This is a genomic window from Duganella sp. GW821-FHT01E12 (assembly GCF_059422325.1).
Genome location: NZ_JBWKWR010000015.1, coordinates 57,672 through 147,944, shown reverse-complemented (window position 1 = coordinate 147,944; position 90,273 = coordinate 57,672). Strand labels below are relative to the sequence as shown.

Below are 90,273 nucleotides of genomic sequence, written 5' to 3'. Positions count from 1 at the left end.
GCCACTATTTTCATAGCGCCTATTTCATTACTTCTTGTGAACATTTGATATTTTAAGTATCAGCAGGACTAGCCTGCTGTGCACTTTCATCAAACGTCCACACTTATCGACTGTTAATTTTTAAAGAACTTATTCGGTACTGCTTGCTGAAGAAGCGTTGTGTTCATCAGCGAAGAGGCAAGATTATGAAGTGTTTCGTTTATCTCGTCAAGCTCTTCTTTCTTCGCCTAACTCAGCATTTACGTGCTGTGTTCTGCGAGGGGGCGAACTATAGCAAACGCCTATGAATTCCGCAAGTGCTGCGATGTGTAATAATTTTTGCAATAGTGATTGTTGGATAGAATTGATAAACAGGCATTGTTTACAATGAAACCATGATTCTTATCAACCACCACGGAACGGAACTATGCTCAAAAAATTACTCGCGATCGCGTTCGCCGCAGCAACTTGCGCATCAGCAACGGCTGCTCCTGTCACCTATAACTTCAGCTACGTCGGCGCATTACGTAGCGACGTTTTCCCCGGATCCGACACATGGATTAGCGACTACCATATCGCAGGAAGTTTTACCGGCGAGGACAAGGACCACAATGGCGTGATCAGCGAGGCCGAAGTTAGTTCGCTCAAGATAGAAGGCACCGATATAGACAATACCGAATACATCCATCAGAGCAATTGCAATTGTCGTATGGATCAGTTCACCTTCAAGCTGAATGAGCAAAGCTTGCATTTTGCTGCGTACTATACCGATTGGCGCGATACCACTTCATTGATTTCCAATGCCGGCGTTTCCATTCTAGTTGAGCAGCCCGGCTACTACGTGACATACGCCTTTACCCCCGACACGGTATCCACATTGACCGCCGTGCCAGAACCATCGACCTACGCCATGATGGGCGCAGGCCTGCTGGGCCTGGCAATCATTCAGCGTCGCCGCAAGAAATCCGCGTAATCCCCTTGCCTTTCAACGCGCCGGCCTTTCCAACCGGCGCGTCCCCGCCCCTCCCCTTGCCTCCCATCCCCGTTTTTCTGCAGACTGTCGCACGCCATTGGCTTCCAGTCCCGCCATCCCTTACAGTTGCATCGTCCCAATAGCATTGTCCTTCAAAGCAATATGAGGGCTTAACAGTTGGTCGTTAGGCTACACTTGCCGCTTGCATGACAATACATAGAACGAAAGCCTCACATGTTTCCGATGCCTAAAACGCAAGACACCCTGAAAACCGCCGGCGCCTGGTTGCACCGCGGCTTCGACGCGACCGCCACCTGGGTGACTCAATTGTCGTGGTGGAAGTTCCTGGTCTTCGCGGTGTTGACGCTGATCGCCGGCTCCATCCTGCAGGACGAGCTGTTCTCGTCCAGCCCGGACGAGGAAGTCGTGATCAAGAACGACAAGCATCCAAAACGCAAAAACGGCGACACCAATATCCTGATCGACGACAGCGGCATCCATTTCAACCCGCGCGGCAAGATCCGCAACAAGGATGCCGACAAGGCCGATAAAGGCGACTCCTCCGATTCCAGCAGCGACGACAGCTCCTCCTCGCACGTACCGCCAGTAGCGCCTCCGGCCGAACCCGCCGACGCGGCGCCGGCGGCCCCACCCGCTCCTCCCGCCCCGGCCGCCAAAATCGGCAAGCCGGGCGTGGCGTCCGTCCCCGCCCTGCCCACCCTGCCGGGCGAAGAGGTCCACATCGACCTGCCGCCGCAGATCGGCGAAGAGCTGTCGAACGCCATCGAGGAAGCCGTCGACGATGCCGCGGAACAAAAAGTCACCCGCTACCACCGCCAAGCCTCCACCTGGTTCAAGAGCTTCGTCTCGCTGCTGGTGCTTGCGTTGTTCGGCACCAAGGCCCTGATGGGCGGCAAGAAACGCGCCGAAGCCGAAACCCTGACCGCCAACGCCGCTGTCGAGCGCGAATCCATGCAGCGCCAGCTCAGCGAAGCGAAGATGCAAATGATGCAAGCCCAGGTCGAGCCCCATTTCCTGTTCAACACCCTGGCCTCGGTCGAACACCTGATCGAAACCGACCCGCCGCGCGCCTCGGCCATGCAGCGAAGCCTGATCAAATACCTGCGCGCGGTGCTGCCGCAGATGCGCGACAACGCCCTGATCACCAACCTGGGCCGCGAGGCCGACATGGTGGTGGCCTATCTGAACCTGCTGAAAATGCGCATGGAGGAGCGCCTGACCGTGGACTTCGACATCCCCGACGGTCTGCGCACGGCCGCCTTCCCGCCGATGATGCTGCAATCGATGGTGGAAAACGCCATCAAGCACGGCCTGGAAGCCAAACCCGAGGGCGGCACGCTGAAGGTGCGCGCAGACGTGGCCCACAACAAGCTGCGCGTGATCGTCACCGACAACGGCCTCGGCTTCGGCGCCGTGCCCAGCGACGGCACCGGCCTGGGCCTGATGACCATCCGCGAACGCCTGAAACTGCTGCACGGCGACCAGGGCCAACTGCTCATCGCCGCCAACAGCCCGAGCGGCGTGATCGCCACGATCGAAGTGCCTTATCAGCTGTCCAAATAAGATCGATTGATTATTGCAGCGATTCGTTGAATAATTGTTTAAATAATTAACATTGCAGAACACACCCACATGCCTACAGCAATCATTGCCGACGACGAACGTTTGATGCGCGACCAACTGCGCATGCGCCTGGGCCAGGTTTGGCCCGAACTGGAAATCATTGGCGAAGCCAAGAATGGCGACGAGGCGATCGAACTGGTCGACCAGCTCAAGCCGGACTTCACCTTCCTCGACATCCGCATGCCCGGCAAGACCGGCATGGAAGCGGCCACGGTCATCGGCAACAGGAGCCACATCGTGTTCGTGACCGCCTACGACGCCTACGCGGTCGAAGCGTTCGAACGGGGCGCGGTGGACTACGTGCTCAAACCGCCCGAGCAGGAGCGCCTGCAGATCACGGTCGACCGCCTCAAGACCCGCATGAGCAAGCCGGGCGCGGCCGCCGACGTCAACGCCAGCGTGACGGCGATGCTGTCGCAGCTGGCGGAAAAGATCACCGCGCCCAAGCCCACCTATCTGCAATGGATACAGGCCAGTATCGGCCAGGACTTGCGCATGATCCCGGTCGAGGAAATCCTGTTCTTCCGTTCCGATGAAAAATACACCTGCGTCCAGACCGAGCGCTACGAAGCGCTGATCCGCAAGCCGGTGCGCGACCTGGCCGAAGAGCTCGATCCAGCACTGTTCTGGCAAATCCACCGCGCCACGCTGGTCAACGTCAACGCCATCGAAGGCGTGACGCGCGACATCCGCGGCCGCCATCTGGTCATGATCAAAGGGAAACCGGACAAGCTGGAAGTGAGCCGCAGCTTCCTGCACCTGTTCAAGCAGATGTAATCCCGCCGCCGGCGCCGAGCGCGTCTGCGGCATATCAATCCTCCTCCCCGCGCTTGCTTTAGTGTGAACCCACGCGGCCGCCGGCCGCACGGAGGCGCGCATGGGCCGTACCCGATCATTGTTGCTGCTCGCGGGCGCCATCGCGCTCGCCAGCCGCCTGTCCTGGCGCATGGGCTGGCAATGCGCGCGCACAGCCGCCGCCCACAAGCGCAGCCGGGGCATCATCCAGCACGCCAACGACGCCATCATCTCCACCGACGAGCGCCAGCACATCCTGCAGGCCAACCCTTCGGCGGCCGCCATGTTCGGCACCACGGTGCAGGCGATGGAAGGGTCGCCCCTCCAGCAGTTCATCCCGCGCGACCAGCGCCTGAGCAACGAATCGACCGCCACCCGCTACTTCGGCAACACCGGCATCCGCCTGCGCATGAAGGGCCGGCGCGCCAGCGACTACGCGGTGACCGGGCTCAAAGCCAGCGGCCAGCACTTCCCGCTGGAGGGGTCGATCTCGTCGCTGGCGGAAAACGGCCACCGCATCTACACCATCATCCTGCGCGACATCACCGAACGCAAACTGGTGCAAGAGCAGCTGGAACAATCCTATTCGCAGCTGCGCGAACTGTCGGCAGCGCTGCAAACGATACGGGAAGAGGAGCGCAAGCACATCGCCCGCGAACTGCACGACGACCTGGGCCAGCTACTGGCCACGCTGCGGGTGGACCTGGCGCTGCTGCAACAGCAGCACAGCAACGACGCGGCGGCCCGCAAGCTCCAGGCCGGCATGGACGAGCTGCTGATGTCGGCGATCACATCGCTGCGGCGCATCGCCAGCAATTTGCGGCCGCGCGCGCTCGACGAGGGAGGCCTGTATTTTGCGCTGGAGAGCCTGCGCCAGGAATTCGTCGCGCGCTACGGCATCGCCTGCACGCTGGACGCGAATGAAGAGGATTTGATACTGGACGACGCCTACAGCACAGCCATCTTCCGCATTGCGCAGGAAGCGCTGACCAACATCACCCGCCACGCCGAGGCAAGCAAGGTCATGCTGTCGCTGCACCGGGCCGATGGGCAGCTGAAAATCACCATACACGACGACGGCCGCGGCATCGCCGAAAAGGACATGGACAAGGCATCGTCCTTCGGCCTGATCGGGATGCGCGAACGCGTCTGGGCACTGCATGGCGACATTTCCATCGTCAGCGACGGCGGCACCCGGATCACGATCCGGCTGCCGCTGCCGCCTCAGGACAACGCCGCCTGATCCCGCTTAGAACGCGTGGCGGATGCCGACGTTGAAGGCCTTGTCGCCCGTACCTGGTTCATTGTTGTTACCAACGGTGTAGCCGGCGCCGTTCTTGTTCTTGATCTTGGCGTAGGCGACATACATGCCGGTGCGCTTCGACAGCGAGTACAGGTAGCCCAGCGCCCACTGGTCGGCGTCCTGGTTGCTGGCGGTCTTGTCGTTCTTGCGGATGTACGAAGCCATGATGGTGCCGCTCGGAGCGACCGGCACTTGCACGCCGATCAACAGGTCGTTGCTGTCGGTGCTGGCTTTGGGCGCCACGGCGTAGCCGTAGGCGTTGGCCACCGGCAGGGCCGCGCTGTTCACGCCCTTGTCCGCACTGTAGGCGAAGAAGGCTTTGACAACCTGGAAGTCGTAATTGATCGCGAACATGGTGTTGCGGCCGGTGTCCTGCAGCTTGGCAGGGGTGGCGCCCACGGCGGCGGTGTCGTTGTTGCGGTTGTTGTACACCAGACGGGTGTTCAGCGGGCCGTTCGCATAGTTCAGACCGAAGCCGAACTGACGGCCGGCGGTCGAGCTGCCAGCCTGCTCGCCCAGCGAATACAGGCCTTCGGCGCTGAAGCCTTCATAGCTTGGGGTGGCGTACACCAGCGCGTTGCTGGTGCGGGTGTTCGCGCCGGCCGCTGGGAACAGGTTCTTGATGCTGCCAGCGTAGCCGGCGCCGAACGGGTCGGCGACCTGGCTCATGGCGTTGTACAGCATGGTGTATTGACGGCCGATGGTCAGGGTGCCGGCATCCTTGCTCTTCAGGCCGACGAACGCCTGGCGGTTGAACAGGGCGCTGTTGGCGTTGTCCAGTGCGCCATCGTCCACTTTCACGCCGGTTTCCAGGGTGAAGATAGCCGACAGGCCGTTGCCCAGGTCTTCGGTACCGCGGAAGCCCAGACGGGACTGGCCGCCGATACCGCTGGTGACTTTGGTCACGCTGCCAGCAGCGCCGCCGCGCTCGCTGACCAGGCCGGCATCAACCAGGCCATAGATCGTGACATTCGATTGAGCTTGTGCTTGAGCTGCGAAACCGCCGATGATCATTGCTACCAGAGTAAGTTTTTTCACTTGATGTTCTCTACTTGAGGTTGGAAGAAGTAATTGCATGTAATGAATCTACGGGGCGAATCATGCCTATCAATTACTTCAACAATGTGACAATGGCCATTTGTTGTAAATCGACATCACCATAAAAAAAGCCGCTCAAGGCGGCTTGGGGAGGGCTGGCTTACTTCAGTCGGCAACTGAGCAGGTAGTAATACTCCAGCCGCTCGACGCGGATCTGCCGCGCCGACGCCGCGAAACGCTTGCGCAGCGTGCTGTCGGTCAGGTAGTTCTTCATCACTTCGTAGCGCTGGCCGTCGTCGGCGGTCAGGATCTGGAAGGTGTTGCCTTCCAGGTCGGTGCGGGCGAACACCATGCTGTTGCCATCGACATAAGACTCGTCCAGCAGCACCAGCAACACATCCTTGCCCAGCTTGGCGCGCAGGGTCTTCAGGTACTTTTCCTGGTCTTCGCGCTTGACGTGCGCCCACAGGCCGGCCGCGAACACCGCCGTGTACTTGCCTTCCAGACCGTCCGGCAGGTTGAAGGCGTCCATCACGCCGAAGCTGACGACGTCTTCGTCCAGGCCACGGGTTTCGGCCAGCGCGATCATTTCCGGCACCAGGTCGGTGGCGTGCACCGACTCCGCCACTTCGGCGATCAGGTCGGTCCAGTAAGCGGTGCCGCAGGCCAGTTCCAGCACCTTGTGGCCCTGGAACAGCTCGGCGACCATTTCCTGCAAGTCGTCCAGATCGTCGAAGCGCTCTTCCTGCGCGTAGACCTGGTCATAGTTGTCGGCGTTGACGGCATAAAATTGTGCCAACTGATTGGTAATCATGTCTTACTTTCTAATTTACAGTTCGTAGTGTTCTTTTTCACCGCTCATGGCCTGCTCGATCAACTTGCGGTTGAGCGTAGGCGTCAGCAGTTCAATAAAGGTGTAGATATAGCTGCGCAGATAAGCCCCCTGCTTGACCGCCACCCGCGACACATTCATGCCGAACAGGTGGCCCACGGGGATGGCGCGCAGGTTCTTGTCGCGCTCGGCGTCAAAGGCCATGCCCGCTATGATACCAATCCCCATGCCCAACTCCACATAAGTCTTGATCACGTCTGCGTCGATGGCTTCCAGCAGCACGTCCAGCTTCAGCCCGCGCAGGGAGAAGGCATGGTCGATCTTGCTGCGGCCGGCAAAGGCGCCATCGTAAGTGATAATCGGGAAAGCGGCAATTTCTTCCAGCGTCACCTGGCGCGATTTGAGCAGGGGATGGTCCGGCGCCACCACCACCACGTGCTCCCATTGATAACATGGCAAAGTTATCAAACCGGTCACGCCGGCGATGGATTCGGTGGCGATGGCCAGGTCGGCCTGATCGCGCTGGACCATCTCGGCGATCTGCTGGGGATTGCCCTGCAATAAAGATAACCGGACCTTGGGGAACTTCAGCATGAAGGCCTGCACCACCTTCGGCAGCGTGTAGCGCGCCTGCGTGTGTGTGGTGGCGATGGTAAAACTGCCGCTGTCCTGGGCCGCATATTCCTTGCCGATGCGCTTGAGGCTGTCGATCTCCTGCATAATAAGCTCTACCGATTCCAGCACCAGCCGCCCCGGCTCCGTCAGGCCGCGGATGCGCTTGCCGTGCCGGGTGAAGATATCGACGCCCAGCTCCTCCTCCAGCTCGATAATCGCCTTGGAAACGCCCGGTTGCGACGTAAACAGCGCCTTGGCGGCATCGGTCAGGTTGTAGTTCTGGCGTACAGCTTCGCGCACGAAGCGCAGTTGGTGAAGGTTCATTGCAGATCCGGGCCCATCATAAATTATTAACGTGCATGCTTATACCCAATACGTATATAAGCAAATAAAGACTAAGTCGTATGGAATAAAGACGAAGTTTATTACTATTAGCGCTAGTTTGGGGGTTCTAGCAAGCGACTATCTAGGAAGAATATGTATCAATACGACCAATATGACCATCTCATCGTCCGCGAACGCATCGCCCAGTACCGGGACCAGGTGCGCCGCCGCCTGTCCGATGAGCTGACCGAAGCCGAATTCCTGCCGCTGCGCCTGCAAAACGGCCTGTACATGCAGCGTCACGCCTACATGCTGCGCATCGCCGTGCCGTACGGCCTGCTGGCATCGAAGCAAATGCGCATGTTTGCGCACATCGCCCGCAAGTACGACCGCGGCTATGGCCACTTCACCACCCGCCAGAACATCCAGTTCAACTGGGTGGAGCTGGAACAGACCCCGGACATCCTGACCGACCTGGCCTCGGTGGAGATGCATGCCATCCAGACCTCGGGCAACTGCATCCGCAACACCACCTCCGATCCGTACGCCGGCGTGGCCGCCGACGAGATCATCGATCCGCGTCCCTACGCCGAGGTGCTGCGCCAGTGGTCCACCTTCCACCCTGAATTCATCGCCCTGCCGCGCAAGTTCAAGGTCGCCATCAACGGCGCCGTCGAAGACCGCGCCGCCATCGCTGTGCACGACATCGGCCTGACCGTGGTGCGCAACGACGCCGGCGAGATCGGCTTCAAGTTCATGGCCGGCGGCGGCATGGGCCGCACGCCCATCTTGGGCAGCGTGATCCGCGACTTCCTGCCGTGGCAGCATCTGCTGACCTACACCGAGGCCGTGATGCGCGTGTACAACCAGTACGGCCGCCGCGACAACAAGTACAAGGCCCGCATCAAGATCCTGCTGAAGGCCATCGGCGTCGAGGAATTCACCCGCCAGGTCGAAGCCGAATGGGCCGACCTGAAGGACGGGCCGGAAACGCTGACCGTCGAAGAGATGCAGCGCGTGATCGACTACTTCCAGCCGCCGGCCTACAAGCAGCTCGACGACAGCGACGTGGCCGCGGCGCACGCCGGCAACAAGGCCTTCGCCAACTGGATCAACCGCAACGTCAAGCCGCACAAGCAGCCCGGCTACGCGGCCGTGGTGCTGTCGCTGAAGAAGACCGGCGTGCCGCCGGGCGACGCCACCGCCGAGCAGATGGACTTCATGGCCGACCTGGCCGACCGCTACAGCTTCGGCGAACTGCGCGTCACGCACGAGCAGAACATCGTGCTGGCCGACGTCGAGCAGTCGCAATTGTACGCGTTGTGGGAACAGGTCAAGGCCAAGGGCCTGGCCACGCCGAACATCGGCCTGCTGACCGACATGATCTGCTGCCCCGGCGGCGACTTCTGCTCGCTGGCCAACGCCAAGTCGCTGCCGATCGCCGCCGCCATCGCGGAACGCTTCGACAATATCGACTTCCAGCACGACATCGGCGAGATCGAACTGAATATCTCCGGCTGCATCAACGCCTGCGGCCACCACCACGTCGGCAGCATCGGCGTGCTGGGGGTCGACAAGGACGGCAGCGAATGGTATCAGGTGTCGATCGGCGGCGCGCAGGGCAACAACGCCGCCATCGGCAAGATCATCGGGCCGTCGTTCTCCGCGCTGCAGATGCCGGAAGTGATAGGCCGCCTGCTGCAAGTGTATGTGCGCGAGCGCTACGAAGGCGAGTCGTTCGCCGACTGCGCGCAGCGCCTGGGCGTCGCGCCGTTCAAGGAATTTGTGTACGCCACGCCGATCGCCGAAGCCGGTCGCCTGGTTGGAGAGGATGAATATGTCTGAAGCAGTGAAGAACCTGATCATCAAGGGCCGTGAAATCGTCGAAGACGACTGGCAGGTGCTGCGCCTGGCCGAGCCGGTCGACGGCGCGCCCAGGCACGACCCGGCCACCGTTGCTGTCCCGGCGGGTAAATTCATCGTTCCGCTGAGCCTCTGGCTGGTGCAGCGCGAACTGCTGTCGGCGCGCGCCGCCGCCGGCGAGATCGGCGTCTGGATCGCCAGCGACGAGCGCCCGGAAGCGTTGAAGGACGATCTGGCCAAGTTCGCGCTGGTCGCCGTCGACTTCCCCAAGTTCACCGACGGCCGCGGCTACTCGATCGCCTACAACCTGCGCACCCGCCTGGGCTGGACCGGCGAACTGCGCGCCATCGGCGACGTGCTACGCGACCAGTTGTTCTCGATGCAGCGCGTCGGCTTCGACGCCTACGCCACGCGGCCCGACCGCAGCATCCACGAAGCGCTGAAAGGACTGTCCGATTTCTCGGAGACCTACCAGGCCTCGGTGGACCAGAAGGTACCGCTGTTCCGCCGCCATGCCCGCAATGTCGGCGTTGGCGCCAACAACGACGGCTACGGCATCTGAAGGAGTATCGATGAGTGACATGAGCAAGCTGATTGCGGACACCAGCGCCACGCTGGCCCGCATCGTCAAGGACCACAGCCCGGCGGTGTTCGCCTCCAGCCTGGCGGCCGAAGACATGGTGCTGACCGACTTGATCCTGAAATCCAAGCTGGATATCGGCATCTTCTCGCTCGAAACCGGACGCCTGCATCCTGAAACGCTGGCCATGCTGGAGCGCGTGAAGGAGCATTACGACGGCTACGAGATCGCGCTGTACAAGCCGCAGCCGGAAGCGGTCGAAGCCTACGTCGCGCAGAACGGCCTGAACGCCTTCTACGACAGCGTCGAGATGCGCCGCGAATGCTGCCGCATCCGCAAGGTCGAGCCGCTGGGCCGCGCCCTGGCCGGCAACAAGGCGTGGGTGACCGGCCAGCGCCGCGCGCAATCGGCCACCCGCACCTCGCTGATGGTGGAAGAGGACGATCCGGCCCACTTCATGACCAAGTTTAATCCGCTGGCCGACTGGTCGGAGCAGGACGTGTGGAACTATATCCGCGATAATAACGTGCCGTACAATGCGCTGCACGACCAGGGATATCCATCGATCGGCTGCGCGCCCTGCACGCGCGCCATCGAGCCGGGCGAAGACGTCCGCGCCGGCCGCTGGTGGTGGGAGAACCCGGACTCGAAGGAATGCGGCCTGCACATGGTCGACGGTAAACTGATACGCATTAAATCCGTGGCCGCTTGATGAGCAAGCGCCGCACAAAAGCACACAAAGAACAGGCATAGTCCATGAACGCTATAGTTGAAAACCACGCCGCGCATGCAACGCAAATGAACGCGCGCCACCTCGACGCCCTGGAATCGGAAGCGATCCACATCATGCGCGAAGTGGCGGCCGAATGCAGCAATCCCGCCCTGCTGTTCTCGGGCGGTAAAGACTCGGTGGTCCTGCTGCGCATCGCGGAGAAGGCTTTCCGCCCCGGCAAATTCCCCTTCCCGCTGGTGCACGTCGACACCGGCCACAATTTCGAGGAAGTCATCACCTTCCGCGACAAGCGCGTGGCCGAACTGGGCGAACGCCTGATCGTCGGCTCGGTGGAAGAGTCGATCAAAAAAGGCACGGTGCGCCTGCGTAATCCGCAGACCGATTCGCGCAACGCCGCGCAGGCGGTCACGCTGCTGGAGACCATCGCCGAACATGGCTTCGACGCCTGCATCGGCGGCGCCCGCCGCGACGAGGAAAAGGCCCGCGCCAAGGAGCGCATCTTCTCCTTCCGCGACGAATTCGGCCAGTGGGATCCGAAATCGCAGCGCCCGGAACTGTGGGACCTGTATAACACCCGCGTCCATCCGGGCGAGAACATGCGCGTGTTCCCGATCTCGAACTGGACCGAACTCGATGTGTGGCAATACATCGCCCGCGAAAAGCTGGAACTGCCGCCGATCTACTTCGCCCACGAACGTAAAGTCATCCCGCGCAACGGCCTGCTGGTGCCGCTGACCGACCTGACCCCGGCGCGCGAAGGCGAAACCGTCGAGACCCAGGTGGTGCGCTTCCGCACCGTCGGCGACATCTCGTGCACCTGCCCGGTGTCGTCGGATGCCGCCACGGTGGAGCAGATCATCGCCGAAACCGCAGTCACGCAAATCACCGAACGCGGCGCCACGCGGATGGACGACCAGACCTCCGAAGCATCGATGGAAAAACGTAAAAAAGCAGGATACTTCTGATGAACGCATTGAATGAAAATCTGACCGAGCGCGGACTGCTGCGCTTCATCACCGCCGGTTCCGTCGATGACGGCAAATCCACGCTGATCGGCCGCCTGCTGTTCGACAGCAAAGGCATCTTCGCCGACCAGCTGGACGCCATGTCGCGCTCCAAGCACAAACGCACCGTCGGCGAAGCGGTCGACCTGTCGCTGCTGACCGACGGCCTGGAAGCCGAACGCGAACAAGGCATCACCATCGACGTGGCCTACCGCTACTTCGCCACGCCCAAGCGCAAGTTCATCATCGCCGACACGCCGGGCCACGAGCAGTACACCCGCAACATGGTCACCGGCGCCTCCACCGCCGACGCAGTCATCATCCTGATCGACGTGTCGAAGGTGAAGCTGCGCGAGGACGGCGGCGTGGACCTGCTGATCCAGACCAAGCGCCACTCGACCATCGCCCACCTGCTGCAGATCGAGCACGTGATCGTCGCCGTCAACAAGATGGACCTGGTGAACTACGACCAGGCCATCTACGACCGCATCGTCAAGGCCTACGGCGAGTTCGCCGCGAGCCTGGGCCTGAAGGACATCACGCCGATCCCGCTGTCCGCCCTGACCGGCGACAACGTGGTCGACGCCAGCGAGAAACTGAGCTGGTACAAGGGCCCGACGCTGATCGAGCTGCTCGAATCGCTGTCCGTGTACGAGGAATCACACCACGCGCCGTTCCGCTTCCCGGTGCAGCTGGTGGCGCGCCACAACGGCCACGAAGCCAACGACTTCCGCGGCTACATGGGCCGCATCGAAGCCGGCAAGGTATCGGTCGGCGACAAGCTGGTGGTGCAGCCGTCCGGCCAGAGCGCGACCGTCAAGGACATCGTCACGCTGGAAGGTTCGCATCAGTCGGCGGTGGTGGGCCAGTCGGTCACGCTGCTGCTCAACGAATACCTGGACATCTCGCGCGGCGACCTGCTGGCCAGCGCGGCGCAGCCGGCCACCCTGCTCAAGCAGCTCAAGGCGGACGTCTGCTGGATGTCCGACGAACCGCTGGACCAGCGCCGCAAGTACTGGATCAAGCATGGCACCAAGCAGACCTCGGCCAAGATCACCGGCATCGATTCGTTGTTGGACATCAACACGCAGGAGCGCCACAGCGCCGACGGCTTGAAGCTGAACGACATCGCCCGCATCGGCCTGACCGTGCAGCAGCCGCTGGCGGCCGACGCCTACGACGACATCCGCGCGACCGGCGCCTTCATCCTGATCGATGAAGTCACGCACCAGACCGTGGCCGCCGGCATGATCCGTCTCGGCGAGTAACGAGGAAGTAGCAGCCATGGCATCTCCCGGAAAAGTCTACCTGATCGGCGCCGGCCCTGGCGCCCAGGACCTGATCACGCTGCGCGGCGCGCGCCTGCTGGCACAAGCCGACGTGGTGCTGCACGACGCGCTCGTGATCGCCGAGATGCTGGAGCTGTGCCCCCAGGCGGAAAAAATCCTGGTCGGCAAACGCTACGGCCAGCTATCGGCCGCGCAGCAGTTCATCAACAAGCAGATGGTCGATTACGCGCACAAGTTCCCGCTGGTGGTGCGCCTCAAGGGCGGCGACCCGATGCTGTTCGGCCGCGCCGACGAGGAACTGCGCGCGCTCGAAGAAGCGGGCATCGAAGTCGAAGTCGTCCCCGGCATCACCACCGCGCTGGCTGCGGCGGCGGCCAGCAAGCAGCCGCTGACCAAGCGCGGCGTGGCGCGCAGCGTCGCCTTCTTCACCTCGTCCACCGCGCCCGAGCACTCCACGCACGACGCCATCCCGGACACCGACACGCTGGTGCAGTACATGGGCGGCCGCGAAGCCATCGCCACGGCGGAACGCCTGCTGGCGCAGGGCCGCCGCGCGGACACGCCGGTGGTCGTCATCGAAAACTGCAGCCGGCCGGACCAGCATATCCGCCGCCTGACCATCGCCTCGCTGGCACAGGGCCTGGACGCCGCCCACGGCCCGGTGCTGGTAATGCTGGGCGAAGCGATGACCACCCGCCCTCACCAAAACAACGAGCAGACCCAACTCCCTTCAGCAGTACAGCAACTGCGCGCCTGATCCGTAATAGAATGTCCATTCACACCAATCGAGGTAGCAATGGACAATGTTCAAGAAGTGCTGGAACGCGCATGGAAAGCCCACTCCGAGGGCGCCTTCGATAGCGCGCTCGCGGACTACATCTGGCTGTTCGACGCCAGCGCGACCGACGCTGAAAGCGCGCCGCTGCGCCTGTCCTATATCCTCAGCGCCTGGGCCAAGCTGGCGGAAGAGCACCTGCCGGCGCGCCATGCGCTGGTCGAGTTGCGCGACCGCGACAGCCAGCGCCTGCTGGCGCAGGCCGATGGCGCCGACGCCGCCGCGCTGTTCAACGACATCCGCGCCATCAACGACAAGCTGGGCGACCTGCAGAACACCTGGCACTTGTTCCAGCAACTGCCGGAAGCGCTGGCCGCGCAATGCGCGCGCTCCGCGCTGCCGTCGCTGATGGCGTGCGGCGACTACGCGCTGGCCAGGCGCCATTTTCCGCAACCGGCGCAGCATCTGGAGCAGGCCGCCGCCCTGCTCAACGAACGGCGCGCCGGTTTAAATGTGCTGACCACCGAAGGCATGTCCGCCCTGCTGGCCGAAGTGTACAACTACGTCACCGAACTGGCGCTGGTACTGGACTTGCTGTCCGGCTGCGGCGATACTGCTGCGGCGGAAGCGGCGCGCGCCCAGGCGGTGACGCTGGTGCAGTCGCCCGAAGCGCGCGCCTGCGTCCAGGCGGAACTCGATGCCCCTGGCACGACGCTCGACGCCATGATCGAACTCGAAAACTCATCAGCGACCGAATAGTGAAAACGAACTACGCCAAGACCCTGCTCCTCCCCGCCATTCTTCTGCTGTCGGCCGCCGCCGGTGCCGCGGCAGCCATCCCGACCTACGACTTCAAGATCGTCCACACTTATCCGCACGATCCGCAAGCCTTCACCGAAGGCCTGCTGTACCGCGACGGCTTCCTGTACGAGAGCACCGGCCTGAATGGCAAATCGTCGATCCGCAAGGTGAACCTGGAGACCGGCAAAGTCCTGCAAACCAAGGACATCCCGCCGCAGTATTTCGGCGAGGGGCTGACGGTATGGAAAGACACGCTGGTCGGCCTGACCTGGCAGACGCAGACCGGCTTCGTGTTCGACCTGGCCACCTTCGAGATGCGCGGCCAGTTCGCCTACCCCGGCGAAGGCTGGGGCCTGACGCAGAACGGCAAGGAGCTGATCATGAGCGACGGCACGGCCACGCTGCGCTTCCTCGATCCGAAGACGTTCCTTGAGGTGCGCCGCGTGAAGGTGACGGCGGACGGCATCCCGGTCGACCAGGTCAACGAACTGGAAGTGGTGGGCGATGAAATCTATGCCAACCTGTGGCACACCAACACCATCGCGCGCATTGACCCGGCCAACGGCAAGATCACCGGATGGATAGACCTGGGCAAGCTGTATCCGGCCGCAGGCAAAGGCCTCAACGGCGAAAATGTCATGAACGGTATCGCCTACGACGCCGAGAAAAAGCGCCTGTTCGTCACAGGGAAGCTGTGGTCCAAGCTGTACGAGATCAAAATCGTGCCTAGGAAGTGAACCCTGCAGGCAGCGATGCGATGCAATAGTCGGCCAGCGCGTTGAGCACGGCCGCGTTCTCGCCGGCCGCTTCGACCACGTTGATGCCGGCCTGCGGATGATCGATGCGCAGCTGGTCGATCATCAGCGGCAGGTCGCGCAGCACATGGCCGCCCTGTCCCAGGAACACCGGCACCACGGTGATCTGCGTGACGCCGCCGGCGGTCAGCTCGGCCACCAGTTCCGGCAGCTGTGGCGTCATCAGTTCAAGGAAAGCCAGCGATACGCGCACGCCGGGCATGCGCGCCTGCGTCAGTTCGCGCAGCCGCTCGAACGGCGCCGCCCACGATGCGGCGCGGGCGCCGTGTGCGAACAGGATCAGGGCTTGCTGTGTCATCGCTAATGCCGCTCCACCCACCACAAGGCCCCCAAGGCCAGCAGCAGGAATAACAAACTGGGGGCGATCGCCGTGACGATCGCCGGGAAGGCGCTCAGCATGCCCAGATGCGAGAACAGGGAGTTCACCAGCTGGAAGCTGACGCCGATCATGATACCAACAAAGATCTTCAGGCTCACGCCACCGCTGCGCGTGTGCAGGTAGCCGAACGGCAGCGCCAGCGCCATCAACACGAAGATGGCCAGCGGGTCGAACAGCTTTTTCCAGAACGCGATCTTGAAGCGATCCGTCTCCTGCTTGTTCTCCTGCAGGTGGCGGGTGTAGACGGCCAGCTCGTTGGCCGACATGCGCTCCGGGTCCGAGCCTGCCACCGACAGGATCTTCGGCGTGACCTCGGACAGCAAGTCCTTGGTGGCGCTGTGGCGGGTTTCGATCAAACTGGTGTCCTGGGCGAAGTTGTTGGCCAGGTTGGCCTCGCTGCCCGGCTTGAGCAGCGCCGGATTGGTGAAGATGTTTTCCGTCACGTCCGACAGCTGCCAGCTGTTGTTGCCCTTGAAGGTGCCGATCTTGGCCAGCGTGATGGAACGCAGGCGGAAGCTGGTGTCGAACTCGTACAGCTTGACGTCGACCAGCGTGCCGTCCGGCTGCACCTGGCGCACGTTGAAGAAGCGCGAGCCGGTCACGGTGCCGCTCATGCCGTCCGACTTGACGATGTCCTTGGTCCACAGGCCGGAGCGGAACTCCGACGAGATCGCGGCGCCGCGCGCGCTCAGCTTGATCTTCTCGGCCAGCGGCGCGGTGCGCGGCGCCACCAGTTCGCCGAAGATGAAGGTGACGATCACCAGCACGAAGCCGATCTTGGCCAGCATCCACGCCACCATGCCGGTCGACATGCTGGCCGCGCGCATGATGGTGAATTCGGAGGTCGCCGCGAATTGCGCCATCGTGTAGATTGTGCCGATCAGCGCCGCCAGCGGCATCACCTCGTACACGTGGGCCGGCAGGCGCACCAGCACGTACAGGAAGGCGTACTGGATGGTGTAGCCGTTCTTGCCGACCGACGGCAGTTCGCCCGTCAGGTCCATGAACGCCTGCAGCGCCAGAAGGGCGACCAGCAGGAAGGCCACCGCCTGCAAAATGGTGACGGCGAAATAGCGTTGCAGGATCTTCATGGCGATACGGCTTTCTTGTCGGCGGCGCGCGAGCGCTTCAGCGCCGCCAGCAACGCCAGCGGATGGTAACGATGGTTGAGATTGAGGCGCCAGGCGAACAGCGCGACCACCAGCAGTATGACGACCAGGTGCAGCGGCCACCACGACAGCGCGAACATCGACTTGCCCTGCTTGACGCTGGCCTCCACCAGCTTGACCAGGTTGCTGTAGCTGAAGAAGATCAGCAGCGCGATGATCAGGTTGGCCGAACTGCCGGCGCGCGGATTGACAAAGCCCAGCGGGATCGCCAGCAGCAACAGCACCAGGCAGGTGACCGGCGAGGCGATGCGCCACAACAGTTCCGCGCGCCCGGACGGCGTGGCGTCGTGTAGCAGTTCCATGATCGGCACGGCGGCGACGTTGCGCTCGGCCTCCAGGTCCTGGCTCTGGTTGGTCACGCGCATGCTGTAGCTGTCGAACTCCATGGTCTGGAAGTCCGACTGGCCGGGCGTACCCTGGTAGCGGCGGCCGTTCTTGAGCACCAGATAGCGCTCGCCCTTGGCGCCGGTGCTGACCACGCCCTCGCGCGCGACGATGACGGCGGTGCCATGTTCGTCGACCGTGTTGACGAACACGTTCTGCACCACGGCGCTTTTGCCGGCCACGCCTTCGACAAAGAAGATGCGGTTGGCCGACGCCGATTCCTTGAACTGGCCGGGCGAGACCTTCTGCAGGTCCTCGCGCTTTTCAAAGCGCTCCACGTACTCCAGGCTTTTCTGCTTGGCCCACGGCGTGGCGACGAAGCTCAGGCCAGCGGTCGCCAGCACCAGCGGCAGGCCGAAGACCAGCACCGGCGCGATCCACCGCGTCAGACTCAGGCCGGAAGCGAACCACACCACCATCTCGGAATCGCGATAGGTGCGCGTGACGACCATCAGCACCGAAATAAAGCTGGTGAGGATCACAAGAGTTGGCAGATAATTCAAGGCTGCGAAAGCGATCAGCGCGAGCACGTCGCCGGAGGCCACCTTGCCGCCGGCGGCCATGCCGAGGACAGTGATCAGGGTCCAGGTGACGCAGATGCTGAACAATACGGTGAAGGTGGCGCCGGCGGCACTTGCCATTTCACGTCTCAAGGCGCGTTGAAAGATCATTCGAAAGTTATAATTCGGTAGTTAAGGGCCACACAGGGCCACAAGTTTAAATAACAGCCTGACAAACAGGCTGGCAATTCGTACACGACACGGAGAATCAAATGGACTTTAGCATAAAAGCATTCGACACAAAAAACACCATCGCTTCGGCCAAAGCCGGCGTTGTCGCCGTCGCGGTCTTTGAGAACAAGAAGCTGTCGCAGGCCGCCAAGGCGCTGGACGGCTCCGGTGAAATCACGGCTGCGCTGAAGTCCGGCGACATCTCCGGCAAGGCCGGCACCACCCTGCTGCTGCGCGGCGCGAAGGGCGCCAGCGCCGAGCGCGTGCTGCTGGTGGGACTGGGTAGCGACGATGCCGTCAGCGAGAAGAATTTCGCCAGCGGCGTGACCGCGGCGCTGAAGGCTTTCTCCGCCCTGGGCGCGAGCGACGCTATTATCGCACTGCCGATGACCGAAGTGAAAGAGCGCGACGTGAATTGGGCGATCCGCTGCGTGGTGCAAAGCGCGCACGAAAGCGTGTTCCGCACCGATGGCCAGAAGAGCAAGAAGGACCCTGCGCCGACCGGCGTGAAGAAGATCGCGCTGGCGGTGCCCAACACCGCCGCCACCAAGCTGGCGCTGGCCCAGGCCGTGGCGATCGCCAACGGCATGGACCTGACCAAGGAACTGGGCAACCTGTCGGCCAACGTCTGCACCCCGACCCACCTGGCCAACACCGCGAAAAAACTCGGCAAGGACTACAAGTTCGACGTCGAAGTGCTGGACCGCAAACAGCTCGAGGCGCTGAAGATGAACAGCTTCCTGTCCGTGACCAACGGCAGCGAGCAGCCGCCGAAATTCATCATCCTCAAGCACATGGGCGGCAAGGCCAAGGATGCGCCGGTGGTGCTGGTCGGTAAAGGCATCACCTTCGACACCGGCGGCATCTCACTCAAGGCCGGTCCAGGCATGGACGAGATGAAGTACGACATGGGTGGCGCCGCTTCGGTGCTGGGCACCTTCCGCGCCATCGGCGAGATGAACCTGAAGCTGAACGTGATCGGCGTGATCGCCGCCTGCGAGAACATGCCTTCCGGCCGCGCCACCAAGCCGGGCGACATCGTCACCTCGATGAACGGCCTGACCATCGAGATCCTCAACACCGACGCCGAAGGCCGCCTGGTGCTGTGCGACGCGCTGGCCTACGCCGAGCGCTTCAACCCGGCCGCGGTGATCGATATCGCCACGCTGACCGGCGCCTGCATCGTCGCCCTGGGCCACCACAAGAGCGGCCTGTTCACGCGCGACGACGAAGTGCACAACAAGCTGGCCGACGAGATCATGGCGGCCGGCAACGCCGCCGGCGACACCGCGTGGCGCCTGCCGATCGGAGAAGAGTACAACGAGCAGCTCAAGTCCAACTTCGCCGACCTGGCCAACATCGGCACGCCGGGCGGCGCTTCGTGCACGGCGGCGGCCTTCCTGGAGAACTTCACCCGCAAGTACACCTGGGCCCACCTGGACATCGCCGGCACCGCCTGGAAATCGGGCGGCGCGAAAGGCGCCACCGGCCGCCCCGTGCCGCTGCTGTCGAACTTCCTGATCAACCGCGCGTAAGCACGGTCAGCACGGTCAGAACTCCTCCCACCCTTCGGCGCCGGCCGCCATGCGGCCGCGCGCCGGCTTGACGGGCGCCGGCAGCCTGGCCGGCGCCTTGCGGGCCAAGGGCAGCACCACCGCCGGCGCAGCCGCGCCGGCGCGTCCGCCTTCCAGCTTGAACACGCCGACCATCTGCACCAGCCCCGCAGCCTGATCCTGCAGGGACGCCGCTGCGGCACTGGCTTCCTCCACCAGCGCGGCGTTTTGCTGCGTCACCTGATCCATCTGCGTAATGGCCTGGCTGACCTGGTCGATGCCGGCGCTCTGCTCCTGCGTGGCGGTGGTGATGCCGCCCATGATGTCGGTCACCCGCTGGATGCTGCCGACGATTTCGCCCATCGTGGCGCCGGCCTGGTCGACCAGCTTCGATCCCATCTCCACCTTCTCCATCGAATCGCCGATCAGCACTTTGATCTCCTGCGCGGCGGCAGCGCTGCGCTGCGCCAGGTTGCGCACCTCGGTGGCGACGACGGCGAAGCCGCGTCCCTGCTCGCCGGCGCGCGCCGCCTCCACCGCCGCGTTCAGCGCCAGGATGTTGGTCTGGAAGGCGATGCCGTCGATGACGCCGATGATGTTGCCGATCTTGCCGGCCGATTCGTTGATCGAGCCCATGGTGCCGACCACCTCCGCCACCACGCTGCCGCCCTTGAGCGCGATGGCCGACGCCGACACGGCCAGTTCGTTGGCCAAGCGCGCGCTGTCGGCGTTCTGCTTGACGGTCGACGCCAGTTCATCCATCGACGACGCGGTTTCCTCCAGCGCGGCGGCCTGCTGCTCGGTGCGGGAGGACAGGTCCAGGTTGCCGGCCGCGATCTGCACCGACGCCGATTCGATGGCGCCCGAGCGGTCGAGCACCTGGCCGACGATGCCGGCCAGGCTGTCGCGCATGGTCTTCATCGCGAACACCAGGCTGGAACGGTCCTGCGGCGCGGTGTCGATGGCGACACTCAGGTCGCCTGCCGCGATGCGCGCGGCGATGCCGGCGGCGTAGTCCGGTTCGCCGCCCAGCTGCCGCAACAGGCTGCGCGTGATCAGCACGGCCGCGACCACGCTGCACAGCAGCGCCAGCGCGCCGAGCACCAGCATCAGCGAGCGGGTTTCCTGATAGGCCTGCTTGATGGCCACCGCGCCGTCGACGTTTTGTTTTTCCTCGATGACGGCCAGCTCGCGCAGCAACTCCCACCATTTTTTCTGCACCGGACGGAACTCGAAGCGCAGCAGCTGGTACGCTTCGCTGTTTTTCTTTTCCTGGATCAGTTCCTTCGCCTTGGCGATAAAGGGCGCGGCCAGCAGGGCCTGCTGCCTGATCTTGGCGTACAGCGCGGCCTCCTCGGGCGTGGCGCTGTTATGGTCGGCAAACATCTCGCCCAGCTTGTTCTGTACCTCGTCGTATTTATCGCTCTGCGCCACGATGCGTTTGAGCTCGATCTGGATCTCGTCCCTCTGGTCCTCGGGCAACAGGATCAGGTTGCGCAGCGCCAGCGCGCGCTCGGTCACCGTCAAATCCATTTTCGCCACCAGCTTGGACTCCACGCTGTTGACGTCGACGATTTCATCCACCCGCTCCTGCATACGCCCCATGCGCTGGATGCCGAACATCGTCACGATGGCCAGCAATAGCGCCACCAACCCGAAACCGATGCCCAACCGCGTTACCACCCTCATGCCCGAATTACGCATACACCGCCTCATATCTGTAACAATTAATAATATTTACATATTCAACATTACCAATAGTAACAAATATTGCCGCATGGCAAATATAGGAATAATCCCATTCGGGCGTAGGAATTAGGGTGGTTTTTGTAGGAATAATCCTACAGCGCAAGGCGCCGGCTCAATACAGGGTGACGCCGGGCGCCGGTGGCGGCAGGCCGTCGCGCTGGGCGTCCGCATGCATCACCACCGTCAGCGTGGCCGGATAGTCGTAGCCCGCACCGGTGTTCTTGTCGATGAAGTAGCCCACGCCCGCGGTCAGCACCACGTTGCCCCACAGGTTGCCGTCGGCCTTGGAGTCGACCTTTTCGTAGGCCCAGCCGGCGCCCTCTTTCTGGCAATCGATGCGCAGCGGGCCGGCGCTCTTGCGCAGGGTGACGCGCGCCGGCGTGGTCACAAACCATTTGCCGACGTCGTTGTACAGCACGCAGCCGACGCCGGCGATCTCGCGGTGGTCGAGCACGGTTTGCACCAGCACGTTTTGTTGGGTGGATTCGGTCAGGGAAGCGCAGCCGGATAGCAAGGCCAGCAGCGCGGAGACGCCGGCAACGGGGCGGAAATACATGGTCTGCCTCAGGGTTAGTGGGTCAGACCAGTGTAGCAGCCCGCAAGCGGATCTATATGGTCAATCAAGAGGCGTAAAGCGTTGCACTTTTACGCCATCGACTTCCAGGATTTCAAAAAACACGTCTTTCGGCCGGGTCCAGATGGAACCGTTGGCGGCGCGATAAACGATCATGGTACTCAGATCGGATTCCAGGGTGGCCTCGCATACCAACTCGTAGAGGCCCCCTTTGTAGTGCCTGAAACGCATCCGGGATCAGGCGTTATGCCGTTCCGGTACCGCAGCGGCAGTGCGTTCTTCCGCCTGCTCCTGCTGCTTCTTCTTCAGACCCTGTACCACTTTCAGGATATCGTCCATGCCGCGTTCGCCACCCAGGCTGGAGAACGCATCCAGCACTTCGTTCAGCACCTGGTTGCGCACGGCTGCCTCGTCGGAATTGATGACAGGCGGCCGTTGCACGGCGGCCTTGGCCTTTTCCAGCGCGGCGGCTTCCTTTTGCGCGGCGGTCTTGCGGCCGCCCGGCGTTTTGCCGTGCTCCAACGCGGCCTGCCAGATCACCCAGCGGCGTTGCGTTTCAAAAACCAGGTACTCTTCTGGTTTGTCTTCCCGGCGTCGGACGATGTGACCGTCTTTCTGCGCCCATGTCTCAAATGCAGCTCGCATTTTTTTATTCCTTTGTAAATGCGCTACGCGCAATTCACTGTTAAAACCACAAGTAATTTCCGTATAGTACCATTTATTGTTAAACCACAACACTAAAAAGACCCCGGCCACCTACTATTTTTGATTGCGTTGCGGAAACACAAATTTTCCGCACTATTTGTATCAGTATATTTCTGTTTTGCTTACTTTGTCTTTACTTATCGTTCTATTTTGACAACAACGAGACACTCCTAGCAATTATTTTTTGATTTCACACATTTTGCAACATTTTAGGCGTTGGAAGTGCGCGCACGAAAGGGTTTTTCATGTTTTTTTATAAAAATCGTCAAATTAACAATCTCATGTGTTAAATCAAGATGCTGTAAGATTCGTTCATGTAGGCTCCGGCCTCCCCCGCAAACCGCAAGGATACTGACCCAGATGAAAATAGCCACATGGAATGTTAACTCACTCAACGTTCGGCTGCCGCACGTCTTGAAATGGCTAGAGGAGAATCCCGTCGATGTCCTCTGTATTCAAGAAACAAAATTAACGGACGACAAGTTTCCGGCTGCCGCCATCGAGGCCGCCGGTTACCACGTGGTCTACAGCGGCCAGAAAACCTACAACGGCGTGGCCATCCTGTCCAAGCTGCCGATTGTCGACGTGATCAAGAACAACCCGCGCTACGAAGATGTGCAGCAGCGCATCCTGGCCGCCACCATAGACGGCGTGCGCGTGGTATGCGCCTACGTGCCCAACGGCCAGAGCGTCGATTCCGACAAGTACGAGTACAAGCTGGGTTGGCTGTCCGCCTTCCACGACTGGATCAAGGAAGAAGCCGCGCTGCACCCGCAACTGGCGGTGCTGGGCGACTACAACATCGCGCCGGAAGACCGCGACGTCCACGATCCGGCCGCGTGGGTGGGCCAGGTGCTGGTGTCCGACAAGGAACGCGCCGCCCTCACCCGCCTGCTCGACATCGGCCTGACCGATTCCTACCGCCTGTTCGAACAGCCGGAAAAGTCGTTCAGCTGGTGGGACTACCGCGCCTTGGGATTCCGCCTCAACAAGGGCCTGCGCATCGACCACATCCTGCTGTCGCCGGCCCTGGTGGCCCGTTGCAGCGCCTGCGTGATCGACCGCGTGCCGCGCAAATGGGAACAGCCTTCCGACCACGCGCCGGTGATCGCCACGCTGGACTAGACCCGCGGCAGCAGCAGCTGGGCCGTCGCGTGCGGCACCGGCTGCGAAAATAAATAGCCCTGCGCATACTGGCAACCGTTGCGCTGTAACAACGCATACTGCCCTTCGGTCTCCACGCCTTCCGCCACCACCGACAATTGCAGGCTGTCCGACAGGGCGATAATCGCCGCCACGATCGCCCGGTCTTCCGCGCTTTCCTCCAGTTCCTTGATGAAGGCGCGGTCGATCTTGATCTTCTTGACCGGGAACCGCTTCAGATACGCCAGGCTGGAATAGCCGGTGCCGAAATCGTCGATCGACAGCCGGATGCCCATGGCGTTGATCTGGCCCAGGATGTCGAGCGTCTGCTCGCCGTGCTGCATCAGCGCCGTCTCGGTGATCTCGAACTCCAGCAGCGACGGGTCGATGCCGGTTTCGTCGAGGATGGCGCGGATCGACTCGATCAGGCCGCGGTGCATGAACTGGCGCGGCGACAGGTTCACCGCCAGCGGCACCGGCGCCAGGCCGGCGCGCAGCCACGCCATGCTTTGCTGGCAGGCCTGGCGTATCACCCATTCGCCGATCGGCACAATCAGGCCGTTCTCCTCGATGATGGGGATGAAGTGGTCCGGCAGCACCAGCTGGCCGTCACCGCCGCCACGGCGCCAGCGCAGCAGCACCTCCATCGTGTGCAGGCGGCGCGTGCCGATGTCCATGATGGGCTGGAAGTGCAGCTCGAACTCGTCCTGCGCCAGCGCGCCGCGCAGGCTGGACTCCAGCTCGAAGTGCTGGGCCGCCGTCTGGTTCATCGCCTCCTTGAAGTACTGGTAATTGTTCCTGCCGCTGGCCTTGGCGTGGTACATGGCGGCGTCGGCGTGGCGCATCAGCGTCTCGACGTCGCCGCCGTCGTCCGGATACACGCAGATGCCGATCGACGGCGTGATGTGCAGGTTGCGGCCCTCCAGCGGGAAGCTCTCCGACAGCGCCTCGATGATCTTCTCGGCCACATGGCTGGCCTCCTCGGCCGAACGGATGCCGGGCACCAGCACCACGAACTCGTCGCCGCCCAGCCGGGCCACGGTGTCGCTGGCGCGCACCGCGCGGCACAGGCGGCTCGCCACTTCCTTCAGCAGCTGGTCGCCGGTCATGTGGCCGAGCGAATCGTTGATGGTCTTGAAGCGGTCAAGGTCGATGAACATCACCGCCAGTCGGCGCTCGGAACGCTGCGCGGCCAGCATGGCGCGGTCCAGCCGATCCGACAACAGCGCGCGGTTCGGCAATCCGGTCAGGCTGTCGTGGTAGGCCATGTGGTGCACACGCGCCTCGGCCTGGCGCCGCTCGACGATCTCGCCCTGCAGCAGCGCGTTGGCGCCGGCCAGTTCGGCGGTGCGTTCCAGCACCCGCACTTCCAGCTCGTCGCGCGCGCGGCTCACCGCTTCCGCCGCCTCGCGCCGTTCGGTGATATCGTCCACCAGCCACACCGAGCGCCCGGTGGCCTGCGCCAGGTCGAACGGGCGGCCCGACAGGCGGCCCCAGAACGTGCTGCCGTCCTTGCGCACCAGCTGGTACTCGGAGGCGTGCACGCGGCCGGCGTGGAAGTCTTCGGCGGTGGCGGCGCGCGCCTGTTCCCACGCGTCCTTGTCGGCGTAGAAGGCCTGCACGCTGAGCTGGTTCATCCCGCCCGGCGCGTAGCCGAACAGCTCTTCCATCTTGGTGTTGCAGCGCAGGTTGCGGCCGTGCTCCACCACCGAGATGCCCAGCACCGCGCTGTCCAGGATGGCCTGGTTTTCCAGCAGCGCGTTGCGCAGCGATTCCTCGGCGCGCTTTTGTTCGGTGCGGTCCTCGATCACCCAGATCGTGCCCTGGGTCGGATCGTCGGGATTGACCACGTAGCCGATCAGCTGCGCCCACAAGGTGGTGTCGTCGGCGCGGCGCAATTCCATCTCGATCTGGAACGGCTTGCCGACCGACAGATAGGGATAGGCCTGCTCGCCCAGCTTGTCGTACGATTCCTGCGAGACGTACAGCGCGCGGCCGGGCAGGCCCAGGCCGGAGTCGCCCTCGTAGCGGAACATCTCGGCGAAGCCGCGGTTGTAGCGCGTGATGATGCGGTTCTTGGTGAACAGGATGCTCATCGAGGCATTGGTCATGATGGCCTCGACCTCCATCTGGGTCTGGCGCGTGCTGGTCACATCCTCCAGTATCCAGATGGTGCCGCCGTCGCTATGCTCGTCGTCCACCGCCTTGGCGCGCACGCGGCACCAGAACAAGCTGCCGTCCTTGCGCTTGAACTGGTAGCCCTTCTTCTCGAACGGCTGGCCCGCGCCCAGCAGCGGCGCCGCCTCGCGGCCGAATTCCTCGTAGTGCGCCGCCGACGGGAACACCATCTCCGACGGCTGCCCTATCATCTCCTCGATGTCGTAGCCGAACATCTCGGCCATGCGCGGATTACAGCTCAACATGATCTGCGCCTTGCTGAACAGGATGCCGACCGAGGCGTTGTCCAGGATGGCCTTCTGCTCCAGCAGCAGCTGACGGGTTTCCTCCTCGTGGCGCTTTTGCGCGCTGCGGTCATCGAAGATCCAGATCGTGTCCTGCTGCGTGCGGCCCGGATTGATCACGTAGCCGAAGGCGTGCGCCCAGAAGGTCGAGCCGTCCTGGCGCCGCATCTCCATCTCGGCCTGGTACGGCTTGCCGCGCGCCAGCAGCGGGCGGGCCTTCTTCACCACGGCGTCGAACGCGTCCTGCGACGGATACAGCGTCGACGTCAACTGGCCCACGCCGCTGTCGTCGTTGAAGCCGAAGAATTCGGCGAAGCGGCGGTTGTAGCGCAGGATGCGGTTGTCGCGCTGGAAGCCGATCGCCAGCGGCGCGCTGTCCATGATGGCCTGCATCTCCAGCAGCGCGCGGCGCAGCTTCTCGACGTCGATGCGGTGTTCGTTGATGTCCTCCATGATCCACACCGTGCCTTCGGCGGTGTGGATAGGATCGATGGCGCGGCCGAACAGGCGGGCCCAGAACAGCGTGCCGTCCTTGCGCCGCATCTGCGCATCCTGCATGAAGGGCAGTCCCTGCGACAGCGGCGGACGGGCGTTGCGGCTCAATTCGAGAAAGTCCGCCTCGCTCGGATAGACGGTCACGCTGGCCATGCCCTCCAGCTCATGGCGGCTGTAGCCCAGCATTTCGGCACAGCGGATATTGCATTCCTGGATAACGCCATCCTTGGTGAACAGGATGCCGACGGCGGCGTTCTCCAGGATGGCCTGCTGCTCCAGCAGCGTCTTGCGCAGCGCGCGCTGGTCGCGCTCCGCCGCGCTGATGTCGTGGAAGACGACGGTGGCGCCCCGCATCGCCGCGCCGGCCGGCAGCGGCTTGCTCCACGCCTGCACCGACACGTACTGGCCGCTGGCGCAGGTCAGGCAGCTGTTCCAGCGCTGGCCCGCGTTGGCCGCATCCAGCGCCGCGTCGAGCGCCTTGACGCTGGCGCCGCGCACGTGGCGCGCGAACAAGTCGGCCAGCGGCCTGCCGCACGGGTCCAAGCCCAGCAACTCCACCAGCTCCTGATTGGCGGCCAACACCACGCCGTCGGTGCCGTAAGCGCACGCGGGAACACCGATCAGCGCCAGCGCGTCGGCCACAAAATCAGGATTGGTCGTAACTCGATTCATGTACACCAAAGGCACCCATTTAGAGATGCCACCTTGCCAGTTACTTCTCGGCAGCATAGTTGGCAGATCATAAACCACAATGGACGCATTAGCCATCGCGCTTACCGAACGCCGCCCCTAAAAACGACAATGCCCGGCGAACCGGGCATTGCTGTCGTCCGACTACTTGACAATTACATCAGTGCGCGCTGGCGCCGGCGGCGCCGATGCCCGTTTCGGAGCGCATTTCCTGCGCCTCGTAGCCGGCGCGGTCGATGCGTGCGCGCGGGCTGCGGTCCAGCAGCGAGACCAGCCAGATGCTGACGAAGGCGACCGGCATCGAGAAGATGGCCGGCGAGGCATAAGGGAACAGCGCGTCGGTGTGGCCCAGCACATCGACCCAGACCGATTTCGACACCACGGTCAGCACCACGGCGGTGATCAGGCCGACGAAGCCGCCGACCGTTGCGCCGCGGGTGGTGCAATCCTTCCACAGCACCGACATGAACAGCACCGGGAAGTTGGCCGAGGCGGCGATGGCGAAGGCCAGCGACACCATGAAGGCGATGTTCTGCTTCTCGAACACGATGCCCAGCACCACGGCGACGATGCCCAGTGCGACGGTGGTCAGGCGCGACACATACAGTTCCTTGGCGCTGCTTGCCTTGCCCTTTTTGATAACAGTGGCATACAGGTCATGCGACACCGCCGACGCGCCGGACAAGGTCAGGCCGGCCACCACCGCCAGGATGGTGGCGAAAGCCACGGCGGAGATAAAGCCGAGGAAGACGTTGCCGCCCACGGCCTTGGCCAGGTGGATGGCCGCCATGTTATTCCCGCCCAGCAGTTTGCCGGCGGCGTCCTTGAACTCGGGATTGGTGCTCACCAAAACGATGGCGCCGAAGCCGATGATGAAGGTCAGGATGTAGAAGTACGCGATCCAGCTGGTGGCCCAGAACACCGACTTGCGCGCTTCCTTCGCGCTTGGCACGGTGAAGAAGCGCATCAGGATGTGCGGCAGGCCGGCGGTGCCGAACATCAGCGCCATGCCGAACGAGATCGCCGACACAGGGTCTTTGATGAAGGTGCCGGGGCCCATGATGGCGTCCTTCTTGGCGTGGATTTCCACCGACTTGGCGAACAGCGCCTCGGGGCTGAAGTTGAACTGAGCCAGCACGACGAACGCCATGAAGGTGGCGCCGCCGAGCAGCATCACGGCCTTGATGATCTGCACCCAGGTGGTGGCGGTCATGCCGCCGAACAGCACATAGACCATCATCAGCGTACCGACCAGCACCACGGCGATCCAGTATTCAAGGCCGAACAGCAGTTTGATCAGCTGCCCCGCGCCGACCATCTGCGCGATCAGGTAGAACGCCACCACCACCAGCGTGCCGGAGGCGGAGAAGATGCGGATCGGCGCCTGCTTGAAGCGGTAGGCGGCGACGTCGGCGAAGGTGTAGCGGCCCAGGTTGCGCAGGCGCTCCGCCATCAGGAAGGTGATCACCGGCCAGCCGACCAGGAAGCCGATGGCGTAGATCAGGCCATCGTAACCGTTGAGGAACACGGCCGCGGAAATGCCGAGGAAGGACGCCGCCGACATGTAGTCGCCGGCGATGGCCAGACCGTTCTGGAAGCCGGTGATCCCGCCGCCGGCGGTGTAGAAGTCGGACGCCGACTTGGTCTTGGCCGCCGCCCACTTGGTGACGAACAGCGTGAAGATGACGAAGGCGCCGAACATGATGATCGCGGTCCAGTTGATCGGCTGCTTCACCGCCTGGCCCAGGTCCGCGCCGGCCGCCAGTGCCGCACCGCTGGCGCCGAGCAGCGCCAGCCCGCCAAGGCCGCACAGGCCACGTTTGGCGGCGTTCATGCTTTCACCCGCTCGTGGATGGCCAGCGTCAGGTCGTCGAACTGCTTGTTGGCGCGGCGGACGTAGGCGCCGGTGATCAGCACCGTGAACACGATCACGAACAAACCGATCGGCATCCCCCAGGTCATCACGCCGGCGCCGGTTTTCGACGCCAGCAGCTCCTTGTCGAAAGCGATGAGCAGAATGTAACCGTAATAAACCAGCATCATTACCGCCGTCAGCGCCCAACCGAAACGGGAGCGCGTCTTGACCAGCCGGTGATAGCTGGGGTCGCGCTTTATTTTTTGAACCAGATCGTCATGCATGACTTGTCTCCTTTAGTTTATCTGCAGCCTATGCTCTTTTCTTTTCGAGCTTGACTCCACAATAAACCGCCATGCTTACCGCCCCCTTACGCGCACAACTACTTTTTCACATCGCCATACAGTGCGCGTTGTATCTGCTGCAGCGAAGCCGGATCTTCAATCGCCGTCAGGTCGCCCGGATTGCGGCCTTCGCAGATGGCCTGGATCGAACGGCGCAGCAGTTTGCCGGAACGGGTCTTGGGCAGCTGCGGCACGAAGTACACGCGCGACGGCCGCGCCACCGCGCCCAACTGGTGATCGACCACGCCGAGTATCTCCCGCTCCAGCGCGGCGCGGCCCTCGTCGTCGGCGGTGCGCGTGGCGTCCTTGACGATGACGAAGGCAACCGCCACCTGGCCTTTGAGCTTGTCCTCCACGCCCACCACCGCCACCTCGGAGACGTTGGCGTGGCTGGAGATGGACTCCTCGATCTCGCGCGTGCCGAGACGATGGCCGGCGACGTTGATCACATCGTCGGTGCGGCCGAGGATGAAGTAGTAGCCGTCGGCGTCGCGCACGCCCCAGTCGAAGGTCGAGTAGACCTGCTGGCCATCGAAGGTGGACCAGTAGGTGTCGACGAAGCGCTGGTCGTCGCCGTACACGGTCTGCATGCAGCCTGGCGGCAGCGGGCCGTCGATCACCACCACGCCCTTCTCGTTGGCGGCGCATTCCTCGCCGGTGGATTCGTTGAGCAGCTTGACCTTGTAGCCGTACATCGCCACGCCGGGGCTGCCCAGGCGCGTCGGCAGATCCTCGACGCCCTTGGCGATCGACAGGATGGGCCAGCCGGTTTCGGTCTGCCAGTAGTTGTCGATGATGGGCACGCCCAGCTCGTCGTGTATCCATTGCGACGTGGTCTCGTCCAGCGGCTCGCCGGCCAGGTACAGCGCGCGCAGCGACGACAGGTCGTACTTGCGCATGAACTCCGGCGGCTGCTTGCGCAGCACGCGGATGGCCGTCGGCGCCGAGAACATGCGCGTGACCTTGTACTTCTCGACGATGCTCCACCAGATGCCGGCGTCCGGGCAGATCGGCAGTCCCTCGTACATGATGGTCGCCATGCCGGCGATCAGCGGGCCGTAGACGATGTAGGAGTGGCCGACCACCCAGCCTATGTCGGAGGTGGCGAAGAAGGTCTCGCCGGCGTTGCCGCAGAAGTTGTACTTCATTGACGACGCCAGCGCCACCGCGTAGCCGCCGACGTCGCGCTGCACGCCTTTCGGCTTGCCGGTGGTGCCGGAGGTGTAGAGGATGTACGACGGCTCGTTCGATTCCAGCCAGGTCACGGGCACGCGCGCATCCATGTGGGCGGCGCGCAGGTCGGCCCAGTCCTTGTCGCGGCCGGCCACCAGTTCCATCGGCGCCAGCTTGCGGTTCACCAGCAGCACCTTGGCCGGCTTGGCGGTCGACAGCGTGATCGCCTCGTCCAGCAGGTACTTGTAGGGGATGGCCTTGCCGTTGCGCGAGCCCGCGTCGGCGGAGACGATCAGCACCGGCTTGGCGTCGTCGATGCGGCTGGCCAGGCTGTTGGCGGCGAACCCGCCGAACACCACCGAGTGGATGGCGCCGATGCGGGCGCAGGCCAGCATCGCGAACGCCGCCTCGGCGATCATCGGCATGTAGATCAGCACCCGGTCGCCACGGCCGACGCCCAGCGACTGCATCATCGCGGCGGTGCGTTCGACTTCGGTGCGCAGTTCGTTGAACGAGTAGCTGCGCTCCGTGTTGGTTTCGGTGGAGATGGCGATCAGCGCGGCGCGGTCGCCCTGCGTGGCGCACCATCGGTCCACCGCGTTGTGACACAGGTTGGTCTGCCCGCCGACGAACCACTTCGCGAACGGAGGATGGGAATAATCCAGCACCTTGGTGCATGGGGCGTTCCAGTCGATGAGCGCTGCTTCGTCCTGCCAGAATTGTTCAGGCGTGACGATAGAGCGCCGATAGAAATCAGCGTAATTCATGTCTCCTCCGTTATGTGTGTGTCGCTTAGAACGTATCGCCGGGGACTCGTACCCAGCCTTCCATCAGCACGCGGGCGCTGCGGCTCATGACCGCTTTTGTTACGCTCCACTCTCCATTTTTCTGGGTCGCCTGCGCCCCGACCCGCAAGGTGCCGGACGGATGGCCGAAGCGCACCGCCTCGCGCGCGCCGCCGCCCGCCGCCAGGTTCACCAGCGTGCCCGGTATCGCAGCGGCGGTGCCGATGGCCACGGCGGCCGTGCCCATCATCGCGTGGTGCAGCTTACCCATCGACATGGCGCGCACCAGCAGGTCCACGTCGGTGGCGGCGACCTGCTTGCCGCTGGACGAGGTGTACGGCGCCGGCTTGGCGACGAAGGCCACCTTGGGCGTGTGCTGGCGCGTTGCCGCGTCGTCGATATGCTTGATGAGGCCCATGCGCAGCGCGCCGTGGGCGCGTATCAGCTCGAACCGCGCCAGCGCCTTGGGATCGCTGTTGATCGCGTCCTGCAGTTCGGTGCCGAGGTAGCCGATGTCTTCCGCGTTGACGAAGATGGTCGGGATGCCGGCGTTGATCATGGTCGCCTTCATGGTGCCGACGCCAGGCACTTCCAGCTCGTCCACCAATTGACCGGTCGGGAACATCGAGCCGCCAGCGCCCTCCTCTTCCGCCGCAGGGTCCATGAATTCCAGCTGCACTTCGGCCGCCGGGAAGGTGACGCCGTCGAGTTCAAAGTCGCCGGTTTCCTGCACTTCGCCGTTGGTCATCGGTACGTGGGCGATGATGGTCTTGCCGATGTTGGCCTGCCATACGCGCACCACCGCCATGCCGTCGCGCGGAACGCGGGCAGCGTCCACCAGGCCGCCGCTGATGGCAAAGGCGCCGACGGCGGCGGACAGGTTGCCGCAATTGCCGCTCCAGTCGACGAAGGCCTTGTCGATGGAGACCTGGCCGAACAGATAGTCGACGTCGTGATCCGGCTTGGCGCTCTTGGCCAGGATCACCGTCTTGCTGGTGCTGGAGGTGGCTCCGCCCATGCCGTCGATCTGTTTGCCGTAGGGGTCCGGGCTGCCGATCACGCGCAGCAGCAAGGCGTCGCGCGCGGCGCCGGGTTGCTGCGCGGCTTCCGGCAGATCCTGCAGCCGGAAGAACACGCCCTTGCTGGTGCCGCCACGCATATACGTGGCGGGGATCTTGATTTGCGGTTGATGAGCCATGATCATGCAGCCTTCACGGATTCAAGGAAGTCCTGGGCGAAGCGCTGCAGCACGCCGCCCGCTTCGTAGATCGACACCTCTTCCGCCGTATCGAGGCGGCAGATCACCGGCACTTCGACGCGCTCGCCGTTGCGGCGGTTGACCACCAGCGTCAACGTCGAACGCGGGGTGCGCTCGCCGATCACGTCGTAGCTTTCGGTGCCGTCCAGCGCCAGCGTCAAACGGTTCACGCCCGGCTGGAACTCCAGCGGCAGCACGCCCATGCCAACCAGGTTGGTACGGTGGATGCGCTCGAAGCCTTCGGCCACGATGGCTTCCACGCCCGCCAGGCGCACGCCCTTGGCCGCCCAGTCGCGCGACGAGCCCTGGCCGTAGTCGGCGCCGGCGATCACGATCAGCGGCTGCTTGCGTTCCATGTAGGTCTCGATGGCTTCCCACATGCGGGTGACTTTGCCTTCCGGCTCCACGCGCGCCAGCGAACCGGCTTTGACCTTGCCGTCGGCGTCGCGCACCATCTCGTTCTTCAGCGTCGGATTGGCGAAGGTGGCGCGTTGCGCGGTCAGGTGGTCGCCACGGTGGGTGGCGTAGGAATTGAAGTCCTCTTCCGGCAGGCCCATTTTCGCCAGGTACTCGCCGGCCGCGCTGTTCAACATGATCGCGTTCGACGGCGACAGGTGGTCGGTGGTGATGTTGTCGCCCAGGACCGCCAGCGGCAGCATGCCCTTCAGCGGACGCGCACCGGCCAGCGCGCCTTCCCAGTACGGCGGACGGCGGATGTAGGTGGTCTGCGGACGCCAGTCGTACAACGGCTTCACTTTCACGCCGTCGTCTTCCTGCTTGGCGAACATCGGGATGTAGACCTTGTTGTACTGCGCCGGCTTGACGCTGGACGCGACCAGCGCATCGATCTCTTCGTCGGTTGGCCAGATGTCCTTCAGCGTGACCGGCTGGCCGTTGCTGTCGATACCCAGTACGTCCTTCTCGATGTCGAAGCGGATCGTACCCGCGATGGCGTAGGCCACCACCAGTGGCGGCGAAGCCAGGAAGGCCTGCTTGGCGTATGGGTGGATGCGGCCGTCGAAGTTGCGGTTGCCCGACAATACGGCGGTGGCGTACAGGTCGCGGTCGATCACTTCCTTCTGGATCGCCGGATCGAGCGCGCCGGACATGCCGTTGCAGGTGGTGCAGGCGTAAGCGACCACGCCGAAGCCCAACTGCTCCAGCTCCGGCATCAGGCCCGCTTCCTCCAAGTACAGCGTCACGGTCTTGGAGCCGGGCGCCAGCGAACTTTTCACCCATGGCTTGCGGGTCAGGCCGCGCGCGTTGGCGTTGCGGGCCAGCAGGCCGGCGGCGATCATGTTGCGCGGGTTGTTGGTGTTGGTGCAGCTGGTGATGGCGGCGATGATCACCGCGCCGTCAGGCATCAGGCCTGGCTCGTTCTCCACCACACCGCTGATGCCGCGCGCGGCCAGCTCGGAGGTCGGCACGCGGTTGTGCGGGTTCGACGGGCCGGCGATGGTGCGCACCACCGACGACAGGTCGAACTTCAGCACGCGCTCGTACTCGGCGGTCTTCAGGGCCTCGCCCCACAGGCCGGTCTCTTTGGCGTAGGTCTCCACCAGCTGGACCAGTTCATCATCGCGGCCGGTCAGCTTGAGGTACTTGATGGTCTGCTCGTCGATGTAGAACATCGCGGCGGTGGAGCCGTATTCCGGCGCCATGTTGGAGATGGTGGCGCGGTCGCCCAGCGTCAGGTGCGATGCGCCCTCGCCGAAGAACTCCAGGTAGGACGATACGACCTTCTGCTTGCGCAGGAATTCGGTCAGCGCCAGCACGGTGTCGGTGGCGGTGATGCCGGCTTGCGGCTTGCCCGTCAGTTCGACGCCGATGATGTCCGGCAGCCGCATCCATGATGCGCGGCCCAGCATCACGCTCTCCGCTTCCAGCCCGCCGACGCCGATGGCGATCACGCCCAGCGCATCGACCATCGGCGTGTGCGAGTCGGTGCCGACCAGCGTGTCAGGGAAGGCCACGCCGTCCACCGCCTGAATCACCGGCGACATGCGCTCCAGGTTAATCTGGTGCAGGATGCCGTTACCCGGCGGGATCACGTCGACGTTCTTGAACGCCTTCTTGGTCCAGTTGATGAAATCGAAGCGGTCCTCGTTGCGGCGGTCCTCGATGGCGCGGTTCTTGTCGAAGGCGTCGGGGTCGAAGCCGCCGCATTCGACGGCCAGCGAGTGGTCGACCACCAGCTGGGTCGGCACCACCGGGTTGACCAGCGCGGGATCGCCGCCTTGCAGCGCGATGGCGTCGCGCAGGCCGGCCAGGTCGACCAGCGCGGTCTGGCCGAGGATGTCGTGGCACACCACGCGGGCTGGGAACCATGGAAAGTCCAGGTCGCGCTTGCGCTCGATCAGCTGCGACAGCGAGGCGTTGAGCGTGGCCGGATCGCAGCGGCGCACCAGGTTCTCGGCCAGCACACGCGAGGTGTATGGCAGCTTGGCCCAGGCGCCCGGCTGGATCGCGTCGACTGCGGCGCGCGCGTCGAAGTAATCGAGCTTGGTGCCCGGCAGGGGTTTGCGGAATTGGGTGTTCATTATTTACGGTCCTTGATCGGCACAAATTTCAGGTCCTCAGGACCGACGTAGTTCGCGCTTGGACGAATGATCTTGTTGTCGATGCGCTGTTCGATGATGTGCGCGGCCCAGCCGGACGTGCGCGAGATGACGAACAGCGGCGTGAACATCGCGGTCGGCACGCCCATCATGTGGTAGGACACGGCCGAGAACCAGTCCAGGTTCGGGAACATCTTCTTGATGTCCCACATGACGGTTTCCAGGCGCTCGGCGATATCGAACATCTTCATCGAACCGGCTTCCTGCGACAGCTTGCGCGCCACTTCCTTGATGACGACGTTGCGCGGATCGGAGATGGTGTACACCGGATGGCCGAAGCCGATCACCACTTCCTTGTTGGCGACGCGGTTGCGGATGTCCGCTTCCGCTTCGTCGGCGTTTTCGTAGCGCTTCTGGATCTCAAAGGCGAATTCGTTGGCGCCGCCGTGTTTAGGGCCGCGCAGCGCGCCGATCGCGCCGGTGATGGCGGAGTGGATGTCCGAACCCGTGCCGGCGATGACGCGGCTGGTGAAGGTGGAGGCGTTGAACTCGTGTTCCGCGTACAGGATCAGCGAGGTGTGCATCGCCTGCACCCAGCTGTCGGATGGCTTCTCGCCGTGCAGCAGGTGCAGGAAGTGGCCGCCGATGGAGTCGTCGTCGGTCTCCACGTCGATGCGCTTGCCGTTGTGGCTGAAGTGGTACCAGTACAGCAGCATCGAGCCGAAGGAAGCCATCAGGCGGTCGGCGATGTCGCGCGCGCCGGGGACGTTGTGGTCGTCCTTTTCCGGCAGCGTGCAGCCGAGCACCGAGACGCCGGTGCGCATCACGTCCATCGGGTGCGCCGATGCGGGCAGTGCTTCCAGTGCGGCTTTCAGCGATGCCGGCAGGCCGCGCAGCGAACGCAGTTTGGCTTTGTAGCCTTTCAGTTCGGCGCTGGTCGGCAATTTGCCGTGGACCAGCAGGTAGGCGATTTCTTCGAACTCGCAGGTGTTGGCGACGTCGAGGATGTCGTAGCCGCGGTAGTGCAGGTCGTTGCCGGTTTTGCCGACGGAGCACAGTGCGGTGTTACCTGCGGTGACGCCGGACAGGGCGACGGATTTTTTTGGTTTGAAGGTGGCTTCGGTCATTTCAGGGTCTCCTCGAATCGATTACTTTTTCTGTGCGGCGAACAGTGCGTCGAGCTTTTGCTCGAAGCTGTGGTAGTTGATGCGTTCATACAGTTCGGCGCGGGTTTGCATGGTGTCGACCACGTTCTGCTGGGTGCCGTCGCGGCGGATCGCGCCGTAGACGTTTTCCGCGGCCTTGTTCATGGCGCGGAAAGCGGACAGCGGATACAGCACCAGGCCCACGTCGGCTCCACGCAATTCATCCACGGTGAACAGCGGCGTCGAGCCGAATTCGGTGATGTTGGCCAGCACCGGCACTTTGACGGCGGCGGCGAATTTTTTGTACATATCGAGGCTGATCATCGCCTCGGGGAAGATCATGTCGGCGCCGGCTTCGACGCAGGCGACGGCGCGCTCGATGGCGGCGTCCAGGCCTTCGACGGCCAGCGCGTCGGTGCGGGCCATGATGACGAAGTTCTCATCGGTGCGCGCATCGACGGCGGCGGCGATGCGGTCGACCATCTCCTGCTTGGTGACGATCTCCTTGCCCGGACGGTGGCCGCAGCGCTTGGCGCCGACCTGGTCTTCGATGTGCATGGCGGCGGCGCCGAACTTGATCATCGACTTGACGGTGCGCGCCACGTTGAAGGCGGAGGCGCCGAAGCCGGTGTCGACGTCGACCAGCAGCGGCAGGTCGCACACGTCGGTGATGCGGCGCACGTCGGTCAGCACGTCGTCCAGGTTTGAGATGCCCAGGTCCGGCAGGCCGAGCGAACCCGCCGCCACGCCGCCACCGGACAGGTAGATCGCCTTGAAACCGGCGCGCTTGGCCAACAGGGCGTGGTTGGCGTTGATCGCGCCGACCACCTGCAAGGGGGACTCTTCTTGTACGGCTTTGCGGAACGCGGCGCCTGCGGAGTACTGACTCATGTTGTGACCTTTCAATGTTGCAGTGAAGTTGTGGTAGGTAGTGCAAGGGACGTGCCAGACCGCCCATCCTTATAAATCAATAACTTACGTATTTCAACTGTTTCAACGTCGTTTCAATTTGAAACATCGAAACGGATGAACTACAATTGAAACATGCGCCATTCCACGCCCCTGCCCTTCGACGCCAACGACAAACCGGTCATCTGGACGGTGTCCGTCTCGCGCCTGGCCGACCTGTTCCGCGACATCACGCTGGAATACGACGACCTGGCGACCATCGAGCCGATCAACCTGGGCTTCGACGAGGCGGCGCGCCACATCCGCGAACGCATGGCCACCGAGCGTTGCGACGCCGTCATCGCCGCCGGCTCCAACGCCGCGTATCTGAAAGGCCGGCTGTCGGTGCCGGTGGTGATCGCCAAATTCAGCGGCTTCGACGTGATGCAGGCGCTGGCGCGGGCGCGCCGCATCTCGGATCGCATCGGCATCGTCACCTACCAGGAGCGTCTGCCGGAGCTGGCCGAATTCGCCAACACCTTCGGCTTCGACGTCGAACAACGCACCTACGCCACCGAGGAAGACGCGCGCGCGCAGATCAACGATCTGAAGGCGGCCGGCATCAAGGCCATCGTCGGTGCGGGCCTGATTACCGACCTGGCCGAGGAAGCGGGACTGACCGGCGTATTCGTCTACTCCGCCGCCTCGATCCGCCATGCCTTCGACGATGCGCTGGAAATGGCGCGCCTGGCGCAGCTCGAATCGAACCGCAGCCGCACGCGCGGCGCGGTGGTGGCGGACACGCTGCGCGCCAAGCATGGCATCAACGACCTGCGTGGCGACTCCAGCGCGATGGAAGCGCTGCGCCAGTCGGTGGTGCTGTATGCGAAGTCCCCGGCCACGGTGCTGATACAGGCCGAAACCGGCTGCGGCAAGGAGCTGGTGGCGCAGGCCATCCACCGCGAGAGCCCGCGCACACTGGGCCAGAACCGGCCCTTCGTCGCCGTCAATTGCGGCGCCATCGCGGAATCGCTGCTGGAGTCGGAACTGTTCGGCCACGAGGAAGGCGCCTTCACCGGCGCGCGGCGCGGCGGCCACGCGGGCCTGTTCGAGGCGGCCAACCGCGGCACGCTGTTCCTCGACGAGATAGGCGAAATGCCGCTCACGCTGCAAACCCGTTTGCTGCGGGTGCTGGAGGAGCGGGAAGTGGTGCGCGTGGGCGGCACGCGGCCTATCGCCGTCAACGTGCGCATCATCAGCGCCACCCACTGCGACCTCGAACAGCGCGTGCGCGAAGGCCGCTTCCGCGCCGATCTGTTCTACCGGCTGGCGGTGCTGCGGCTGACGATACCGCCGCTGCGCGCGCGGCAGGAGGACGTGATGACGCTGGCCGAATGGTCGCTCAAGAACGCGCTGGCGTCGCTGGGCGCGCGGCCGCATCCCAACCTGCACGCGGAGATGGCCACTTGCGCGCCGCTGCTGCAGCACTACGACTGGCCGGGCAATGTGCGCGAGCTGCGCAACCTGACCGAGCGCCTGGCGCTGTTCCTCGCCGCCGAGCCGTTGCAGGCGCTGACGCCGGGCTTCGTGCTGAGCGTGGCGCCGGAGTTGGCGAATCGCGCGGCCCTGCTCTCCACTGGCGCCGGCCCAGCCAACGCCAGCGGCGCCCTGCCGCTCGCCTTGCCGGCCGCACGGTCTTCCGCCGAAAGCGCGACCGCCGTGCTGGCCCGCTTCGGCGGCCGGCGCGACGCCGCCGCCGACTACCTCGGCATCAGCCGCACCACGCTCTGGCGCAAGCTGCGCGCCGAAGCCGGCGAATAGAAGAGCCGCGTGGGGCCATGTGCCGGCGCCGGACGTCCGGCGCCCGCCTGCCGCTGCGCGAACGCCGCAGGCGGTACTGGCCGGCTACCGCTCATCCCTGCAAAAAACCGCTCATCCAGTATTCGTCGCCGGCGTGGCGGCGCTTCGATAGCATGGCCTCACTTAATCACAACAACGGAGGTCAGCATGCCACGCTCGTTCATCAAACGTATCGCCACCATTGCCGCCAGCCTGGCGCTGGCTTACGCCGCCGCACCGGCCCTCGCCGCCGGCGCAGGCGCCTCCGCAGCATCGGCGCATCCGGCCTTCAAGGTGGAAGTCACCGGCAGCGGCGCTCCCGTGATCCTGATTCCCGGCCTGGCCTCCTCCGGCGAAGTGTGGGACGGCACCGTCGCCCGCTATTGCGGCAGCCGCCAGTGCCACGTCGTCACGCTGGCCGGATTCGCCGGCGTTCCCGCCATCGAAGGCCCGCTGCTGCCGGCCGTGGAACAGCAACTGAGCGACTACATCGCCGCCAATAAATTCGACCACCCCATCGTCATCGGCCATAGCCTGGGCGGCTTCCTCGGCATGAAGCTGGCCGCCGACCATCCGGACCAGGTGGGCCGCCTGATCATCGTGGATACGCTGCCGGCGCTGGCCGCCGTCCAGATGCCCAGCATTACCAGCGCGCAGATGAAGGAAATGGCGGTTGGCATGCGCGCCCGCATGGAGTCCATGGATACGGAGTCTTACCGCGCCAACCAGCTGAAATCCCTGCGCTCCATGATCACCAAGCAGGAAGACATCGATCGCGCCATCGGCTGGGGCAAGCTGTCCGATCACGCCACCGTCATCAACGCCATGACCGAGATGATGAGCGAGGATCTTCGCTCCGAAGTCAGCCGCATCAAGGCGCCGACGCTGGTGCTGGGCGCATGGATCGCCTACAAGGACTACGGCACCAAGCCGATGTTCGAGCAGATGTACAAGAGCCAGTACCAACAGCTGCCCAACGTCAAAGTGGAACTGGCCGACACTGCCCGCCACTTCATCATGTACGACGATCCGGCTTGGATGTATGATCGCATCGATAACTTTTTAAAGTAAATCCATCATGACCAACGACCGTCCACTGCTCGCGCGCCTGAACTGGTACTGGCTGTTCCAGCTGGCCGGCTGGCTGTTCCTGCCGCTGCTGCTGATCGCCATGACGCCGGGCGACGCCCATACCGGGCGCATGATCGCCATTTCGTTCTGGGGTGTGGCGGCCGGCCTCGTGATTTCGGACACCTGGCACCGGCTGCTCAAGCGCCAGATCCAGAACGGTGTGCGCATCGGCTGGAAGCCGATGATGGTTGCGATCCTGATCCTGGGGACCATCCATACCGGCGTGCAGACGGTCGGTTACCTGGTCGTCAAACCTTTCGGCGAAGTACATGGCGTGGCCTGGGTGCCGGGCGCGTTGATGTTCTGGTGGGGAGTTTACCTGGTGTGGAACACCTTCTACATGGCGGTGCTGTCGCTGCGCCGCGCCAATCGTTTCGAGCAGGAGGCGCTGCGGCTGGAGATCAGCGCCAAGGACGCCGAGCTGCGCGCCTTGCAGGCGCAGGTCAACCCGCATTTTTTCTTCAACAGCATGAACAGCGTGCGTGCGCTGATTTACGAGGACCAGGATTCGGCCGCGCTGATGATCGACCAGCTGGCGAGCGTGATGCGCTACGCGCTGCAATCGGGCCAGCACGATACGGTGCCGTTGGCGGCGGAAATCGAGGCCGTGCAGGCCTATCTGGCAATTGAAAAAATCCGCTTCGAGGAACGCATGCGGGTCAGCGTGGAAATCGGCCTGGGTCTGGAGCAGGTGCGCATTCCGCCGATGGCCTTGCAGACGCTGGTGGAGAACGCCGTCAAGTACGGCGTGGAGGCCAGCCCCACCGGCAGCGAGATCCGCATCCGCGCGCAGCGCATGGACGACGGCAAGATCCACATCGAAATCGCCAACCTTGGCGCGATTCTGCCGTTTGCCAATTCCACCAAGGTGGGGTTGGTGAATACCCGCAAACGCCTGGCGCTGGCATTGGGTGCCAACGCCAGCCTGGATCTGACTGAAAACAGTGGCTGGGTGCGCGCCACGATGACTTTACCGGAGGCCGCCTGATGCGCGCATTATTGATCGACGACGAGCGCCTGGCGCGCGCGGAACTGCGCCGTTTGCTGGCGGCGCATCCTGAAGTGGAAATCATCGGCGAGGCGGTCAACGCGGCCGACGGCATCCAGCAGATCGCCGCGCTCAAGCCGGACCTGGTGTTCCTGGACGTGCAGATGCCGGGCGGTAGCGGCTTCGATATGCTGGCCGCGCTGGAGGAAGCGCCGGAGGTGATCTTCACGACGGCGTTCGACCAGTATGCGCTGCAGGCGTTCGAAGTCAACGCGCTGGATTATCTACAAAAGCCGATCCAGGCGGCGCGCATGGCGGCGGCCCTGCAGCGCTGCGCGCTGCGCCATGGCCGCGCGCTGGCCTATGCGGCGGCCGGCGTTCCGGCCGTGGCGCCGATGGCGGCCAAGAAGCTGTTCATCAAGGACGGCGAGCGATGCTGGTTTGTCGGCTTGCAGGATGTGCGGCTGTTCGAATCGGACGGCAATTACACGCGCGTCTATTTCGACCAGCACAAGCCGCTGATGCTGCGCTCACTGAACCAGCTGGAAGAACGGCTCGACCCGCAACGCTTCTTCCGCGCCAGCCGCCGGCACATCGTCAACCTGGACTACGTCGACCAGGTCACGCCCAACGACGCCGGCGGCCTCGATCTGCTGCTGCGCGACGACCTCGAAGTGGAAGTCTCCCGCCGCCGCGCCGCCCAGTTCAAAAGCCTCGCCAGCCTCTGAACCACTTCCGGCTCACGTCCGCAACACCTCGGCCGGCGCCATGCGCATGGCGATCCAGGTGTGGCGGGCAATGGCGACGAGGGCGATGGCCAGCGTCAGCGACAACGCAAACAGCAGCGTCCAATAGCCTATCGGCGCGTGTTCGACGTAGCCAGCGAGGTAGCGGCGGATGGCCACCACCGCCAGCGGCGACGCGATCACCGCCGCCGCCAACACCAGCACGCCGATTTCGCGGACCACCAGCACGCCGATGTCCGCGCCGCGCGCGCCGTGCAGCTTGCGCAGCACGATCTCCCTGGCGCGACGCTGCACCGTGTTCGCCGACAGCACGTAGGTGCCGAAGGCGGCGATCGCCAGGGCGATGCCGGTGGCGACGGACATCAGCTTGGCAAGGCGGGCGTCGTCCGCGTAATTGCGCGCCAGGACGTCGCCGGCGCGAACGATCTTGGGTATCGCATCCGGGAAGAAGCTTGGCCACAAAGCCTGCACCGCGCGTTCGACGAGCGCGGGATCGGCTGCGGCGCGCACGCTTAATACCGTCCCCGCTGTCCACAGTTCGTAGGCGGTCGCGCGCGGCGGATCGCGCAACGAATGGAATCTCAGATCGGGAGCGATGCCGACGATGCGCTTGGAGATCACCTTGTTGTCGAATCCCTTGAACAGCACGATCTGGCCGATCGCCGCTTCGTCGCTGGCGAAACCCAGCTCGCGCGCGGCGACCGCATTCAATACCACCGGCACCCTGTCATCCTCCTTGTCCCACGCGGCCTGGAACAGACGCCCTGCCAGCGGCGCTATGCGATACAGCTCGAAGAAATTTGCGCTGACCGATTTCATTTCCATCACCGCGCTCTGGCCGCCGGGGCGCTTCAGTTCATGGGTCCATACCCAATCGAGCCTGCCCACCGGGTCTTCCGAAATCGCCACGCCGGCCACGCCCGGCTGCGCCGCCAAGGTTGAATAAAAGCGCCGCGCCTTCTCGCTGTCCTTGACCCGCTCCGGCATGTCGACCACGACAAACGGCGCCGGATCGAAGCCTGGCGATGCGTGCATCGCGTAGTGGGTCTGCCACGCCACCGCGATGGTCACGGCGGCGAAACCCATCGCCACCGAAACCTGCAGCACCGTCAGCGCGCGCCGCCATTGCATGCTGCCCCGGGATTCGGTATCGGGACGGCCGGCCAGCACCTGCGTGGGATGCACGCGCAGCGCCACCCATGCCGGATAGATCGCCGTCAGCACGCCCAGCAAGCCGCCTATTCCAAACGCGGCGGCGATATTCCGCAACGAGAACATGCCGTCCAGTTGGCGGTTGACCAGCTCCGAAAAGACGGGCAACGCCAGCCACGCCAGCATCAAGCCAAGCGCGGTAGCCGTCATCGCCACCAGCAGCGATTCGAGCAGGAACAGCAGCATGAGCTGCCCGACTCCTGCGCCCAGCACCTTGCGCATCGCCACCTCGCGCTGGCGCCGCAGCACGCGCACCATGCTCAGGTTGACGTAGTTGATCGCGGCCATGAGCAGGATCAGCAACGCAAGCGCCGCCAGGCCGGCCACCAGCACCGGATTGGCGCGGTCGCCCGGCATCGAGACGAAACTGTTCTGCATCTTGTAGTCGAAGTAGGCGTCGCGCAGCGGCGACATGGTCAGCTCTATCGCCTTGCGCGTGCCGAGACGCGCGCGCGTCTCCGGCGGGTATTGATGCAGGCTGGGCGCGGCGTCCACCACTTTCTGCAAGCGGTCGACGATGCCTTGCACCGAGGCGCCAGGCTGCACGCGTATCAGCATCTTGCCCATCCAGCCATGTTCGCCGGTCAGCATCTCGTGCCGTATGTCCGGCCCCGCCACCACCGAATTGACGCCGAAGAGCAGCTCGAATGGAATCGTCGTATTGGCCGGCGGTGTCGGCACCACGGCGCCGACCTGCACGGTATTCCCTTCGGCCAGCATCGTGCGGCCCAGCGCATCGGTCGTGCCGAACAGGCGTAGCGCCGCAGCCTCGGTGACCACAAAGCGGTCAGGCTGGTCCAACGCGTTTGCCAGGTCGCCATGCACCGCGCGCAATCCCAGCATCCCGGTAAAGCCGGGCATCACCGTCAGGCCGCGTACCGCGAAGATGCCGCGGTTGATGCGCACCGTGAGCGGCGTGATCTCCGGCCGCGCCGGGATATAGAGCGCGGCGCCGGTGACGCCCGGCGTCTTCAGCGCAGGCTCGCGCAGCAGCATCGGCACCACCTCATGCAGCGGCGACGCGGGATCGATATTGAAGTGCTGCTTGGCGACGTAGATCCTGTCCACTTCCGGCAGGTGCGCGTCGTACTCCATCGAGTAGCGCACAAAGCCAAGCAGCAGCAGGCACGCGGCCAGGCCCACGCCCAGCCCCAGCACCACGGCCAGCGTGTACGCCGGCTCCTGTATCAGCGCGCGCCAGCCGATGCGAAAATCTCTGAGCTTCATGGTTCGAATGTCCGTGTATGGAAAACCTCTGACGTTTGCAACATCCATGCCACGGTTGTTTTTGCGCCCCGGCGGCCGCTTTGGCGGGCCGGTGTCCGGAAGCGAACGTTATGGCTGTTCACTTCCGAACACCTGGCCTGGCGGCGCTTATTTCAGCGCGGGGATGGCTTGCGGCTGATAGGGCTTGACCGGCTGCTCCTTCAGCTTCTTGTCCAGCAGTTCCAGCGCCACTTCCAGCTGGCGGTCCTGGCCTTGATACGTGGCGTGCGGCAGGTTGTCCACTTCCACGTCCGGCGACACGCCCACGCCTTCGATCAGCCATTGGCCGTCGGCGGTGTTGAACTGGCCGTTCTCGGCGACCCGCGCCATGCCGTTGTCGCTCAGGCGGTTGTTATCGCTGAGCCAGACGCCGGCGCCCGCCGTGCGCTTACCCACCAGCGGCGCCAGTCCCAGCGCCTTGATGCCGGCCGCGAAGGTCTCGCCGTCCGAGTAGGTGTATTCGTCGACCAGCACCACCAGGTGGCCGCGGAAGGTGTGCTGCATGTTCGGCGCCGGCAGCGCGCCCGGCGACGACCAGAAGGCCCAGGCTTTGCGCAGCAGCTTTTCGATCACCCAGCTGTCGATGTTGCCGCCGTTGTTGCGGCGCACGTCGATGATCAGGCCTTCGCGGTTGACGTTGGCGTAGAAGTCGCGCGCGAACGAGGCGATGTCGCGCGGTCCCATGGCGCGCAGGTGCAGATAGCCGATGCGGCCCTTGGACGCGGCATCGACCTGGCGCGCGCGGCTCTGTTCCCAGTCGCCGTAGCGCAGGCCGGCCTGCTTGGCCATGTTGACCGGCGTGACGATGACCGAGCGTGTGCCGCCCTCCTTGCGCTTCACCTGCAGCAGCATCTGCTTGTCGGCCTGGTTCAGCAGCAGGTCGGCGATATCGCGCGCTTCCAGCACCGGCTTGCCGTTGACGGCGGTGATGACGTCGCCCTCCTTCACATCCACGTCCGGCTGCAGCAGCGGGCCGCGTTCGGACGGCAGCTCCGGTTCGCTGCGGTAGATGTGGTCGACGCGGTAGCCGTCGGCGCCGCGCGTGAGCAGCGCGCCCAGGCCCGCAGGCGCGCCTTCCGGCGCGGGACGGCGCAAGTCGCCGGGCGCGATCTGCGAGTGCAGCGCGCCCACTTCGCTGATCATCATGCCCAGCACGTCGTTCAGCTCCGCGCGGTCGGTCACGCGCTCGACCAGCGGCGCGTACTTGGCGCGCACGCCGGTCCAGTTCACGCCGCGCATCTTGGCGTCGTACAGGAAGTCGCGGTGCATGCGCCAGGCGTCGTTGAACATCTGCGTCCATTCCAGGCGCGGGTTGGAGGTGAAGGTCCAGTCGTCCACCTTGACCTTGGCCTTGGAGACGTCCGTCGGCGCCTTGGCTCCCGCCTCCACCACCAGCATGTCGCCAGGGCCGCCGGCCGCGAAGGTGCGGTAGTACAGGTGCTTCTTGTCGAAGGCCAGGTCGTATTCGCGCACGCCGCTGGCGAAGACTTCCGGCTGCGGGCCGTTGGCGGCGATCGCCAGCGTTTTCAGGTTGGCCTTGCCGTCGCTGCCGTCGGCGTCGAGGAAGTACAGGCGCTTCTCGTCGAGCTGCAGGTTGCGGTAGTTACCGGCGGCCAGCGGCACTTCGTACAGGCGATCCGCCAGCCCCGCATAGACGATGGCCGGCAGCGCCTTGCCGGCTTTCTTTTCCGGCACGGCCTTGGCCACGGCTTTTTCCACGGCCTTCTCGGCTGCCTGTTCGACGGCCTTTTCCGCCGCGCCTTCGGCCGGCTTGTCGCCCGGCTTGTTCAGCTCATCGTCCGGCTTGAAGGGGAAGCGGTTGCCCGGCTGGAGCGCCAGCGCGAACACGCCGGTGCGCTTGTCGAACACCGGTCCCATGTTGCGGTCGCCCCACGGCGAGCCGTTCGCCAGCTGGAAGTTGCGGGCCGAGAGGAAGTACAGCCATTTGCCATCCGGCGAAAACGCCGGCGAGACCGAGTTGTAACGGTCGCCGGTGACGAAGGCCAGCTGCTTCGATTCGAGGTTGTACAGGCCGATCTGGTTGCGCTGCTCGATGCTGGCGGCGCGCACCAGCGCCAGGTTCTTGCTGTCGCCGGACCACAGGATTTCTTCGTGCCGGTCGGAGCCGGCCTTGCTGCCGTCGTCGATGACGGTGTTGGACTTGGTCGCCAGGTCCAGCATCCACAGGCGGCCCTTCTTGTCGGTGTGGGCCAGCCAGCGGCCGTCCGGCGACGGGTACAGCTGCCAGCGGTGGCTGTTGCCGTCCTTGGTCAGCTGCTCGCCCTTGCCGGAACCGTCGGCGGCGAATTTCCAGATTTCGTTTTCGCCGGTGCTATCGACGATGGCGTAGACCCATTTGTCGTCGTGGCTGAAGACGGCCTCGCGGGCGCGCGCGCCGGGCGGCACGGCGATTTCCACCCGGCGCTGCGAGCCGGTGCCGGCCACGCTGACGCGGCCGCGCGCGGTCAGCACCAGGCGCTCGTCCTTGCCGGAGATCTGGACGTTGGTCAGGTTCTCCAGCGGCGAGCGGATCTGGCGGGCGCGCTGCTGGTCGAAGTCCGAGACGAGATTGATGGCCAGCTGCTCGTCCTTCGCGGCGGCCAGGTCCAGCACGTGCAGGTCGGCGCCCAGCTGGTAGGCGATGCGGCCGTCGCCCAGCGCGGCGTTGCGCACGTCCCAGCCGGTGTGGCTGGTCAGCTGGCGCGGATCGCTGCCGTCGGGCGCCATCGACCACAGGTTGTCGGAACCGCCACGGTCGCTGATGAAATACAGGCGGCCCTGCCACCACATGGGCCGTTTGTTGTTGCCGGCGTCGGAGGCCAGCAGCGGCGCCGCTTCCGAGCCGCCGGCCAGGTCGTAGCGCCACAGCTGCGCGTGGGCGCCGCCGCGATAGTTTTTGACATTGTCGTTGGTCAGGGCCAGGCCGTTGCGGGTGAAGTACAGCGTCTTGCCGGCGTCGTCGAGCACCGCGTCGTTGGCGTCGGCCACCGGGAACACGCGGCGTTGCAGGTCGCCCGGCTTGACCGCCGCGATGACGTTGTTGCGCGACGGGCCTTTGGTGTCGAGCGTGGTCACCAGCACTTCGCCCTGCGCGGTCCAGCCCAGCACATTGACCGCGCTGTTCTCAAACGTGACGCGCTTGGGCAGGCCGCCGTCCACCGGCATGACGTAGGCTTCCTGTCCGCCTTCGTAGGAGGCCGAGAAGGCGATCCACTTGCCGTCGTGCGAGATGGCGGCGTTGGTTTCGGCCGCCGGGTGGGTGGTCAGGCGCTGCGCGGCGCCGCCGTGCAGGCCGGCCTTCCACAGGTCGCCCTCGGCGGTGAAGACCACGGTGTCGCCGCGGATGGCGGGATAGCGGTAGTAGGCGTCGGCGGCGGAAGCGGTGCCGGACAGCGGGCCGGCGGACAGGAACATCAGGAAGAGCGGACGGGACAGGGTCATGGGACAGTTTCAATGTTTGTCAAATGGAATGACAATTTTGGCACAGCTTTAGACTTAAAAGAAAAAAAACCCCACCGGCACAGAGCGCGATCTTGAGCGCGTTCTGTGCCGGTGGGGTTTTCGGAACTTCGAAACAGCTTATTCGACTTCGACGGTCTCCGGCGGGATCGTCGGCGCGGCGTCCGGCGGTTCCGGGAAGTCCAGCTTGACCTGGTCCTTCTCGTCCAGGTCGACCGTCACGCGGCCGCCGGCGACCAGGCGGCCGAACAGCAGCTCGTCGGCCAGCGCCTTGCGGATCATGTCCTGGATCAGACGCGACATCGGCCGCGCGCCCATCAGCGGATCGAAGCCCTTCTTCGCCAGGAACTTGCGCAGCTTCTCGCTGAAGATCGCTTCGACTTTTTTCTCGTGCAGCTGCTCTTCCAGTTGCATCAGGAACTTGTCGACCACGCGCAGGATGATGTCCTCGTCCAGCGCGCGGAAGCTGATGGTGGCGTCGATACGGTTGCGGAACTCCGGCGTGAACATGCGCTTGATGTCGGCCATCTCGTCGCCTGCCTGCTTGGAATTGGTGAAGCCGATCGAAGTCTTCTGCAAGCTCTCGGCGCCCGCGTTGGTGGTCATGATGATGATCACGTTGCGGAAGTCGGCCTTGCGTCCGTTGTTGTCGGTCAGCGTGCCATGGTCCATCACCTGCAGCAGGATGTTGAAAATGTCCGGATGGGCTTTTTCAATCTCGTCCAGCAGCAGCACCGCGTGCGGCTTCTTGGTGATGGCTTCGGTCAGCAGGCCGCCCTGGTCGAAACCAACGTAGCCCGGCGGCGCGCCGATCAGGCGCGACACGGCGTGGCGCTCCATGTACTCGGACATGTCGAAGCGGATCAACTCGATGCCCAGGATGAAGGCCAGCTGCTTGGCCACCTCGGTCTTGCCGACGCCGGTGGGACCGGAGAACAGGAAGGAGCCGATCGGCTTGTCGGTCTTGCCCAGGCCGGCGCGCGCCATCTTGATCGCCGAGGCCAGCGCCTCGATCGCCGGGTCCTGGCCGAACACCACGTTGCGCAGGTCGCGGTCGATGGTCTGCAGCTTGCTGCGGTCGTCCTGGTTGACGGTCTGCGGCGGGATGCGCGCGATCTTGGCGATGATGTCCTCGATCTCGGTCTTGCCGATGGTTTTCTTCTGCTTCGACTTCGGCAGGATGCGTTGAGCCGCACCGGCTTCGTCGATGACGTCGATGGCCTTGTCCGGCAGGTGGCGGTCGTTGATGAAGCGCGCAGCCAGTTCGGCCGCGGTCGACAGCGCCGACGACGAATACTTCACGCCGTGGTGTTCCTCGAAGCGCGACTTCAGGCCGCGCAGGATCTGCACGGTTTGCTCGACGGTCGGCTCGTTGACGTCCACTTTCTGGAAGCGGCGGCTCAGAGCGTGGTCTTTTTCAAACACGCCGCGGAACTCGGTGTAGGTGGTCGCGCCGACGCATTTCAGCTGGCCGTTGGCCAAAGCCGGCTTGAGCAGGTTGGACGCGTCCAGCGTGCCGCCCGAGGCCGAGCCGGCGCCGATGATGGTGTGGATCTCGTCGATGAACAGGATGCCGTTCGGATTGTCCTTCAACTGCTTCAGGACGGCCTTCAGGCGCTGTTCGAAGTCGCCCCGGTACTTGGTGCCAGCCAGCAGCGCGCCCATGTCCAGCGAGTAGACGATGGCGTTCTGCAGGATTTCCGGCACGTCGTTCTGGGTGATGCGGTAGGCCAGGCCCTCGGCGATGGCGGTCTTGCCCACGCCGGCTTCGCCCACCAGCAGCGGATTGTTCTTGCGGCGGCGGCACAGGATCTGGATCACGCGATCGACCTCGTCCTCGCGGCCGATCAGCGGATCGATCTTGCCTTCGGCGGCGGCCTTATTCAGGTTTTGCGTGAACTGGTCGAGTGGCGACTCCTTGGTCTGGCCCTCGCCGCCCGGCGCGCCCTCTTCCACGCCTTCCGAGGCCTTGGCGGCGTCGGACTGCTGGTCCTTGCGCACGCCGTGCGAAATGAAGTTGACCACGTCCAGGCGCGTCACGCCCTGCTGGTGCAGGTAGTAGACCGCGTGCGAATCCTTCTCGCCGAAGATCGCCACCAGCACATTGGCGCCGGTGACTTCCTTCTTGCCGTTGGACGCCGACTGCACGTGCATGATGGCGCGCTGGATCACGCGCTGGAAGCCGAGCGTAGGCTGCGTGTCCACTTCGCCCGTGCCGGGCACGGTCGGCGTGTTGTCGCCGATGAAGTTGGTCAGCGTTTTGCGCAAGTCTTCAATGTTGACGGCGCAAGCGCGCAACACTTCGGCAGCCGAAGGATTGTCAAGCAAGGCCAGCAGCAAGTGCTCCACCGTGATGAATTCGTGCCGTGCCTGCCGAGCTTCGACAAACGCCATGTGCAAACTTACTTCTAATTCCTGCGCAATCATACTTCCTCCATCACACATTGCAGGGGGTGGCCCGCCTTGCGTGCATGCGTTAAAACGAACTCCACTTTGGTACAGGCTATATCTTTTGAGAACACGCCGCACACTCCTTTGCCGTAGCGATGAACACTGAGCATTATCTGCGTGGCCGTTTCACGGTCTTTGTTGAAATACTCCTGGATGATGGCCACCACGAATTCCATCGGGGTGTAGTCATCATTGAGCAACGCCACCTGGTACAGAGGTGGCGGCTTCAGCGCTTGCCGCTCCAAGAGGGTTTCGGTGTCATGCTTGGTTGCCATACGCTTATATTCTAATGCTTTCGGGGTTGATGCAATGGGCATTTCACACTGCCCATCCAATTGTTTTCCATCTTACGCGTTTTCTGAACTTGTCGCAGATGGCGACCTATTCGCCGAAATCAAGAGTTGCTTTTTCGCCAATTGAGTTAAAAGTAGCAAAATGCATACAAATCTGCTTGACTTTAGAATTTGGTCCGCTAACAATGCGTTATCGACTGCGTGCAGAAATGTACAAGGTGATAAGAAGTGAGGCGTGAGGAGGGGGCAAGAAGCTTCTTGCTTTTATGGCTCGTGTGATCCGTTTTAATTTTGAAAGTTCTTTTTATGGCAACAGGTACAGTTAAGTGGTTCAATGATTCCAAAGGTTTTGGCTTCATCACTCCAGATGACGGCGGCGAGGATTTGTTCGCTCACTTCTCCGCAATCAACATGAACGGTTTCAAGACCCTCAAAGAAGGTCAAAAAGTTCAATTCGAAGTCACGCAAGGCCCTAAAGGCAAGCAAGCTTCCAACATCCAATCGGCTTAATTTTTTAAGCAGCAGATGTGAAAAACCTCGCACCGCGAGGTTTTTTTTCGTCCCTACCTTCCGGCAAGTGTTGCGGAAGTCCTACAACGCGCCGCCGCGTGACAATTCAATAGAATCGATAAAATTGAAGAATGCATAATCTTATGCGTTAAGGTAACAATGCCTATCAGGCATGCACCTGCGTCGCCGTTCGTCTCTTACCAAGGGCCATATGAATAGCATACACGTCAAGAAAATCAAAACCGTCCTGGTCTATGGCACCATCCTCGCGCTGGGCCTGGGTGTGGGCCGGGTGGCCTCCAAAGTGCCGCAGTGGTTGACGCCGGCCTACGTCGAAGGCAACTTCCAGTCCTACTACCCCGACGCATCCACCCAGGTGGTGGTGTACGGCACCAAGACCTGCCCCTATTGCGCACAAACGCGCGCCTACCTGAACGAGCACCACGTCCCCTACGCCGATATCGACGTCGGCCACGGCGGCAAGGGCCGGCAGGACTACCAGAGCTTCGGCGAGACCGCCGTGCCGGTGATCCTGATCGGCAACCGTCGCATCACCGGCTTCAAGTTGCCGGTCATCGAAGCCGCGCTCGCACAGCTGAAGCAGCCTGCCGCCCGCTGAACGCCACCCGTTTCGGGACCGTGTATGCGGACGGCACGGTTGCAGGCATCGCCCACGTCCAGCCACCTTGGAGGAGCGCATCATGAATAAGAAACTGAAACTGTTTTTGTTTGCAATCGGCATCGGCGCCGCATCGGCACCGGCCATGGCCAGCTGCATCCACTACTGCGTCGTCGAATATAAGGCGTGCATGAATTCCGGCCAGCCGGCCGACCAGTGCAACGAAGAGCTCACCGCCTGCGAGGACGCCTGCGGCGGCTAAGCGGCGCCGGTGTTGACGGGCAATGCCATCGGCCTTGTCCGTCAGTCAGAATGCCGCCACCAGCAGCTTGAACAGCAGGCCCGCCACCGCGCACGCGGCGATCACGCGCGGCACCTTTTGCTTATAACGCAGCAAGGCCAGCGCCGCCCCCAGCCCGATCAGGGCCGCCGCCCAGTCGAACGTGCCGCCGAAGCCGGTCGGCCACAGCACGTGGTACGCAAAGAACAGCGCCAGGTTCAGGATCACGCCAACCACCGCCGCCGTGATGCCGGTCAGCGGCGCAGTGAAGCTGAGATCGTCGCGCGTGGCCTCGACCAGCGGCCCGCCGGCCAGGATGAACACGAACGACGGCAGGAAGGTGAACCAGGTCACCAGCACCGCCGCCACCGCACCGCCCAGCGGCAACAGCGCCGCGCCAAACGGCGCCTGCGCATAGCCGCCGACAAAGCCCACGAACGCCACCACCATGATCAGCGGGCCGGGCGTGGTTTCGCCCAGCGCCAGGCCGTCCATCATCTGCGTGGCGCTCAGCCAGCCGTAGTGCGTCACCGCGCCCTGGTACACGTATGGCAGCACGGCGTAGGCGCCGCCAAAGGTCAGCATGGCGGCCTTGGTGAAGAACCAGGCCATCTGCGTGTAGGTGTGCTGCCAGCCCACGGTGGCCATCAACAGCGCCATCGGCGCCAGCCACAACACAGCGCCGCAGCCGGCCACCAGCGCCAGCCGGCCCCAGCGGAAGCGCGCATGCGGCGGCGGCGCCGTGTCGTCGTCGATGACGGCCGCGCCATACGAGGCCTGGGCCGCGCCGTGGCCGCCGCCGGCCGTGAACGCCTGCGGCAGGAAGCGGCCGCCCGCATAGCCCGCCAACGCGGCGCCGGCAACGATCAGCGGGAACGGCAGTTGCAGGGCAAAGATCGCCACGAAGGCGGCGCCTGCGATGCCCCACAGCCAGCCGTTGCGCAAGGCGCGCGTGCCGATGCGGTGCGCGGCCTGCAGCACGATCGCCGTGACCGCCGGCTTGATGCCGTAAAACAGTCCCGCCACCAGAGGCTGCTGGCCGAACGCCATGTACAGCCACGACAGCAGCACCAGCAACAGCAGCGACGGCAGCACGAACAGGCCGCCGGCGATGATGCCGCCGCGCGTGCGATGCAGCAGCCAGCCGATGTAGGTGGCCAGCTGTTGCGCCTCGGGGCCGGGCAGCAGCATGCAGTAGTTGAGCGCGTGCAGGAAGCGGCGCTCGGAGATCCAGCGCCGGCGCTCGACCAGTTCCTGGTGCATGATGGCGATCTGCCCGGCCGGCCCGCCAAAGCTGATGCAGCCCAGCTTGAGCCAGAAGCGGAAGGCTTGCCAGAGGGTCGGCGCCGGCGGCGCGGTGGTAGGCGTCATCGTGGTCCCTGTCAAAATAAAAAAACCCCGCCGGCCTGAACGCGCTCAAGTTCGCGCTCAGTGCAGACGGGGCAGATGCGTGCCGGTGGCTGGCTTACATCTGTTCGATCATCACGTCGCCAAAGCCCGAGCACGAGACCTGGGTCGCGCCTTCCATCAGGCGGGCGAAGTCGTAGGTGACCTTCTTCGAATCGATGGCCTTTTCCATCGACTTGATGATCAGGTCGGCCGCTTCAACCCAGCCCATGTGGCGCAGCATCATCTCGGCGGACAGGATCAGCGAACCTGGGTTCACGTAGTCCTTGCCGGCGTACTTCGGCGCGGTGCCGTGGGTGGCCTCGAACATGGCGACCGAGTCCGACAGGTTGGCGCCCGGCGCGATGCCGATGCCGCCCACCTGGGCCGCCAGCGCGTCCGAGATGTAGTCGCCGTTCAGGTTCAGGGTGGCGATCACGCTGTACTCGATCGGGCGCAGCAGGATCTGTTGCAGGAAGGCGTCGGCGATCGAATCCTTGATGATGATGTCGCGGCCGGTCTTCGGGTTCTTGAACTTGCACCATGGGCCGCCGTCGATCAGCTCGGCGCCGAATTCCTTTTGCGCCAGCTCGTAGGCCCAGTCGCGGAAGCCACCCTCGGTGTACTTCATGATGTTGCCCTTGTGGACGATGGTCACCGACGGCTTGTCGTTGTCGATGGCGTACTGGATCGCCTTGCGCACCAGGCGCTGCGTGCCTTCGATCGACACCGGCTTGATGCCCAGGCCGGAGGTGGCCGGGAAGCGGATTTTGGTGACACCCATTTCCTTGATCAGGAAGTCCATCAGCTTCTTGGCGCCTTCCGAGCCCTGCTGGTACTCGATGCCGGCGTAGATGTCTTCCGAGTTCTCGCGGAAAATGACCATGTCGGTCTTCTCGGGCTCTTTGACCGGCGACGGCACGCCGGTGAAGTAGCGCACCGGGCGCAGGCAGACGTACAGGTCCAGCTGCTGGCGCAGCGCCACGTTGAGCGAACGGATGCCGCCGCCGACCGGCGTGGTCAGCGGGCCCTTGATCGAAACCACGTAATCCTTCAGCACCTGCAGCGTTTCTTCCGGCAGCCACACGTCCGGGCCGTACACGGTGGTCGACTTTTCGCCGGCGAAGATTTCCATCCAGCTGATCTTGCGCTTGCCGCCGTAGGACTTGGCCACGGCCGCGTCGATCACCTTGATCATCACCGGGCTGATGTCCACGCCGGTGCCATCGCCTTCGATGTAGGGAATGATCGGGTTATCTGGTACATTCAGGGAAAAATCGGCGTTGACGGTGATTTTTTGGCCGTCGGCAGGTACTTTGATATGCTGATACATCGTGTTCTCCGAAGTGGACGCTCGGCGGGCAGCGGGCTGCTCCCGCCAAGTCTTCTATAAGACATAAGACAGGTGTGTGGCATTATGCACCAGTATTTTCACAGGCGCCATGGTTTTCATCACAGCCTTTAAGCCTACACCAAAATCCTCTGAAGAGAAGTATGTCACTCATTCTATTTAATAAACCTTTCCAGGTGCTGTGCCAGTTCTCCCCGCAGGACGGCCGCGCCACGCTGGCCGACCACCTGAAGATTCCCAACATCTACCCCGCCGGGCGGCTCGACGCCGACAGCGAGGGCTTGATGCTGCTCACCGACGACGGCAAGCTGCAGCACACCATCGCCCATCCCGACCACAAGGAAGCCAAGGTCTACCTGGTGCAGGTGGACGGCGTGCCGGACGCGGCCAGCCTGGCCAGGCTGCAGGCGCCGCTGGACCTGGGCGACTTCGTCACCAAGCCGTGCAAGGCGGTGCGGATCGCCGAGCCGGAGTGGCTGTGGCCGCGCAATCCGCCGATCCGCAGCCGCGCCGAGCATCCGACCAGCTGGCTGGCGATCACGCTACAGGAAGGGAAGAATCGCCAGGTGCGGCGCATGACGGCCGCGGTCGGCCTGCCGACGCTGCGGCTGGTGCGCAGCGCCATCGGCGCCATCTCGCTGGCGACCCACCCACTGATGCCGGGCGAGTGGATGGAAGTGTCGGCCAAGGACCTGGCCGGCTAGAATGATGCGCCGCAGCACATAAAATTCTGTTTTTCGAGCATTTTTGTGTCAACTGGAAATTTCGGGCGGCGTTAATGAGATAGATTCATATGAATCTTCGGTTTTTTTTAGCTGGTTCAATCAACTGCCAAAGGAACTCATCATGTCCAAGATCATCGCTGCCCTGGTTGCCTCCCTGTTTGCTGCTTCCGCTTTCGCCGCCGCGCCTTCGGCATCGGCCTCCGCTTCGGCCATGGCTTCGGCCCCGATGGCATCGGCGCCATCCGCTTCGGCTTCGGCTGCCGCTTCCGCACCAAAAGCCAAGAAAGCCAAGCACAAGAAAGCATCCGCCTCGGCCGAAGCTTCGGCTTCCGCTTCGATGCCAGCCAAGTAATCGCTGCCACTCCGGCAAGCCGGCCTCGGGCCGGCTTTTTTTCGTCCGCGCATGCGAAAAAACCCGCGCTGACCGAAGTCAGGCGGGTTCTTGCTTTAAATCCCAGCGAGGGGAATTAAGCGGACAGTGCCTTCAGGGCAGCTGCCAGACGGCTCTTGTGGCGAGCTGCCTTGTTTTTGTGGATGATCTTCTTGTCCGCGATGCTGTCGATGGTCGACACGGACGATTGGAAGATTGCCGTCGCAGCAGCTTTGTCGCCGCCCTGGATCGCCTTGCGAACTGCCTTGATAGCGGTGCGCAGGGTCGAACGCTGGGACGAGTTGTGAGCGTTTTGCTTAACTGCTTGACGAGCGCGCTTGCGCGCTTGTGCGGTATTTGCCATGGAATTTCCTAAAACAGGGTAAAGGTGCGTTTGCAAACATTATTGTTTGCCAAACAGGTGCGTTCAGTGCGTCTGCCGAACCATGTGAGTCAAACTACTGCCTGCCAAACATTAGTGTCTGCGTAACAGAATTCTGTACAGCCTGCGATTATAGCGATGTTTTCTGTCAGGAGCAACTATAATCATGCCCCATGAACTTGCTTAAAACACTAGCCGCCATCTCCAGCATGACCATGCTGTCCCGCGTAACCGGATTATTGCGTGAAACCTTGTTTGCCCGGGCCTTCGGCGCCGGCGCCTACACGGACGCTTTCATCGTCGCGTTCCGCATTCCCAACCTGCTGCGCCGCCTGTTTGCCGAGGGGGCCTTCTCGCAAGCGTTTGTGCCGATATTGTCGGAATACAAAAACCAGCACGGCCAGGAGGCCAGCAAGACGCTGGCCGACCATGTGGCCAACACGCTGGTGTGGGCTACCCTGTTCGTCAGCGCGCTCGGCATTATAGGCGCACCGTTGTTTGTTTACCTCATCGCCACCGGCCTGGACAAGCAACCGGGCGCCTTCGACGCCGCCGTCTGGATGACGCGGCTGATGTTCCCCTATATCAGCTTCATGGCCTTCGTGGCGATGGCCGGCGGCGTGCTCAACACGTGGCGCGAGTTCAAGATCCCGGCCTTCACGCCGGTGCTGCTGAACCTGTCCTTCATCGCCGCCTCGCTGTTCCTGCAATCGCACCTGGAGCAGCCGATCTATGCGATGGCGATCGCCGTGTTCGTCGGCGGCATCCTGCAGGTGGCGATCCAGATCCCGGCGCTGATCAAGATCGGCATGCTGCCGCGCCTGTCATGGAATCCGGCGGCCGGCCTGGGCGATCCGGGCGTGCGCCGCGTGCTGAAGAAGATGGGGCCGGCCGTGTTCGCCGTGTCGGCCGCGCAGATCAGCCTGATGATCAACACCAGCATCGCCTCGCGCCTGGCCGAGGGCAGCATTTCCTGGCTGTCCTATGCCGACCGCCTGATGGAGTTCCCGACCGCGCTGCTGGGCGTGGCGCTGGGCACGATCCTGCTGCCCAGCCTGTCGAAGGCGCAGTCGGACGGCGACCCGCAGGAATACTCCGATCTGCTGGACTGGGGCCTGCGCCTGACCTTCCTGCTGGCGCTGCCGGCGGCGGTGGGCATGGCCGCGCTGGCCAAGCCGCTGATCGCCACCCTCTTCCACTACGGCAAATTCACCGACGAGGCGGCCACGCAGTCGTCCTATCCGCTGATCGCCTACAGCGCCGGCCTGCTGGGCATCATCCTGGTCAAGACGCTGGCGCCGGCGTTCTACGCGCGCCAGGACATCCGCACGCCGGTCAAGATCGCCACCGGCGTGCTGGTGGCGACGCAGCTGATGAACTGGATCTTCGTGCCCTATCTGAAAGTGTCGGGCCTGGCGCTGTCGATCGGGCTGGGCGCCTGCATCAACGCCAGCTTCCTGTACGCGGGCTTGCGCAAGCGCGGCATTTACCGGCCCAAGCCGGGTTGGACGATGTTCTGCGCGAAACTGGCCGTGGCTTGCGTGCTGATGGGCGCCGCCGCGTGGTTTGGCGGGCAGCAGGTGGACTGGCTGGGCTTGCAGCACCATACGCTGCTGCGGATCGGCGCGCTGATGCTGTTGATCGGGCTGTGCGGGGTGGTGTACTTCGCGGCGTTGTTTGCCATGGGATTCCGCCTGCGCGATATCAAGCGTACCGCCCGATAAGCGATACGCTGGACGTAAAAAAACCCGCCGAGGCGGGTTTTTTTACGTCACAGCTAAAACTTAAGCTGCTTTTTTTGCTTTGCGACGGGCAACAACACCAACCAGTGCCAGGCCACCCAGCAGCATGCCATAGGTTTCTGGTTCTGGTACGGCGGTTACCGAGTAGGTGCCGGTGTAGCTGGCGCCAGCGGCTGGGGTGCCCAGCAGGTTCAGAACCCATGGCGAATTTTCGGTCACTTCAACTCCCAGGAACTTCAGCTTGCCGGAGGTCGATTGCGACAGGTCCACGTAAGTGCCGTTCAGGTTCGACAGCGGATCAAAGGTCAGTTTCTGGCCGGTGATACTGATCGCGATGTCGTACTTACCTGGGGTTACGATGTCGAAGGTGATCAGGTCCTGGCCGCCGGACAGGATGCCATCGCCAACCACTTGATTCCAAACGTGCGAATCGCCATCAGCGATAACCATAACGGTTTGGTCGCCAGCGAAGGCACTTACGGAAGCGGCGGCCAGCAGAGCGCCAGCAACGAACGATTTCAATTTCATGTGATTTCCTTAATCAAACGAATTGTGGCTGCGCTTTCGCCAACCACCGAATAGTTAATAGGAGGTACTTCGGGAAGAATCATAACATAAGAATATTAATTCCCATTGTAATTTTTCCACTTTTAATTACTCCACAACAACTTTTCCCACGTTGTGAAAATAACAGGGTAAATGTCTTAGTATTAAGTAAATAATAGTGACAATTCGAGAGAAAAATCTTGGAAAGTGTGGCGTCCAAGCCGCTATTCTTGCGGGATTGGGGGCGGTTCGGGGGTGGCGGGCTGGTCCGGAGTCGGCGGCGACTCCGGCGGTTGCGGCAGACTCACCGGAGCCTCCACAGGCGGTGGCGGCGGGCTCGGCGTCGGTGGCGGCGCGCCTTTCTGTAGTCCTGCTACAGGCGCGGTGACGTGCGGCGATGGCCCCGTCATTTCAGTCGGGACCGCCCCGGCCAGCGCCATCGAAAATTTCCAATCGGAAATATGATTCTTGCCTTCGAATCCAGTATAGCGCGCTGGAAAATTCCCCACCTTCACAGGTTTGGCGTCGGACAGGCTGTAGACCGCCAGCACACCGACCTTGTCGCCGAGGTACAAGATGCCCCACTCCGCCTTACCGGTGATCGGGTCGACAAACAATTTGCGCAGATGCCGGCGGGTGCCGGGGAAGCGCGGGTCCTTCAGCAATTCCTTCAGCGACGGCGGCTGCGGCGGCATCCCGGCCGGCGTGGCGTCGGCGTAGCTTTTCAGGGCGTCGCTGAACGCGGCGCCGATATCGAGCAGCTCCATCTCCGCCCGGCTGCGCTGCACCACCGAACCGAGTTTGAGCGCAGTCGCCGTCACCAGGCCGATGATCGCCAGCAGGATCACCAGGCTCAGGTAAGTGAAGCCGCCGCCGCGGCGCAGGCGCTGCGCACTCATCACCAGTCGGAATAGGGCTTGCCGCTGCGGTCGTTGCCGGGCGCGCCGCTCTTGACGTTGTAGACCCCGCCCTTGCCCGCGTCCTCCGGCGGCACGATAATCCACGTGGTATCGCTGTCGGTGATCGGATCGACCGGCATCGCCCGCAGGTACTTCTTCTCCACCAGCTGCTCCAGCGAGTCGGGATAGCGGCCGGTATCGCCGTAGTATTGGTCGAGCACCTGCCGCACATTGCGCAGGTTATCGGCCAGCACGATCTCCTTGGACTTGTCGATGCTGGGGAAGTAGCGTGGCACGGCCAGCGTCAGCATCAGCGCGACGATGCCCAGCACCACCAGCAACTCGATCAGCGTGAATCCTTTGGTCTTCATGGTCACCATTTCTTGTAAGGCACGCCGTTCAGGCCGATCTTCTCGCTCAGGCTGTAGACGTCGTAGACATCCTCGCCCTCCTTCGGCTGGTCGGCGTCGCTGGCGTAGCTGCGCTTGCCCCAGGTCTGGCCGTCGCTCAGCGCGGCGTCCGGATTGAACGGGTCGCGCGGCACCCGGCGCAGGAAGTAGATCTTGGTGTGCTTGGGATTCTGCGCATCCGGCACGCCTTCCACCAACAGCTCCAGCGTTTTCGGATAGCCGGTCGAACCCAGCGCCTTGGCGACGCGGCCCTGGTCGTAGGCCAGCTTGTAGGCGTCCAGCGCGTAGCGGATCTGGTGCAGCGCTTCGCGCAGCTCCTGCTCCTGGCGACGCTGCACCACCACTTGCGCGGTCGGCACCACCAGGGCGCTGAGCAGGCCGAGGATGGCCAGCGTCACCAGCAGCTCGATCAGCGTGAAGCCGCGCTCGCGCTTCATGGTCATGCGCCTACTGCTGCGCCGGTGGAATCGGCGCCGGCTCCGGTTCTGGCGGCAGCAAAACCGGCTGCGGCTGCTGGCCCTGGCTGGGCGGCAGCGGCGCCGGCTGGCTCTGCGAGAGTGGTATCGACTGCACTACCGGCGCGGGGCGCATCAGCGCCGGCTGCACGCCCGATGGCGGCGGCAGCGCGCCCGGCGACGGTGGCGGCAAGGCGCCCGGCGACGGCGGCATCGCCACGGCGGGACGCGCACTCAGGTCCGGGCGGCGGCGGAAGCTCGCCTCCGTACCGGCCGAGAACTCCGACGCCGACGCTTCCGGACGCTGCACGTTGCGGATCAAATGCGGCGTGATCGACAGCACGATCTCGGTCTTCTGGCTGTCGTCACGCTTGCTGCCGAACAGGCGGCCGACGATGGGCAGGTCGCCCGCGCCCGGCACGTGGTTGGCGGTGCCCCGCTCTTCGTTGTTGATCAGGCCCGCCAGCACCTGGTTCTCGCCGTCCTTCAGCTGCAGCATGGTGGACGCCTGCCGCGTGCCGATCTGGTAGGCGGTGCCGCCGGTCTTGGTGGTGATGGTGCCGGTCAGGTTGCTCACCTCCAGCTGCACGCGGATCGCCACCTCGTCGTTCAGGTAGACCGTAGGCTCGACGCTCAGCGTCAGACCGACGTCGACGTAGGTCACGTTGTCGCTGGCGAAGCCGCCCACGCCGGAGGACACGGTGGTGGTAATCACCGGCAGCTTGTCGCCGATGACGATCTTGGCCTTTTCCTTGTTGCGCACGCGGATGCGCGGATTGGCCAGCAGATTGGAATCCGTGTCGTTCTTGTTGGCGTTGATGCCGGCGGCGACGCCGGTGACGCCGATGGTCCGCTGGTTCAGGTTATTCAGGTCGCGGATGGTGATCCCGGTGCCGCCCGACGTGGACAGCGGCGTCAGGCCGATGCCGGTCGGCCAGATCACGCCCAGATCCATCACGCTGCCCTTCTTCACTTCCAGGATCTCCACCTCCAGCATCACTTCCGCCTCCGGCGCGTCCTGCAGCGCCACCAGCTTCTCGGCCAGGCGGATCGCCTCCGGGCTGTCGCGCACGATCAGCAGGTTGAGTTTTTCATCGACCACCACGTCGCGGGACTTGAGGATGGTCTTGAGCGTGTTGGCCACCAGCTTGGCCTCGGCGTTCGCCAGGAAGAAGGTCTTGACCGTCATCTCCTGGTATTCCTTCAGCTTGGCCGCCACGTTCGGGTAGATCAGGATGGTGTCCGCATCCATCACCTGCTGCTCCAGCTGATTGGTCAGCAGCAGGAAGTAGATCGCCGATTCGACGGTGCTGTTCTTCAGCAGCACCGTGGTGCGCTGGTCGGTCTTGACGTCCTTGTCGAACACGAAGTTCAGGCCGGAGCGGCGCGAGATCACTTCGAACACCTGCTTGAGCGGCGCGTCGCGGAACTCGATCGAGATCGGCTGCTTGTAGGCCTTCGCCAGCCCCGGCTCGGCGGCGGGCGGCGCGATCTTTTCGTTCACCTCGTGCAGCATCAGGCGCGCCTTCTCGTTGGCCGGATTCTCGACCAGCATCGCGTTGAGCTTTTGCCTGGCCATTTCGTACTCGCCCTTGTTGACATGCGCGCTGGCGGCGGCGAGCAGCTTGGTCTGCCGGGCGTCGCGTTCCAGCGCGCGCAGGCCGGCGCGGGCGCGTTCGTTGAGCGGGTCCAGCGCCTGCACGCGGCGGAAGCCCTGCTCCGCCAGTTCCAGCTGGCCCTGGGCCAGCTGGCGTTCGGACTGGTCGAGCAGGCGCTGTGCGGCGCGGTCGCGCTCCAGCAGATAGGCCGAGCGGTACTGCGCGTTGCCCGGATCGGCCTTGACGGCTTCCTGGAACTTGAGCAGCCCGGCCTCGATCTGGTCCTTGGCGATCAGGTCGCGGCCGTCGCGATAGGCCATTTGTCCGGCACAGCCGCCCAGGGCGATCGCCAGCATGGCAGGCAGCGCGGCGCGGCGGCCCAAATTCTTCAGATGACTAGCCATCAGTCGAGGACTCCAATATTGATCTGTTGTACCTGATTCAAAGGCAGATAAGTGACCGACATCAGCGGCGGCGCGATCTTGTCGACGCGGTAGGTGCCGTCGATGACGGTTTGATTTTTTACGACGTAAGTCTTGTCGCCGCGCGCCAGGTAGACTTCCCAGGCGCCGTCGGCGACGGCCTTGCCCAACACCGTGAACGGCATCGGCGGCGCCACCGGCGCAGGCGGCGGTGCGTTCGACACGGGCGGCGGCGGTGGCGGCGGCGGATTCCAGTTCTGTCCCTGGAACACGCCCTCGCCCGAGGCGAAGGTGGCCTCGCCGGACTCGCCGACCAGCAGGGCGCGCGGCGTCAGGCGCAGTATCGCCACTTCGGCCTGCGGCTTGCCGTCCTTGCCGGCGCGCGGCGCGGGCGCGGCTGCCGGCGCGGTCGAGCGGCTGCGCGCCACCGGCTCGGCGATGTCGCCGGACGGCGAGTTATCGCCGAACAGCACCAGGCCCGCGGCACCGGCCAGCGCAATGCCCATCGCGATTTGATAAGGCTTCATGGCTCGCCATCCTTCAGGTACAGCGTGAAGCGCAGGCGCGCCTCCACCGTGGGTTCGGCGATGGCTTCGCGGCGGAAGCCGATTTCGTCCAGCGACGCGAACGGCATGTCGCGCAAGCCCTGCATGGCGAACTGCCAGATGGACTGGTACGGCCCCTTCACCGGCAGGATGATCTGGTAGGTGCTGACGCGGCTGGCCCTGTCGTAGCCGGCCTTGTACTCGCCCTGGCTCAGCGTCAGGTTGTTCTTGGCCGCCAGGTCGAACAGCACTTTGACCTGCTGCTCGGCGTAGCGCTTCTCGCCCAGCACTTCGTAGAAGCCGGCCAGGTTCTGGTTGGCCGATGGCGGCGGCGGCGCGGTGACCAGCGACGCGGGCGTCGGCAAGGGGCGCGCCATCAGCTGCGCCTGCGCCGCGCGTTGCGGCAGCAGCCAGGCCCACGCGGCGGCGCCGGCCACGCACAGCGCGACGGCTATGCAGGCCGGCGCACCGGCGCGCGTCAACGCCAGCCGCGCGCGCAGCACGACGGCGGCGAGGTTCACCGCATCTTTAACAGGCATCATCGGGCTACCCATGTGGCCTCCAGCTGGAAGCGCAACGGCCGGTTGGGATCCTGTTCATTGATTTCGTGGCGGGTCAGGACCACGCCGGTGAACAGTTCCTGCTGCTTGAGCTCCGCCACGTAGGCCACCATGTCGTCGCTGGTCTTGGTTTCGGCGGTGATCTTCAGCGCCTGCTTGCGCGGGTCCGGCTCCATCGCCACCAGCGCGACGCTGCGCGGCGTGGCTGCGGCCACCGCGTCCTGCAGATCGCGCCACGGCAGGTTCAGTTGCATGATGGCGCCGTTGACGAAGACAGCCTGTCCTTCCGGTATCGCCACCTGCGCCACTTCCACCGGCCGCGCCGAAATGGCCGCCGCGCGTTCGCGCACGTGGCGCAGCTCGTGCTCGCGCAGCCGTTGCTGCTCGACCAGCTTCCAGCCGCCGAATGCGGCGGCCGCGCACAGCAGCAGGCCGGCGCCGCCCAGCGCCAGCAGCGCGGGATGCGTGTGGAACAAGGTGCGGCGCAGGCTGCGCGGCGCGAAATCGATACGCATGTTCTTCATGCCGCGCTCCCTCCGCGCGCCAGCAGCGCCATCGTCGACAGGCCGCCGCTGGACGCTTGCTGCGCCTGATCCAGCACCGCGCACGCGATGTGGGCCGGATTGTTCACCGGCTTGCTCCACGTAGCGGGCGCGGCGCCGCAGACCTGCAGCAGCTCCGGCGCTTCCATGTCCAGCAGCAGCGCCTCGCGCTTGAGCGTCTGGCCCAGCCAGTATTGGTCGGCGCCCTGCCCGGCCGGCATCGGCATGGCGCGGATGGCGCGGATGCTCTTGCCGTCGGTTTCGACGGCGGCCAATGTCAGCAGGTGGTCGTGTACGAGGCCGAACCACGCGCCGGGCTTCACGCCGCGCCGCCAGCGATTGTAGGCGGTGATGAAGTGCGGTTCGATGCCGACGATGTGCAGCCTGAATTCCTCCGCCACCTGCCCCAGCACGGCCAGCAAGGCGCGCGGCACGGCGGCGGCGAAGAACGGCTGCGTGGCGTTCCAGTCGCCCGATATCTGCCAGGCCGACGGCGATTCGCCATACAGCGACTGGAAGCGGAAGCCTGCCGCCGCCTCGATGTCGGCCAGGCGCGCGGCGTCCGGCGGCGGTACGACGCGCCACAAGCGCGTCAGGTCGTCGGCCAGCACAATGCTGACCGGCCAGCCGCCGACTTCCTGTTCGCCAAACAGCGCGCGCAGGGCGTTGGCGATGGCGTCGAACGGATGCTCGCCCGACGGCGCGAAGGCGTGTTCGGCCAGCACGGTGACCGGCTCGCCGCGCCAGCGGCTGACGCGCAGCAGGCTCACGGCAAAGCCGGAGACGCCGATGCGCAGGGATTGTCCAATTGCTCTACGCATGCAAGGTTACTCGTTTGATTTCGGCCAGCGTGGTGCCGCCCCGCTTGACCAGTTCCAGCGCCGCCTGGCGCAGGCTGCGCGTGCCGTTGGCGTAGGCCGCCTGCTTGATCTGGCGGATCGGCCGCTTGTCGACGATCAGTTCGCGGATCTCGTCGTTCAGCGTGAGGATCTCGGCGATCGAACGGCGGCCCTTGTAGCCGGTGCCGCGGCAATCGCCGCAGCCCTCGCCCTGCATGAAGCGGTACTCGTAGACGTCGGCGCGGGCCAGGCCCACGCTGGCCAGTTCGTGGTCGTCCGGCGTGTACTGCGCCGCACAGTGCGGGCAGTTGATGCGCACCAGGCGCTGCGCCCAGATGCCGTTCAGCGCCGACACGAAGGCATACGGGTCGATGCCCATGTGCGTGAAGCGGCCGAACACGTCGAACACATTGTTGGCGTGGACGGTGGTCAGCACCAGGTGGCCCGTCAGCGCGGACTGCACGGCGATTTCCGCCGTCTCGCGGTCGCGGATCTCGCCGACCATGATCTTGTCCGGGTCGTGGCGCAGGATGGAGCGCAGGCCCTTGGCGAAGGTCAGGCCCTTCTTCTCGTTGACCGGGATCTGCAGGATGCCGGGCAGCTGGTACTCGACCGGGTCTTCGATGGTGATGATTTTTTCGCGGCCGTTGTGGATCTCGGTCAGCGCGGCGTACAGCGTGGTGGTCTTGCCGGAGCCGGTGGGCCCGGTCACCAGCAGCATGCCGTAGGCTTCCTGCGCCAGCACGCGCAGCGTGGCCAGCGACGGCGCGTCGAAGCCCAGCGCCTCCAGCGTCAGCGAGCCGTAGGCTTCGATCATGGCGCGCTTGTCGAGGATACGGATCACCGCGTCCTCGCCGTGGATGCTCGGCATGATGGAGACGCGCAGGTCGATCTCGCGCGAGTTGGCCTCCACGCGGAAGCTGCCGTCCTGCGGCACGCGGCGTTCGGCGATGTCCAGCTCCGCCAGCACCTTCAGGCGCGAGATGATCTGCTCGGCGACGTCGATGCCGTTGACCGAGGTGGCGTGATCGAGCACGCCGTCCACGCGGTACTTGACGGCCAGGCCGCCGGCGGTGCTCTCCAGGTGGATGTCGGAGGCGCCGGCCTTCAGGGCGTCGTACAGCGTGGAGTTGACCAGGCGGACGGCGGGGCTGGCCGCTTCCGACACCGAGGCGAACGACAGCACGGCGGCGGTCTTGCCGTCGCGCCGGCCCTCGCTGGCGCCGGGCAGCAGCGTGTCGGTGGCGCGCGCCGATTCCTCCTGCTTGGACAGGTAGGCCTGGATGTCGGCCTGCAGCGCCAGCCGCGTTTGCAGCGGCGCGTGCGGCGTGGCGCGCGCCTGCGTGCCCAGCCAGGTTTGCAGATCGAGGTCGAAGGGATCGGCGATCACGCCGACCACCAGGCCGTCATGCCCGCGCAGCAGCACGCAGTGACGCGCCAGTGCCTGCGACAGCGGCAGCAGGTCGAAGGCCGGCGTGTAGCCCAGCATGTCGACCGTTTCCAGCACCGCCATGCCGAACGGCTGCGCCAAGGCCTGCACCACCAGGCGCGGCTCCATGTCGGCCAGCGCGACCAGCTCCTCGACCAGCGTGCGCTTCGATTGCTGGCGCAGGTGGCGGGCGCGCGCGACCAGCGCCATATCCAGGACAGGCGCCAGCGCCGGCGTCACGGCGGCGACGGCGATGTGTGGGGTGGCCTGGGCCGTCATGACATGTCTCCGGCCAGATCGAAAATCGGCATATACAGCAGCACCACGATGGCGCCGACCACCAGGCCGATCGCGGCCATCAGCAGCGGTTCAAAGGTTCGGGTGAAGCGTTCTATCCAGCGGCTGATTTCGCCGTCGTAGAAGGCCGCGGATTGGGTCAGCATCGGGCCCATGTCGCCGGTGCGCTCGCCCACGCGCAGCATGCGCAGCGAGATCGGCGTGGTCAGGGCGTTGGCCTCGAAGGCGGTCGACAGCGGCAGGCCCGATTCGATGGCGGCGCGCGCGCTCTGCAAATTCTGGCGGATGCCGGCCGAGACCATGCCCTGCACCGTCTCGATCGCGTGCACGATGGTGATGCCGCCCTCGCTGAGCATGCCCAGCGTCAGGTACAGCCGCGACAACTCGTAGATGCGCACCCGCTCGCCGATGCCGGGCAGGCGCGCCAGCAGGCGGGCGAAGCCGCCGTTGCCCATCAGCTGGCGCACGCCCAGCGCCAGCGCGCCCAGCACGGCGGCGATGCCGCCCAGCAGCAGCGCGGTGTGGGCGCCGGCGAACTGGCCCCAGTTGAGCATCTGCTGCGACAGCCACGGCAGGTTGCGGCCGGCGCCCTGGTAGACCTCGGCGAAGCGCGGCACGACGTAGCCGATCAAAAAAAGGCTGACGCCGCCGCCGACCAGCAGCAGGATGCACGGATAGATGGCGGCCGACACCAGCTTGCCGCGCACCAGGTCGATGCGCTGCTGGTAGTCGATGAAGCGCGACAGCGAACGCGGCAGGTCCGAAGTGCCCTCGGCCGCCTTGACGATGCCGATGTACAGCGGCGGGAACAGCTCGGGCTGCTCGGCCAGCACGGCCGAGAAGCGCTGGCCCTCGCGCAGGCCGGCCAGCAGGCGCTCCAGCACGCTGCGGGTGACGGGGCTGGTTTCCTTCTCCAGCAGCGCCTCCAGGCCTTCGACGATGCCCAGGCCGGCGGTCAGCAGCGCCAGCAGCTCCTGGCTGAACAGCACCAGCGAGAGGCCCTTGCCGCGCGCCTTGCCGCCGCGCAGGCCGAGGCCGCCGCGCACGGGCGCGATGGCGCTCACGTACAGGCCGCGCGCCTCCACCTGGCGGCGCGCGTCGGCCTCATCGCGGCCATCGATCACCAGATGGGAAATGGCCATATCGGCCGACAAGGTGCGGACATCGAACTGCATGGCGAAAACGGCTTTCCGTGTCGGCGCGGCTTATTGTGAGGTGATGTCGGCGTCTTCGCCGGTACCGCCGGGCTGGCCGTCGCGGCCCAGCGAAGTGATTTCAAACTCGGCCTTGGCGCCGGGCGCCTTGTACTGGTAGGGGTGGCCCCATGGGTCCGGCGGCACGCCCTTCTTCAGGTAGGGGCCGTTCCACTTGGCGCCGGCCGTGGCGGGCGCCACCAGCAAGGCGGCCAGGCCCTCGTCGGTGGTCGGGTAGCGGCCGACGTCGAGGCGGTAGGTGTCGAGCGATTTTTCAAACGCTTCGATCTGCGCCTTGGCGATGGTCACTTCCGACTTGCCCAACTGGGCAAAGTACTTGGGACCGACATACGCCGCCAGCAAACCGATGATCACGATGACGACCAGCAATTCCAGCAGGGTAAAGCCGCCAGCCTTGTGAGCTGCGGTCTGACGGTGATACTTTGCGACTTCCATCCGAACGACTCCTTAATTCGCCACGCCCTGAGGCTAGAAGTCAGAGGCTACCATGCGGTTTGCATACTCGACAATCTTTTCTTGCGTGCGTGCGCAGGGGGAACGGACGGCGAAGGTTCAGGCGGCCCTGGCCAGCGGCACGATGGCGTGCTCGAACAAGTGCAGCGCCATGCCGCGCGCGATCGCGTGGGCGCGGTTGGACACGCCCAGCAGGCGGTACAGGCGTTGCAAATGGTTCTTCACCGTCAGGCCGCTGATGCCAAGGATGAGGCCGATTTCCTCGTTGCTCTTGCCCTCGCGCACCCAGTGCAGGATTTCCATCTCGCGCGCGCTGACCGGCCGCGCCAGCGCGCCGGCGCGGGCCTGGCGCTGCTGCTGGCCCACCCGTTGCAGCGCCAGGTGCAGGTGCGGCAGCAGCAGTTCAAGGAAATACGCGTGGCGCGGACGCGGCCGGTGCGGCAGGCCGAACAACGCGAAGAAGGTGGAGCCGCCCGGCAGGCGCTCGGTGCCGTGCACCAGCAGGTTGTCCAGGCCCAGCGCGCGCAGCTCGCCGGCGAACGGCGCCAGCGGCGGCCTGGCTTCGGCGGCGGCGCCCGCGTCCAGCATGGCCGGCAGCCGCAGGCCGTCGCGGCAGTGGCGCGCCAGCCGCAGCGCCAGGCCGTCGGACTTGTCGGCCAGGCTGGCCAGCAGGCCGGCGTCCAGCACCGTGCTGTGCATGCATTCGACGTGCTGCACCTCGTCCTGCGCGCCGAACTGCAGGCAGACCATGATCTGGTGCGGCAGCAGCGCCTGGAACTGGCCCTGGGTCCACAGGCAGAACTGGCGCGCCTGCCGCACCGGCAGCACCGCTTCGATCGCGTGCAGCAGGTATTCCTGCTCCAGCTTGCTCAAGATGACCAGTTGTTCCATCGTCAGACCCGCGCCGCCTCGCGTTGCGCCTGCTCCCAGGCCACGAAGCGGTAGCCGCTGCCGCGCACGGTTTCGATGCGCTCCTGGTGGCCGCTGGGCTGCAGCGCGCTGCGCAGGCGGCCGACGTGGGCGTCCACGGTGCGCTCGTCGAGGTAGACCGCGTTGCCCCAGACCTGGTCGAGCAGCTGGGCGCGGGTGTGCACCCGCTCCGGGTGGTTCATCAGGAAGTTCAGCAGCTTGAATTCGACCCGGCCCATGGCCAGCTCGCGGGCGCCGGCCGTCACGCGCAGCGTGTGCGGATCGAGGCGCAGGCCGGCCATCTGCACGGTGTCGGGCGCTTGCGGCGGCGCCGGGGCGCGCAGACGGCGCAGCAGCGCGTGCACGCGGGCCACCATCTCGCGCGGGCTGAAGGGCTTGGTCATGTAGTCGTCGGCGCCGCTTTCCAGCGCCATGATCTTGTCGGGCTCGCCGCAGCGGGCCGTGACCATGATGATGGGCAGGTCGCGCGTGCGCGGCTGGGACCGCAGGCGGCGTATCAGCGACAGGCCGGACTGGCCGGGCAGGTTCCAGTCCGTCAAGATCATGGCCGGCAGGCTGTCCTCCAGCATCAGCAGCGCGCTTTCGGCGTCGCGCGCACGGGCTACGGCATGCCCCGCCATGCTCAGGTTGAGGGCGATGAGTTCCTGGATCGCAGGCTCGTTTTCAATGACAAGGATATGGGCGGGTGGCATAGCAAATCCGTGCAAAGGAAACACTATGCAACAAGCAATCTGGCATTACTAATATGATTTCCATCGCGGATTCAGAGCTTGGCGATATATATCCAATGCCCGCCTGCGTTGCTGGCGATTTAGAAGCCACCGTCTAAATGCAAAAAAACGACACCCTGGGGTGTCGCTTTTCTGCCGCAGTCAAGTTCAGGCGGAGAGCTTGCGGCGGCGGGCGAGGCCCACCAGCGCCAGGCCGGCGCCCAGCATGGCCCAGGACGACGGTTCCGGCACCGCGCTGATGCTGCCGATGGCGTGGTCGGTGACGGCCGACGACACCACGCCGGCGCCGGCGGTCGGCTGCCAGGTGATCGACATCAGCGTGCTGTCCTGCGGGTTGAAGTTGCCCAGCGCGGTGTGGCCGTCGGCGCCGAACAGCGACACGGAAAACTGGCTCTGCAGCGCGTTGGCCGACGGGTCGGACAGGCCGCCGAAGCTGACGTCGAAGCTGACCTTGCCGCCGAACGAGATGCCCTGGAACAGGTCGTTGTAGTCGGTGGTGTTGCCGAATACGAAGCCGCCGGCAGTCTGCTGCACGTCGCCCGCCACGCTGACGCCGGACAGGTCGCCGAAGCCGGACAGGTGGCTGATGGTGGCGCTGGCGAAGCTGGCCGGCACCTGCGACGGATTGAACTGCAGGTCCAGGAAGCCGGCGTCGGCCAGCGACGCGGTGTTCAGTTCGACGTGCAGCGTCTGGGCCGAGGCCAGGCCGGCGCAGGCGCTCAGCGCCAGCGCCATCGCGGCATGGCGCAGGGTGAGGGAGAGGTTTGGTGTGAACATGGTCGTATCCTTAGAAAGTGCCGCTGTAGACTTTGGTGGTGTAGCTGATGTTGGCCGTGCCGGTCTTGCTGAAGCTCAGCGCGAACGAGACGGTGGCGCCCGGCGCCAGCATGGCGGCGTTGACCGTGATGTAGGGCGCGCCGGCGTGGCTGCCGCTGGCGTTGCTCAGCGCGACGCCGGCCGGCAGGCCGTCGAACTCGACCTGGAACGGGCCGCTCAGCGCGGACGCGCCGGTGTTGGTGACCGAGAACGTCGAGCTGTACTTGCCGGTGGCGCGGTTGAACACCAGGCCGGTGGCGGCCGTCTTGACGCCGGCGCTGACGTCGCTGTACGGCGCGGCCAGGTTCAGGCTGATGACGACCGGGTCGTGGTCGGAGGCGCGGTACGGCGCGGCGGTGTACTTGTCCTCCGGCTTGCCGTCGGTGTTGTAGTCGACCACGGTCGGCTCGTCGGCGTTGTTATGCCATTCGGCCGCGTCCACCACGGACGGCGTCAGCGCGGGGCTGGCCAGCGCGTGGTCCAGGTAGCCCGCCTCGCTGTTGAAGACGAAGGAGTACGGCATGCCGCCGCCACCGCGCACGTAGCGCTCCAGCTGGTTGACGTAGCCGGTGTCGGTGATGACCTTGATCGGGTCTTCCATGCCGTAGGAGTTGAAGTCGCCGATCATCAGCACCTTGGCGTCGCCGGCGGCGGCCGCCACTTGCGGTGCGAAGGTGGTGACCAGGCGGGTGGCCTGGTTGATGCGGGTGGCGTTCCAGCAGCTCTGGCCGTCGCCCTTGTCGGCGTCGGCGCCGGAACCGGCCGGGCAGCTGCCCTTCGATTTCAGGTGGTTGACGATCAGCGAGAACCTGGCGCCGTTGGCGGCGACGAAGGTCTGCGCCATCGGCGGACGGTTGTTGATGCTGTCGGCGTCGGTCATGGCGCCGCCCACCATGGTCAGCGAGGCCGGCTTGTAGATCATGGCGACGCGGATGGCGTCCGTGCCGGTGGAGGCCGGCTTGGGCACGACCGCGTAGGTCTGGAAGCCGGTGCCCGGCGAGATCGCCTCGTTGAGCGCCTTGACCAGGTAGCCGACCGTGTACTCGCCGCTGTTCTGGATCTCCATCAGGCCGAACACGTCGGCGTCGATGGACTTGAGCTCGCCGACGATCTTGGCGGTCTGGCGGTTGAACTCGTTGAGGTTGTCGGCGCCGCGGCAGTTGGACTTGCTGACGCTGGCGCCCAGCGAGCAGCCCTGCCCCGTGTGGCCTTCGACATCGGTGCCGTTGGTGAAGGTGGTGAAGTAGTTCAGCACGTTGGCGCTGGCGACCTTGATGTTGCCGGCGGCCAGGGCCGGCGGCGCGCTGCGCGGATTATCCTGCGAGAACACCGGCGCCACGGTCGGCTGCAGCTTGAAGCCGGCGCCGCCGCCGCCCTTGGCGCCGAAGTCGACCACGCCGGTCAGGCCGGAGACGGTGTCGCCGGCGCGCAGCGAGCCGTCCGCGCCCAGGTAGGGGATGGTGACCGGCGTGGTGAAGATGCCGTCGTCCAGCACGATCTGGTTGCCGGCGTTGGCCAGCGCCAGCGCCTTGGCTTCGTCCGAGCCGGCGCGGTAGTGGTTGGTCGGCGCCTCCAGGCGGCCGGACGACAAGGTTACTTCGCCGCGCTCGCCCAGGAATTCCAGCTGCGACACGGTCAGCGCGTTGGTGAAGCGCACCAGCATGCCCTCGACCTGGCCCAGGTTGGCGTATGGCAGCTGGATGTTGGTCGGGGTGATGGCGATGCCGCTGCCGGTCTTGACGATGGCGCTGATGTTCTGCAGCTCGGTGTAGGCGTGGCCGCCGGCCACCGGCGCGTAGTCGCTGACGGTGCCGGTGACGCGCACCTGGTCGCCCACCTGCACGGTGCCGGTGTTGGCGGCCGTGGTGTAGACGAAGATGCCGTCCGAGGTTTGCGGATTGCCGTCGCCCACCGCGTCCTGGATGAAGAAGCCGGAGCCGACCTTGGCCGTGACCACGCCCTCGGTGGTCTGCACGGTGCCGGCGTACGGGCTGGTCTCGCCCGGGCCCTGGATCTGCGGAATGCTGTGGGTGACGCCGGCCGGCGCGGCGACGTCGACGTTGATGGTGCAGCTGGCCTGCTGCGACTGGTCGTTGTCGAAGCGCACCGCGACCGGGTAGCTGCCCTGCGCCACGCCGGCGCCCACGCTCAGGCTGACGGTGGCGTTGGCGCCGGCGGCCGATGCGGCCTGGAAGTTCACCAGGCTGATGCCCGGCACGGCGGCCGAGGTGATGACGGCGTTGTTGACGATGCCGTCGGCGTCGGTCGCGCTCAGGTCGGCGCTGCCGGCGAAGCCGAAGGCCATGGCCAGGTTGGCCGGGCAGCTGGCGACGATGGGCGGGGCCGGCGGCACGCCGCACGAGTGCAGCGGGCTGGCGGTGTTGCGCGGGTTGGGCGCGCCGGCGGCGAAGTCGCTGCCGTTGTTGTCGGTGTCGGTGCAGCCGCCGTTGGCGCGCAGCGCGGCGGTGGTGTTGGTCAGGCCGGGGCCGTTGCTGCCCTCGAAGTAGCCGGCGTTATAGCCCAGCAGGTCGACCAGCGTGGCGCCGGCCGGCGCGGCGCCGGACAGGGCGTTGCCGTCGCTCACCAGCGCGATCTTGCCGGCGCTGCCGCTCATCGGGATGGTGCCGGTGCTGTCCGGCGTCAGCAGCGCGCCGGCGCCGGTGCCGGCCGCCTCCTGCACCAGGTAGTACTGGCCGGGCTGCAGCACCGGGCTGCCGCTGATCTTGGTCACCTGCCACGAGGAACCGGACGCGCTGGCGTACTGCACGCTCCAGCCGGCCAGGCTGACCGGCTGCGTGCCACGGTTGAACAGTTCGATGAAATCATTCTTGATGGTGGCGCCGCTGTTGCCGCCGCCGCCGTACACCTGGCTGATCACGACCGGCGAATCGGCCCAGGCCGATGCCGACAGGCCCGCCATCAGGGCTGCGGCGATGATGGTGCGCCGGCCCGGCGTGGAGGCAGCCTGGGCGTTCGGCGTGTGGGAAGTTTTTTTCATGTGTGGTTCCTGGTGTGGAGAAAAGGTCGGCGCGGCGGTCTTGACAAAATGATTTCAGAAATTGCATTTTGCATATTAAGCCGCCGGATTGACGCCTTGATGACATACCCTTAGTCCGTTCGGACTAAGACTTGGTTCAGCGTCCGGCGCCGGTTTTTCTCGCATCCCCGCCCAGCGCGTGCTACGATTACTTATGCGCAATTGAAATTACTTATTTGCAATTTCAAAACCGTAGTCCCGGCGGGCTGCGCAGCGCCCGTCCTGCCGCCATGGAGCGAGCATCATGACCACCTTACGCACTGCCGTCGTCGCCTGCGCCCTGCTCGGTCCCGGCCTGGCGTCGGCCGCCGCGGCGCAGCCCGCCCAGCCGCAGCTGGGCGCGTGCATGCTGGCGCTGCAGGCGCCGCCCGCCCAGCCAGCGCCCGGCGCGGCCGCCAAGCCGCCCGAACAGCAACCCCAGCCCCGCAAAAAGATCAACATCAATTTTCTGTTCGATCCGTGCAGCATGAGTAACGCCGAACGCGACAACGAACAGACCGACAAGCCGGCCCTGTCGCGCGATCAACTGTTGCAGGAATACGAGAGCTGGATGGAGTGGAACCGCCAGCACGGCGGCGGCCGCGCGCAACAGGAGGTGTGGTGGTTCAGCACGCTGCAAGAGCTGCCGCGCCCGCAGGAGCCGGGCGCCGTGCAGCCGACCGCGTGGGTGCCCGGCGGCCTGGGCGAGCTGCCGCTGGTGGCGCGGGCCGGCGGCCAGCCCTGGCTGGATCAGGCGGAGCCGTTGCCGGCCGTGCCGGAACCGTCGCGCTGGGCGCTGCTGCTGGCCGGCCTGGCCTGCTTGATCGTGTCCGCGCGCCGCCGGCTTCAGCGGCGGTAAGGGGCGGCCAGCGGCTCGCCGATGAAGACGCCCTGCGCCGGCCACGCCACGCTTTTCCAGTACGCCTCGATCGCGCTGTTGCCGCGCAGGTAGTGGCTCAGCAGCGCGGTCGAATTCGGGAACTTCTGCCAATGATTGCACGGCTCGCTGACGGTGCCGTAGCTGGCCGTCGCGCCCGCGTCCAGCCAGCGCAGGCTGCTCATCTGCGTCTCCGTGTACAACTCCCCGCCTTGCGAGGTCAGGTGGTCGGCCAGCGCGCCCGGCAGGAATTTGAGCGTGTTCAGCTTGGGCACATGGGTCAGCCCGGTCTCGTAGACGATGATGTCGCTGACCTGCTCGATGCTGTCGGCCTGCATGGTCTTGATGGTCAGCTTCTTGGACGGCACCGTCATCGAGCGCGGGAAGAAGCGCGCCCGGCTGCTGCGGGCGGCGTCGCTGGTGTTGAGGAAGTAGGCGGTGGCGGTCGGCATGGTGAAGCCGGACAGCACGCCACGGTCGATCAGCGCCTTGGACGCCTCCACCGAATCGGTCGGCATCAGCATGGACAGGCGCATCCGGTGGTCGGTGTAGGGCTTGGTCGAGGGCGAATTGAAATAGCTGCTGGGCTTGCTCGGGGAGCAGCTCTTGGTGCACAGGCCGCTGTCCAGGCCCAGCGTGTAGGCCGAGGTCAGCGAGTTGCATTCGACCGCGTACGGCGCGGTCCAGACCATCAGCACGGCCTGGATCTCGGGGCCCAGCCTGGCGTCGATCTGCGCCTTCAGCGCCTCGAACTGCTCGGCGTCGATCTTGCGCGGCCGGTGCGGGATGCGCACGTGCACGATGTTGGCGGCCGGGATGGCGCGCGCCTTGCGGTAGTACTCGCCGATTTCAACACTGTTGGGCTCGTCGTCGTTGATGACCACCGCCAGCTGGGCGGCGCCGATGCCGGCCACCGGGACGTTTTGCGCGCGGGCCGCGCCGGACAGCGCCACCATGGCGGCCAGGAGGAATAAGAAAAATCGCAAGTGAGTCGATCGCAGTTGGAGGTGGCAAAAAAAACGGAAGCGGCGGCTTCCGTTGGAATTATAGCGCCATTGTCAGGCTTTGCGGCGGCGCGCCAGCCAGCCCACGATGCCGGCGCCGGCCAGCAGCATGCCATAGGTGGCCGGTTCCGGCACCGGACTGACGGCCACCGAGCCGACGTAGTTGCCGGCGGCGGCGTTGCGCACCGTGCCGCTGACCAGCAGGTAGTAGTCGTCGGGCGCCAGATGGTGCGCGGCGATGGTCCACACCTCGGCCGTGGCGCCCGGCGCCGACTGCTTGACGCCGTCCACCGAGAAGCCGGCGGAGTTGTACAGCTTGAAGCTGTCGAAGCTGGCGCCGCCCAGGCCGGCGTCGGCCAGGTCCAGGCTGCTGACCAGCGCGCCCACCATCTCGCTGCTGGCGGCCGTGAAATTGTAGCGGTCGCTGAACGTGTTGCCGGCGTTGCCGGCGCCGAAGGCATGCATCAGCACCGCGGCGCCGCCGCTCAGGTCCAGGGTTTGCACGCCCTGGCTGATGTCGGCCGCCCGTGCCAGCGGCAGGCCCGCCGCGCCCGCCAGCGCCAGCGCCGCCACGATTGTTTGTGTACGCTTCATACCTCACCTCCCTTGAAAATGGCGGCGGCGCGCGCGCTGCCGCCGGTTGCTCGATCACTGCGGATTTATCCTAGCATCGGCCGGCGGCGCGGCGGCATGGACGCGGCAATCGCGCGTGGCTGGGCCGGCCAGGCGCGCGCAGGCGGGCGCCAGCGGCGCTCAGAGGGAAACCGGGGATGGGCGGGAGGTGTTGCAGGCAGCGTAGGCAAGCGCCTACGCCAAGACGGGAAATCGGCGGCCGCCGGCTGCTCAGCCGGGGCCGCCGCGCGGCATCAGGCGCGCTGGTAGACGTCTTCCAGGCGCACGATGTCGTCCTCGCCCAGGTAGCTGCCGGACTGGACTTCGATCAGGTGCAGCGGCAGCTTGCCCGGGTTTTCCAGGCGGTGCGTGGTGCCGATCGGGATGTAGGTCGATTCGTTCTCGGTCAGCAGCGTCACCTGCTCGCCGCAGGTCACGCGGGCGGTGCCGCTGACCACGATCCAGTGCTCGGCGCGGTGGTGGTGCATCTGCAGCGACAGCTTGCCGCCCGGGTTGACCGTGATGCGCTTGACCTGGAAACGCTCGCCGATGTCGATGCCCTCGTAGCAGCCCCACGGACGGTAGACCTTGGTGTGGTGCAGGTGCTCGGTGCGCTGCTTGGTCTTCAGGTGCTCGACGATGTTCTTGACGCGCTGCACCTGGTCCTTGTGGCAGACCAGCACGGCGTCGTTGGTTTCCACCACGACCACGTCCTTGACGCCGACCACGGCCACGATGCGGCTCTCGGCGCGCACCAGCGAGCCGCTGACGTCGTCCAGGTAGACGTCGCCGCGGGTGGCGTTGCCCTGCGCGTCCTGCGGCTGCACTTCCCACAGCGCCGACCACGAGCCGACATCGTTCCAGCCGATGTCGGCCGGCACGACGATGGCGTGGCGGGTGTGTTCCATCACCGCGTAGTCGATCGAGTCGGACGGGCAGGCGGTGAACGAGGCTTCGTCCAGGCGGCAGAAATCGAGGTCGCGGTAATCCTTGCCGACCGCGGCCTCGGTGGCGCTGGCGATGGCCGGCGCGTATTGCTGCAGTTCCTTCAGGTAGCTGTCGGCGCGGAACAGGAACATGCCGCTGTTCCAGTAGTAGTTGCCGGCGGCGACGAAGCCTTCGGCGGTGGCGCGGTCGGGCTTCTCGACGAAGCGGTCGACGCTGTAGCAGTGCGCGGCGGCGGCCGGCTGGCCGCTGCGGATGTAGCCGTAGCCGGTTTCCGGCCCGGTCGGCACGATGCCGAAGGTGGCCAGCGCGCCGCCTTCCACCATGGCGCAAGCGTGTTCGATGGCGGCGTAGAAGGCGTCGGTGTTTTCAATCACGTGGTCGGCCGGCAGCACCAGCATGACGGCGTCGGCGTCGATGGCGCGCAGATAGTGGGCCGCGGCGGCCACGGCCGGCGCGGTGTTGCGTCCGACCGGCTCGAGCAGGATGCCCAGCGGAGCGATGCCGATCTCGCGCATCTGTTCGGCGACCAGGAAGCGGTGCTCGTTGCCGCACACCACCAGCGGCGCCATCATCTGCGGCCGGCCGTGCAGGCGCAGCGCGGTGTCCTGCAGCATGGTGCGCTCGGATACCAGCGGCAGCAGCTGCTTGGGCAGCACGGCGCGCGACAACGGCCACAAACGGGTGCCGGAACCGCCCGACAGGATCACTGGGTAAATTTTCATGCTCGCATTCTCTTATCGATTAATTCATTGCTGTGTTCGGTGCGGCGCTTGCTGCGGCGGTCGCGGGCGTTGGCCCAGGAATCCGGATCGGTCTCGGACACGTGCTTCATCTCGCCGGCGCGGTCGACACTATAGTCCTTAAACACGATCATTTCATTTAAAGAAACATTCGGTAACACGCGAGTATACTCGAACAGCACGCTGCGCACGACCTTGGCGCCGGCGCAGATATGGCTGCCGTGGCCTATCCAGGTGGGGCCGACGATGTGCACGCCGGCCTCGATGCGGGTGCCGGAACCGATGTAGACCGGCCCCTCGATGGTCGTGCCCTCCCAGTCGATGCTGGTGTTCAGGCCGACCCAGACGCCGTCGTTGATCTGGATGCCGGGCATGTGCAGGTGGGCCACCTCGCCCATCAGCACGCTCTGGCAGGTTTCCCAGTAGTCGGTCACGCTGCCGATGTCGATCCAGTTGTAGTTGCGGGTCTGGGCGTAGAACGGCATGCCCTTCTCGGCCAGCAGCGGGAACAGCTGGGAGCCGATGTCGAAGGTCTGGCCGGACGGGATCAGGTCGATCACCTCGGGCTCGAAGATGTAGATGCCGGTGCTGACGAAGTTGGACTTGGCTTCCTGCTGGCTGGGCTTTTCCTGGAACTCGGTGATGCGGCCGTTGTCGTCGGCGACCACCACGCCGTAGCTGGAGACCTTGTCCCACGGCACCTCCTTGGTGATGACCGAGGCCAGCGCGCCCTTGCGGCGGTGCTCGAACAGCGCCGACTTGATGTCGAGGTCGATCAGCGCGTCCCCGCACAGCACGATGGTGGTGTCGTCGAAGAAGCCGCCGAACTCCTGGATCTTCTTCATGCCGCCGGCCGAGCCCAGCGGCTGCGGCACGACCTCGCCGTCGTCGGTGGTGTAGCCCTCGAACGAGTAGCCGATCTGCACGTCGTACTGGTGGCCCTCGCCGAAATACTCCTCGATCTTCTCGTGCAGGTAGCTGACGTTGACCATGATCTCGGTCACGCCGTACTTGTGCAGATGCTCGATCAGGTAGGCCATCACGGGCTTGCCCAGGATGGGGATCATGGGCTTGGGCAAATCGTAGGTCAACGGGCGCACGCGGGTGCCCTTGCCTGCTGCAAGTATCATCGCTTTCATGCTGGTCTCCTATTCAGTGGGCGTGGTTTGCCAGCGCCAGGAGTCGGCGCACATCTGTTCGACATTGCGCTGGGCCTTCCAGCCCAGCTCGCGTTCCGCCAGGCTGGCGTCGGCATAGCAGGCGGCGATGTCGCCGGCGCGGCGCGCCACCACCTGGTAGGGCACGGGGCGACCGCTGGCCGCCTCGAACGCGCGCACCATCTCCAGCACGCTGTTGCCGCGGCCGGTGCCCAGATTGTAGGTGAATATGCCGGCGCCGGTCGCCAGCTTGGACAGCGTGGCCAGGTGGCCCAGCGCCAGGTCGACCACGTGGATGTAATCGCGCAGGCCGGTGCCGTCCGGGGTCGGATAGTCGCCGCCGTACACCGACAGGCGCTCGCGGCTGCCGTCCGCCACCTGGGCGATGTAGGGCACCAGGTTGTTGGGGATGCCGTTCGGCTCCTCGCCGATCAGGCCGCTTGCATGGGCGCCCACCGGGTTGAAGTAGCGCAGCAGCGCGATGCGCCAGCTGGGGTCGGCCTTGTGCAGGTCGCGCAGCATCTCTTCGATCATCAACTTGCTGCGGCCGTAGGGGTTGGTGGCCGACAGCGGGAAGTGTTCGAGGATGGGCACCGAGGCCGGGTCGCCGTACACCGTGGCCGAGGAGCTGAACACCAGCGACTTGACGCCGGCCTGGGCCATGCACTCGAACAGCACCAGGCTGCCGGTGACGTTGTTGTCGTAGTAGCGCAGCGGCTGCTCGACCGATTCGCCCACCGCCTTCAGGCCGGCGAAGTGGATCACCGAATCGATGCGGTGCGCGGCGAACACCGCCTCCAGCGCGGCGCGGTCGCGCACGTCGCCCTCGACAAAGGTGAAGGGCTTGCCGGCGATGCGCTCGACGCGCTGCTGCACCGAGGCCTTGGCGTTGGACAGGTTGTCCAGCGCCACCACCTCGTGGCCGGCCGCCAGCAATTCCACCACGGTATGCGAGCCGATGTAGCCCATACCGCCAGTCACTAAGATCTTCATTTGCCCTCTTTCCGTAAGCTCGAGACCGCGCCCGGCAGCGGCGCGTTGGCCGAGTACAGGCGCTCGTAGGCGGCCAGCAGTTTCGGCGCCTCGTATTCCCATTCCAGTTCGTTGACCACGCGGTTGCGGCCGTAGGCGCCCATGCGCTCGCGGCGGGCCGGGTCGTCCAGCAGCTCGACGATCTTGCGCGCCATGTCGACCGGGTCGTTCTTGAGCGCGTACAGCGACGCCTCCTGCGCCGACACCTTGCCTTCGACCAGGTCGAACTGCACGATCGGCTTGCCCAGCGCCATGTACTCCATGATCTTGTTCATGGTGGACTTGTCGTTCATGTCGTTGGCCACGTCGGGGTTGACGCAGACGTCGGCGGTGTTGAGCATCTCCAGCAGCTGCTGGTCCGGCACGCGGCCGGTGAAGGTGACGTAGTCGGCGATGCCCATGTCGGTGGCCATCTGCTTCATCTGCTCGAGCGAGGTGCCGCCGCCGACCAGGCCGAACTGCACGTCGCTGCGGCCCAGCGTCTGGATCAGGTATTGCGCGGCCTGCAGCAGCAGGTCGATGCCCTCCTGCGCGCCCATCACGCCGACGTAGCCGACCAGGAACCGGCGGCCGCGCTTGAGCTCGGGCACCGGCGGCAGCACGCGCAGGCGGTCCAGCTTGGGTCCGCTGCGCACCACATAGCATTTATCGGCCGGCATGCCGCCGCGCTCGATGGCGATTTTTTTATACGACTCGTTGGTGGCGATCGACACGTCGGCGGTCTTGAACGACCAGCGCTCGAACAGCACCATCAACTTGTAGAAGAAGTCGCGGCGGCCGAACTTGGCCTCGTACAGCTCCGGGTTGATGTCGTGGTGGTCGAACAAAAACTTCTTGCCCATCAGGAGCTTGAAGAAGCCGCCGATCAAAAACAGCAGGTCGGGCGGATTGCAGGCGTGGATGACGTCGAAGCCGCGCGCGAAATGCACCTTCCACGCCAGGCGGAAGGTGTGGAACAGCGCCAGCGAATATTCGACCAGGTAGCCCTTGGCGCCCTCCGCCTCCAGCGGCAGGCTGTAGCGGTGGATGTGGATGCCGTCGATCTCTTCGTAGCGGCTCTCGTAGCCCTTGCCGGTCGGGCAGATGATGGACACCTGGTAGCCGTTGGCGTGCAGCGTGGTGGCCTCCTGCCAGACCCGCCGGTCGAACGGCGACGGCAGGTTCTCGACCAGGATCAGGACGCGGCGCTTACCAGCAGATGCCATCGTACTGTCCCCCGCTCTGTTCGGCGCTGATGCGCACCAGGTCGACCAGCTGCTGGCCCGGCTTGAGCTGGCCCGGCACGGTCTTGAACTCGGCCGCGCCGTTGCCGATGACGATGGTGTCGGCGAAGGCCAGCACCTCGTCCATCGACTCGACCATCAGCTTGGAGATGTGCGGGATGTGGTTGAGGATGTAGTCCTGGTTGGCGCCGGTCAGCGCGGCCAGGTTGACGTTCTTGTCGTACAGCTTGAGCTCGTAGCCCTTGCCCAGCAGGTGCTCGATCACGTCCACCAGCGGCGATTCGCGCAGGTCGTCGGTGCCGGCCTTGAACGAGAAGCCGAGGATGCCGACCTTGCGCGCGCCCTTGTCCATGATCATCTTCAAGCCCTTGTCGACCTGCTTCTGGTTGGACGGCAGGATGGCGTTCAGCAGCGGCAGTTCCAGGTCCAGGCTGCGCGCCTTGTAGGTCAGCGCGCGCACGTCCTTGGGCAGGCAGGAGCCGCCGAAGGCGAAGCCCGGCTTCATGTAGTAGGACGACAGGTTGAGCTTGGTGTCCTGGCAGAAGATCTCCATCACCTTGTGGCCGTCGATGCCGACCGCCTTGCAGATGTTGCCGATCTCGTTGGCGAACGCCACCTTGACGGCGTGCCAGGTGTTGTCGGTGTACTTGACCATCTCGGCCGTCTCGACGTTGGTGCGCACCAGCGGCGCGTCCATTTTCTCGTACAGCTGCACCAGCATGGCGCCGGCCTTCTCGTCGCTCTCGCCGATCACGGTCTTGGGCGGATGGTAGTAGTCGTACACCGCCGTGCCTTCGCGCAGGAACTCGGGGTTGTTGCAGACGCCGAAGTCGACGCCGGCCTTCTTGCCGGAGGCCGCCTCCAGGGTCGGGATGACCACGCTGCTCATCGAGCCCGGCAGCATGGTGCTGCGCGCCACCACCACGTGGAAGCTGGCTTTTTCCTTGATGGCGGCGCCGATCTGCTCGCACACCTTGCGCACGTGGCTCAGGTCGAGGTTGCCGTTCAGCTGGGACGGCGTGCCGACGCAGATCAGCGACATGTCGGAACCCATGACGGCGTCGCGCACGTCGACGGTGGCGCGCAGGTGGCCGGACTTGACGGTGGCGGCGATCATCTCGCCGATGTCTTTTTCGATGATCGGGGTGGTGCCCTGGTTGATCAGGTCGACCTTGGTGCGGTTGGGATCGACGCCGATCACTTCATGGCCGTCGGTGGCGAGACAACCGGCGGAAACTGCGCCCACATAGCCCAGGCCAAAAATACTGATTTTCAAAATATACTCCTCAATGAATTGTCGATGCCACCGTTAAATGCCTGCCTGAGTGCTGACCCGCGCCGCGTCCGGCGCGGCGTCCGCCACGGCGTTCACCAGCAGCCGCAGCTCAGTCACTATTTCTGTCGTACCGTTCACGGTACCCTGCCATCTTAGCGTGTCGATGGCGGTCTTTTCGTCAAATCTGCGCGATATCCAGCCGCCGATCGGGGCTTCGCTGCCACGCAACAACTCGGCCCCGCCGCCGAAGCCGCAGCGCAGTTGCAACTCGCTGCGCCGGCCGCGCACCCGCACCACGCCGTCGTCCAGCTCGGTACGACAAGCCTCGGCCAGCTGCCAGTGCAGTGCAACATGGTGCTGACCCCGACATTGTAATATGTCTTTGACAACGACGGTATTTCTGTTGGTATCGAACTCGACCAACCGGCGGTGCATGACCGGATCGGCCAGGCATTGATAGCCGTCGTGCTCGCCCTCGAAGCGCTGCACCGGGCCGGACGGCTGGTGCGCCAGCAGGCGCGCGTTGGCCTTGCGCAGCCACATGAAGTTGCCGCCGATCTCGGACTGGTCCCGGTGGTCGACGCACACCGTGTTGTGCGCGGCCGTGCTGCGGAAATAGTCGCGCCAGGATTTCTGCGTGTGGTAGGCGTAGGTGCCGGGATCGACCAGGAATTCCTCGCCGCCCAGCGACAAGGTGAACGCCAGCGCGTCGGCGTGGCCGTGGGCGGCGATCGACAGATAGCCGAGCGGCGCGCAGTCGGCCACCAGGCGCACCTCGTCGGCGCCGCCGAAATGCCGGCCCAGCAGGTAGTAGCCGCCTTCCGGGAAGGCCATCACCGGCTGCTCGGCGCCGGTGGGCGCCAGCGCGTCCCAGCGCTGCTGGCCGGCGCGGCCGAACAGCCAGCGGGTCTTGCCGTCCAGCGCGCCGGCCTTGCGCTTGAAGTCGGCGCGGCCGAACAGCAAAGCGCAGCTGGCCAGCAGCGAGCGGTACGGCGACCAGCCGGCCTCGTGCGCCAGCCTGACCATCTGGGCGTCGTCGGCGTCGCCGGTCATCGGCATGTGGCCGCCGGCGTCGAGCAGCGCGGCCAGGAAGTCGGCCAGCTTTTCCAGCCGCTGCAGATAGGCCGGCGCGAACGCCACGCCGTGCGCCTGGCCGACCAGGTGGCACAGCAGCATCATGTCCATCACCTCGTGCTGGTAGTACACCGCCTGTTCCTTGTTGACGCCGTCGGCGGTGTTCTGCTTGAGCGCCTCCACTTCCAGGCCGCGCTTGGACAGCGCGCGCCAGCGCGCCGAGTCCGGCCAGCACGGCCACACCAGGCTGGCCACGAACAAGCCCATGTATTCGCCGAACAGGTGGTTGTTGGCCGACGAGTGGCGCGAGAAATAACCCTGGATGAAATGGCAGTGCTGGTAGACGCTGTCCAGCCACTGGCGCTGGAATGCCGCGCCGTCGGCGCCGGCAAACAGCGGCGAGGCGGCGCCGCCCAGCAGCTCCCAGGCGAAGGCCCAGTTCAGCAGGCGCACCGCCAGTTCAAGCGAGCTGGTCCAATGTACGCCCTGCGGATACGGGCACTGGTCGAACCACGATTGCAGCAGCGCGCGGGCGCCGTCGGCGTAGCGCCGCTCGCCGCTGGCCTGCCACGCTTGCGCCAGCGTCACCAGCTCCAGGTGGCGGCTCGGCTCCCACAGGTATTTGATGTCGCCCACCACGCGCTCGCTGCGGTAGTCGATGGCCTTGCCCAGGCCCATAGGCGCCTGGGTGCCGGTCTTGGGATCGACGTTCCAGCGCGGCGGGAAACCCAGTTCGACGCCGCGCAGCGCGAACACATTCCAGCGGCCGGCCAGGATGGCGTCGGCCGCGGCCAGCAAGGCGGCGCTGTCGCCGCCGGCCGCGCCGTCGGGCAGGAAGCGCGGCGCGCCGGCCGGCAACGCCGGACGCGGCGGCCGCGCCGCCAGGCCGAGGCCGAACTTGCTGGCCTTCTTGCGCGCCATCTGTTCGACGCGCCAGACGATCTCGCCCACCGACATCAGTTTCAAACGATTGATTTTCCAGCCCAGTGTGCTCATGCGCGCGCAAATCCCAGTTCTTGATACAGTTGTTCGATGCGCGGCAGCACCGCGCCGCTGGCGAAGGTGGTCTCCACCTTGCGCCGCGCCGCCGCGCCCATGCGCTGCGCCAGCGCCGGGTCGGCCAGCAGCTGCTGCAGGCGGGCCGCCAGCGCGTCGATGTCGCCGGCCGGCACCAGGAAGCCTTCGACGCCGTCGCTGACCGCCTCCGGGATGCCGCCCACCGGGGTGCTGAGCACCGGCATGCCGGCCGCCATCGCTTCCAGCAAGCTCATCGGCAAGCCTTCGTTATACGAGGGCAGCACATAGATCGAGGCCGTGGCCAGCAGGCCGGCTTTTTGCTCCGCCCCCACCCAGCCCAGCAGCCTGACCTGGTCGCCGACGCCGCGCTGGCGCGCGTACTCGGCGGTCTGTTCGGTCTCGCCGTCGCCGCCCAGCAGCGCCTGCGGCGCCTGCGGCAGGCGCGCCAGCGCGTCGACCAGGTCGTACGTGCCCTTGCGCTTGCCCAGCCGGCCCAGGAACAGCAGCTGGCCGGCGGCGCGCGCCGACCAGTCGGTGGCGGCCGGCAGCAGCACCGGGTTGTAGACGGCGTGCACCGGCGTGCTCACGCCTATGCTTTCGACCCATTGCTTCCACATGTCCGACAGCACCACCACGCGGCGCGTGCCGTTGAAGATGGCGCGGATGAGGCGGCGCCGCCACGGGCCGCACTCCTGCTCGTAGAAGATGACGAACTCGGCGCCGTGCAGGTGCAGGATGGCCGGCACGCGGAACAGGAAGGCCAGCAGGAACAACGGCGTCTTGCGCCAGAAGCTGGCGCGCGAGGCCACGTGCACGTGCAGCAGGCCGACCCGCAAGGTCAGCAGCAACAGCAGGTAGCGCCCGTAGGCGCGCAGCGCCGCGCCCAGCTTGGCGGCGGCGCCGCCGTCGCGGTGGGTGGCCAGGTAGACGATGGGATAGCGCTGGAACAGCCCGGCGTCGCGGTACACCTTGACCACCGACGAGATGCCGCCCATGGTGTCGAAGCCGGTGCCGGCCATCACGATTACTTTGCTCATCAAGCCTGTCCAGGGTTGACGCTGCAGGTGGCCGTCATGCGGCTTCCTGCAACGAGATAAATTCAAACTTGCCGTTGGCGCCGCGCGGGATGGCCGCCACCCGCTTGACGCTGACCGCCACGTCCGGCACCCGCAGCAGGAAGTTGTCGACCAGCTGCGCCTCGTCGGCCGCGCCGAAGCCGGCCGCCGCCACCACGTTCAGCTCGAAGCGGGCCTGGCCGCGATACACGATCTGCCCTTCCACCACCTGGTCCGCGCCCTTGAACACGTGGTCCAGGCGGCCGATCTGGCGGCCGTCCGGCAGCGTGATCACGCGTTCCCTGCGGCCGCCGATCGCCTTCACCACCGGGAACACCCGGCCGCAGGCGCACGGGCCCTCGCCCATCTCGACCAGGTCGCCCGTGCGGTAGCGCACTAGCGACGTGGCCCGGTTGTTCAGGCTGGTGCCCACCAGCTCGGCGCGGCCGTCGCCCTGGTCCAGCAGCCCGACCATGCTGTAGTCGGTCAGCAGGTGGTAGTTGCCGTGCTCGCAGTTGGCGATCGCGGCGACCCGCTCGGCCTGGCCGTACCAGTCGAACACCTTGACGCCGAACACCGCCTCGACCTGGACGCGCACGTCCGGGTCCATGGTTTCGGACGAGGTCATGATGCCGCGCAGCGCCGTGCCGCCGTAGGTCCGCCCGGCCGCGTGCAACCAGGCGGCGATGGCGGCGATGGAGGAAGGATACGCGTGGATGATGACCGGATCATAACGGCGCAACTCCTCGACATAGGCGGCGATGGTGGCGCCGGCCAGATGGTAGGACGACATCATCAGCATCTTGCCGGGCCAGTCGTAGCACCAGTAGCGGCCGTCGGCCGGGCGGGCGTCGCACACCACGTCGCCGCGGATCCAGGCGCGCCGCTGGCCCGGCTCGAATCCCATCCAGCGCAGGTGGCGGTGGATGAAGGCTTCCTCGCGCACCACGCAGGCCAGGTCCTGCACCACGGTCAGCGGCTGGCCGGAGCTGCCGCTGGTTTTGATCTTGTTGCGCAACAGCGTGCCCCAGCCGCGCGGGCGCTGATAGCGCTGCGGGGCGGCGCGCAGGTCGGCCTTGGCCATCGTGGCGGCGTCGCCGGCCAGCAGCGGCACGGCGTTGGGCGCGGCCGGCACGGGCAGGCCCAACAGGCGGCAACGGGCCGCCACGTAGTCCGCCAGCGCCGCCGTCGAGCGTTCGTTGCGCGCCAGCTCGGGATACAGCAGGGTCCGCGCCGCGACGCCGCGCACGGCGTCGCGCAGCAGGGAGCGCAGCGAAAATTTTAACGAGTATTTCCACATGTTGTACAGGCTCTGGGAGCGCACGCCGGTCGGCACGCGGTGTTGGGAAAGGCTAGCAACTGGCAAGCCGGCGGGGCTGACGTCGGGCATTATATAGCAGTTTCGATATCCTTTCGGCAATTCCCCTACCGTGCGCGGCGGCCGCACTCATTTCCCCGCCTCCACAATGGCCCGGTATTGTTGCGCCACCTGCTCGGACAACACGGCGTAGCTGCGCGCCGCGCGCAGGTAGGCGGGGCCGCGCGCGGCGCGGGCGCGGGCCGCCGCCGGGTCGGCGAAGATGGCCACCAGCGCCTGCGCCATCGAGGCGGCGTCGCTGGCGGTGAGCCAGCCGGCGTCGCTGGCGGACAGGACGTGCGCCTGGTCCGGGATGTCGTTGCCCACCGCGGGCAGGCCCAGCGCCAGATACTCCAGCAGCTTGGTCGGCGAGCTGACGTCGTACAGCATATTGCGCGGCACGTAGGAGACTGCGGCGTCCGCGCCCAGCAACAGCTGCCAGGCCTGGCTGGACGGCAGCCAGCCGGTGATGCGCACCGCGTCCTCCAGCCCCTGCTGGCGGACGTAGGCCATCAGCTGCTCGGTGTCGCCGGCATTGGCCGCCGCGCCCACCAGCAGCAGGCAGGCGTCGGGGACCTGGCGGCGCGCCAGCAGCAACGCGTCGACCACGGTGTGCAGCTGGCGTTCCTTGTCCAGGCTGCCCAGATAGCCCAGCATGGGCCGCCCCTCCCAGCCGGCCGGGCGCGCGCCGGCGCCGATGCCGGCGCCGAACAGCTCCATGTCCACCCCCATCGGCACCGCGCTCAGCCTGGCGGCGGGCAGGCCCTGCCCCACCATGTAGGCGGCCATCGCCTCGCTCTGCACGAAGATGTGGCGGGCGCCGGGCAGCACCAGCCGGTACAGCACGGCTTTTTCGGCCAGCCCCTTCCACAGCACCAGATAGGCGCGCAGGCTGGGCTTGCGCGCCAGGTTGGCGCGGGCGCGCTCGATGCGCCCTTCGCTCATCAGGAACGAGACCCAGTAGCAGAACGGCAGGCCCTTGAGGCGCGCCACCAGCATCGCCAGCAGGCCGATCGAGACCATGTCGCGCGCCTGGATCAGATCGCAGTTGCGGCGGTTGGCGGCCAGCAGCGCGCGCAGGCACAGCCAGAAGAAGCGGGCCTCGCGCAGCAGCCGGCTGGCGTGCCAGGCCGGGCGCCGCAGCGAGGCGTAGCCCTGGCCGTCGGCGGCGGCCGGCGACGGCATGCCCACCATGTGGCACTGGACGCCGGCGCGCGGCAGGTATTTTCCAAACAAGACTGCGACATCGGCACGATGGGTCGGCAGCGCCTCGGGTACCAGCTGCAAAATGGTGAGGGGCATGGGTGACTGAATATTTGATGGATCGACAATAAAAAAGGGCGACTGGATAGTATCACAGTCGCCCTTCAAACTATTATCACGAAAACAATTACATCGCCGTCATCCTCAATTCGGGATGGTGATCGACTGGCCGTTGACCAGCACGGTGCGGCCGGTCGCAGTCGGGGTGATGGTCACCACCGGACGCTTGCAGCCGACGTCCAGCAAGACCAGGAACTCGGTGTTGTTCATCGGCGCGTTCTTGATGAAGGCCGCATGCACCTCGGTCACCTTCGGACGCGATGGATAGCCGGACAGCCAGGGGACCAGCTTGGTGTCGCCGGTCAGCGAGGTCAGGCAGACCGAGTTGAGGCCGTTGACGATCTTGGCCTTGCCGACGCCGTCGTCCAGGATGGGCACGATGGTGTGCATATTCCACTCGAAGGTGTGCAGGTCGGGCGAGCTGACCTTGTCCTGCACGATGAAGGCGTTGTTGGTGCGCAGGTACCAGACCTTGCGCACGGCCGACGAGATCAGCGGGCCGTACGACACGGTGGCGTCGCCCTCGACGTAGTCGCTGCTGGCGTCGCTCTTGTAGCTGGTGATCTTGCCGTTGCGGGTCAGGTTTTCGCGGCCGGAAATGAGCTGGCCGATGCCGCCGTCATAGGTCACGGCGTTGTGGGCGCGCGTGGTGCGGTACCACGCCACCACCATCGGCGAGTAGTAGTAGTCCTGGTAGCCGGCCTCGCCCAGCAGGCGCACGCCACCGCTGTCGAGCACCAGCGCGTTCTGGTCGCCATGCGCGTGGTTGTACGAACCATACGGGCTGGACTTGAAGTACAGCGAGGTGCGCTTGGGGTTGGAGATATCGCTGTGCATCGAGGCCCAGCCTATACTCGGGAACAAGCCCCCGTTCGGCGGCGTCACCGGCGTGACGGCCGACGCCGGCAACGGATATTCGGCGGCCAGCAGCTGGATCGAGTCTTCGTTGCCCGACACCACGCGCGAATACCAGGCGGTTTCCGGCGTCGCGGTGCGGGTGGCGAACGACTTCAGGGAGATGTAGTCGAACGGATCCTCATGGGCGTCGCCGAACACCAGGCCCGGCGCGCCGGGCGGGATGAACTGGATCAGCATCTTGGCGAAACCGATCGACCATGGTTTCTGGAACAGGTCGACGCCGGTCGCTTCCTTGAACGGACCCCACAGCTGCACCGAGTAGGCCGCCTGGTAGGTCGCGTAGGCCGAGCCGGGGAAGTAGCCGCCCTCCGCGCCGCTCCAGATAAACACGGAATTGACGTAGGCGCGCACGGCGAAGTCGAACCACTTGTCGGCGGCCGGCATGTCGCCCACCGTCAGCGCGGCGATCAGCGCCAGATAGCCGTACGCCGTGGCGCCGTGCGAATCGAAGGGCTGCTCGTCGAGGCGGCCGTCATAGCCGGACAGGTCGTTGTAGATCGCCTCGGTGCGGGCGACGATGATGTTGGTCCAGGCGGCGCGGCGGGTCGCGTCGATATTGGCCCACAACATGTCCATCGTGCGCACCAGCGAGACGTCGATGCCGCGCGTGATCTGGTCCTGGTTGACATAGCTGGTGGCCCCGTTCGGGTCCAGCGCCGCGATCTGGTCGCCGCGCAGCAGCGCCTCGGCCAGATACTTGGGATCGCCCTTCAGGCGGTACAGCAGGGCCGCGCCCTCCATCTGGCGCAGCACCGGGTTGATCCGGGTGCCCAGCTTGGCGATCACCAGCGCGGCGTCGGTGGAG

Annotated in this window: 78 protein-coding genes (1 of these 78 cut by a window edge); 24 read left to right on the top strand and 54 right to left on the bottom strand. The window is 64.9% G+C overall.

Going from position 1 to position 90,273, the window contains the following annotated elements; translation table 11 throughout:
- The first annotated feature begins 406 nt into the window (after positions 1-406).
- The 4 genes from AC07WS_RS28355 to AC07WS_RS28340 all read left to right on the top strand — a co-directional run bounded on the left by AC07WS_RS28355 (position 407) and on the right by AC07WS_RS28340 (position 4,634).
- The gene (locus AC07WS_RS28355) at positions 407-952 is read left to right on the top strand and encodes a PEP-CTERM sorting domain-containing protein (RefSeq protein WP_494732281.1); all 546 of its coding nucleotides are present in this window, start codon (positions 407-409) and stop codon (positions 950-952) included.
- A gap of 234 nt (positions 953-1,186) precedes the next feature.
- Positions 1,187-2,536: a sensor histidine kinase gene (locus tag AC07WS_RS28350; RefSeq protein WP_494732280.1), complete on the top strand. Its 1,350-nt coding sequence runs from the start codon at positions 1,187-1,189 to the stop codon at positions 2,534-2,536.
- 69 nt (positions 2,537-2,605) lie between these two features.
- Positions 2,606-3,373 carry a LytR/AlgR family response regulator transcription factor gene (locus AC07WS_RS28345; protein WP_494732279.1) on the top strand — a complete coding sequence of 256 codons (768 nt, stop codon included), beginning with the start codon at positions 2,606-2,608 and terminating at the stop codon, positions 3,371-3,373.
- Between the two features lie 100 nt (positions 3,374-3,473).
- Complete coding sequence (locus AC07WS_RS28340; protein ID WP_494732278.1) at positions 3,474-4,634, top strand: sensor histidine kinase; 1,161 nt, start codon at positions 3,474-3,476, stop codon at positions 4,632-4,634.
- 6 nt (positions 4,635-4,640) lie between these two features.
- Here AC07WS_RS28340 and AC07WS_RS28335 read toward each other — a convergent pair whose 3' ends face one another.
- The 3 genes from AC07WS_RS28335 to AC07WS_RS28325 form a co-directional block, all read right to left on the bottom strand.
- The gene (locus tag AC07WS_RS28335) at positions 4,641-5,732 is read right to left on the bottom strand and encodes a porin (RefSeq protein WP_494732277.1); all 1,092 of its coding nucleotides are present in this window, start codon (positions 5,730-5,732) and stop codon (positions 4,641-4,643) included.
- 160 nt (positions 5,733-5,892) lie between these two features.
- Positions 5,893-6,546 carry a class I SAM-dependent methyltransferase gene (locus AC07WS_RS28330; protein ID WP_494732276.1) on the bottom strand — a complete coding sequence of 218 codons (654 nt, stop codon included), beginning with the start codon at positions 6,544-6,546 and terminating at the stop codon, positions 5,893-5,895.
- Positions 6,547-6,561: 15 nt separating this feature from the next.
- Positions 6,562-7,503: a CysB family HTH-type transcriptional regulator gene (locus AC07WS_RS28325; protein ID WP_494732275.1), complete on the bottom strand. Its 942-nt coding sequence runs from the start codon at positions 7,501-7,503 to the stop codon at positions 6,562-6,564.
- Between the two features lie 153 nt (positions 7,504-7,656).
- On the opposite strand from AC07WS_RS28325, the gene AC07WS_RS28320 reads away from it, so the two are divergent.
- The 8 genes from AC07WS_RS28320 to AC07WS_RS28285 are packed head-to-tail and all read left to right on the top strand — an operon-like array spanning position 7,657 to position 15,285.
- The gene (locus AC07WS_RS28320) at positions 7,657-9,348 is read left to right on the top strand and encodes a nitrite/sulfite reductase (protein WP_494732274.1); all 1,692 of its coding nucleotides are present in this window, start codon (positions 7,657-7,659) and stop codon (positions 9,346-9,348) included.
- Positions 9,341-9,928 (top strand): DUF934 domain-containing protein, encoded by a 588-nt coding sequence (locus tag AC07WS_RS28315; protein ID WP_494732273.1) that lies wholly within the window; start codon positions 9,341-9,343, stop codon positions 9,926-9,928. Before AC07WS_RS28320 ends, AC07WS_RS28315 begins: the two co-directional genes overlap by 8 nt.
- 10 nt (positions 9,929-9,938) lie before the next feature.
- Positions 9,939-10,658 (top strand): phosphoadenylyl-sulfate reductase, encoded by a 720-nt coding sequence (locus AC07WS_RS28310; RefSeq protein WP_494732272.1) that lies wholly within the window; start codon positions 9,939-9,941, stop codon positions 10,656-10,658.
- Between the two features lie 44 nt (positions 10,659-10,702).
- Positions 10,703-11,644: a sulfate adenylyltransferase subunit CysD gene (gene cysD, locus AC07WS_RS28305; RefSeq protein WP_494732271.1), complete on the top strand. Its 942-nt coding sequence runs from the start codon at positions 10,703-10,705 to the stop codon at positions 11,642-11,644.
- Positions 11,644-12,951 carry a sulfate adenylyltransferase subunit 1 gene (locus AC07WS_RS28300; RefSeq protein WP_494732270.1) on the top strand — a complete coding sequence of 436 codons (1,308 nt, stop codon included), beginning with the start codon at positions 11,644-11,646 and terminating at the stop codon, positions 12,949-12,951. Before cysD ends, AC07WS_RS28300 begins: the two co-directional genes overlap by 1 nt.
- A 16-nt stretch (positions 12,952-12,967) precedes the next feature.
- Positions 12,968-13,729, top strand: a complete 762-nt coding sequence (gene cobA, locus AC07WS_RS28295; protein ID WP_494732269.1) for a uroporphyrinogen-III C-methyltransferase — start codon at positions 12,968-12,970, stop codon at positions 13,727-13,729.
- A gap of 39 nt (positions 13,730-13,768) precedes the next feature.
- Positions 13,769-14,506 (top strand): hypothetical protein, encoded by a 738-nt coding sequence (locus AC07WS_RS28290; RefSeq protein ID WP_494732268.1) that lies wholly within the window; start codon positions 13,769-13,771, stop codon positions 14,504-14,506.
- Positions 14,506-15,285, top strand: coding sequence for a glutaminyl-peptide cyclotransferase (locus tag AC07WS_RS28285; RefSeq protein WP_494732267.1), 780 nt, complete (start codon positions 14,506-14,508; stop codon positions 15,283-15,285). The genes AC07WS_RS28290 and AC07WS_RS28285 overlap by 1 nt, the downstream gene beginning before the upstream one ends.
- On the opposite strand, the gene AC07WS_RS28280 is transcribed toward AC07WS_RS28285, so the two are convergent.
- Genes AC07WS_RS28280 through lptF form a run of 3 tightly spaced genes read right to left on the bottom strand, consistent with a single transcriptional unit; the run spans position 15,275 to position 17,936 of the window.
- Complete coding sequence (locus AC07WS_RS28280; RefSeq protein ID WP_494732266.1) at positions 15,275-15,661, bottom strand: sirohydrochlorin chelatase; 387 nt, start codon at positions 15,659-15,661, stop codon at positions 15,275-15,277. The genes AC07WS_RS28285 and AC07WS_RS28280 overlap by 11 nt on opposite strands.
- A gap of 2 nt (positions 15,662-15,663) precedes the next feature.
- Positions 15,664-16,833, bottom strand: coding sequence for an LPS export ABC transporter permease LptG (gene lptG, locus AC07WS_RS28275; protein ID WP_494732265.1), 1,170 nt, complete (start codon positions 16,831-16,833; stop codon positions 15,664-15,666).
- Complete coding sequence (gene lptF, locus AC07WS_RS28270) at positions 16,830-17,936, bottom strand: LPS export ABC transporter permease LptF (RefSeq protein WP_494732264.1); 1,107 nt, start codon at positions 17,934-17,936, stop codon at positions 16,830-16,832. Before lptF ends, lptG begins: the two co-directional genes overlap by 4 nt.
- A gap of 131 nt (positions 17,937-18,067) precedes the next feature.
- Here lptF and AC07WS_RS28265 point away from each other — a divergent pair, with 131 nt between their 5' ends.
- Positions 18,068-19,561 (top strand): leucyl aminopeptidase, encoded by a 1,494-nt coding sequence (locus AC07WS_RS28265; protein WP_494732263.1) that lies wholly within the window; start codon positions 18,068-18,070, stop codon positions 19,559-19,561.
- 15 nt (positions 19,562-19,576) lie between these two features.
- Here the strand turns inward: AC07WS_RS28265 and AC07WS_RS28260 are convergent, their stop codons facing one another.
- The 4 genes from AC07WS_RS28260 to AC07WS_RS28245 form a co-directional block, all read right to left on the bottom strand.
- Positions 19,577-21,268 carry a methyl-accepting chemotaxis protein gene (locus AC07WS_RS28260; RefSeq protein ID WP_494732262.1) on the bottom strand — a complete coding sequence of 564 codons (1,692 nt, stop codon included), beginning with the start codon at positions 21,266-21,268 and terminating at the stop codon, positions 19,577-19,579.
- Between the two features lie 172 nt (positions 21,269-21,440).
- Positions 21,441-21,884, bottom strand: a complete 444-nt coding sequence (locus AC07WS_RS28255) for a hypothetical protein (protein WP_494732261.1) — start codon at positions 21,882-21,884, stop codon at positions 21,441-21,443.
- A gap of 60 nt (positions 21,885-21,944) precedes the next feature.
- Positions 21,945-22,133: a DUF1653 domain-containing protein gene (locus AC07WS_RS28250; RefSeq protein ID WP_161085309.1), complete on the bottom strand. Its 189-nt coding sequence runs from the start codon at positions 22,131-22,133 to the stop codon at positions 21,945-21,947.
- Between the two features lie 6 nt (positions 22,134-22,139).
- Complete coding sequence (locus tag AC07WS_RS28245; protein WP_494732260.1) at positions 22,140-22,658, bottom strand: phiTE_015 family protein; 519 nt, start codon at positions 22,656-22,658, stop codon at positions 22,140-22,142.
- Positions 22,659-22,967: 309 nt separating this feature from the next.
- Between AC07WS_RS28245 and xth the strand changes: the two genes are divergently transcribed.
- A complete protein-coding gene (gene xth, locus AC07WS_RS28240) occupies positions 22,968-23,732 on the top strand; it encodes an exodeoxyribonuclease III (protein ID WP_494732259.1) in 765 nt (254 codons plus the stop codon).
- On the opposite strand, the gene AC07WS_RS28235 is transcribed toward xth, so the two are convergent.
- The 8 genes from AC07WS_RS28235 to prpB all read right to left on the bottom strand — a co-directional run bounded on the left by AC07WS_RS28235 (position 23,729) and on the right by prpB (position 37,406).
- Positions 23,729-27,379 carry a sensor domain-containing protein gene (locus AC07WS_RS28235; protein WP_494732258.1) on the bottom strand — a complete coding sequence of 1,217 codons (3,651 nt, stop codon included), beginning with the start codon at positions 27,377-27,379 and terminating at the stop codon, positions 23,729-23,731. The two genes, xth and AC07WS_RS28235, sit on opposite strands and share 4 nt — an antisense overlap.
- Before the next feature lie 178 nt (positions 27,380-27,557).
- Entirely contained in the window at positions 27,558-29,231 is a 1,674-nt protein-coding gene (locus AC07WS_RS28230; RefSeq protein WP_494732257.1) for a cation acetate symporter, read from the bottom strand.
- Positions 29,228-29,536, bottom strand: a complete 309-nt coding sequence (locus AC07WS_RS28225) for a DUF485 domain-containing protein (protein WP_494732256.1) — start codon at positions 29,534-29,536, stop codon at positions 29,228-29,230. The genes AC07WS_RS28230 and AC07WS_RS28225 overlap by 4 nt, the downstream gene beginning before the upstream one ends.
- 98 nt (positions 29,537-29,634) lie before the next feature.
- On the bottom strand, positions 29,635-31,536 hold the full coding sequence (locus AC07WS_RS28220; RefSeq protein WP_494732255.1) for a propionate--CoA ligase: 1,902 nt from the start codon (positions 31,534-31,536) through the stop codon (positions 29,635-29,637).
- Between the two features lie 25 nt (positions 31,537-31,561).
- Positions 31,562-32,752: a 2-methylaconitate cis-trans isomerase PrpF gene (gene prpF, locus AC07WS_RS28215; protein ID WP_494732254.1), complete on the bottom strand. Its 1,191-nt coding sequence runs from the start codon at positions 32,750-32,752 to the stop codon at positions 31,562-31,564.
- Positions 32,753-32,754: 2 nt separating this feature from the next.
- Entirely contained in the window at positions 32,755-35,352 is a 2,598-nt protein-coding gene (acnD, locus tag AC07WS_RS28210) for a Fe/S-dependent 2-methylisocitrate dehydratase AcnD (RefSeq protein WP_494732253.1), read from the bottom strand.
- Positions 35,352-36,497 carry a bifunctional 2-methylcitrate synthase/citrate synthase gene (gene prpC, locus AC07WS_RS28205; protein WP_161091579.1) on the bottom strand — a complete coding sequence of 382 codons (1,146 nt, stop codon included), beginning with the start codon at positions 36,495-36,497 and terminating at the stop codon, positions 35,352-35,354. The genes acnD and prpC overlap by 1 nt, the downstream gene beginning before the upstream one ends.
- A 21-nt stretch (positions 36,498-36,518) precedes the next feature.
- Positions 36,519-37,406: a methylisocitrate lyase gene (gene prpB, locus AC07WS_RS28200; RefSeq protein ID WP_117014614.1), complete on the bottom strand. Its 888-nt coding sequence runs from the start codon at positions 37,404-37,406 to the stop codon at positions 36,519-36,521.
- 153 nt (positions 37,407-37,559) lie between these two features.
- Between prpB and prpR the strand changes: the two genes are divergently transcribed.
- From prpR to AC07WS_RS28180, 4 genes are all read left to right on the top strand, one after another.
- Positions 37,560-39,224, top strand: a complete 1,665-nt coding sequence (gene prpR / locus AC07WS_RS28195) for a propionate catabolism operon regulatory protein PrpR (protein ID WP_494732252.1) — start codon at positions 37,560-37,562, stop codon at positions 39,222-39,224.
- Positions 39,225-39,410: 186 nt separating this feature from the next.
- On the top strand, positions 39,411-40,313 hold the full coding sequence (locus tag AC07WS_RS28190) for an alpha/beta fold hydrolase (RefSeq protein ID WP_494732251.1): 903 nt from the start codon (positions 39,411-39,413) through the stop codon (positions 40,311-40,313).
- 7 nt (positions 40,314-40,320) lie between these two features.
- Positions 40,321-41,361: a sensor histidine kinase gene (locus AC07WS_RS28185; protein WP_494732250.1), complete on the top strand. Its 1,041-nt coding sequence runs from the start codon at positions 40,321-40,323 to the stop codon at positions 41,359-41,361.
- Complete coding sequence (locus AC07WS_RS28180) at positions 41,361-42,089, top strand: LytR/AlgR family response regulator transcription factor (protein WP_494732249.1); 729 nt, start codon at positions 41,361-41,363, stop codon at positions 42,087-42,089. The genes AC07WS_RS28185 and AC07WS_RS28180 overlap by 1 nt, the downstream gene beginning before the upstream one ends.
- 12 nt (positions 42,090-42,101) lie before the next feature.
- On the opposite strand, the gene AC07WS_RS28175 is transcribed toward AC07WS_RS28180, so the two are convergent.
- The 4 genes from AC07WS_RS28175 to clpS all read right to left on the bottom strand — a co-directional run bounded on the left by AC07WS_RS28175 (position 42,102) and on the right by clpS (position 50,770).
- Positions 42,102-44,546 carry an ABC transporter permease gene (locus AC07WS_RS28175; RefSeq protein ID WP_494732248.1) on the bottom strand — a complete coding sequence of 815 codons (2,445 nt, stop codon included), beginning with the start codon at positions 44,544-44,546 and terminating at the stop codon, positions 42,102-42,104.
- Positions 44,547-44,693: 147 nt separating this feature from the next.
- Positions 44,694-48,026 carry a S41 family peptidase gene (locus tag AC07WS_RS28170; RefSeq protein WP_494732247.1) on the bottom strand — a complete coding sequence of 1,111 codons (3,333 nt, stop codon included), beginning with the start codon at positions 48,024-48,026 and terminating at the stop codon, positions 44,694-44,696.
- 138 nt (positions 48,027-48,164) lie between these two features.
- On the bottom strand, positions 48,165-50,471 hold the full coding sequence (gene clpA / locus AC07WS_RS28165) for an ATP-dependent Clp protease ATP-binding subunit ClpA (protein WP_494732246.1): 2,307 nt from the start codon (positions 50,469-50,471) through the stop codon (positions 48,165-48,167).
- Positions 50,468-50,770 carry an ATP-dependent Clp protease adapter ClpS gene (clpS, locus tag AC07WS_RS28160; protein ID WP_090315375.1) on the bottom strand — a complete coding sequence of 101 codons (303 nt, stop codon included), beginning with the start codon at positions 50,768-50,770 and terminating at the stop codon, positions 50,468-50,470. Before clpS ends, clpA begins: the two co-directional genes overlap by 4 nt.
- 324 nt (positions 50,771-51,094) lie before the next feature.
- On the opposite strand from clpS, the gene cspE reads away from it, so the two are divergent.
- The 3 genes from cspE to AC07WS_RS28145 all read left to right on the top strand — a co-directional run bounded on the left by cspE (position 51,095) and on the right by AC07WS_RS28145 (position 52,179).
- Positions 51,095-51,298, top strand: a complete 204-nt coding sequence (gene cspE, locus AC07WS_RS28155) for a transcription antiterminator/RNA stability regulator CspE (protein ID WP_008446468.1) — start codon at positions 51,095-51,097, stop codon at positions 51,296-51,298.
- Positions 51,299-51,509: 211 nt separating this feature from the next.
- The gene (locus AC07WS_RS28150) at positions 51,510-51,917 is read left to right on the top strand and encodes a glutaredoxin family protein (RefSeq protein WP_494732245.1); all 408 of its coding nucleotides are present in this window, start codon (positions 51,510-51,512) and stop codon (positions 51,915-51,917) included.
- Positions 51,918-51,999: 82 nt separating this feature from the next.
- Positions 52,000-52,179 carry a hypothetical protein gene (locus tag AC07WS_RS28145; RefSeq protein ID WP_444848633.1) on the top strand — a complete coding sequence of 60 codons (180 nt, stop codon included), beginning with the start codon at positions 52,000-52,002 and terminating at the stop codon, positions 52,177-52,179.
- 45 nt (positions 52,180-52,224) lie between these two features.
- Here the strand turns inward: AC07WS_RS28145 and chrA are convergent, their stop codons facing one another.
- On the bottom strand, positions 52,225-53,568 hold the full coding sequence (chrA, locus tag AC07WS_RS28140) for a chromate efflux transporter (protein ID WP_494732244.1): 1,344 nt from the start codon (positions 53,566-53,568) through the stop codon (positions 52,225-52,227).
- 94 nt (positions 53,569-53,662) lie between these two features.
- On the bottom strand, positions 53,663-54,916 hold the full coding sequence (gene icd, locus AC07WS_RS28135; protein WP_161087654.1) for an NADP-dependent isocitrate dehydrogenase: 1,254 nt from the start codon (positions 54,914-54,916) through the stop codon (positions 53,663-53,665).
- Positions 54,917-55,077: 161 nt separating this feature from the next.
- Between icd and AC07WS_RS28130 the strand changes: the two genes are divergently transcribed.
- Positions 55,078-55,638: a pseudouridine synthase gene (locus tag AC07WS_RS28130; protein WP_161091591.1), complete on the top strand. Its 561-nt coding sequence runs from the start codon at positions 55,078-55,080 to the stop codon at positions 55,636-55,638.
- 120 nt (positions 55,639-55,758) lie between these two features.
- On the opposite strand, the gene AC07WS_RS28125 is transcribed toward AC07WS_RS28130, so the two are convergent.
- Together AC07WS_RS28125 and rpsT are read right to left on the bottom strand one after the other, a co-directional pair.
- Positions 55,759-56,007 carry a hypothetical protein gene (locus AC07WS_RS28125; RefSeq protein ID WP_494732243.1) on the bottom strand — a complete coding sequence of 83 codons (249 nt, stop codon included), beginning with the start codon at positions 56,005-56,007 and terminating at the stop codon, positions 55,759-55,761.
- 119 nt (positions 56,008-56,126) lie between these two features.
- The gene (rpsT, locus tag AC07WS_RS28120; protein WP_008446456.1) at positions 56,127-56,393 is read right to left on the bottom strand and encodes a 30S ribosomal protein S20; all 267 of its coding nucleotides are present in this window, start codon (positions 56,391-56,393) and stop codon (positions 56,127-56,129) included.
- Between the two features lie 191 nt (positions 56,394-56,584).
- Between rpsT and murJ the strand changes: the two genes are divergently transcribed.
- Complete coding sequence (murJ, locus tag AC07WS_RS28115; RefSeq protein ID WP_494732242.1) at positions 56,585-58,135, top strand: murein biosynthesis integral membrane protein MurJ; 1,551 nt, start codon at positions 56,585-56,587, stop codon at positions 58,133-58,135.
- A 60-nt stretch (positions 58,136-58,195) separates the two neighbouring features.
- Here murJ and AC07WS_RS28110 read toward each other — a convergent pair whose 3' ends face one another.
- The 16 genes from AC07WS_RS28110 to AC07WS_RS28035 all read right to left on the bottom strand — a co-directional run bounded on the left by AC07WS_RS28110 (position 58,196) and on the right by AC07WS_RS28035 (position 73,837).
- On the bottom strand, positions 58,196-58,681 hold the full coding sequence (locus tag AC07WS_RS28110) for an FxDxF family PEP-CTERM protein (RefSeq protein WP_494732241.1): 486 nt from the start codon (positions 58,679-58,681) through the stop codon (positions 58,196-58,198).
- Between the two features lie 242 nt (positions 58,682-58,923).
- The gene (locus tag AC07WS_RS28105) at positions 58,924-59,598 is read right to left on the bottom strand and encodes a type II secretion system protein (protein WP_494732240.1); all 675 of its coding nucleotides are present in this window, start codon (positions 59,596-59,598) and stop codon (positions 58,924-58,926) included.
- Positions 59,598-59,978, bottom strand: coding sequence for a type II secretion system protein (locus tag AC07WS_RS28100; protein WP_494732239.1), 381 nt, complete (start codon positions 59,976-59,978; stop codon positions 59,598-59,600). The genes AC07WS_RS28105 and AC07WS_RS28100 overlap by 1 nt, the downstream gene beginning before the upstream one ends.
- Complete coding sequence (locus AC07WS_RS28095; RefSeq protein ID WP_494732238.1) at positions 59,972-60,451, bottom strand: prepilin-type N-terminal cleavage/methylation domain-containing protein; 480 nt, start codon at positions 60,449-60,451, stop codon at positions 59,972-59,974. The genes AC07WS_RS28100 and AC07WS_RS28095 overlap by 7 nt, the downstream gene beginning before the upstream one ends.
- 4 nt (positions 60,452-60,455) lie before the next feature.
- The gene (locus tag AC07WS_RS28090) at positions 60,456-62,465 is read right to left on the bottom strand and encodes a secretin GspD/PilQ domain-containing protein (protein WP_494732237.1); all 2,010 of its coding nucleotides are present in this window, start codon (positions 62,463-62,465) and stop codon (positions 60,456-60,458) included.
- The gene (locus tag AC07WS_RS28085) at positions 62,465-63,010 is read right to left on the bottom strand and encodes a hypothetical protein (RefSeq protein WP_494732236.1); all 546 of its coding nucleotides are present in this window, start codon (positions 63,008-63,010) and stop codon (positions 62,465-62,467) included. Before AC07WS_RS28085 ends, AC07WS_RS28090 begins: the two co-directional genes overlap by 1 nt.
- On the bottom strand, positions 63,007-63,582 hold the full coding sequence (locus AC07WS_RS28080) for a hypothetical protein (RefSeq protein WP_494732235.1): 576 nt from the start codon (positions 63,580-63,582) through the stop codon (positions 63,007-63,009). Before AC07WS_RS28080 ends, AC07WS_RS28085 begins: the two co-directional genes overlap by 4 nt.
- Positions 63,567-64,112: a PilN domain-containing protein gene (locus AC07WS_RS28075; RefSeq protein ID WP_494732234.1), complete on the bottom strand. Its 546-nt coding sequence runs from the start codon at positions 64,110-64,112 to the stop codon at positions 63,567-63,569. Before AC07WS_RS28075 ends, AC07WS_RS28080 begins: the two co-directional genes overlap by 16 nt.
- Positions 64,109-64,951: a hypothetical protein gene (locus AC07WS_RS28070; protein WP_494732233.1), complete on the bottom strand. Its 843-nt coding sequence runs from the start codon at positions 64,949-64,951 to the stop codon at positions 64,109-64,111. The genes AC07WS_RS28075 and AC07WS_RS28070 overlap by 4 nt, the downstream gene beginning before the upstream one ends.
- Positions 64,944-66,677: a GspE/PulE family protein gene (locus tag AC07WS_RS28065; RefSeq protein WP_494732232.1), complete on the bottom strand. Its 1,734-nt coding sequence runs from the start codon at positions 66,675-66,677 to the stop codon at positions 64,944-64,946. The genes AC07WS_RS28070 and AC07WS_RS28065 overlap by 8 nt, the downstream gene beginning before the upstream one ends.
- A complete protein-coding gene (locus AC07WS_RS28060; protein WP_494732231.1) occupies positions 66,674-67,870 on the bottom strand; it encodes a type II secretion system F family protein in 1,197 nt (398 codons plus the stop codon). Before AC07WS_RS28060 ends, AC07WS_RS28065 begins: the two co-directional genes overlap by 4 nt.
- A gap of 30 nt (positions 67,871-67,900) precedes the next feature.
- On the bottom strand, positions 67,901-68,344 hold the full coding sequence (gspG, locus tag AC07WS_RS28055; protein ID WP_494732230.1) for a type II secretion system major pseudopilin GspG: 444 nt from the start codon (positions 68,342-68,344) through the stop codon (positions 67,901-67,903).
- Positions 68,345-68,461: 117 nt separating this feature from the next.
- Positions 68,462-69,253 carry an XrtB/PEP-CTERM-associated transcriptional regulator EpsA gene (gene epsA, locus AC07WS_RS28050; RefSeq protein ID WP_494732229.1) on the bottom strand — a complete coding sequence of 264 codons (792 nt, stop codon included), beginning with the start codon at positions 69,251-69,253 and terminating at the stop codon, positions 68,462-68,464.
- Positions 69,254-69,255: 2 nt separating this feature from the next.
- Positions 69,256-69,984, bottom strand: a complete 729-nt coding sequence (gene phoB, locus AC07WS_RS28045) for a phosphate regulon transcriptional regulator PhoB (protein ID WP_494732228.1) — start codon at positions 69,982-69,984, stop codon at positions 69,256-69,258.
- Positions 69,985-70,170: 186 nt separating this feature from the next.
- On the bottom strand, positions 70,171-70,800 hold the full coding sequence (locus AC07WS_RS28040) for an NF038129 family PEP-CTERM protein (RefSeq protein ID WP_494732227.1): 630 nt from the start codon (positions 70,798-70,800) through the stop codon (positions 70,171-70,173).
- 10 nt (positions 70,801-70,810) lie between these two features.
- Positions 70,811-73,837 carry an ExeM/NucH family extracellular endonuclease gene (locus AC07WS_RS28035; RefSeq protein ID WP_494732226.1) on the bottom strand — a complete coding sequence of 1,009 codons (3,027 nt, stop codon included), beginning with the start codon at positions 73,835-73,837 and terminating at the stop codon, positions 70,811-70,813.
- A gap of 283 nt (positions 73,838-74,120) precedes the next feature.
- Between AC07WS_RS28035 and AC07WS_RS28030 the strand changes: the two genes are divergently transcribed.
- Positions 74,121-74,714 (top strand): PEP-CTERM sorting domain-containing protein, encoded by a 594-nt coding sequence (locus AC07WS_RS28030; RefSeq protein ID WP_494732225.1) that lies wholly within the window; start codon positions 74,121-74,123, stop codon positions 74,712-74,714.
- Here the strand turns inward: AC07WS_RS28030 and AC07WS_RS28025 are convergent.
- From AC07WS_RS28025 to AC07WS_RS27970, 12 genes are all read right to left on the bottom strand, one after another.
- On the bottom strand, positions 74,702-75,688 hold the full coding sequence (locus tag AC07WS_RS28025; RefSeq protein ID WP_494732285.1) for a TIGR03790 family protein: 987 nt from the start codon (positions 75,686-75,688) through the stop codon (positions 74,702-74,704). The genes AC07WS_RS28030 and AC07WS_RS28025 overlap by 13 nt on opposite strands.
- A 102-nt stretch (positions 75,689-75,790) precedes the next feature.
- Positions 75,791-76,330 carry an FxDxF family PEP-CTERM protein gene (locus AC07WS_RS28020; protein WP_494732224.1) on the bottom strand — a complete coding sequence of 180 codons (540 nt, stop codon included), beginning with the start codon at positions 76,328-76,330 and terminating at the stop codon, positions 75,791-75,793.
- Between the two features lie 272 nt (positions 76,331-76,602).
- Positions 76,603-78,018 (bottom strand): mannose-1-phosphate guanylyltransferase/mannose-6-phosphate isomerase, encoded by a 1,416-nt coding sequence (locus AC07WS_RS28015; RefSeq protein WP_494732223.1) that lies wholly within the window; start codon positions 78,016-78,018, stop codon positions 76,603-76,605.
- The gene (locus AC07WS_RS28010; RefSeq protein ID WP_494732222.1) at positions 78,015-79,175 is read right to left on the bottom strand and encodes a nucleotidyltransferase family protein; all 1,161 of its coding nucleotides are present in this window, start codon (positions 79,173-79,175) and stop codon (positions 78,015-78,017) included. The genes AC07WS_RS28015 and AC07WS_RS28010 overlap by 4 nt, the downstream gene beginning before the upstream one ends.
- A gap of 9 nt (positions 79,176-79,184) precedes the next feature.
- On the bottom strand, positions 79,185-80,186 hold the full coding sequence (galE, locus tag AC07WS_RS28005) for a UDP-glucose 4-epimerase GalE (protein WP_494732221.1): 1,002 nt from the start codon (positions 80,184-80,186) through the stop codon (positions 79,185-79,187).
- Positions 80,183-81,430: a glycosyltransferase family 4 protein gene (locus AC07WS_RS28000; protein ID WP_494732220.1), complete on the bottom strand. Its 1,248-nt coding sequence runs from the start codon at positions 81,428-81,430 to the stop codon at positions 80,183-80,185. Before AC07WS_RS28000 ends, galE begins: the two co-directional genes overlap by 4 nt.
- The gene (locus tag AC07WS_RS27995) at positions 81,414-82,724 is read right to left on the bottom strand and encodes a nucleotide sugar dehydrogenase (RefSeq protein WP_494732219.1); all 1,311 of its coding nucleotides are present in this window, start codon (positions 82,722-82,724) and stop codon (positions 81,414-81,416) included. The genes AC07WS_RS28000 and AC07WS_RS27995 overlap by 17 nt, the downstream gene beginning before the upstream one ends.
- 33 nt (positions 82,725-82,757) lie before the next feature.
- Complete coding sequence (locus AC07WS_RS27990; RefSeq protein WP_494732218.1) at positions 82,758-84,794, bottom strand: heparinase II/III family protein; 2,037 nt, start codon at positions 84,792-84,794, stop codon at positions 82,758-82,760.
- Positions 84,791-85,852 (bottom strand): glycosyltransferase family 4 protein, encoded by a 1,062-nt coding sequence (locus AC07WS_RS27985; RefSeq protein ID WP_494732217.1) that lies wholly within the window; start codon positions 85,850-85,852, stop codon positions 84,791-84,793. The genes AC07WS_RS27990 and AC07WS_RS27985 overlap by 4 nt, the downstream gene beginning before the upstream one ends.
- 34 nt (positions 85,853-85,886) lie before the next feature.
- Positions 85,887-87,260 carry a phenylacetate--CoA ligase family protein gene (locus tag AC07WS_RS27980; protein ID WP_494732216.1) on the bottom strand — a complete coding sequence of 458 codons (1,374 nt, stop codon included), beginning with the start codon at positions 87,258-87,260 and terminating at the stop codon, positions 85,887-85,889.
- A gap of 57 nt (positions 87,261-87,317) precedes the next feature.
- A complete protein-coding gene (locus AC07WS_RS27975; RefSeq protein WP_494732215.1) occupies positions 87,318-88,529 on the bottom strand; it encodes a glycosyltransferase in 1,212 nt (403 codons plus the stop codon).
- Positions 88,530-88,634: 105 nt separating this feature from the next.
- Positions 88,635-90,273 carry the 3' portion of a heparinase II/III domain-containing protein gene (locus AC07WS_RS27970; RefSeq protein ID WP_494732214.1) on the bottom strand. The gene runs 464 nt beyond the window's last position, so 1,639 of the gene's 2,103 nt are visible here — the last part of the coding sequence; its start codon lies beyond the right edge, outside the window; its stop codon occupies positions 88,635-88,637.

What these genes read in the sequence shown, in the direction of transcription:
- AC07WS_RS28355 (WP_494732281.1), top strand. Translation starts at nt 407, where the DNA reads ATGCTCAAAAAATTACTCGCGATCGCGTTCGCCGCAGCAACTTGCGCA.
- AC07WS_RS28350 (WP_494732280.1), top strand. Translation starts at nt 1,187, where the DNA reads ATGTTTCCGATGCCTAAAACGCAAGACACCCTGAAAACCGCCGGCGCC.
- AC07WS_RS28345 (WP_494732279.1), top strand. Translation starts at nt 2,606, where the DNA reads ATGCCTACAGCAATCATTGCCGACGACGAACGTTTGATGCGCGACCAA.
- AC07WS_RS28340 (WP_494732278.1), top strand. Translation starts at nt 3,474, where the DNA reads ATGGGCCGTACCCGATCATTGTTGCTGCTCGCGGGCGCCATCGCGCTC.
- AC07WS_RS28330 (WP_494732276.1), bottom strand. Translation starts at nt 6,546, where the DNA reads ATGATTACCAATCAGTTGGCACAATTTTATGCCGTCAACGCCGACAAC.
- AC07WS_RS28325 (WP_494732275.1), bottom strand. Translation starts at nt 7,503, where the DNA reads ATGAACCTTCACCAACTGCGCTTCGTGCGCGAAGCTGTACGCCAGAAC.
- AC07WS_RS28320 (WP_494732274.1), top strand. Translation starts at nt 7,657, where the DNA reads ATGTATCAATACGACCAATATGACCATCTCATCGTCCGCGAACGCATC.
- AC07WS_RS28315 (WP_494732273.1), top strand. Translation starts at nt 9,341, where the DNA reads ATGTCTGAAGCAGTGAAGAACCTGATCATCAAGGGCCGTGAAATCGTC.
- AC07WS_RS28310 (WP_494732272.1), top strand. Translation starts at nt 9,939, where the DNA reads ATGAGTGACATGAGCAAGCTGATTGCGGACACCAGCGCCACGCTGGCC.
- cysD (WP_494732271.1), top strand. Translation starts at nt 10,703, where the DNA reads ATGAACGCTATAGTTGAAAACCACGCCGCGCATGCAACGCAAATGAAC.
- AC07WS_RS28300 (WP_494732270.1), top strand. Translation starts at nt 11,644, where the DNA reads ATGAACGCATTGAATGAAAATCTGACCGAGCGCGGACTGCTGCGCTTC.
- cobA (WP_494732269.1), top strand. Translation starts at nt 12,968, where the DNA reads ATGGCATCTCCCGGAAAAGTCTACCTGATCGGCGCCGGCCCTGGCGCC.
- AC07WS_RS28290 (WP_494732268.1), top strand. Translation starts at nt 13,769, where the DNA reads ATGGACAATGTTCAAGAAGTGCTGGAACGCGCATGGAAAGCCCACTCC.
- AC07WS_RS28280 (WP_494732266.1), bottom strand. Translation starts at nt 15,661, where the DNA reads ATGACACAGCAAGCCCTGATCCTGTTCGCACACGGCGCCCGCGCCGCA.
- lptG (WP_494732265.1), bottom strand. Translation starts at nt 16,833, where the DNA reads ATGAAGATCCTGCAACGCTATTTCGCCGTCACCATTTTGCAGGCGGTG.
- lptF (WP_494732264.1), bottom strand. Translation starts at nt 17,936, where the DNA reads ATGGCAAGTGCCGCCGGCGCCACCTTCACCGTATTGTTCAGCATCTGC.
- AC07WS_RS28265 (WP_494732263.1), top strand. Translation starts at nt 18,068, where the DNA reads ATGGACTTTAGCATAAAAGCATTCGACACAAAAAACACCATCGCTTCG.
- AC07WS_RS28260 (WP_494732262.1), bottom strand. Translation starts at nt 21,268, where the DNA reads ATGAGGGTGGTAACGCGGTTGGGCATCGGTTTCGGGTTGGTGGCGCTA.
- AC07WS_RS28255 (WP_494732261.1), bottom strand. Translation starts at nt 21,884, where the DNA reads ATGTATTTCCGCCCCGTTGCCGGCGTCTCCGCGCTGCTGGCCTTGCTA.
- AC07WS_RS28250 (WP_161085309.1), bottom strand. Translation starts at nt 22,133, where the DNA reads ATGCGTTTCAGGCACTACAAAGGGGGCCTCTACGAGTTGGTATGCGAG.
- xth (WP_494732259.1), top strand. Translation starts at nt 22,968, where the DNA reads ATGAAAATAGCCACATGGAATGTTAACTCACTCAACGTTCGGCTGCCG.
- AC07WS_RS28235 (WP_494732258.1), bottom strand. Translation starts at nt 27,379, where the DNA reads ATGAATCGAGTTACGACCAATCCTGATTTTGTGGCCGACGCGCTGGCG.
- AC07WS_RS28230 (WP_494732257.1), bottom strand. Translation starts at nt 29,231, where the DNA reads ATGAACGCCGCCAAACGTGGCCTGTGCGGCCTTGGCGGGCTGGCGCTG.
- AC07WS_RS28225 (WP_494732256.1), bottom strand. Translation starts at nt 29,536, where the DNA reads ATGCATGACGATCTGGTTCAAAAAATAAAGCGCGACCCCAGCTATCAC.
- AC07WS_RS28220 (WP_494732255.1), bottom strand. Translation starts at nt 31,536, where the DNA reads ATGAATTACGCTGATTTCTATCGGCGCTCTATCGTCACGCCTGAACAA.
- prpF (WP_494732254.1), bottom strand. Translation starts at nt 32,752, where the DNA reads ATGGCTCATCAACCGCAAATCAAGATCCCCGCCACGTATATGCGTGGC.
- acnD (WP_494732253.1), bottom strand. Translation starts at nt 35,352, where the DNA reads ATGAACACCCAATTCCGCAAACCCCTGCCGGGCACCAAGCTCGATTAC.
- prpC (WP_161091579.1), bottom strand. Translation starts at nt 36,497, where the DNA reads ATGACCGAAGCCACCTTCAAACCAAAAAAATCCGTCGCCCTGTCCGGC.
- prpB (WP_117014614.1), bottom strand. Translation starts at nt 37,406, where the DNA reads ATGAGTCAGTACTCCGCAGGCGCCGCGTTCCGCAAAGCCGTACAAGAA.
- prpR (WP_494732252.1), top strand. Translation starts at nt 37,560, where the DNA reads ATGCGCCATTCCACGCCCCTGCCCTTCGACGCCAACGACAAACCGGTC.
- AC07WS_RS28190 (WP_494732251.1), top strand. Translation starts at nt 39,411, where the DNA reads ATGCCACGCTCGTTCATCAAACGTATCGCCACCATTGCCGCCAGCCTG.
- AC07WS_RS28185 (WP_494732250.1), top strand. Translation starts at nt 40,321, where the DNA reads ATGACCAACGACCGTCCACTGCTCGCGCGCCTGAACTGGTACTGGCTG.
- AC07WS_RS28180 (WP_494732249.1), top strand. Translation starts at nt 41,361, where the DNA reads ATGCGCGCATTATTGATCGACGACGAGCGCCTGGCGCGCGCGGAACTG.
- AC07WS_RS28175 (WP_494732248.1), bottom strand. Translation starts at nt 44,546, where the DNA reads ATGAAGCTCAGAGATTTTCGCATCGGCTGGCGCGCGCTGATACAGGAG.
- AC07WS_RS28170 (WP_494732247.1), bottom strand. Translation starts at nt 48,026, where the DNA reads ATGACCCTGTCCCGTCCGCTCTTCCTGATGTTCCTGTCCGCCGGCCCG.
- clpA (WP_494732246.1), bottom strand. Translation starts at nt 50,471, where the DNA reads ATGATTGCGCAGGAATTAGAAGTAAGTTTGCACATGGCGTTTGTCGAA.
- clpS (WP_090315375.1), bottom strand. Translation starts at nt 50,770, where the DNA reads ATGGCAACCAAGCATGACACCGAAACCCTCTTGGAGCGGCAAGCGCTG.
- cspE (WP_008446468.1), top strand. Translation starts at nt 51,095, where the DNA reads ATGGCAACAGGTACAGTTAAGTGGTTCAATGATTCCAAAGGTTTTGGC.
- AC07WS_RS28150 (WP_494732245.1), top strand. Translation starts at nt 51,510, where the DNA reads ATGAATAGCATACACGTCAAGAAAATCAAAACCGTCCTGGTCTATGGC.
- AC07WS_RS28145 (WP_444848633.1), top strand. Translation starts at nt 52,000, where the DNA reads ATGAATAAGAAACTGAAACTGTTTTTGTTTGCAATCGGCATCGGCGCC.
- chrA (WP_494732244.1), bottom strand. Translation starts at nt 53,568, where the DNA reads ATGACGCCTACCACCGCGCCGCCGGCGCCGACCCTCTGGCAAGCCTTC.
- icd (WP_161087654.1), bottom strand. Translation starts at nt 54,916, where the DNA reads ATGTATCAGCATATCAAAGTACCTGCCGACGGCCAAAAAATCACCGTC.
- AC07WS_RS28130 (WP_161091591.1), top strand. Translation starts at nt 55,078, where the DNA reads ATGTCACTCATTCTATTTAATAAACCTTTCCAGGTGCTGTGCCAGTTC.
- rpsT (WP_008446456.1), bottom strand. Translation starts at nt 56,393, where the DNA reads ATGGCAAATACCGCACAAGCGCGCAAGCGCGCTCGTCAAGCAGTTAAG.
- murJ (WP_494732242.1), top strand. Translation starts at nt 56,585, where the DNA reads ATGAACTTGCTTAAAACACTAGCCGCCATCTCCAGCATGACCATGCTG.
- AC07WS_RS28110 (WP_494732241.1), bottom strand. Translation starts at nt 58,681, where the DNA reads ATGAAATTGAAATCGTTCGTTGCTGGCGCTCTGCTGGCCGCCGCTTCC.
- AC07WS_RS28105 (WP_494732240.1), bottom strand. Translation starts at nt 59,598, where the DNA reads ATGAGTGCGCAGCGCCTGCGCCGCGGCGGCGGCTTCACTTACCTGAGC.
- AC07WS_RS28100 (WP_494732239.1), bottom strand. Translation starts at nt 59,978, where the DNA reads ATGGTGACCATGAAGACCAAAGGATTCACGCTGATCGAGTTGCTGGTG.
- AC07WS_RS28095 (WP_494732238.1), bottom strand. Translation starts at nt 60,451, where the DNA reads ATGACCATGAAGCGCGAGCGCGGCTTCACGCTGATCGAGCTGCTGGTG.
- AC07WS_RS28090 (WP_494732237.1), bottom strand. Translation starts at nt 62,465, where the DNA reads ATGGCTAGTCATCTGAAGAATTTGGGCCGCCGCGCCGCGCTGCCTGCC.
- AC07WS_RS28085 (WP_494732236.1), bottom strand. Translation starts at nt 63,010, where the DNA reads ATGAAGCCTTATCAAATCGCGATGGGCATTGCGCTGGCCGGTGCCGCG.
- AC07WS_RS28080 (WP_494732235.1), bottom strand. Translation starts at nt 63,582, where the DNA reads ATGGGTAGCCCGATGATGCCTGTTAAAGATGCGGTGAACCTCGCCGCC.
- AC07WS_RS28075 (WP_494732234.1), bottom strand. Translation starts at nt 64,112, where the DNA reads ATGAAGAACATGCGTATCGATTTCGCGCCGCGCAGCCTGCGCCGCACC.
- AC07WS_RS28070 (WP_494732233.1), bottom strand. Translation starts at nt 64,951, where the DNA reads ATGCGTAGAGCAATTGGACAATCCCTGCGCATCGGCGTCTCCGGCTTT.
- AC07WS_RS28065 (WP_494732232.1), bottom strand. Translation starts at nt 66,677, where the DNA reads ATGACGGCCCAGGCCACCCCACACATCGCCGTCGCCGCCGTGACGCCG.
- AC07WS_RS28060 (WP_494732231.1), bottom strand. Translation starts at nt 67,870, where the DNA reads ATGCAGTTCGATGTCCGCACCTTGTCGGCCGATATGGCCATTTCCCAT.
- gspG (WP_494732230.1), bottom strand. Translation starts at nt 68,344, where the DNA reads ATGGAAGTCGCAAAGTATCACCGTCAGACCGCAGCTCACAAGGCTGGC.
- epsA (WP_494732229.1), bottom strand. Translation starts at nt 69,253, where the DNA reads ATGGAACAACTGGTCATCTTGAGCAAGCTGGAGCAGGAATACCTGCTG.
- phoB (WP_494732228.1), bottom strand. Translation starts at nt 69,984, where the DNA reads ATGCCACCCGCCCATATCCTTGTCATTGAAAACGAGCCTGCGATCCAG.
- AC07WS_RS28040 (WP_494732227.1), bottom strand. Translation starts at nt 70,800, where the DNA reads ATGTTCACACCAAACCTCTCCCTCACCCTGCGCCATGCCGCGATGGCG.
- AC07WS_RS28035 (WP_494732226.1), bottom strand. Translation starts at nt 73,837, where the DNA reads ATGAAAAAAACTTCCCACACGCCGAACGCCCAGGCTGCCTCCACGCCG.
- AC07WS_RS28030 (WP_494732225.1), top strand. Translation starts at nt 74,121, where the DNA reads ATGACCACCTTACGCACTGCCGTCGTCGCCTGCGCCCTGCTCGGTCCC.
- AC07WS_RS28025 (WP_494732285.1), bottom strand. Translation starts at nt 75,688, where the DNA reads ATGGTGGCGCTGTCCGGCGCGGCCCGCGCGCAAAACGTCCCGGTGGCC.
- AC07WS_RS28020 (WP_494732224.1), bottom strand. Translation starts at nt 76,330, where the DNA reads ATGAAGCGTACACAAACAATCGTGGCGGCGCTGGCGCTGGCGGGCGCG.
- AC07WS_RS28015 (WP_494732223.1), bottom strand. Translation starts at nt 78,018, where the DNA reads ATGAAAATTTACCCAGTGATCCTGTCGGGCGGTTCCGGCACCCGTTTG.
- AC07WS_RS28010 (WP_494732222.1), bottom strand. Translation starts at nt 79,175, where the DNA reads ATGAAAGCGATGATACTTGCAGCAGGCAAGGGCACCCGCGTGCGCCCG.
- galE (WP_494732221.1), bottom strand. Translation starts at nt 80,186, where the DNA reads ATGAAGATCTTAGTGACTGGCGGTATGGGCTACATCGGCTCGCATACC.
- AC07WS_RS28000 (WP_494732220.1), bottom strand. Translation starts at nt 81,430, where the DNA reads ATGGCATCTGCTGGTAAGCGCCGCGTCCTGATCCTGGTCGAGAACCTG.
- AC07WS_RS27990 (WP_494732218.1), bottom strand. Translation starts at nt 84,794, where the DNA reads ATGAGCACACTGGGCTGGAAAATCAATCGTTTGAAACTGATGTCGGTG.
- AC07WS_RS27985 (WP_494732217.1), bottom strand. Translation starts at nt 85,852, where the DNA reads ATGAGCAAAGTAATCGTGATGGCCGGCACCGGCTTCGACACCATGGGC.
- AC07WS_RS27980 (WP_494732216.1), bottom strand. Translation starts at nt 87,260, where the DNA reads ATGCCCGACGTCAGCCCCGCCGGCTTGCCAGTTGCTAGCCTTTCCCAA.
- AC07WS_RS27975 (WP_494732215.1), bottom strand. Translation starts at nt 88,529, where the DNA reads ATGCCCCTCACCATTTTGCAGCTGGTACCCGAGGCGCTGCCGACCCAT.